This window comes from Ruegeria sp. E8 (genome assembly GCF_056533985.1).
Genome location: NZ_JBQFOY010000009.1, coordinates 55,151 through 154,695 on the forward strand (window position 1 = coordinate 55,151; position 99,545 = coordinate 154,695).

General features: G+C 59.6%; 97 protein-coding genes and 1 tRNA gene (1 of these 98 cut by a window edge). 52 read left to right on the forward strand and 46 right to left on the reverse strand.

Features of this window, described 5'->3' with window-relative positions:
• A protein-coding gene (locus tag ACR0LF_RS13365; protein ID WP_480578772.1) for an Lrp/AsnC family transcriptional regulator crosses the window boundary here: on the forward strand, positions 1 to 375 show its 3' portion. The gene continues 126 nt to the left of window position 1, outside the view; the window shows 375 of its 501 coding nt (coding positions 127-501); its start codon lies off the left edge, out of view; it ends in the stop codon at positions 373 to 375.
• A 119-nt stretch (positions 376 to 494) separates the two neighbouring features.
• Here the strand turns inward: ACR0LF_RS13365 and ACR0LF_RS13370 are convergent, their stop codons facing one another.
• The 4 genes from ACR0LF_RS13370 to lgt all read right to left on the reverse strand — a co-directional run bounded on the left by ACR0LF_RS13370 (position 495) and on the right by lgt (position 4,714).
• Positions 495 to 1,277 (reverse strand): Hint domain-containing protein, encoded by a 783-nt coding sequence (locus tag ACR0LF_RS13370; RefSeq protein ID WP_480578774.1) that lies wholly within the window; start codon positions 1,275 to 1,277, stop codon positions 495 to 497.
• A 730-nt stretch (positions 1,278 to 2,007) separates the two neighbouring features.
• Positions 2,008 to 2,766, reverse strand: a complete 759-nt coding sequence (gene pgeF / locus ACR0LF_RS13375; protein WP_480578776.1) for a peptidoglycan editing factor PgeF — start codon at positions 2,764 to 2,766, stop codon at positions 2,008 to 2,010.
• Complete coding sequence (locus tag ACR0LF_RS13380; protein WP_480578778.1) at positions 2,763 to 3,830, reverse strand: class I SAM-dependent methyltransferase; 1,068 nt, start codon at positions 3,828 to 3,830, stop codon at positions 2,763 to 2,765. Before ACR0LF_RS13380 ends, pgeF begins: the two co-directional genes overlap by 4 nt.
• Positions 3,827 to 4,714, reverse strand: coding sequence for a prolipoprotein diacylglyceryl transferase (lgt, locus tag ACR0LF_RS13385; RefSeq protein ID WP_480578780.1), 888 nt, complete (start codon positions 4,712 to 4,714; stop codon positions 3,827 to 3,829). Before lgt ends, ACR0LF_RS13380 begins: the two co-directional genes overlap by 4 nt.
• Positions 4,715 to 4,811: 97 nt before the next feature.
• Between lgt and ACR0LF_RS13390 the strand changes: the two genes are divergently transcribed.
• The 5 genes from ACR0LF_RS13390 to ACR0LF_RS13410 all read left to right on the forward strand — a co-directional run bounded on the left by ACR0LF_RS13390 (position 4,812) and on the right by ACR0LF_RS13410 (position 8,018).
• Positions 4,812 to 5,060, forward strand: a complete 249-nt coding sequence (locus ACR0LF_RS13390) for an accessory factor UbiK family protein (protein WP_480578782.1) — start codon at positions 4,812 to 4,814, stop codon at positions 5,058 to 5,060.
• 321 nt (positions 5,061 to 5,381) lie between these two features.
• Positions 5,382 to 5,882, forward strand: coding sequence for a type III secretion system chaperone family protein (locus ACR0LF_RS13395; protein ID WP_171091662.1), 501 nt, complete (start codon positions 5,382 to 5,384; stop codon positions 5,880 to 5,882).
• Positions 5,883 to 5,921: 39 nt separating this feature from the next.
• On the forward strand, positions 5,922 to 6,737 hold the full coding sequence (gene proC / locus ACR0LF_RS13400; RefSeq protein WP_480578784.1) for a pyrroline-5-carboxylate reductase: 816 nt from the start codon (positions 5,922 to 5,924) through the stop codon (positions 6,735 to 6,737).
• Positions 6,730 to 7,068: a tRNA-binding protein gene (locus ACR0LF_RS13405; protein ID WP_480578786.1), complete on the forward strand. Its 339-nt coding sequence runs from the start codon at positions 6,730 to 6,732 to the stop codon at positions 7,066 to 7,068. The genes proC and ACR0LF_RS13405 overlap by 8 nt, the downstream gene beginning before the upstream one ends.
• On the forward strand, positions 7,068 to 8,018 hold the full coding sequence (locus ACR0LF_RS13410; RefSeq protein WP_480578788.1) for a 2-hydroxyacid dehydrogenase: 951 nt from the start codon (positions 7,068 to 7,070) through the stop codon (positions 8,016 to 8,018). Before ACR0LF_RS13405 ends, ACR0LF_RS13410 begins: the two co-directional genes overlap by 1 nt.
• On the opposite strand, the gene ACR0LF_RS13415 is transcribed toward ACR0LF_RS13410, so the two are convergent.
• On the reverse strand, positions 8,015 to 8,593 hold the full coding sequence (locus ACR0LF_RS13415; RefSeq protein ID WP_480578790.1) for a thymidine kinase: 579 nt from the start codon (positions 8,591 to 8,593) through the stop codon (positions 8,015 to 8,017). The genes ACR0LF_RS13410 and ACR0LF_RS13415 overlap by 4 nt on opposite strands.
• A 356-nt stretch (positions 8,594 to 8,949) precedes the next feature.
• Here ACR0LF_RS13415 and ACR0LF_RS13420 point away from each other — a divergent pair, with 356 nt between their 5' ends.
• Positions 8,950 to 9,411 carry a hypothetical protein gene (locus tag ACR0LF_RS13420; RefSeq protein WP_480578792.1) on the forward strand — a complete coding sequence of 154 codons (462 nt, stop codon included), beginning with the start codon at positions 8,950 to 8,952 and terminating at the stop codon, positions 9,409 to 9,411.
• 166 nt (positions 9,412 to 9,577) lie between these two features.
• On the forward strand, positions 9,578 to 11,383 hold the full coding sequence (locus tag ACR0LF_RS13425; RefSeq protein ID WP_480578794.1) for a hypothetical protein: 1,806 nt from the start codon (positions 9,578 to 9,580) through the stop codon (positions 11,381 to 11,383).
• A 9-nt stretch (positions 11,384 to 11,392) separates the two neighbouring features.
• Here ACR0LF_RS13425 and ACR0LF_RS13430 read toward each other — a convergent pair whose 3' ends face one another.
• A complete protein-coding gene (locus tag ACR0LF_RS13430; protein WP_480578796.1) occupies positions 11,393 to 12,517 on the reverse strand; it encodes a beta-ketoacyl-ACP synthase III in 1,125 nt (374 codons plus the stop codon).
• A gap of 160 nt (positions 12,518 to 12,677) precedes the next feature.
• On the opposite strand from ACR0LF_RS13430, the gene ACR0LF_RS13435 reads away from it, so the two are divergent.
• Genes ACR0LF_RS13435 through ACR0LF_RS13445 form a run of 3 tightly spaced genes read left to right on the forward strand, consistent with a single transcriptional unit; the run spans position 12,678 to position 17,232 of the window.
• Complete coding sequence (locus tag ACR0LF_RS13435; RefSeq protein WP_480578798.1) at positions 12,678 to 13,145, forward strand: MarR family winged helix-turn-helix transcriptional regulator; 468 nt, start codon at positions 12,678 to 12,680, stop codon at positions 13,143 to 13,145.
• Positions 13,142 to 14,179 carry an efflux RND transporter periplasmic adaptor subunit gene (locus ACR0LF_RS13440; RefSeq protein WP_480578800.1) on the forward strand — a complete coding sequence of 346 codons (1,038 nt, stop codon included), beginning with the start codon at positions 13,142 to 13,144 and terminating at the stop codon, positions 14,177 to 14,179. Before ACR0LF_RS13435 ends, ACR0LF_RS13440 begins: the two co-directional genes overlap by 4 nt.
• Before the next feature lie 11 nt (positions 14,180 to 14,190).
• Entirely contained in the window at positions 14,191 to 17,232 is a 3,042-nt protein-coding gene (locus tag ACR0LF_RS13445) for an efflux RND transporter permease subunit (protein ID WP_480578802.1), read from the forward strand.
• Positions 17,233 to 17,458: 226 nt separating this feature from the next.
• Here ACR0LF_RS13445 and carB read toward each other — a convergent pair whose 3' ends face one another.
• Entirely contained in the window at positions 17,459 to 20,803 is a 3,345-nt protein-coding gene (gene carB / locus ACR0LF_RS13450) for a carbamoyl-phosphate synthase large subunit (protein WP_480578804.1), read from the reverse strand.
• 176 nt (positions 20,804 to 20,979) lie between these two features.
• On the opposite strand from carB, the gene ACR0LF_RS13455 reads away from it, so the two are divergent.
• From ACR0LF_RS13455 to aspS, 4 genes are all read left to right on the forward strand, one after another.
• Positions 20,980 to 22,107 carry an aminodeoxychorismate synthase component I gene (locus tag ACR0LF_RS13455; protein ID WP_480578806.1) on the forward strand — a complete coding sequence of 376 codons (1,128 nt, stop codon included), beginning with the start codon at positions 20,980 to 20,982 and terminating at the stop codon, positions 22,105 to 22,107.
• Positions 22,062 to 22,709, forward strand: coding sequence for an aminotransferase class IV family protein (locus ACR0LF_RS13460; RefSeq protein WP_480578808.1), 648 nt, complete (start codon positions 22,062 to 22,064; stop codon positions 22,707 to 22,709). The genes ACR0LF_RS13455 and ACR0LF_RS13460 overlap by 46 nt, the downstream gene beginning before the upstream one ends.
• Complete coding sequence (locus tag ACR0LF_RS13465) at positions 22,706 to 23,377, forward strand: CPBP family intramembrane glutamic endopeptidase (protein ID WP_480578810.1); 672 nt, start codon at positions 22,706 to 22,708, stop codon at positions 23,375 to 23,377. Before ACR0LF_RS13460 ends, ACR0LF_RS13465 begins: the two co-directional genes overlap by 4 nt.
• 79 nt (positions 23,378 to 23,456) lie before the next feature.
• Entirely contained in the window at positions 23,457 to 25,232 is a 1,776-nt protein-coding gene (gene aspS / locus ACR0LF_RS13470; RefSeq protein ID WP_480578812.1) for an aspartate--tRNA ligase, read from the forward strand.
• Between the two features lie 180 nt (positions 25,233 to 25,412).
• Here aspS and ACR0LF_RS13475 read toward each other — a convergent pair whose 3' ends face one another.
• On the reverse strand, positions 25,413 to 26,132 hold the full coding sequence (locus ACR0LF_RS13475) for a response regulator transcription factor (protein WP_480578814.1): 720 nt from the start codon (positions 26,130 to 26,132) through the stop codon (positions 25,413 to 25,415).
• A gap of 135 nt (positions 26,133 to 26,267) precedes the next feature.
• Here ACR0LF_RS13475 and mce point away from each other — a divergent pair, with 135 nt between their 5' ends.
• Both mce and ACR0LF_RS13485 read left to right on the forward strand, forming a co-directional pair.
• On the forward strand, positions 26,268 to 26,672 hold the full coding sequence (gene mce, locus ACR0LF_RS13480; RefSeq protein WP_109313240.1) for a methylmalonyl-CoA epimerase: 405 nt from the start codon (positions 26,268 to 26,270) through the stop codon (positions 26,670 to 26,672).
• Positions 26,673 to 26,696: 24 nt separating this feature from the next.
• Entirely contained in the window at positions 26,697 to 26,969 is a 273-nt protein-coding gene (locus ACR0LF_RS13485; protein WP_480578816.1) for a DUF1467 family protein, read from the forward strand.
• A gap of 6 nt (positions 26,970 to 26,975) precedes the next feature.
• Here the strand turns inward: ACR0LF_RS13485 and ACR0LF_RS13490 are convergent, their stop codons facing one another.
• Both ACR0LF_RS13490 and ACR0LF_RS13495 read right to left on the reverse strand, forming a co-directional pair.
• Positions 26,976 to 27,674: an EI24 domain-containing protein gene (locus tag ACR0LF_RS13490; protein ID WP_480578818.1), complete on the reverse strand. Its 699-nt coding sequence runs from the start codon at positions 27,672 to 27,674 to the stop codon at positions 26,976 to 26,978.
• Positions 27,671 to 28,249 (reverse strand): nitroreductase family protein, encoded by a 579-nt coding sequence (locus tag ACR0LF_RS13495; RefSeq protein ID WP_480578820.1) that lies wholly within the window; start codon positions 28,247 to 28,249, stop codon positions 27,671 to 27,673. The genes ACR0LF_RS13490 and ACR0LF_RS13495 overlap by 4 nt, the downstream gene beginning before the upstream one ends.
• Before the next feature lie 135 nt (positions 28,250 to 28,384).
• On the opposite strand from ACR0LF_RS13495, the gene ACR0LF_RS13500 reads away from it, so the two are divergent.
• Positions 28,385 to 28,660, forward strand: coding sequence for a DUF167 domain-containing protein (locus ACR0LF_RS13500; protein WP_480578822.1), 276 nt, complete (start codon positions 28,385 to 28,387; stop codon positions 28,658 to 28,660).
• Here ACR0LF_RS13500 and ACR0LF_RS13505 read toward each other — a convergent pair.
• Positions 28,648 to 28,896 carry a hypothetical protein gene (locus tag ACR0LF_RS13505; protein ID WP_480578823.1) on the reverse strand — a complete coding sequence of 83 codons (249 nt, stop codon included), beginning with the start codon at positions 28,894 to 28,896 and terminating at the stop codon, positions 28,648 to 28,650. The two genes, ACR0LF_RS13500 and ACR0LF_RS13505, sit on opposite strands and share 13 nt — an antisense overlap.
• 121 nt (positions 28,897 to 29,017) lie before the next feature.
• On the opposite strand from ACR0LF_RS13505, the gene ACR0LF_RS13510 reads away from it, so the two are divergent.
• From ACR0LF_RS13510 to ACR0LF_RS13530, 5 genes are all read left to right on the forward strand, one after another.
• Entirely contained in the window at positions 29,018 to 29,725 is a 708-nt protein-coding gene (locus tag ACR0LF_RS13510; protein WP_480578825.1) for a M48 family metallopeptidase, read from the forward strand.
• On the forward strand, positions 29,722 to 30,090 hold the full coding sequence (locus tag ACR0LF_RS13515; RefSeq protein ID WP_480578827.1) for a YigZ family protein: 369 nt from the start codon (positions 29,722 to 29,724) through the stop codon (positions 30,088 to 30,090). Before ACR0LF_RS13510 ends, ACR0LF_RS13515 begins: the two co-directional genes overlap by 4 nt.
• A 69-nt stretch (positions 30,091 to 30,159) precedes the next feature.
• Positions 30,160 to 30,411 carry a DUF6455 family protein gene (locus ACR0LF_RS13520; RefSeq protein ID WP_480578829.1) on the forward strand — a complete coding sequence of 84 codons (252 nt, stop codon included), beginning with the start codon at positions 30,160 to 30,162 and terminating at the stop codon, positions 30,409 to 30,411.
• A 14-nt stretch (positions 30,412 to 30,425) separates the two neighbouring features.
• On the forward strand, positions 30,426 to 30,695 hold the full coding sequence (locus ACR0LF_RS13525; protein WP_480578831.1) for a DUF6455 family protein: 270 nt from the start codon (positions 30,426 to 30,428) through the stop codon (positions 30,693 to 30,695).
• Positions 30,695 to 30,955, forward strand: coding sequence for a DUF6455 family protein (locus ACR0LF_RS13530; protein WP_480578833.1), 261 nt, complete (start codon positions 30,695 to 30,697; stop codon positions 30,953 to 30,955). Before ACR0LF_RS13525 ends, ACR0LF_RS13530 begins: the two co-directional genes overlap by 1 nt.
• Here the strand turns inward: ACR0LF_RS13530 and ACR0LF_RS13535 are convergent, their stop codons facing one another.
• The gene (locus ACR0LF_RS13535; protein ID WP_480578835.1) at positions 30,956 to 31,198 is read right to left on the reverse strand and encodes a CDGSH iron-sulfur domain-containing protein; all 243 of its coding nucleotides are present in this window, start codon (positions 31,196 to 31,198) and stop codon (positions 30,956 to 30,958) included.
• A gap of 229 nt (positions 31,199 to 31,427) precedes the next feature.
• On the opposite strand from ACR0LF_RS13535, the gene ACR0LF_RS13540 reads away from it, so the two are divergent.
• On the forward strand, positions 31,428 to 31,616 hold the full coding sequence (locus ACR0LF_RS13540; RefSeq protein ID WP_170346096.1) for a hypothetical protein: 189 nt from the start codon (positions 31,428 to 31,430) through the stop codon (positions 31,614 to 31,616).
• Positions 31,617 to 31,739: 123 nt separating this feature from the next.
• On the opposite strand, the gene ACR0LF_RS13545 is transcribed toward ACR0LF_RS13540, so the two are convergent.
• Both ACR0LF_RS13545 and rimO read right to left on the reverse strand, forming a co-directional pair.
• Complete coding sequence (locus ACR0LF_RS13545; protein WP_480578837.1) at positions 31,740 to 32,099, reverse strand: hypothetical protein; 360 nt, start codon at positions 32,097 to 32,099, stop codon at positions 31,740 to 31,742.
• A gap of 112 nt (positions 32,100 to 32,211) precedes the next feature.
• The gene (gene rimO / locus ACR0LF_RS13550; RefSeq protein ID WP_480578839.1) at positions 32,212 to 33,600 is read right to left on the reverse strand and encodes a 30S ribosomal protein S12 methylthiotransferase RimO; all 1,389 of its coding nucleotides are present in this window, start codon (positions 33,598 to 33,600) and stop codon (positions 32,212 to 32,214) included.
• Positions 33,601 to 33,695: 95 nt separating this feature from the next.
• Here rimO and ACR0LF_RS13555 point away from each other — a divergent pair, with 95 nt between their 5' ends.
• Positions 33,696 to 35,657 (forward strand): AsmA family protein, encoded by a 1,962-nt coding sequence (locus tag ACR0LF_RS13555; RefSeq protein WP_480578841.1) that lies wholly within the window; start codon positions 33,696 to 33,698, stop codon positions 35,655 to 35,657.
• A gap of 47 nt (positions 35,658 to 35,704) precedes the next feature.
• On the opposite strand, the gene ACR0LF_RS13560 is transcribed toward ACR0LF_RS13555, so the two are convergent.
• Genes ACR0LF_RS13560 through ACR0LF_RS13575 form a run of 4 tightly spaced genes read right to left on the reverse strand, consistent with a single transcriptional unit; the run spans position 35,705 to position 40,270 of the window.
• Positions 35,705 to 37,201, reverse strand: a complete 1,497-nt coding sequence (locus ACR0LF_RS13560; protein ID WP_480578843.1) for a phosphomannomutase/phosphoglucomutase — start codon at positions 37,199 to 37,201, stop codon at positions 35,705 to 35,707.
• A 15-nt stretch (positions 37,202 to 37,216) separates the two neighbouring features.
• Positions 37,217 to 38,050 (reverse strand): 3-deoxy-8-phosphooctulonate synthase, encoded by an 834-nt coding sequence (gene kdsA / locus ACR0LF_RS13565; protein WP_480578845.1) that lies wholly within the window; start codon positions 38,048 to 38,050, stop codon positions 37,217 to 37,219.
• A 5-nt stretch (positions 38,051 to 38,055) separates the two neighbouring features.
• Positions 38,056 to 39,633, reverse strand: a complete 1,578-nt coding sequence (locus ACR0LF_RS13570; RefSeq protein WP_480578847.1) for a KpsE/RkpR family capsule polysaccharide export protein — start codon at positions 39,631 to 39,633, stop codon at positions 38,056 to 38,058.
• On the reverse strand, positions 39,611 to 40,270 hold the full coding sequence (locus tag ACR0LF_RS13575; protein WP_480578849.1) for an ABC transporter ATP-binding protein: 660 nt from the start codon (positions 40,268 to 40,270) through the stop codon (positions 39,611 to 39,613). The genes ACR0LF_RS13570 and ACR0LF_RS13575 overlap by 23 nt, the downstream gene beginning before the upstream one ends.
• A 248-nt stretch (positions 40,271 to 40,518) precedes the next feature.
• On the opposite strand from ACR0LF_RS13575, the gene ACR0LF_RS13580 reads away from it, so the two are divergent.
• Together ACR0LF_RS13580 and ACR0LF_RS13585 are read left to right on the forward strand one after the other, a co-directional pair.
• On the forward strand, positions 40,519 to 41,106 hold the full coding sequence (locus ACR0LF_RS13580; RefSeq protein ID WP_480578851.1) for a uracil-DNA glycosylase family protein: 588 nt from the start codon (positions 40,519 to 40,521) through the stop codon (positions 41,104 to 41,106).
• The gene (locus tag ACR0LF_RS13585; RefSeq protein ID WP_480578854.1) at positions 41,099 to 41,887 is read left to right on the forward strand and encodes an SseB family protein; all 789 of its coding nucleotides are present in this window, start codon (positions 41,099 to 41,101) and stop codon (positions 41,885 to 41,887) included. Before ACR0LF_RS13580 ends, ACR0LF_RS13585 begins: the two co-directional genes overlap by 8 nt.
• 60 nt (positions 41,888 to 41,947) lie before the next feature.
• On the opposite strand, the gene yghU is transcribed toward ACR0LF_RS13585, so the two are convergent.
• A complete protein-coding gene (gene yghU / locus ACR0LF_RS13590; protein ID WP_480578856.1) occupies positions 41,948 to 42,826 on the reverse strand; it encodes a glutathione-dependent disulfide-bond oxidoreductase in 879 nt (292 codons plus the stop codon).
• 252 nt (positions 42,827 to 43,078) lie between these two features.
• On the opposite strand from yghU, the gene ACR0LF_RS13595 reads away from it, so the two are divergent.
• Positions 43,079 to 43,597: a YHS domain-containing (seleno)protein gene (locus tag ACR0LF_RS13595; protein ID WP_480578859.1), complete on the forward strand. Its 519-nt coding sequence runs from the start codon at positions 43,079 to 43,081 to the stop codon at positions 43,595 to 43,597.
• 48 nt (positions 43,598 to 43,645) lie between these two features.
• Here the strand turns inward: ACR0LF_RS13595 and ACR0LF_RS13600 are convergent, their stop codons facing one another.
• Together ACR0LF_RS13600 and metF are read right to left on the reverse strand one after the other, a co-directional pair.
• On the reverse strand, positions 43,646 to 44,311 hold the full coding sequence (locus tag ACR0LF_RS13600) for a J domain-containing protein (RefSeq protein WP_480578862.1): 666 nt from the start codon (positions 44,309 to 44,311) through the stop codon (positions 43,646 to 43,648).
• Positions 44,312 to 44,542: 231 nt separating this feature from the next.
• Positions 44,543 to 45,409, reverse strand: coding sequence for a methylenetetrahydrofolate reductase [NAD(P)H] (gene metF, locus ACR0LF_RS13605; protein WP_480578864.1), 867 nt, complete (start codon positions 45,407 to 45,409; stop codon positions 44,543 to 44,545).
• A 94-nt stretch (positions 45,410 to 45,503) separates the two neighbouring features.
• Here metF and ACR0LF_RS13610 point away from each other — a divergent pair, with 94 nt between their 5' ends.
• Together ACR0LF_RS13610 and ACR0LF_RS13615 are read left to right on the forward strand one after the other, a co-directional pair.
• Positions 45,504 to 46,409 (forward strand): LysR family transcriptional regulator, encoded by a 906-nt coding sequence (locus ACR0LF_RS13610; protein ID WP_480579184.1) that lies wholly within the window; start codon positions 45,504 to 45,506, stop codon positions 46,407 to 46,409.
• A 98-nt stretch (positions 46,410 to 46,507) separates the two neighbouring features.
• Positions 46,508 to 47,293: an inositol monophosphatase family protein gene (locus tag ACR0LF_RS13615; protein ID WP_480578867.1), complete on the forward strand. Its 786-nt coding sequence runs from the start codon at positions 46,508 to 46,510 to the stop codon at positions 47,291 to 47,293.
• A gap of 12 nt (positions 47,294 to 47,305) precedes the next feature.
• On the opposite strand, the gene ACR0LF_RS13620 is transcribed toward ACR0LF_RS13615, so the two are convergent.
• Positions 47,306 to 48,049 (reverse strand): rhomboid family intramembrane serine protease, encoded by a 744-nt coding sequence (locus ACR0LF_RS13620; protein WP_480578870.1) that lies wholly within the window; start codon positions 48,047 to 48,049, stop codon positions 47,306 to 47,308.
• 42 nt (positions 48,050 to 48,091) lie between these two features.
• Positions 48,092 to 51,490 carry a bifunctional proline dehydrogenase/L-glutamate gamma-semialdehyde dehydrogenase PutA gene (gene putA, locus ACR0LF_RS13625; RefSeq protein ID WP_480578873.1) on the reverse strand — a complete coding sequence of 1,133 codons (3,399 nt, stop codon included), beginning with the start codon at positions 51,488 to 51,490 and terminating at the stop codon, positions 48,092 to 48,094.
• Positions 51,491 to 51,598: 108 nt separating this feature from the next.
• On the opposite strand from putA, the gene ACR0LF_RS13630 reads away from it, so the two are divergent.
• A complete protein-coding gene (locus ACR0LF_RS13630) occupies positions 51,599 to 52,081 on the forward strand; it encodes an Lrp/AsnC family transcriptional regulator (protein ID WP_480578876.1) in 483 nt (160 codons plus the stop codon).
• A 30-nt stretch (positions 52,082 to 52,111) separates the two neighbouring features.
• The gene (locus tag ACR0LF_RS13635; protein ID WP_480627498.1) at positions 52,112 to 52,678 is read left to right on the forward strand and encodes a tetratricopeptide repeat protein; all 567 of its coding nucleotides are present in this window, start codon (positions 52,112 to 52,114) and stop codon (positions 52,676 to 52,678) included.
• 96 nt (positions 52,679 to 52,774) lie between these two features.
• On the opposite strand, the gene ACR0LF_RS13640 is transcribed toward ACR0LF_RS13635, so the two are convergent.
• Positions 52,775 to 53,548 carry a FadR/GntR family transcriptional regulator gene (locus ACR0LF_RS13640; protein WP_480578882.1) on the reverse strand — a complete coding sequence of 258 codons (774 nt, stop codon included), beginning with the start codon at positions 53,546 to 53,548 and terminating at the stop codon, positions 52,775 to 52,777.
• Positions 53,526 to 53,885, reverse strand: coding sequence for a hypothetical protein (locus ACR0LF_RS13645; protein WP_480578884.1), 360 nt, complete (start codon positions 53,883 to 53,885; stop codon positions 53,526 to 53,528). The genes ACR0LF_RS13640 and ACR0LF_RS13645 overlap by 23 nt, the downstream gene beginning before the upstream one ends.
• On the opposite strand from ACR0LF_RS13645, the gene ACR0LF_RS13650 reads away from it, so the two are divergent.
• From ACR0LF_RS13650 to dld, 4 genes are all read left to right on the forward strand, one after another.
• The gene (locus ACR0LF_RS13650; protein ID WP_480578887.1) at positions 53,884 to 54,933 is read left to right on the forward strand and encodes a TRAP transporter substrate-binding protein; all 1,050 of its coding nucleotides are present in this window, start codon (positions 53,884 to 53,886) and stop codon (positions 54,931 to 54,933) included. The two genes, ACR0LF_RS13645 and ACR0LF_RS13650, sit on opposite strands and share 2 nt — an antisense overlap.
• 120 nt (positions 54,934 to 55,053) lie before the next feature.
• Positions 55,054 to 57,117, forward strand: coding sequence for a TRAP transporter large permease subunit (locus tag ACR0LF_RS13655; protein WP_480578890.1), 2,064 nt, complete (start codon positions 55,054 to 55,056; stop codon positions 57,115 to 57,117).
• 12 nt (positions 57,118 to 57,129) lie between these two features.
• Positions 57,130 to 58,281 (forward strand): alpha-hydroxy acid oxidase, encoded by a 1,152-nt coding sequence (locus ACR0LF_RS13660; RefSeq protein ID WP_480578893.1) that lies wholly within the window; start codon positions 57,130 to 57,132, stop codon positions 58,279 to 58,281.
• Between the two features lie 18 nt (positions 58,282 to 58,299).
• Positions 58,300 to 59,979, forward strand: a complete 1,680-nt coding sequence (dld, locus tag ACR0LF_RS13665; RefSeq protein ID WP_480578896.1) for a D-lactate dehydrogenase — start codon at positions 58,300 to 58,302, stop codon at positions 59,977 to 59,979.
• Positions 59,980 to 59,983: 4 nt separating this feature from the next.
• On the opposite strand, the gene ACR0LF_RS13670 is transcribed toward dld, so the two are convergent.
• On the reverse strand, positions 59,984 to 61,690 hold the full coding sequence (locus ACR0LF_RS13670; RefSeq protein ID WP_480578898.1) for a SulP family inorganic anion transporter: 1,707 nt from the start codon (positions 61,688 to 61,690) through the stop codon (positions 59,984 to 59,986).
• A 348-nt stretch (positions 61,691 to 62,038) separates the two neighbouring features.
• The gene (gph, locus tag ACR0LF_RS13675; protein WP_480578901.1) at positions 62,039 to 62,698 is read right to left on the reverse strand and encodes a phosphoglycolate phosphatase; all 660 of its coding nucleotides are present in this window, start codon (positions 62,696 to 62,698) and stop codon (positions 62,039 to 62,041) included.
• Between the two features lie 206 nt (positions 62,699 to 62,904).
• On the opposite strand from gph, the gene hemP reads away from it, so the two are divergent.
• Both hemP and ACR0LF_RS13685 read left to right on the forward strand, forming a co-directional pair.
• Positions 62,905 to 63,072 carry a hemin uptake protein HemP gene (gene hemP, locus ACR0LF_RS13680; RefSeq protein WP_480579187.1) on the forward strand — a complete coding sequence of 56 codons (168 nt, stop codon included), beginning with the start codon at positions 62,905 to 62,907 and terminating at the stop codon, positions 63,070 to 63,072.
• Entirely contained in the window at positions 63,069 to 63,545 is a 477-nt protein-coding gene (locus ACR0LF_RS13685; protein WP_480578904.1) for a hypothetical protein, read from the forward strand. The genes hemP and ACR0LF_RS13685 overlap by 4 nt, the downstream gene beginning before the upstream one ends.
• A gap of 50 nt (positions 63,546 to 63,595) precedes the next feature.
• Here the strand turns inward: ACR0LF_RS13685 and ACR0LF_RS13690 are convergent, their stop codons facing one another.
• From ACR0LF_RS13690 to ACR0LF_RS13725, 8 genes are all read right to left on the reverse strand, one after another.
• Positions 63,596 to 66,661, reverse strand: a complete 3,066-nt coding sequence (locus ACR0LF_RS13690; protein ID WP_480578906.1) for an aminotransferase class III-fold pyridoxal phosphate-dependent enzyme — start codon at positions 66,659 to 66,661, stop codon at positions 63,596 to 63,598.
• Between the two features lie 108 nt (positions 66,662 to 66,769).
• The gene (locus ACR0LF_RS13695; RefSeq protein ID WP_480578909.1) at positions 66,770 to 67,642 is read right to left on the reverse strand and encodes an NAD(P)-dependent oxidoreductase; all 873 of its coding nucleotides are present in this window, start codon (positions 67,640 to 67,642) and stop codon (positions 66,770 to 66,772) included.
• 101 nt (positions 67,643 to 67,743) lie between these two features.
• The gene (cueR, locus tag ACR0LF_RS13700; RefSeq protein ID WP_480578912.1) at positions 67,744 to 68,133 is read right to left on the reverse strand and encodes a Cu(I)-responsive transcriptional regulator; all 390 of its coding nucleotides are present in this window, start codon (positions 68,131 to 68,133) and stop codon (positions 67,744 to 67,746) included.
• Positions 68,130 to 70,598 carry a heavy metal translocating P-type ATPase gene (locus ACR0LF_RS13705; protein WP_480578915.1) on the reverse strand — a complete coding sequence of 823 codons (2,469 nt, stop codon included), beginning with the start codon at positions 70,596 to 70,598 and terminating at the stop codon, positions 68,130 to 68,132. Before ACR0LF_RS13705 ends, cueR begins: the two co-directional genes overlap by 4 nt.
• Before the next feature lie 79 nt (positions 70,599 to 70,677).
• On the reverse strand, positions 70,678 to 71,442 hold the full coding sequence (locus ACR0LF_RS13710; RefSeq protein WP_480578917.1) for an SDR family NAD(P)-dependent oxidoreductase: 765 nt from the start codon (positions 71,440 to 71,442) through the stop codon (positions 70,678 to 70,680).
• The gene (locus ACR0LF_RS13715; RefSeq protein ID WP_480578920.1) at positions 71,439 to 72,371 is read right to left on the reverse strand and encodes an SDR family oxidoreductase; all 933 of its coding nucleotides are present in this window, start codon (positions 72,369 to 72,371) and stop codon (positions 71,439 to 71,441) included. The genes ACR0LF_RS13710 and ACR0LF_RS13715 overlap by 4 nt, the downstream gene beginning before the upstream one ends.
• Positions 72,368 to 73,270, reverse strand: coding sequence for a bile acid:sodium symporter family protein (locus ACR0LF_RS13720; RefSeq protein ID WP_480578922.1), 903 nt, complete (start codon positions 73,268 to 73,270; stop codon positions 72,368 to 72,370). Before ACR0LF_RS13720 ends, ACR0LF_RS13715 begins: the two co-directional genes overlap by 4 nt.
• On the reverse strand, positions 73,267 to 74,583 hold the full coding sequence (locus ACR0LF_RS13725) for a flavin-containing monooxygenase (RefSeq protein ID WP_480578923.1): 1,317 nt from the start codon (positions 74,581 to 74,583) through the stop codon (positions 73,267 to 73,269). The genes ACR0LF_RS13720 and ACR0LF_RS13725 overlap by 4 nt, the downstream gene beginning before the upstream one ends.
• Positions 74,584 to 74,648: 65 nt before the next feature.
• Here ACR0LF_RS13725 and ACR0LF_RS13730 point away from each other — a divergent pair, with 65 nt between their 5' ends.
• Entirely contained in the window at positions 74,649 to 75,311 is a 663-nt protein-coding gene (locus ACR0LF_RS13730; RefSeq protein ID WP_480578925.1) for a TetR/AcrR family transcriptional regulator, read from the forward strand.
• A 49-nt stretch (positions 75,312 to 75,360) separates the two neighbouring features.
• Here ACR0LF_RS13730 and ACR0LF_RS13735 read toward each other — a convergent pair whose 3' ends face one another.
• From ACR0LF_RS13735 to ACR0LF_RS13745, 3 genes are read right to left on the reverse strand one after another with little or no spacing between them, the layout of a single operon-like run.
• Complete coding sequence (locus ACR0LF_RS13735) at positions 75,361 to 75,525, reverse strand: hypothetical protein (protein WP_480578927.1); 165 nt, start codon at positions 75,523 to 75,525, stop codon at positions 75,361 to 75,363.
• 48 nt (positions 75,526 to 75,573) lie between these two features.
• Positions 75,574 to 76,194, reverse strand: a complete 621-nt coding sequence (locus ACR0LF_RS13740) for a pyridoxamine 5'-phosphate oxidase family protein (RefSeq protein WP_480578929.1) — start codon at positions 76,192 to 76,194, stop codon at positions 75,574 to 75,576.
• Positions 76,195 to 76,205: 11 nt separating this feature from the next.
• Entirely contained in the window at positions 76,206 to 76,670 is a 465-nt protein-coding gene (locus ACR0LF_RS13745) for a nuclear transport factor 2 family protein (protein WP_480578931.1), read from the reverse strand.
• Positions 76,671 to 76,976: 306 nt separating this feature from the next.
• Here ACR0LF_RS13745 and ACR0LF_RS13750 point away from each other — a divergent pair, with 306 nt between their 5' ends.
• The 3 genes from ACR0LF_RS13750 to ACR0LF_RS13760 all read left to right on the forward strand — a co-directional run bounded on the left by ACR0LF_RS13750 (position 76,977) and on the right by ACR0LF_RS13760 (position 80,300).
• The gene (locus ACR0LF_RS13750; protein WP_480578934.1) at positions 76,977 to 77,540 is read left to right on the forward strand and encodes a TetR/AcrR family transcriptional regulator; all 564 of its coding nucleotides are present in this window, start codon (positions 76,977 to 76,979) and stop codon (positions 77,538 to 77,540) included.
• Positions 77,541 to 77,682: 142 nt separating this feature from the next.
• The gene (locus tag ACR0LF_RS13755) at positions 77,683 to 78,840 is read left to right on the forward strand and encodes an acyl-CoA dehydrogenase family protein (RefSeq protein WP_480578936.1); all 1,158 of its coding nucleotides are present in this window, start codon (positions 77,683 to 77,685) and stop codon (positions 78,838 to 78,840) included.
• Between the two features lie 188 nt (positions 78,841 to 79,028).
• Positions 79,029 to 80,300 carry an NAD(P)/FAD-dependent oxidoreductase gene (locus tag ACR0LF_RS13760; protein WP_480578938.1) on the forward strand — a complete coding sequence of 424 codons (1,272 nt, stop codon included), beginning with the start codon at positions 79,029 to 79,031 and terminating at the stop codon, positions 80,298 to 80,300.
• Between the two features lie 2 nt (positions 80,301 to 80,302).
• On the opposite strand, the gene ACR0LF_RS13765 is transcribed toward ACR0LF_RS13760, so the two are convergent.
• Complete coding sequence (locus tag ACR0LF_RS13765) at positions 80,303 to 81,004, reverse strand: SDR family oxidoreductase (protein ID WP_480578941.1); 702 nt, start codon at positions 81,002 to 81,004, stop codon at positions 80,303 to 80,305.
• A 103-nt stretch (positions 81,005 to 81,107) separates the two neighbouring features.
• Here ACR0LF_RS13765 and ACR0LF_RS13770 point away from each other — a divergent pair, with 103 nt between their 5' ends.
• Positions 81,108 to 81,959: a LysR substrate-binding domain-containing protein gene (locus ACR0LF_RS13770; RefSeq protein ID WP_480578943.1), complete on the forward strand. Its 852-nt coding sequence runs from the start codon at positions 81,108 to 81,110 to the stop codon at positions 81,957 to 81,959.
• Here the strand turns inward: ACR0LF_RS13770 and ACR0LF_RS13775 are convergent.
• Positions 81,950 to 82,852, reverse strand: a complete 903-nt coding sequence (locus tag ACR0LF_RS13775) for a LysR family transcriptional regulator (RefSeq protein ID WP_480578946.1) — start codon at positions 82,850 to 82,852, stop codon at positions 81,950 to 81,952. The genes ACR0LF_RS13770 and ACR0LF_RS13775 overlap by 10 nt on opposite strands.
• Before the next feature lie 75 nt (positions 82,853 to 82,927).
• On the opposite strand from ACR0LF_RS13775, the gene ACR0LF_RS13780 reads away from it, so the two are divergent.
• The 5 genes from ACR0LF_RS13780 (at position 82,928) to ACR0LF_RS13800 (ending at position 90,101) form a co-directional block, all read left to right on the forward strand.
• Positions 82,928 to 86,140 (forward strand): reductive dehalogenase, encoded by a 3,213-nt coding sequence (locus ACR0LF_RS13780; RefSeq protein WP_480578948.1) that lies wholly within the window; start codon positions 82,928 to 82,930, stop codon positions 86,138 to 86,140.
• Between the two features lie 125 nt (positions 86,141 to 86,265).
• Positions 86,266 to 87,132 (forward strand): FAD binding domain-containing protein, encoded by an 867-nt coding sequence (locus ACR0LF_RS13785; protein ID WP_480578950.1) that lies wholly within the window; start codon positions 86,266 to 86,268, stop codon positions 87,130 to 87,132.
• Positions 87,129 to 87,608, forward strand: coding sequence for a (2Fe-2S)-binding protein (locus tag ACR0LF_RS13790; RefSeq protein ID WP_170408211.1), 480 nt, complete (start codon positions 87,129 to 87,131; stop codon positions 87,606 to 87,608). Before ACR0LF_RS13785 ends, ACR0LF_RS13790 begins: the two co-directional genes overlap by 4 nt.
• Positions 87,608 to 89,863, forward strand: coding sequence for a xanthine dehydrogenase family protein molybdopterin-binding subunit (locus ACR0LF_RS13795; protein WP_480578953.1), 2,256 nt, complete (start codon positions 87,608 to 87,610; stop codon positions 89,861 to 89,863). The genes ACR0LF_RS13790 and ACR0LF_RS13795 overlap by 1 nt, the downstream gene beginning before the upstream one ends.
• Positions 89,856 to 90,101 (forward strand): MoaD/ThiS family protein, encoded by a 246-nt coding sequence (locus tag ACR0LF_RS13800; protein WP_480578956.1) that lies wholly within the window; start codon positions 89,856 to 89,858, stop codon positions 90,099 to 90,101. Before ACR0LF_RS13795 ends, ACR0LF_RS13800 begins: the two co-directional genes overlap by 8 nt.
• On the opposite strand, the gene ACR0LF_RS13805 is transcribed toward ACR0LF_RS13800, so the two are convergent.
• Entirely contained in the window at positions 90,098 to 90,802 is a 705-nt protein-coding gene (locus ACR0LF_RS13805) for a lysophospholipid acyltransferase family protein (RefSeq protein WP_480578958.1), read from the reverse strand. The two genes, ACR0LF_RS13800 and ACR0LF_RS13805, sit on opposite strands and share 4 nt — an antisense overlap.
• Before the next feature lie 142 nt (positions 90,803 to 90,944).
• Between ACR0LF_RS13805 and ACR0LF_RS13810 the strand changes: the two genes are divergently transcribed.
• A tRNA-Trp gene (locus ACR0LF_RS13810) sits at positions 90,945 to 91,020 on the forward strand.
• A 119-nt stretch (positions 91,021 to 91,139) separates the two neighbouring features.
• Here the strand turns inward: ACR0LF_RS13810 and ACR0LF_RS13815 are convergent.
• Positions 91,140 to 91,856, reverse strand: coding sequence for a hypothetical protein (locus ACR0LF_RS13815; protein WP_480856395.1), 717 nt, complete (start codon positions 91,854 to 91,856; stop codon positions 91,140 to 91,142).
• Between the two features lie 563 nt (positions 91,857 to 92,419).
• Here ACR0LF_RS13815 and ACR0LF_RS13820 point away from each other — a divergent pair.
• Positions 92,420 to 93,541 (forward strand): class I SAM-dependent methyltransferase, encoded by a 1,122-nt coding sequence (locus tag ACR0LF_RS13820; protein ID WP_480627499.1) that lies wholly within the window; start codon positions 92,420 to 92,422, stop codon positions 93,539 to 93,541.
• Positions 93,542 to 93,643: 102 nt separating this feature from the next.
• Here the strand turns inward: ACR0LF_RS13820 and ACR0LF_RS13825 are convergent, their stop codons facing one another.
• On the reverse strand, positions 93,644 to 94,570 hold the full coding sequence (locus ACR0LF_RS13825; protein ID WP_480578964.1) for an alpha/beta hydrolase: 927 nt from the start codon (positions 94,568 to 94,570) through the stop codon (positions 93,644 to 93,646).
• Positions 94,571 to 94,778: 208 nt separating this feature from the next.
• Between ACR0LF_RS13825 and lptF the strand changes: the two genes are divergently transcribed.
• Positions 94,779 to 95,918 carry an LPS export ABC transporter permease LptF gene (gene lptF, locus ACR0LF_RS13830; protein WP_480578966.1) on the forward strand — a complete coding sequence of 380 codons (1,140 nt, stop codon included), beginning with the start codon at positions 94,779 to 94,781 and terminating at the stop codon, positions 95,916 to 95,918.
• Between the two features lie 2 nt (positions 95,919 to 95,920).
• Here the strand turns inward: lptF and ACR0LF_RS13835 are convergent, their stop codons facing one another.
• Positions 95,921 to 96,754 (reverse strand): LysR family transcriptional regulator, encoded by an 834-nt coding sequence (locus ACR0LF_RS13835; RefSeq protein WP_480578969.1) that lies wholly within the window; start codon positions 96,752 to 96,754, stop codon positions 95,921 to 95,923.
• 103 nt (positions 96,755 to 96,857) lie between these two features.
• On the opposite strand from ACR0LF_RS13835, the gene ACR0LF_RS13840 reads away from it, so the two are divergent.
• Positions 96,858 to 97,448, forward strand: a complete 591-nt coding sequence (locus ACR0LF_RS13840; protein ID WP_480578971.1) for an HD domain-containing protein — start codon at positions 96,858 to 96,860, stop codon at positions 97,446 to 97,448.
• Here the strand turns inward: ACR0LF_RS13840 and speB are convergent.
• Together speB and nspC are read right to left on the reverse strand one after the other, a co-directional pair.
• On the reverse strand, positions 97,445 to 98,287 hold the full coding sequence (gene speB / locus ACR0LF_RS13845) for an agmatinase (protein WP_480578973.1): 843 nt from the start codon (positions 98,285 to 98,287) through the stop codon (positions 97,445 to 97,447). The genes ACR0LF_RS13840 and speB overlap by 4 nt on opposite strands.
• Positions 98,284 to 99,453, reverse strand: coding sequence for a carboxynorspermidine decarboxylase (nspC, locus tag ACR0LF_RS13850; RefSeq protein WP_480578976.1), 1,170 nt, complete (start codon positions 99,451 to 99,453; stop codon positions 98,284 to 98,286). Before nspC ends, speB begins: the two co-directional genes overlap by 4 nt.
• Positions 99,454 to 99,545: the final 92 nt, after the last annotated feature.

Sequence of the window (99,545 nt, forward strand, 5' to 3'; positions counted from 1 at the left end):
GTGCGCACGCTCGAGGAATCCGGCTACATCACCGGCTACCATGCCGAGGTCAATTCTCGCGAATTGGGGTTCGAAGTGCAGGTGTTTGCCATGGTCGGGCTCGACAGTCAGGCCGAAATCGAACTGCGCGCATTCGAGGAACGCTGCCGCGAATGGCCGCTGGTCCGCGAATGCCACATGCTGAATGGCGAGGTGGACTTCATCCTGAAATGCGTCGCACCCGATCTGAGCAGTTTTCAGCAGTTCCTGACAGGCGAGTTGCTGACCACGCCAAATGTGGCCAGCGTCAAGACATCGCTTGTTATCCGCGGCGCAAAAGACGAGCCAGGCGTGCCGTTCGACGTTCTGGAAGAACGTATGAACCGGACGGCGTAACGCCTACACGTTTTGGTTGTGCGGTGTTCGGTGGCAGCATCGCAGCCACCGCCAAGGATAGAATCCAACTTAATACCAGCTGCATGATGCCCCCCATAATGCAGTAATCGCTATCGTACTCAGGCTGTCATCGCGTCAATCTCTCCGTCTCCGGCGCGCGGCATCAGCAGCGGGCCAAAATCGTTAAGCGACTCGATATGCGCAAACAGGTTCAGATAAACCGACCGTAACGAGTGGCTGATCATCCGAACCGCGTTCACACCTGGGTGATACGTTTCGAACTGTAAACCATCTACACGAATAACGGAATGCCGTTTTAGGCAAATGTGAAACAGTTCGATTGGCGTTGGCGGCATTGTTTCAATAACGCCCATCCCGTCCTGGAATTCGGACACCGGAGTCAGAATCGGTTGCCCGCCATGCAGGTGCCGCAAATGCGCCGGAGTGCCGACAATCCGCGCTGCAGGTCCGGCAATCACACCCGACATCGGCTTTTGCATTCCGAAGGTATCCGCCATCACGCGCGTCAGCGGCCGCGTGCGGCCCCGCGAATCCGGGCGACCCGGGATCAGCGTGACAGATCCTTTCCACAGCACCGTTTCCGATGCACCATCCTGGGTCAGGACCGTATCCCCTGGCATCAGATCTTCGATCGCCATGGGTCCATGTTCCGTTTCAACCAACGACCCGCGCGTAAAGGCGCAAAAAGCATCTTCGAACATCGGCAGAGCGGGCGCGATGTGTCGGGTCTGAACAACGGTTCCGTTTTTCAGCAGGCTGCTGACTTCATACCGGCGCAGCTGAGCCTTTGGTTTTGTGACGGGCCGCGGTGCTTCCCGCAGCATCGCCGTCGTTTCGATGGCATTTCTGGCCGCGCGGGCCAGTGAACTTGGAATAGTCATTAATATTCCGTCCCCTCAAAAAGTCCGATCAGGCGCGGCGTACCCCCGTACAGGCCAACCCGGCGAACTGGTTCTTTGTCTTGAAACAAATGGGTGACCCTCGGGCGGCGGCCGGTAAGACCCCGCATCGCGACAAAACTTCGCTTTCCAATGGTCAACACATTGACCCCCCAGACAAACTCGTACTTCACGGGCGAAAATTGCCCGCACACACACAACTCCTGAACAGGTCACGAACCCATCGTCCGAGACCCACCACACACCAGGTCGGAGCAAGCCTGATGCGTTATTGCCCTGACAAGACCGGCAGCTTGGTCTCGGGGCTTTTCTGCCTCAGCGTCGCGCCGCGATGCGGCAGGCGACCCTGGCAGAATGGCTTGATATCCGCTTCCACGGCATTTCCAGCTTTTGGTCCCGCGTAGCCGCGACCATTGCTTTGAGAAAGCGAGATTTTGTTTTCATTTTCTGGTCCTGCTCTGTACGGGAACCTGGTCCCCGCATCCTTTATGAACCTTTTGTGACGCCCATTTGCGGCGTGGGTAAGGCTTATCCGGGATGTTTTGCAGACAAGAAATTTAGTCGGTCTATCCTTCCACTCACCACGCCAGCGTTCGAAACCTGAACGTCAGATGACCATCTGATTGCTGGCAAAAACTCGTTACGATTCTGAGTCCGGTAAACACAACAAATGTGGCGGAAACGTGGCGGCGCGCCTAAATCTAGGCCTCGATCACAAACGTATGACCGAAATCAGCCGTCCGTAATCAGCCTCTTTCGCGTGTGTCGAGCGGCGGTAGGAATAGAACCGATCCGGGTCGGAGTATGTGCAGTGCCGGGTCCATTCCGATTGCGCTATTCCGGCCTGCCGCAACCGGTGCAGACCAAAGGCGGGCAGGTCGAATTGCAGTCGGTCATCCTGACCATTGGCAAAGAACCGGGTGTTGTCTGGTGAATCCGCCATAAAGGCGTCCAGAAACTCGGGCCCCACTTCATAGGCGCGCTGTGAAATGCTGGGGCCGATCACGGCGCTGATGTTGCCGCGTTCTGCGCCAAGCGCTTCCATGGCGTCCAGCGTGGCCTCCAGCACACCATCCAGCGCCCCACGCCAGCCTGCATGCGCCGCACCGATCACATTGGCCTTGGAATCGGCAAACAGGACCGGTTGGCAATCTGCCGTCAGAATCGTCAGGGCCAGACCGGGCGTGGCCGTCACAACGGCATCTGCACGCGGCTTTTCGCCTTCAATGGGCTGTTCAACCGTCAGGACCGTTGGTGAATGCACCTGGAGCACACCGATCATCGCCTCGGGGGCGACCTCCATCGCATCGGCCACCCGTCTGCGGTTCAGCGCGACAATCTCGGTCTGATCCGATGATCCATAGCCGCAATTCAAACCGCTGAAGATCCCCGATGAGGCCCCGCCGCGACGGGTGAAGAACCCATGACGATACGGAGAAAGCAGGTCTGAGGTCAGAATTTCCAGTGTCATGGCTCAAGTCCTGGCGGTGGGGCGGCATAGGCCGGGAAAAGGCCCATCACTTTGAACAGATTTCCCATTTCATCCGGGTGCGTCAACCGGCGATGCGCGGCAATCAACGCGTCCAGCTCGGAACCGCTCAGCGCCTTGGACAAAGCCTGCGCCCGCGCCGTAATGCCCAGCCGCTCCAGAAACACGCCCTGAGGTGTCACGCGGGTATGGCGACAGCCACAGGCGCGGGTTGCAACGGCCAAAGGTTCAAAATCCACATGCGCGGTCAGATCGGCCTGACCAGGGGCCGCCAAAGGATCGGCGTGCTCGTGGTTTTGCAAAGCCTGCAACGTGTCGCCCAACGAATGCCAGTCGCCATAGTCCACCATCAGCGCGGCGCCGCCATGGCTGGCGATCCGCCCCGCGATCACGGTCAAGATTGCTATCGCCGCCGCGCACAGCTCGACCAGATCTCCGTCCTCGGTATCGGCAAGCCGATCATTCAGCGCCACTTGCGGCCCGTTGGGACCCCGTCCGAACAGCAATGAGCCGTCCCGTTCGCCCACCAGACGCTCACACCAGCCGTCACCTTCACGCAGGAACTGACGAATGGGCAGGGCGTCAAAGAACTCGTTTGCCACCAACAACAACGGCTGGTCCGGCAGGTCGGCCACACTGTCGATCCACTCAGGCGCGTAATCCTTCAGGGTTTCAGCCTGCACCTGCTTCAACACCGGCGAGGCCTCGACCAGCACCACCTGCGCGGCATCATGAAATCCGGGAACGGAGCGCGTGGCGCGCAGGATATCGGCCATCAACGTACCGCGCCCCGGCCCCAGTTCGCACAGCGTGACCGGCGCAGGCTTTCCCTGATCCATCCAGCTTTGCGCCAGAGACAGCCCGATCAACTCCCCGAACATCTGGCTGATTTCCGGTGCAGTGGTGAAATCCCCCGCGACCCCAAGCGGATCACGCGTTGTGTAATAGCCCAGCGTGGGATGCATCAGACATTCGGCCATGTAATCGGCCACACTCATCGGCCCATCCTGCCGGATGCGGGCGATCAGATGATCGGTCAGGCTCATGTCACCCGCCGCGCGCGCAGCACAAACCACAGGCCAAGCGCGATCATCGGCAGCGACAGAATCTGGCCCATGGTCAAACCATAGCCGCCCACATGCCAGGCCAACCCCAGAGGATTACCGGGCGAGACGAATTGCGCATCCGGCTGGCGGAAGAACTCAACAATAAAGCGCGACGCGCCGTAACCGGCCAGAAACGTGCCCATGATCAGGCCGGGTTTCTGAAAGCCCCCCCGGCGATAGACCAGCCACAGCAACAACGCGCCCAGCAACACGCCTTCCAGCGCCGCTTCATACAGCTGCGAAGGGTGCCGGGCACACATACCCGCAACCACACCGGGGCAATCCTGCGCGGCAAAACCGGGAAAGATCACGGCCCAGGGCAACTCGCTCGGGCGGCCCCACAGCTCGGCATTCACGAAATTGGCCAGCCGCCCCAACAGCAGACCTGGCGGAACAGTGTAGGCGACCAGATCACCCAGCGACAGGGCAGGGATCTGATGGCGGCGAGCAAACAGATAGGACGCGAGGATGACGCCCAGCAGGCCGCCATGAAATGCCATGCCCCCTTGCCAGACCTTCAGAATCTCCAACGGGTGCGTCAGGTAATAGGCGGGCTGGTAAAACAGCACAAAGCCCAATCGCCCGCCCAGAATCACGCCCAGAATGATCCAGGTGACCAGATCCTCCAGCTGTTCGGGCTTCATCGGCGGACCGTCCGCAGGCCAGAGCGCTGGGCGACGCAGCGCCACAACCGCCAGTCGCCATGCGATCAGAATGCCCGCAATATAGGCCAGAGCATACCACCTTAAGGCGAACTCCATCCCGAACAGCGAGATCGAGAACAGTTCGGGCGACAGATCGGGGAAATTCAGAACAGCCTGCATGTGCGTCTCATTGCCCGGGGTTTGCAGGGCAAGTCAACCTTGAGCTTGCGCCATTCCTTGCCCATATAAAGACCAACCGCGATACCGGAGTATAGATATGCAAACCCGCAACAAGATCCTGGACGACGTTTCCCAACTGATGACCAACGCCATGGGCGTGGCGCAGGGCGCGCGGGAAGAGGCCGAGAATGCAATGAAGTCGATGCTCGACCGCTGGCTGGCCGACCGTGATTTCGTCACCCGTGAAGAATTCGACGCCGTCCGCGCCATGGCCCAGAAAGCCCGCGAAGAAAACGCAGCCCTCGAAGCCCGCATCGCCGCGCTCGAAGCAAAACTGGACAAATAACGCCCAGGCGTTTCCCGTTTTCAAAGATTTTGGACAAAACTCAGCGCCGCGCAGTCCAGCCCGGATTGTGCGGTGACGTGTATTCTGACGCTTCGCGGAATTTAATCAAGACAAAGCTGGTGAAAGTGCCAATATTTTGATCTCCGTTGCCGACTGTCCACAACTTATTGCTGTTATCCCCAAGAAATAGGGTTGCCAGAACCTACGCCACATCGCACCATATTTAGTACAGGCCTACGGGGGAAGCCCGGCTTGTAGAGCAGGCAACTAGCGCTGGGGCGCTGCCAGCCCCGAAATGCTAGAGATTAGTGAGGTGGCATTATGGCCCTTTCCGAGCAGTATCTCGAAGAAGACATTCATCCGATCGACATTGTTGAACATCTGGCCGAACATCACGACTGGGATTTTGATCGCATTGGGGACGATCAGATTGCCATGGCCGTCGAAGGCCAGTGGCGGACGTATTCGATCACTCTGGCCTGGTCCAACTATGACGAAACGCTGCGCATGGTGTGCTCGTTCGAAATGGAACCACCGGCCGAGCGTGAAATGCAGCTCTATGAGTTGCTCAACAAGATGAATGACCAGTGCTGGGCAGGTGCCTTCACCTATTGGGCGAACCAGAAGCTGATGGTCTACCGCTATGGGCTGGTCCTTGCAGGGGGACAGACAGCCAGCGCGGATCAGATCAACACGATGATCACCGCCGCCGTCATGAGCGCCGAGCGGTATTACCCCGCGATCCAACTGGTGACCTGGGGCAATCGAGAACCAGAAGAAGCCATGCAAGTGGCCATTGCAGAGGCCTACGGCCGGGCGTAAAGCTTCGCCCCGAACCGACATGTAACGCGGGAGGGGCAAATGGACATGACGCGTGTGGCCGAACAGGGGCTTGTGCTTCTGGGGTGCGGAAAGATGGGGTCCGCAATGCTGGCGGGATGGCTGGAACACGGCCTCCCGCCAGCGTCTGTTTGGGTGATCGACCCATACCCGTCAGACTGGCTGAAAGCGCAGGGCGTCAACATCAACACCCCCTTGCCCGAAGCCCCCGCCGTGGTGCTTGTTGCAGTCAAACCGCAGATGATGGGCGAGGCTTTGCCAGCCATTCAGGCGCTGGGCGGTGGCAGCAGCCTGTTTGTCTCGGTCGCGGCGGGCACGTCGATTGCCACGTTCGAATCCGTTCTGGGCAGCAACACCCCGATCATCCGCGCCATGCCCAACACCCCTGCCGCTATCCGTCAGGGGATCACCGCTCTGATCGGCAACAGCCACGCCTCGGATAAGGATCTGGCCCTTGCCGAAAATCTGCTGTCGGCAGTGGGTGAGACGGTTCGCCTTGAGGATGAGGCCCAGATGGATGCCGTCACCGGTCTCAGTGGCTCGGGCCCGGCCTATGTCTTCCACCTGATCGAAACCCTCGCCGCAGCGGGTGAGGCGCATGGCCTGCCTGCGGACATGGCGATGAAACTGGCCAAGTCCACGGTCGCGGGTGCCGGCGCTTTGGCCATGGCCGCCGAGGAAAACCCGACGCAGCTGCGCGTCAACGTGACCTCTCCGAACGGGACCACACAGGCGGCCCTTGAGGTGCTGATGCATGACGAACAGGGGTTCCCCGACCTGCTGCACCGCGCCGTCAAGGCCGCAACCGACCGATCCAAGGAGCTGTCGCGTGAGTGAGATTTCTTTCGACGACTTTCTCAAAGTCGATATCCGCGTGGGCGAGGTGATCCGCGCCGAACCCTATCCCGAGGCCCGCAAACCCGCGATCAAGATGTGGATCGACTTCGGCGACGAAATCGGCGAACGCAAGACCTCGGCTCAGATCACGGCGCATTACGATCCGTCGACCCTGGTGGGCAAGCAGGTCATGGCCGTGGTCAATTTCCCGCCGCGTCAGATCGGGCGTTTCATGTCCGAGGTTCTGGTGCTGGGTCTGCCCGATGAGAATGGCGAAATTGTTCTGATCGGTCCTGATGGTGAGGTTCCGGTCGGAGGAAGGATGCATTGATGAAGCTGTTTATTGCCCGCCCGATGACACCGGCGGTCGAAGCCCGTGCCCGCGCCGAATTCGACGTCGAATTCCGCGGTGAAACCCTGCCGATGACACGGGACGAAATGCTGCGGGCTCTGACCGAGTTCGATGTGGTGGTCCCGACCCTCGGCGATCTGTTCTCAGCGGACGTGTTTGCCGAAGTCCCCGCGCCCCGCTGCAAACTGCTGGCCAATTTCGGCGTCGGCTACAACCATATCGACGTAACCGCCGCCCGCGCAGCGGGTGTCGAAGTCACTAACACGCCGGGTGCCGTCACCGATGCCACGGCAGATATCGCCATGACCCTGCTGCTGACCACAGCCCGCCGCGCAGGCGAGGGCGAGCGTCTGGTCCGTGCGGGCCGATGGCAGGGCTGGCACCCGACGCAGATGCTGGGGCACCACGTGACGGGCAAACGCGTCGGCATCGTGGGGATGGGGCGCATCGGGCAGGCCATCGCCCGGCGGTGCCATTACGGCTTTGGAATGCAGGTGGCCTACCAATCCCGCAGCGCCAAGGAACTGGATTTCACGGCAGAGTTCATACCTGACCTTAAAGCACTCGCCGCCTCGGTCGATTTCCTCGTGCTCGCCGTTCCCGGCGGTGCCGACACCCGCCACTTGATCAATGCGCAGGTTCTTGAGGCGATGAACCCCGCAGCCATTCTGGTGAATATCGCACGGGGCGAGGTCGTGGACGAAGCGGCCCTGATCGCGGCGCTGCAATCCGGTCAGATCGCCGGGGCCGGGCTGGATGTTTACGAGTTCGAACCCAAAGTGCCTCAGGCCCTCTGTGATATGGAGAACGTCACCCTGTTGCCCCATCTGGGTACGGCCACCGAAGAGGTGCGCAGCAGCATGGGCCATATGGCGCTTGATAACGTGGCGGCCTATGTGGCGGGCAGGGCGCTTCCCAACCCGGTCTAACCGCCCACCGCCTCGCGCCAGTGCTTACGGCAGAGCGAGACATAAGTCTCGTTCCCGCCGATCTGTACCTGGGCTCCTTCGGTGATGGCCTGACCGTTTTCGTCCTGACGAATCACCATCGTCGCCTTGCGGCCGCATTTGCAGATGGTGCGCACCTCGCGCATCTCGTCGGCAAGGGCCAGCAGGGCGGCGGATCCGGGGAACAGCTTGCCCTGAAAATCCACCCGCAGCCCATAGGCCAGCACCGGCACGTTCAGATCGTCCACCGCCCGCGCCAGCTGCCAGACCTGTTCTTCCGACAGAAACTGGGCCTCATCGATGAACACACAGGCCACCGGGCCTTCGTTCAGACGGTTCCGGATCATCGCAAAGACATCGTCTTCGGGCGTGAAGGTATCGGCCTGTTCCGAGATGCCGATGCGCGAGGCGATCCGCCCGGCACCCGCCCGCCCGTCAATGGCGGCGGTCATCAGATAGGTCTGCATCCCGCGCTCGCGATAGTTGTGCGAGGCTTGCAGCAACACGGTGGATTTGCCCGCGTTCATGGTCGAATAATTGAAATACAGCTTTGCCATGGCGCGGGTCTAAAGCGCTTGGTGAAACGGAACAAGATACCAATCGGTTTGATGGAGCGACGTCGCCGTTGTTTCCGCAGAGGCCGAGCCATGGCTCTTAGGGGATGGAACCCCCGCTTCCGCAACAGCGACGCCGTCGGCCAACATGTGGCCAAAACGGAGCAAGGCTCAACAATACCACCCTGCAATTACTCGTTACCGGCTTGAACTGCCGCCACTCACTCACAAAATCCCCCGCATATCTGAGGGATAGCCAATGTATGACATTTCAATTATGACTCAGTTATGGGAAATTTCCCCACGCTTTCCCCCGTCTGAACATCGGGCAGGCGTTTGCAGGTAACAAAGGTAAAACAATGGCAGATATCGGGGCCTATCTGAAGAAACACACGGAAGCGCTGGTCAAAGATGTTGGAATCGAAGCCGCATGTGAAATTACAGGGAAATCCAAGGCCACTTTGGGCCGGTACTACTCAGACAATGCCGAACATGCAGACAGGTTCATGCCTGTGGACGCGGTGGCGCGCCTTGAAAACGCGGCAACTTATCCGCATGTGACCTCGGCTCTGGCGGATCTGAAAAACATCACGCTGTCCTACAGCGATCGCAACACCGAAACACCGCGCACCGGTGGCGTGAACTCGGATGTCATCGCGCTCAGCCAAAGATTCGCGATGCTGATGACCGAATATCAGGCCGCGATCGAAGACGGAATCATCACCGTCAACGAAGCCAAACGTCTGTTGAAAGAAACCAGTATGCTGCAGCAGGTCCTGATTGAGATGAAGCTGCATCTGGAAGAAGAAAGCGTCAGCTAGGCTCGATCCTGACCCTATGCACTTTTGAGCGGCTGAAATCCGCCTGTGCGTGCGGCCTGCATCCCCGCACCGACAGGCAGGAAGACTGACTGCGCCGCTTGCCTCAATTCAGTCACGTCTGTCCGGTAAGGTCTGCCGCAGGCAAGATCGTCAAGGGCAGAACTCCATGCAGAAATCGCAGGGATCATACAGTATTCTCGCAGACCGGGCGGGTTTGTGGTTCTTCGCATGCGCGTGCGCGGTTTTCCTTGCTCTGATGACACTCGATGGCCATCAGGAAGGTCCGGACGACGTAATGCGCTGGGTGGTCGTGCAGGATCTTCTGGCGGGGCAAGGCTGGTTCGACGGTTACCAGCACCGGATGGGCCCCGAGGGCGGTACTCTGATGCACTGGTCCCGGCTGATCGACGCCCCGATTGCGGCACTTTACGGTACGCTTGGATTGGTTCTGGCCCCGGATGTTGCCCTGCAGGTCACAGCTTTTGTCTGGCCCGCGCTGCTGGCAGGGCTGACCCTATGGGCATTTGCTGTGACCGGAGGTGTTCTGGGCGCGCGCGCAGGGGCGGTTTCGGCGCTGGTTGTCGGTGTTCTGGTGCTCGAACATTTCCGGAAGTTCGATTATTTCTCGTTTGATCACCACAATGTTCAGATTCTGCTGTTCGCAGCGGCCCTGGCATTCTTTGTTCAACGCAAGAACAAGGCTTATGCCGGTTGGGGGCTGGGGGCGTGTCTGGCTCTTTCGGTCTCGGTCGGCACAGAATCGATTTTGCAGGTCGCAATCATCGCGGTGTTTTTTGCAATTGACTGGATCGCAAACGGTGAACCGGCCCGCCGCGCGACCATGGCCTTTGGCGCCGGGCTGACCGCGACGCTTGTACTGGTCAGCCTTGCAACAACGGGGCGTGAGGCTTTCTTGTTCCCAAGCTGCGATGCCCTGACGATCAGCGTCGCCTTACCGGCAAGCGTCGCCGCGCTTGGCCTCTGCGCTGCGGCCTGGGTCGGGTCCGGCTGGCCGCTGTGGGGCCGAATAGCTGCGTGCCTTGCGGTCGGCGCCATGACATTGATCTGCGCCTACGCTTTTGCCCCCCATTGCCTTGAGAACCCGATCGAAGCCTTGCCGCAGGACATGCGGGATTACTGGCTGAGCCAAGTGGCCGAAGCTCAAAATCTCAGCGGTGTACTGGAGCGGCACAAGGGCGAGGTGCTGGCTCTGCTCTCTATGTCCTTCCTCTCGATGGTTGCCGCTCTGGTCTTTGCGCTCAGGTCGCCGTTCAAAAAAAGTGACTATGCCCTGTTTCTGGCCCTGATCGCGGCCAGTCTGGTCGTGTTCTTTTACCAGTCCCGCATGATGACATTTCTGAGCGTTTCGCTGGTGCCCGTGCAGGCACAGATTTTGCGCGTTCTCTACGACAGCTACAAATCCAGTGGACGAAAACTGCCGGGGCTTGCGATGGTCGCTTTCGCCCTCTGCGTTTCACCCAAGATCGGCATGACCATCGAGAAACAGCTGGAAAGTTCTGAAACCCCGTCTGCGGCCGCACCCTCTGCCTCTGCCGTGCAGGCTGAACAAGATCCCGGCGCATCCTGCAAAGCGCCCAAGGCCTATGCGACCCTGCGTGACCTTCCAACAGGACGAATTCTGGTTGATTTCAACTTTGCCGCAAACGTGCTGCGCTATTCCGACCATTCTGTTCTGGCGGGCAATTACCACCGGAACCAAGCCGGTATTCTGGCCCAGATCGACCTGTATCGCTCCGACGCCTCTCAGGTCGGGCCGCGTTTGACCGAACTGGATGTGAATTATGTCATGCTCTGCACATCCGCGCCGCGGGCCGAGTTCTGGTCCTGGCTTTCACAGGGGCGCGGATTGCAAACGCGATTGGTTGAGGGCGAAATCCCCGCCTACCTCACACGAGTGGAAGGATCGGAAAACGCGGCGTTTCAGGTCTTCAGAGTGACCGCGACGCAGTAGGCCCCGCCGTCAGGCGTGGCGTTTCACGATCACTGACCCGACCGAATACCCGGCCCCGAACGAACAGATCAGGCCCAGATCGCCTTCCTGCAGGTCATCGGAATATTTCGAAAACGCGATGATCGACCCCGCAGATGACGTGTTCGCGTAGTCCTGAAGGATGTTCGGTTGCTCACCCGCCTCCGGCTCGCGGCCCAGAACCTTCTTGCCGATGAAGTCGTTCATCGTTTTGTTGGCCTGATGCAGCCACAGACGCTTCAGGTCGGTGTTGCTGACCCCTTCGGCGTCCATGTGGTCGCTGATGTGCCTGCTGACCATCGGCAACACTTCCTTGAACACTTTCCGCCCGTTCTGCATGAACTGCATGTCGCGCCGGTCGATCACCCCGTCAGGGCGCGAGCGGCGCAGGAAGCCGTTGTTGTTGCGGATATTGTTGGAAAACGCGGTGGCGCAGCGCGTCGACAGGATTTCGAAATGCGGGCCCTGCGCGTCTTCGATCCGTTCGATCAGGGTCGCCGTCGCCACATCGCCAAAGATGAAGTGACAATCCCGGTCGCGCCACTCCAGATGGCCCGAACAGATCTCGGGGTTGACCACCAGTGCCGCGCGCACCGATCCCGACCGCACCATATCCGCCGCCGCTTGGATACCGAAGGTGGCCGAAGAACAGGCAACATTCATGTCAAACCCGAATCCGGCAATGCCCAGTGCCTGCTGAATTTCTATCGCAATCGCCGGATAGGCGCGCTCGTGGTTCGAGGCCGCGCAGATCACCAGATCGACATCTGCCGCCGTGCGCCCCGCCTGCGCCAACGCTTTCTTGCAGGCATCAACCGCCATCTCGGTCATGATCCCGGGCTCCTCATCGCTGCGCTGTCGCAGCGAGGGGTGCATCACATCGGGGTCCAGAACCCCCGACTTGTCCATCACATAGCGGTTCTCGATCCCTGACGCTTTGACGATGAACTCTTCGGACGAATGCTGCATCGGCTCCATCTGACCCGCCGCGATGGCTTCGGCATTCTTTGCGTTCTGTTTGTCGGCATAGGCGTTGAACGCCTCGACAAGCTCGGCATTGGTGATGACGTTTTCTGGCGTAAAGACACCGGTACCGGTGATGGCGGGGGTATACATGGCGGACCCTGAATGTTTCGGATCTGCTCAAAATGCAGTCATGGTGAGGTTTGATCAAGATATGTTGACCCAAGGGAATGCAAGTGAATGCGCAGCTTCATATCTTGAATAGTTCAGAAATCGAAGTATATCGCCCCGGTGACTCGCGCGGAGATCCCCAATGCCAGACGATATCAGCACCAGACTTGGCCGCCTCAGCCCCGAGATTCAGGCGATCATGGGTGTCTATGCCCTCTACTGGAAACTGGAAGAGACATTTGACTGTATCGAAACCGATCTGAGCCACCCCGAATGCCACATGCTGATCAAGCTGGATCAGCCAAAGCGCATGGGGGTGCTGGCCGCGGATATGCTGAGTGTGCCGTCTGCGATCACCGCCGCTGCGGATTCCCTTGAAAAAGCAGGCTATCTGACGCGCGAACGCGACCCCGAAGACCGCCGTGCCTGGTTGCTGGTGTTGACCGAGCAAGGCGAAGAGGCCCGCAACATGCTGGTGGCCGAAGCCGGAGACCTGTTTCACAGGGCCTCTGGTCTGAACCAAGAAGAAACTGCTGAATTCGCGCGACTGGCGCGTAAAATCCGTGACAACGTTTTGAAAACGGGAATTCCCGAGGGATTGAAGAAATGAAACTCCTGACCTCTGTCGGCCTTGCTCTGGCCGTTCTGGCAAGCCCCATTGCCGCTCAAGACACCCCGAAACCGGTAAAACTCATGCAGGTGCGCGAAACGGCACCGGGCTTCACCCGCCAGTTCTTTGGCCGCGTCGCCGCGCGCCAGACCGTTGACCTCGCCTTTCAGGTCGCGGGCCAGATTGTCGAGATGCCCGTCAACGAAGGCTTCGTGATCCCCAAGGACGGCCTGATCGCACGTCTGGATCAGGAACCGTTCGAACTGCGTCTGGACCGGGCGCAACTGCAAAAGGAACAGGCCGACCGCACCGTCGCGCGCCTGTCACGCCTGCGGGGCACAACCGCCAGCCAGGTGGCCGTCGATGACGCCGAGACCGAGGCGCAACTGGCCGCAATCGCCCTGCGCGACGCGGAATACGAACTGGAACACGCAACCCTGACCGCGCCGTTCGATGCGCTGGTCTCCAGCCGCGCGGTCGAGGCGTTTACCACCGTTTCGGCAGGTGCACCCATCGTTCGCATCCACGACATGTCCGAATTGCGGATCGAGGTGGACGTGCCCGAGATCCTGTTTCAACGCTCGGGCCAGAACGATGACATCACGATCACTGCGAAATTCCCCGTCAGTGATGAGGTCTTTCCGCTGGAAATCCGCGAATTCGACGCCGAAACCTCCAGCGTCGGGCAAACCTTTCGCATCCAGTTCGGCCTGACCCCGCCCGAGGGGCTGCAAATCCTCCCCGGTTCTTCGGTCACCGTCAATGTGCAGGTTCAGGACGAACGCACCGGCATTGTCGTACCCGCGACGGCTGTTGTCGCGGATGCCACGGGTGAGCTGAGCGTCATGGTATTCTCCCCCGCTGGGGCCGATGAAGGCACCGTCCGCCGCGTTCCCGTGACCATTGAACCCACGCAGACCGGCGATGTTCGGGTACTGACGGGCCTGTCCGATGGTGACGAAGTGGTCGTGGCCGGCGGCGCGGTACTGACAGATGGTCAGGCCGTGCGCCGCTTCACCGGCTTCGCGAACTGAGGTGCTGACAGATGAACATCGCTCGTGCCTCGATTGATCGGCCGCTTTACACATGGCTGATCATCCTCATTGCCCTGTTTGGAGGCATCTGGGGGTTCACCTCGCTTGGCCGGTTGGAAGACCCGGCCTTCACCATCAAAAACGCGGTTATTGCTACGCAATATCCCGGTGCCACGGCGGAACAGGTGGCGCTGGAGGTCTCAGAACCGCTTGAATCCGCCATTCAGCAAATGGGTGAGGTGGATACGATCACCTCAGTCAACCAGCCCGGTCAATCCCTGATCGAGGTCGAGATCAAATCGACCTATGACGGCACCCAACTGCCCGACATCTGGACCCGCCTGCGGGCCAAGGTGCGCGACGCCGCACGCGGGTTGCCGTCGGGCGTCAGCCAACCTTACGTGAATGACGGGTTCGGCGATGTGTTCGGCCTGTTCTATGCCGTGACCGCCGAAGGGTTTTCGGACGCCGAAAAGCACGAACTGGCGACATTCCTGCGGCGGGAATTGCTGACTGTGGATGGCGTCGCCGATGTCGAGGTTCAGGGCTTGCCGGATGAGGCGATTTTCATCGAACCCGATCTGGCGATTTCCGTGAACCAGAACGTGCCGATCCAAGCGATCAATGACGCCATCGCCAACGCCGATTCGGTGAATTCGTCGGGGTCTCTGCGCTCTGAAAACGACCGCACCACCATTCTGACGGCCGAAGGCTCCGACAGTGTGTCGGCCATTGCTGGTCTGTCCGTCGGCTCGCAAGGGCAGGTGATCAACCTGTTTGACATGTCCGACGTCTATCGCGCCCGTCAGAACGACCCCGACATCATGATCCGTTACAACGGGACCGAAGCCTTCACCCTCGGCATTGCAGGCCTCGCCACGGAGAACATCGTTGAGGTCGGCAAGCGCGCTGACGCCAAATTTGCCGAACTGAACACCGATATCCCCTTCGGTGTCGAAATCTTGCCGATCTACCAGCAACATGTGGTGGTCGAGCAGGCCTCGAACGACTTCCTCGTGAACCTTGCCATGTCAGTGGCCATCGTGGTCGCCGTGCTGGGTATCTTCATGGGTTGGCGCGCGGCCATCGTCGTGGGCTCGACCCTGTTGTTGACCGTGGTCGGCACGCTTCTGTTCATGTCGCTGTTCTCGATCGAGATGGAACGGATTTCGCTGGGGGCCCTGATCATCGCCATGGGGATGCTGGTGGACAACGCCATCGTGGTGGCCGAAGGGATGCAGATCGCGATGCTGCGCGGTAAATCCTCGCGCGATGCCGCCGAAGATGTGGCATCGAAAACCCAGATCCCACTGCTGGGGGCCACCGTCATCGGTATCATGGCCTTTGCAGGGATCGGCCTCAGCCCCGATGCGACGGGTGAGTTTCTGTTCTCGCTGTTTGCCGTGATCGGTATCTCACTGCTGCTCAGCTGGGTACTGGCCATCACGGTCACGCCTCTGCTGGGGCATTACTTCTTCAAGCAAGGCAAAGAAGGTGAGATCGACGCTTACGGCGGTATCCTGTTCCGTGTCTACGGCGCGATCCTGCGTTTTGCGCTGCGCTTCCGCTGGTTGGTTGTTGCCGGGCTCATCGGTGTGACGGTTGTCTGCTACGCCGGGTTCGGGCTGATGAAACAACAGTTCTTCCCCAACTCGAACACGCCCCTATTCTTCGTGCACTACAAGCTGCCGCAGGGCACACCGATTGCACGCACGGCGCAGGATATGGCGGTATTCGAAAACTGGCTGGCCGAACGCGACGACGTGGTGTCCGTCACGACTTTTGTCGGTCAGGGTGCAACCCGGTTCATGCTGACCTATTCGGCGGAAAAACCGAACCCGAGCTATGGGCATATGATCATCCGCACCGAAAGTCTGGATGACATCCCGGCCTTGCAGGCGGATCTGGAAGCGTTTGGCTCCGTTCAGTTCCCCGAAGGTGAGTTCGGCACCAAACGTCTGGTCTTTGGCCCCGGCGGAGGCGACCCGATCCAGGCCCGGTTCTCGGGCAGCGATCCGGTTGTGCTGCGTCAGCTTGCCGACGAAGCCGTGCAGCGCATGGCAGAGGCTTCGCCCAACGCTCTGCTCGTCCACCACGATTGGCGCGAACAGGAACTGGCGGTGCAGCCGATCTATGCCACCGAACGGGCGCAGACCGCCGGTGTCACGCGCGAGGATATTGCCGCCACGCTGCAATTCTCGACCGATGGCATCGCGGGCGGGGTGCTGCGTGAACGTGACCGCCTGATCCCCATCATCCTGCGCCGCCCGGCGGACGGGGATTACTCAATCGTCGATCAGGTGGTGTACTCGGACCAGTCGGAGAAGTTTGTACCAATCGAACAGATGGTCGATGGATTCGAGTACAAATCACTCAATACGCTGGTACATCGCCGCGACCGTGTTCTGACCATCACCGTCGGCGCGGACATCCCGCCCGACCTGACGGCGGCACAGGTTCACGCCGAAGTGCGCGACGCGATCGAGGCCATCGAACTGCCCCCCGGATACAAGATGGAGTGGGGCGGAGAGTTCGAAGACTCGGGCGATGCGCAGGAAAGCCTGGGCAAGCAATTGCCGCTGAGCCTGTTGATCATGGTGCTGATCTCGGTCCTGCTGTTCAACGCGATCCGTCAGCCGATCATCATCTGGCTGCTGGTACCGATGTCGGTCAACGGCGTGGTCATCGGCCTGCTGGGAACCGGGCTGCCCTTCACCTTTACGGCGCTGCTAGGTCTGCTCAGCCTGTCGGGCATGCTGATCAAGAACGGCATTGTTCTGGTGGAAGAAATCGACCTGGTTCGCGCCACAGGCAAACCCCTGCGCGAGTCCATCGTCGAAGCTTCGGTCTCTCGTCTGCGCCCTGTGATGCTGGCTGCGATCACCACCATTCTTGGCATGGCGCCGCTGCTGACCGACGCGTTCTTCGTCTCGATGGCGGTCACGATCATGGGAGGGTTGGCCTTTGCGACCGTCCTGACCATGGTCGCCGCACCGGTGTTCTACCTGCTGTTCTTTAAGCGGGACGAAAAACGCGAGGCGCAGACCGCCTGAATGCAAGCATTGATCGGGTCAGGTTGAAAGGCCGGGCCCGGTCAGGTCAGATCAATGGAACAAACGGCACGTCACAGGCAGCCAGTGCGGTGAAGAGTGCGAGAACCAGAAATGTGCGCATTGTTTCATACTCCTTATGCCCGAAAAGAAATGCGCGCCCGTCGAGGTCAGGTCAACGGGCGCGCATCTTTTTGTTCATCGATAAGCCGATTGTGGCTCAGGCGGGTTATCCCTGCAGCGACTTCACCTCGACATCCCCTTCGGCCTGCGCCTTGATGGCCAGAGCGGCGGCGTGACTTGCGGCAGCGGTGGTGTAGTACGGGATCTTGTCGTAGAGCGCGATCGAGCGGATGGCCTTGCTGTCCTCAACCGCTTGCGCGCCCTCGGTGGTGTTCATCAGCAGTTGAACCTGACCGTCTTTCAACATGTCGACCACGTCAGGGCGACCTTCATAGACCTTGTTGACCACCTCGCAGGCAACACCCTGTTCTTCCAGCCAGCTTTGCGTGCCGCGCGTCGCGACAAGCGAGAAGCCCTGCGCGGTGAGAACCTGTGCCGCTTCAAGCATGGCCGCCCCTTTGTCGGCGTCCTTGATCGAGATGAACGCACGGCCCGAAGACGGCAACACCATGCCCGCACCCATCTGCGCCTTGAGGAAGGCGCGCGGGAAATCGCGGTCCCAGCCCATGACTTCGCCGGTTGAACGCATCTCGGGGCCGAGGATCGTATCAACGCCAGGGAAACGGGCGAAAGGCAGCACGGCCTCTTTGACCGAGAACCACGGCATATCCGGATCGGCCAGTGTCATCTGATCGGCGATCTTGGTGTCCTGACCTTCCTTATACGCAGGGCGCATTGGGAAATTCGCCAGTTTCTCACCGGCCATCACACGCGCGGCGATCGATGCAATCGCACTGTCAGTGGCTTTCGCCACAAAGGGCACGGTGCGTGAGGCGCGCGGGTTCACTTCGATCAGGTAAATCTCATCGTCCTTGATCGCGAACTGAACGTTCATCAGGCCGACCACGTTCAACGCTTTGGCCAGTTTGAACGCCTGATCCTTGATCTGCGCGATGATCTCTATCGACAGCGAATAGGGCGGCAGCGAACAGGCCGAGTCGCCCGAATGCACACCGGCCTCTTCGATATGCTGCATGATACCGGCAACGTGAACGTCGGTGCCGTCGCACAGCGCATCAACGTCCAGTTCCACCGCGCCTGCGAGATAGCTGTCCAGCAGAACGGGACTGTCGCCCGAGACCACAACGGCCTCGTTGATGTAGCGCCGAAGTTGATCCATATCGCGGACGATTTCCATCGCACGACCACCCAGCACGTAAGAGGGGCGGATGACCAGCGGGAAGCCGATCTCTTCGGCAATCGCCAGCGCCTGCTCATCAGTCGAAGCAATGCCGTTTTTGGGCTGTTTCAGACCCAGATCGTTGACCAGCGCCTGGAACCGCTCACGGTCTTCGGCCAGGTCGATGGCGTCGGGTGTGGTGCCAAGGATCGGAATGCCTTCGGCTTCCAAAGCGTTCGCCAGTTTCAGCGGGGTCTGGCCACCGAACTGAACGATGACGCCGTGCAGCGTGCCGTTTTCCTGTTCCTTCGTCAGGATTTCCATGACGTGTTCGAAGGTCAGCGGCTCGAAATACAGACGATCCGAGGTGTCATAGTCGGTCGACACGGTCTCGGGGTTACAGTTGACCATGATGGTTTCGTACCCGGCTTCGGTCAGCGCGAAACAGGCGTGACAGCAGCAATAGTCGAACTCGATGCCCTGACCGATCCTGTTCGGGCCACCGCCCAGAATGACAACCTTCTTGCGGTCGGACGGGCGTGCCTCACATTCGACCTCGCCCATCATGGGCGCTTCGTAGGTCGAGTACATGTAAGGTGTTTGCGCCTCAAACTCGGCGGCGCAGGTATCGATGCGTTTGAACACTGCCGAAACACCCAGATTACGGCGAGCGCGGCGGACGTTGTCTTCGTCACGGCCGGTCAGGTTGCCCAGACGCGCATCGGTGAAGCCCAGCATTTTTAGCTTGCGGAGGCCGTCTTCGGTGACGGGCAGGCCGTCTTTGCGCACCTGACGCTCGGCCTCGATGATCTCGCGGATGCGGGCCAGGAACCATGGGTCGAATTTGGTGACGCCGAAAATCTCATCATCGGTCAGACCGTGGCGCATCGCTTGTGCGATGGTGCGCAGACGGTCAGGCGTCTGTTGGCTGATCGCCTTGATCACAGCGGCCTTGTCGTCGGCTTCTTCCCAGACGCCGACGTTCAAGCCGGGGATTTCGATCTCATCAAAGCCGGTCAGACCCGATTCCATCGAAGCCAGAGCCTTCTGCATCGATTCGTGGATCGTGCGGCCGATGGACATCGCCTCACCCACCGATTTCATCGCGGTGGTCAGGTAGGGCTCGGATCCCGGGAATTTCTCGAACGCGAATTTCGGGATCTTGGTGACGACATAGTCGATGGTCGGCTCGAACGAAGCAGGCGTGACCTTGGTGATGTCGTTATCCAACTCATCCAGCGTGTAGCCCACGGCCAGTTTCGCGGCGATCTTGGCAATCGGGAAACCGGTGGCCTTGGACGCCAGCGCCGAGGACCGCGACACGCGCGGGTTCATCTCGATCACGACCATGCGGCCATCAACCGGGTTGATCGCCCATTGCACGTTCGACCCGCCGGTCTCAACCCCGATCTCGCGCAGCACGGCAATCGAGTGATTGCGCATGATCTGATACTCTTTGTCAGTGAGCGTCAGGGCAGGGGCCACGGTGATCGAGTCACCCGTATGCACGCCCATCGGATCGACGTTTTCGATGGAACACACGATGATGGCGTTGTCGGCCGTGTCGCGCACCACCTCCATCTCATACTCTTTCCAGCCCAGCAGGCTTTCGTCGATCAGGATCTGACCCACGGGTGAGGCATCCATGCCCGAACGGCAAATATGGATGTAATCCTCGCGGTTATACGCCACGCCGCCACCCGTGCCACCCAGTGTAAAGGCGGGGCGGATGATGGCAGGAAGGCCCACGGTTTCAAGGGTTTCAAGGGCCAGCGCCACACCTGCGTCCAGGTCTTTCTTGCCGCTCTCGTCCTTGGGGGCGGTCACGATCTCGGCCTTGGGGTTTTCGATGCCCAGCCGGTCCATCGCTTCGCGGAACAGGGCGCGGTCTTCGGCCATTTCGATGGCGTCGCGCTTGGCTCCGATCATCTCGACATTGAACTTGTCCAGCACACCCATCTCTTCCAGCGCGAGCGACGTGTTCAGACCGGTCTGCCCGCCCATGGTGGGCAGCAGCGCGTCAGGGCGTTCTTTTTCGATGATCTTGGCAACAACCTCGGGGGTGATCGGCTCGATATAGGTCGCATCGGCCAGACCGGGGTCGGTCATGATGGTGGCAGGGTTCGAGTTCACCAGAATGACGCGGTAGCCTTCCTCGCGCAGCGCCTTGCAGGCTTGTGCTCCGGAATAGTCGAACTCGCAGGCCTGACCGATAACAATGGGGCCTGCCCCGATGATCATGATCGACTGGATGTCGGTTCTTCTCGGCATGGCCTGGTTCCTTCGATTGTCCGCGAGTCAGGGCACTGCCCAGCGCCCAAATTGTCCTGCGTTATAGGGACCGCGCAAAAAGGTTCAAGGGGTATCGGAAACAGATGCGAAATTGCCGCTTTCCCCTCTTTCACTTGACGGAGTATTCTCTATACGGCCCCTCACGACAATTGAGGATGCAAGTGCGTATTCGTTTCGATCAGGGACCGGCCGGGCGGGGAACCCGGTTTCAGCGTCCGTCTCAGATCATCCGCGCGGATGTGGCGGAAGAGGTGCCCCAGGCCCTGGCGGCGCTGGATGAGGCGCGCGCGGGCGGTGCCTGGCTGGCAGGCTATGCCAGTTACGAGCTGGGATACGCGCTCGAACCTCGTCTGAACGCTCTGTTGCCCCAAGAACGTCGCCTGCCCTTGCTGTGTTTTGGGGTTTACGACGCACCGGACCGTGTCGCCTTGCCGTCACCTGCGGGTGAAGTCGGTGCGTTCCGTCCCCGCTGGGACGAGGCGCGCTATACCGAAGCCTTTCAAACCGTGCATGATGCCATCGGCGCGGGTGACATTTATCAGGCCAACCTCACGTTTCCGATTGATCTGACCGTCTCGGGCGACAGCGAAACGCTCTATTCTGCACTGGTAGCGGGGCAACCGGTGGGCCATGGTGCGCTGGTGCAGCAGGATGGCTTGCCCGATCTGCTCAGCCGGTCGCCCGAGCTGTTTTTCCGCACGGATGAGGGCGGACAGATCGAAACCCGGCCGATGAAGGGCACGCAACCGCGCAGCGACGACCCGGAAGAAGACGCACGGCGCCGGGCCTTTCTGACCACGGACGAAAAGAACCAGGCCGAGAACCTGATGATCGTTGACCTGCTGCGCAACGACATCAGCCGCGTCGCGCTGCCCGGGTCGGTTCACGTGCCCGAGCTGTTCCGGGTCGAAACCTATGCAACCGTGCATCAGATGGTCTCGCTGGTCCGGGCGCAGCTGCACAAATGCGCCGGGTTGGGTGAGATTCTGGCGGCGCTGTTCCCCTGTGGCTCGATCACCGGCGCGCCCAAAATCCGCGCAATGGAGATTCTGGCCGAGCTGGAGCCCTGGGCGCGGGACATCTATTGCGGCACCATTGGCTGGGCTGCGCCAGACGGTCGGTCCGAGTTCAACGTGGCCATCCGCACCTTGATGCTTGAAGACGATCACGCCACCCTGAACGTAGGCGGCGGCGTCGTTTGGGACAGCACCGCCCCGTCAGAATATGAGGAGGCGCTATGGAAAGCCCGCTTCGCCCGCCAGCTGAGCCTGGTTTCCGCCTGATCGAAACACTGGCCTTCCGGCCTGAACAGGGGTTCGTTCGTCAGGACCGCCATCTGGCGCGAATGGCGCGCACTGCGCGGGTTTTTGATATGCCGTTCAGCCCGGACGACGCGGCCCGTCTGCTGAACAGTGCAGCTGTTGATACACCGAAGCGCTGCCGACTGACGCTGGACGCGTCGGGCGCGCTTGATCTGACGACCGGAGAGCTGGCGGACAATCCGCCGATCTGGCGCGTTGCCCTCTCCGATCAGCGCCTGGCTTCGAATGATCTGTGGTTGCGTCACAAGACCACCCGCCGCGCGCTTTATGATGATGCACGCGCCGCACTGCCGGAGGGTGTCGATGAGCTGTTGTTCCTGAATGAACTGGATGAGCTTTGCGAGGGCACCATCACAAACCTGTTTTTGGAAATGCCTGATGGTCGAATTCTGACACCCGCGCTGTCCAGCGGTCTGTTGCCGGGAATACTGCGCGAAGAACTGCTGGATAAAGAAACGGTTACAGAAGCTGTCCTGACCTTGACCGATCTGAAAAACGCGCAAACTGTATACATGGGCAATTCATTGCGCGGGCTGATCCGGGTGGAGCTGATAGACACGTGACCAAAGACAGCACGATGATCGGTCCTCCGGTTGCGCTGCCGCGGCTGCGGCTGGAGTTCGGCCTGTTTTTTATCGGCCTGCCGTTGCTGATCGCCGTTCTGCTGCCACCGAACTGGATGTTTCCGGCGCTGTTTGCCCTGACCGGGCTGGGGATCGTGTTGCTGCACCTGACGCCCGGATTTCGCTGGGCTGAACTGCGCTATGGCTGGGCCAACTGGTCGCTGCGTGAAGTGGTGCTGTTCACCGCCATCATGACTGTCTTCTGCTTGGGATTGATACAGGTCACGCGCCCGGATGCCGCATTTTTCCTGCTGAAACACCGGCCCGAGATGCTGGCGTTCATCTGGGTCGGCTATCCATTGCTGTCGGCGCTGCCGCAAGAGCTGCTGTTTCGCCCTTTGTTCTTCCGGCGATATCACGCGATCCTGCCCGAGGGGCGCGCGGCCTATCTGCTGAATGCGGCCATATTCTCGTTCGCGCATCTAATGTATTGGAGCTGGATTGTCGCCCTCATGACGTTCGCGGGTGGGTTGCTGTTCACGTGGGCCTACCGGCAGCGGGGCTCTTTCTTTTATGCGGTGCTGCTGCATGCAATAGCAGGCAATATCATCTTTGCGGTGGGGCTGGGCGTCTATTTCTACTCAGGCAATGTGCAAAGGCCGTTTTGACGGGGCGACCCGCCTTGACTTTCCAAGCCTGACAGGGTGTATCGGCGCGACGAATTCTGCGCCCGAAGGGATATGATCCATGCACGCCTATCGCAGCCACACCTGCGCCGCTCTGACCGCCGCCAATGTCGGTGAAACCGTCCGCCTTTCCGGTTGGGTGCATCGTGTCCGAGATCACGGCGGCGTGCTGTTCATCGACCTGCGCGACCATTTTGGTGTGACACAGGTTCTGTGCGACGGCGACAGCGCGGCCTTTGCCGAGCTGGAAAAGGTCCGGTCCGAATGGTGTATCCGCATCGACGGCACCGTCAAAGCGCGCGATCCGGAGCTGGTGAACCCCAAACTGCCAACCGGTAAGATCGAAGTTTACGTGCGCGATCTGGAAGTGCTGGGTGCCGCCGAGGAACTGCCCCTGATGGTGTTCGGCGATCAGGAGTACCCCGAAGAAACCCGCCTGCGTTACCGTTACCTTGACCTGCGCCGCGAGGCGATGCAGCAGAACATGACCCTGCGCTCGGACGTTGTGGCATCCATGCGCAAACGCATGTGGGATCAGGGCTTCCGTGAATATCAAACGCCAATCATCACCGCGTCTTCGCCCGAAGGCGCGCGCGACTTTCTGGTGCCCTCGCGTCTGCATCCGGGCAAGTTCTACGCGCTGCCGCAGGCCCCGCAGCAGTTCAAACAGCTGATCATGGTGTCTGGATTCGACAAATACTTCCAGATTGCGCCCTGCTTCCGCGACGAAGACCCGCGCGCTGACCGCTCGCCCACCGATTTCTATCAACTCGACCTCGAGATGTCGTTTGTTGAACAGCAGGATGTGTTCGACACGATCCAACCCGTTCTGACCGGCGTGTTCGAAGAGTTCGGCGGCGGTCGCAAGGTCGATCAGGAGTGGCCGCAGATTTCCTACAAGGACTCGGCCCTGTGGTACGGCACCGACAAGCCCGACCTGCGGAATCCTATTAAAATGCAAGTGGTCTCCGACCACTTCCGCGGGTCTGGCTTCGCGATTTTCGCGAAGCTGCTGGAGCAGGAAGGCACCGAAATCCGCGCCATCCCGGCGCCGACCGGCGGCAGCCGCAAGTTCTGTGACCGCATGAATGCGTTCGCTCAGAAAGAGGGTCTGCCGGGCATGGGCTATATCTTCTGGCGCGATCAGGGCGAAGGGATGGAGGCCGCAGGTCCTCTGGCCAAGAACATCGGCCCCGAGCGCACCGAGGCGATCCGCCAGCAATTGGGTCTGGGCGTCGGCGATGCGGCGTTCTTCCTGGGTGGCAAGCCGAAAGCCTTTGAAAAGGTCGCAGGTAAAGCCCGTGACGTAATTGGTGAGGAACTGAACCTGACCGAGAAAGACCGCTTCGCCTTTGCCTGGATCGTGGATTTCCCGATCTATGAGCAGGACGAAGAAACAGGCGCGATCGACTTTGAACATAACCCGTTTTCGATGCCGCAGGGTGGTATGGAGGCGCTGAACGGCAACCCTCTGGATGTGCGCGGCTATCAGTATGACCTGGCCTGTAATGGGTATGAGTTGGTTTCAGGTGCCATCCGGAACCACAAACCGGAAATCATGCTGAAAGCCTTTGAACTGGCAGGCTATGGCGAGGATGAGGTGAAATCCCGTTTTGGCGCGCTGTTCAATGCGTTCCACTATGGCGCACCGCCGCACGGTGGTTGTGCCGCCGGGATCGACCGGATCGTGATGCTGCTGGCGGACGAGGCCAACATCCGCGAAGTCATGATGTTCCCGATGAACCAGCGCGCTGAAGACTTGATGATGGATGCGCCTTCGGATCCGACCTCGGATCAGCTGATGGAGCTTGGTCTGCGTATCATCCCCCAAGACTAAAAAGAAATCGCCCGCGTTACGCGGGCGATTTCTTTTTGAACCGATGATCGTTGGGCGTGTCAGTCCAACGGGTTTTTCAGATTGTCCCGATTGATCCGGATGGATCGTGCGACCTGTCGGGTTTGGCGATAGACCCACACGCATAACAGGGTCGCGGTGATGAAATAAGCTGTGACCATTTCAAATCGCCTCTCGCTGTTCCAGACGGTTCTGAACCATCCCGGCAACTTGGGCTGCTTGCGCCGTGATCGGTGTTCCGGTAGCGCGGGACAGTGCCAGCTTTCGCGCGGCGTCTGCCAGCGGCGTGTCATCCGCCTCACGCGCGACGCCTTGCAGGAACTGGGCTGCGTAGTCCAATGTGCGATGATCGTTGGGCCCGGTCATGACATCTGCGATATGTGCCATATCGTCCTGATAGGCCATCGGGTCAGGCCGGATGATCTCGTCACGTACGGCGTGCAGGTCACTCGGGCGCCGATCTTCGGGCAGACATTCCAGAATGGATTTCTGAAAATAAGACATTGATTTTAAAGGCTTGGACAGAAAACCATCCGCCCCGGCAGCAAGAGCCAGCCTTTTCTTGGTATCATCGCCTGACAGGCCCATGATGACGCTGATACGGGGCGCTGCGTCCGCCAGTTCGGCGATCAGGTCGGCGCCGGACCCGTCTGGCAAGCCCATATCCACCAGAATGACCGAGGGGCGATAGTACTGCAGATGGCGACGGGCCGATTTCAGGCAATCCGCACGGCGAATGCGCGCGCCGCTGTGCAGGCACATCAGGCGGATCGCATCGCAGGTGTATCGGCTGTCTTCGACAACCAGAATAGTCTGACCCAGCAAGGGCCGCGTCGCGGTGGGCGTGACGGTGGTTGTGGCAAGTAGGCCCGAATCGTCCATGGCAGCTCTCCTATCCATCAGAGGTTTCACGCTAGGAACTTCTGGCTAACACGACGTTAACGCGCGATTTGGCGCACTTGTCCTTTGGTGGATCAGCCCCCATAACCCATGCAACGCAGGACAGAGGAGTGAAGTATGATTGGACGCCTGAATCACGTCGCCATCGCCGTACCGGATCTTGAGGCGGCATCGGAGCAATACCGCAATGCGCTGGGCGCCAAGGTCGGTGCGCCGCAGGATGAGCCGGATCACGGTGTCACGGTTGTGTTCATCGAGCTGCCCAACACCAAGATCGAGCTTCTGTATCCTCTGGGTGACGACAGCCCGATCAACGGGTTTCTGGAAAAGAACCCTGCCGGCGGCATCCATCACGTGTGTTACGAGGTCGAAGACATCATCGCGGCTCGCGACCATCTGAAAGAAACCGGAGCCCGCGTTCTGGGGTCAGGCGAGCCCAAGATCGGTGCGCATGGCAAGCCGGTTCTGTTCCTGCATCCCAAGGATTTCAACGGCTGCCTGGTTGAGCTTGAGCAGGTATAATCCCCCAACCCCGGAGGGCCTGAAATGACCATTACTGCCGCGCTGGTGCTGTTTGCCGTCATCTGGTTCATGACGCTGCTGGTGGTGCTGCCCATTCGCATCAAAACCCAAGGCGATCTGGGCGACATCGTTCCCGGCACCCACGCAGGTGCGCCGGAAGTGCATCACATGAAAAGAAAGATGTGGATCACTACCGGGATTTCAGTTGTTCTGTGGGCGATCATCGCCGGGATCATCATCTCGGGAGTGATTTCCGTGCGGGATTTCGACTGGCTGAACCAGTTGGAGCCAAGATAAACCCTGTCAGGCCTTTTGGCCTGACACGGCGTGATAGATATGGGTGAACGTGGCTGCCCCGATGATTGGGATCACGAGGTTCACCAGCGGCACCGAAAGTGGAATGGCCATCAAGGTGCCCGCGACCCAGATCATTGTCGAATGTTTGGCTCGCAGCTTGCGCGCCCCGTCGCGTCCTATCCTTCGCATGGCCGCAAGGGTGAAATATTCCCGTCCCAGCAGGAACCCGTTCATTGCCCAGAAGATAAACGGCGCAAACGGTGTGAAAATCGCATAGAGGATCAGTGCCAGCAGGTTTGCGACAATCAGCACGCCCAAGAAGCTGAGACTGTCCAAAAGCGCCTCTGAAACCGGAATACGCCGTGCTGGCGGCAGGGTAGGGAAATGCTTGTCCTCGACCGCCTGTGCCACCTCATCCAGAAAGATCGAGGTGATGGCCGATGCGACCGGTACCATCAAAAAAACTGGCAGGATCAGGACGAGAACAATCCCCGAGTAGTTCAGAACGTCGTTCAGCCACGGCACTGCGCCGACAAACGGCAGCGAAATCTCACTGCCGGACATCCAGTTGATCAACCAGATGGCACCTGCACAGGCGAGAACCAGCAACAGGATGGTCAAACCCACACCGCGCAGCAGGACCGCGCGGAACTTGGGATCTCCGATCTGGCCGAGCGCGCTGAAAAAGGCGTTCAGGATGATCATTCAGCGACCCACTCCGTCAGGGCTGCCATGTCGGGTCGTGGGCGTTCCGGCGGGGCTGTTCCTTCGGTGGCGATATGGATCAACCCGGCGACGCGTTCGTTTTCGGCAAGCCCAAATGCGTCAGCACAGAAACCGCGATCATGCGTCTGCCAGCCTGACAGCCAATTCGCGCCCCAGCCTGCCGCCAGCGCGGCGTTCAGCAGCGCCAGACAGACCGCGCCCGCGGAATAGGATTGTTCGATCGCAGGGATTTTCGCAGATGGTTTTTGAACCTCGATGACCGCAACAGCCAGTTGCCCCAGATCGAACTGGTTGCGCGCCTTGGCGATGTCTTCGGGGCTTTTACCGAGCCTTTGCCCGCAGTCGTCGGTCAGGGATGCCAGGCGCGGCATGGCGCCTTTTTCCAGAACGATAAAGCGCCAGGGCTCAAGCTTGCCGTGATCCGGGCTGCGCCCCGCTGCGGTCAGCAGAGGCAGCAATTCGTCCCGTGTCGGGGCCGGTGCGACCAGTGTCTTGGCGGGCCGGGACCGGCGCGATTGTAAAAACTCCAGAGCGGCGGGGTTTTTCAGGGACATATGTTAATTTCCTTTACATCACGACTCTGTATCTTGGTCGGCGTGCAGCCCGTTTCAAGGGCACGCCAATGGTTTGCGTGGATCAATTTCATTCCGACGTCCTTCATGCAAGACTATTGAGAGAAGGGGATGACAATGGTGAAATCCAAACTGCGCGATCTGCCGGATCTCAGCACACGGGCGCAACCCGGGGCGACGTTCAAACTGAAGGTGACGCCCAAGGCGGCCCGCGACCGGGTGATTGTAGAAGACGATCAGATCAGGGTGTCCGTTACCGCCCCGCCCGAAAACGGCAAGGCCAATCACGCGGTTCAAGCGATCCTTGCAAAATGCCTTGGCGTGGCACCTTCGACCCTGACGTTGCAGCAAGGTCAAACCGCACGTACCAAGGTATTTGCCTATGACCCCTGAGGTCCGGTTTCGCGAATCTGGTAAACGCCTTCGGGCAGGTCCAGCGCGGCCGCCAGATCGCGCACCTGTTCCGGCGACAAGGTGATCCTCTGAACCTGATCGGTGCGTGGGTCCAACTGCTCCAGCGTGACGCATTCGGCGAAATTGTTGATCACGACATCTTCCTGCAAAGGCTTTTCGCCTTCGTCCACAAGCGTAATGACCGTCGAGTCGAATTCATGCTCAATCGAAAACATGGGGCCAGAGTGCAAGTGGTCGCGGCGCAATGCAAGCCGTTCGTTGTGATGTGCGGTGTGGTCTCGCCGGAATGGGCGTACTATGTTGAAATCACGGCCATTCGGTCCCAGAGGAATTAACATGCGCAGATGGTTTATTTTAGTGCTGTCGCTGCTGCTTGCAGCCTGTGCAGAGGGTGCCCTGCATGTGCAGCCCGCCGAGGAATGGCTGAGTGACGAGCCCGAAGCAGAAACCATGGTGCAGACCTTTCGCGAGGTCAGCCAGGCCATCGGGACTGAAGCCCGCAAGCAGTGTTTGAAACAATCGAACAGTCAAAATTGCGATTTCCGAATTCTTGTCGATCTGAACCCGCAAGCTCCGGCCAATGCGTTTCAGACACTGGATGACAAGCGGCAGCCGGTGATCATATTCACCCGGTCCATGATCGAATCGACGCAGAATGCGGATGAACTGGCCTTTGTCATGGGGCACGAGGCCGCCCACCACGTGCTGGGGCATATCGCCCGGCAAAGCGAAATCGCCAACGCCAGTGCGGCAGAATTCGGCAGGGTGGAACAGTTGCGCGGCGGAGACGCTGCCGCCATAGAAGAGGCGCGAAAGCTTGGCGCGAAAACGGGTGTACAAGCCTACGTCAAGGACTTTGAGCTGGAGGCGGACCAGTTGGGCACCATCATCACGTATAACGCGGGCTACAACCCGCTGATCGGGGCAAAGTACTTTGACCGTATCCCCGATCCTGGTGACCGGTTCCTGGGCACCCATCCGCCAAACGCACAGCGTGTTCAGATCGTGAATGAAACCGCTGCGCAACTGGGGCTGACCGAATGACCGCGCTTACACGTCTGGGTGTCATCCTGTCGGATCGGGGGTCGAAATACGCGGTGTCCGGGGCGCATGTTAAGTCGCGGGCGGACATCGACGCCGTTCTCGATGATCTGAAATCGGACAAAAGCTATGCCAAGGCCACTCATAACACTTGGGCCGCTGCGTTACCGACGGGTGCGTTGAAAGCCGACGACGGGGAAAGCGGGGCGGGCATGGTAATCCTGCGGATGATCGAACGTGCCGGGCTGGAAGGCCATGTGATCATCGTGACCCGCTGGTATGGCGGCAAGAAGCTGGGCGGGGATCGCTTTCGCCGGGTTCAGGATGCCACCCGCGCCTATCTGGATCATATCGGCGTCCAATCTTGACCTGTATCAAAGTGCGGCTTTTCAGATCCGCTACCCTTTTGGCAAAGCGCGAAAGGGAAAGGAAACCGCATGCCCACCCAAGAGACCCTGCGGCTGCACGCCGGACTGGTGGACGATATGGCCAGAATGCTGGACATCGATCTTGAGGAGGCCGCCATTGAAGGCGCGATTTCCGTGGATCATATCTCGGATGCTGTATTGCGCTGCACAGAATGCCCGAACCCGGATCATTGCAAAAACCTGCTGAACAGTGCTGTGTCCGCGCAGCGCACGCCCGAATACTGTCGGAACCAGGAATTGCTCCATAAACTCATGCCTTAACACGCAGGTTTGCCATGTCTCGTCTGGGTGAAATCATGACCCATCTGCGTTTGGTGTTGCGCATGGGAGAGGCGACCGGAACCGATTTGGCTGCGGCCTATCGGGATGGGCATTTGAATCACGAGGAATGGGCCGAGATGGTACAGCAGTGCCGCGGTTGTGCCTGGGCCAAGGACTGTCCTGAATGGCTGGAACAGCGCGAGCAGGTGGATCACGCCCCCTGCACCTGCCCGAATCGGCAGCGATTCGCTGACCTTAAATCCCGGCAGACGGAGCTCGCGTAATGCCGCAAATCGCTTTGGGAGAAGTCGAAAAACACTTTTGGCTGACCCGCTCAGTCTCGCGCTGCATGGGTATTTCGATGACCGAGGCGATGGCCGAGGGGCGGCTGTCACCCGAGGGATACGCTGAACTGGTCACACGGTGCCGCGCCGCCGGGTGTGACGTGCAATGCGAACTCTGGCTGGCCCAGCAGCGGGGTACTGCGGCCGAAGCCCCGGAATTTTGCGCAAATGCCGGGACCCTGAATAGCTTGAAATCCTGATCAAAGCCCGCTGTGCGTTCCATCGCACAATGGCGCTTTCGAACTGTGTTTGCACCCGCAAAAGAAGACCGTTTTACTGGCATCTGCCGTATATTTCACCGGCTCAAGCCCGGTTCCCTTATGCGACCCGTCGCAGAACGGCTGGCGGCTGGATTTCCCGCAGGCGCACCAGAAATAGGTTTTCCCTTCGACCACCTCGACTGGAAAGGGTGATTTTTGCGCAATGGTTGGTGCGTCTGACATGTGGCTTCTCCGTCTTTGGCTGATGTCGCTGCAACAGTTTAGGGCGTTGCGGTCAAAAGGATAGCTGTGACGCCGCAAAGATCATCCTGACGGGCCTCAATTGGCATGGTTTCGCTGCGTCTCACAAAGACGTGATCGATTCAGTTGCCAGATTGCCGTTCAGCCCGTATTCTGGATGCGGCCCCGAAAAGTTGGGCAATATCAGAAAAGTAATAGAGGATTGACGGACATGAAACTGAAACTCGCTGCCGTTGGCGCATTTGCACTGATCCTGACTGCCTGCGCGCAGCAGGAAGAACCGACACCTGTATACGTTCAGCCCAGCTATGACAAAGCCGGCACGCCTAGCTGCCCGGGCGGCTATGAGCTTGCCACAACCGAAGCAGGCCAGACTGTCTGTAACCCGGTTACTCAATAAGCTATTCGCAGGCGGTCCGGATACGGACCGCCTGCACTTTTCGAGACATGTCACCGCCCTTCGTGGCGGTTTTTTCTTGCCTGGATTTTGAACCTTGGGGCGGCGCGCGTAGCGCCATCAGGTTCAGTGCCTCTTAAAGCCGTAGGAACGCTTGAAACCGAACGATCTGAACGTGTGCCGCGAGAAGGAGCGGTGGGGTACATGCCTGAACACACGCTTCTTGGGACTGGAATAGCGATGAACCTGAGCCGGTTTTTTGTGATGCACCTTGGGATGTTTGAAATGTGATCTGGCTTTCGGTGCAACATAGTACCGTTTGATTTTGAGATTGCCGTGCTTGTGGAAACTGAGATGCTTGCCGCCGACCGTAATGAACCCGGCGGAACCGATCTGGTTGGGCTGGGCGTAACCGGGGGTGGCCACGAAATGCGCAGCCATCAGAAAAACCACGCCGCTCAGGCCAAGCTTGAAGATACGAGACATGAAAACCTCCGTCTTTGGCTGTCAGTCAAAGATCGGGTCTGATCGCGTATTCCGCCAATAAACTTGCTTCACGCTTTGCCGATAGGCTGTGTGCAGAACCCGTGATCGGGCCTTAAACAGGCGTTCCCCACAGATCGTATTCCCCGGCCTCATCCACTTCGACCGTGACGATGTCACCGGGTTTGAGGTCTTCGAAGCCTTCATCGATGAACAGGTTGCCGTCGATCTCGGGCGCGTCTGCCTTGGTGCGGCAGGTGGCGGCCTCGTCATCGACCTCATCCACGATCACCTGCAGGGTTTGGCCAACCTTGGCCGCCAGTTTGGCCTCGGAAACGGCCTGGGCTTTCTCCATGAAACGATCCCAGCGGTCTTGCTTGACCTCGGCAGGGACGTGATCGGGCAGGTCGTTTGACCGCGCGCCATCCACGTTTTCGTACTGGAAACAGCCGACACGATCCAGCTGGGCCTCATCCATCCAGTCCAACAGGGTCTGGAATTCGGCCTCGGTCTCACCCGGATAACCGACGATAAAGGTCGACCGCAGGGTGATGTCCGGGCAGATCGCGCGCCAGGCCTGAATCTCATCCAGCGTTTTGGCGGCTGCAGCGGGGCGGGCCATGCGTTTCAGAACATCCGGATGGGCGTGCTGGAACGGGATATCCAGATAGGGCAGAACGTTGCATCCGGCATCTGCCATCAAAGGGATCAGCTCGCGAACATGCGGGTAGGGGTAGACATAGTGCAGGCGTACCCATGCCTCCAACTGCCCGAGTTCCCGCGCCAGATCGGTGATATGGCTGCTCACCTCGCGGTCTTTCCACGGGTTCACATCGTATTTCCGATCCAGCCCATAGGCTGAGGTGTCCTGCGAGATTACCAGCAACTCGCGCACGCCATTGTCGACCAGCTTCTCGGCCTCGCGCAGAACGGCATGGGCCGGCCGGCTGGCCAGTTTTCCGCGCATATCGGGAATGATGCAGAACTTGCACTTGTGGTTACAGCCTTCCGAGATTTTCAGATAGCTGTAGTGGCGCGGCGTCAGTTGCACGCTGCTGGCGGGCAACAGGTCCACGAACGGATCAGGATCGGGCGGAACGGCGGCATGGACCGCATCCAGAACCTGTTCATATTGGTGGGGGCCGGTGACGGCCATGATGCGGGGATGGTGTTCGCGGATGTAATCCGGCTCGGCCCCCAGACAGCCGGTGACGATGACCTTGCCGTTTTCAACCAGCGCCTCGCCGATCGCGTCCAGCGATTCCGCTTTGGCGCTGTCAAGGAACCCGCAGGTGTTCACGATGACGGCATCGGCCCCGGCATAATCGGGCGAAATGCCGTATCCTTCTGCGCGCAACCGGGTCAGAATACGCTCACTGTCGACCAACGCCTTTGGGCAGCCCAGCGACACCATACCGATGGTCGGCTGGTTCGATTGGGGCGTCTCGGTGATCCGGGCGGCAGGCGCCAGGTCTGGGCGGAGGTTCGGCGGGTTTGTTGTCATGGCGCGGCATATAGTGGGGAAAGCTTCCCCTTGCAAATGTGACGTGTGATTTGAATGATCATGGCAAAGACAAGCCAAAAGGCGGAGAGCAGAATATGAAATGGCTGATGCGCATCCTGTTTGTTGTTGTAGCGGTGGTCGGGCTGGTCATCGGCGCGCTGCTGCTGATGCCCGGGGACAAGCTGGCCACGATCCTGGCTGAGCAGGTCAAGGCACAAACCGGGCGCGAACTGACACTGACCGGCGACGTGCGCCTGTCGTTCTGGCCGGTTTTGGGGATGGAGACCGGTCCGGTGCGATTTGGTAATGCTAGCTGGGCCGGGCCAGAGCCGATGTTGAGCGCAGACAGCCTTGCTGTTGGTGTCGACGCCGCCGCCCTGATGAACGGTGATCTGCGGATCAAACGTGTTTTTGCCGACAACCCAGTTTTGCGCCTTGAGCGCACTGAGGGTCACGGCAACTGGGAACTGAGCGCCCCGGCGACGGCCCCGGCTGGCACCGCATCCGAAGTATCCGCGCCTGCCGATGCTTCAGCGACCGTCACTCTGGACCAGTTGGAACTGACGAATGCGCGGCTGATTTATGTGGAAAACGGCGTCCCGCAAATGGACTTTTCCAATGTGACCTTGTCGGCAAGCTGGCCTGAGGTCACGGCACCCATGATTATGGAAGCGGCCATGCCGGTACCCGGAGGTGCAGTTCAGGTTGACTTGAAAATCCCGGATCTGCCTGCCTTTGCCTCGGGGGCCGTGACTGCTCTGGACGTGGCGTTGCGGGCTCCGGGTGGAGAGATCGGCTTTGACGGGCGCGTAAACCTGACCGGTGAAATGGATGGAACCACCAAGGTTGTGGCCCGTGAAACTGAAAGAATGCTTGCCGCCTTTGGTCAGGCCGGTACAGCTGTCCCGCCGGGATTGGGCAAAACCGCCGATATCGCCGCGCATATGACCTATACGCAGGACGGGCGGATTTCGTTGCGCAACATGGTGGCGCAGTTGGACGACAACAGGTTTGTGGGTGAGGCGGATATCACCATTTCAGACCCACCGCAGATCGTGGCACGTCTGGATGCCGGAGACCTGGATCTGTCGCGGATTTCCGACACGGGTCCGGCTTTGGCCTCGGGCGGAACATCTCAGGCCAGCGCGCCCGCACCGGATGGTTGGTCGACGGCCCCAATTGACGCATCCGCTCTGGCGTTGGCGAACGGCAAAATCCGTCTGACGGCCAATTCCATCGCTGTTCCCGGAATGGAGTTAGGCAAAAGCGATCTGACCCTTTCGCTGGACCGGTCGCGGGCCGTGCTTGAAATGCATCCGGCCACCCTGTTTTCGGGTCAGTTGAATGGGCAGGTGGTTGCCAACAACCGCAATGGCCTGTCCGTTGGCGGCAATGTAAAGGCCAGCGGAATCGACTTGAAACAGGCGCTGACCACACTGGCCGGGGTTGAACGGCTGTCGGGAACCGCCGCCGGAGCGTTCGAGTTTCTTGGTGTCGGCCAGTCCGAGGATCAGATCATGCGATCCCTCAGCGGCAAGGGAAATCTGGATGTCGGGGCAGGGGTGATATCCGGTTTCGATCTGGACCGCCTGATGGGGCGGGGCTCCGGGTCGGGTGGAACGACGGTGTTCAACAGCCTGACAGCCAGCTTCACCATCGATCAGGGTGTTCTGACAAACAACGATCTGCTTATGTCGTTAAAGAATTTCCGGGCTGACGGCACTGGCACCGTGGGTCTGGGCGCGCGCAACATCGATTACCTGTTCACGCCCGTGGCGCTGCGTGCAAACTCCGGGCAGGGGATCTCGGTTCCGGTGCGCATTGTGGGCCCGTGGAGCAATCCGTCGATCAAGCCGGACCTGACCAAAGTCATCGAGGCGGCGGCCGATGTGAAAGTCAAGGAACTGGAAGACGATGCCAAACAGAAGGTGTTTGAAAAGGTCGGGAATGAGTTGGATACGACGATCACCGACAGCGATCAGATCGAAGATGCGCTGAAGAACAAGCTGGAAGAAGAGGCAAAGAAAGGTCTGCTCAAGCTGTTTGGCGGTGATTGAGCAACTGATAGGCTTGGGACACTGGAACATGCCCCAAGCCATTATCTTCAGATCGTCTGGTCGTAGTCGCCTACACCGGGCTCGGTCCGGATGACGGCATCGATATCGGCGAAGATGGCGCGCATCTCAGCCTCGCTTTCGCTGCTTTCACAAACGACTACCAGATTGGGGGTGTTGGACGAGGCCCGCACCAGACCCCAGCTGCCATTGTCCAGAATAACGCGTGCGCCGTTCACGGTGACCACGTCCTTGATCGCGCGCCCTGCAAGGGTTTCGCCCGCATCGCTTTTGGCAACCAGCTTGTCGACCAGGCGCTTGAGGATATCGTATTTCTCGGTATCCGCGGCATAGGGCGACATCGTGGGGGTCGACCAGGTCTTGGGTAGGGCCTTGCGCAGGTCCGACATGCTTTGACCCGGGTTGCGATCCATCAGTTTGCAGATCTCGACCGCGACGCGCATGCCGCAGTCATATCCACGCCCAACCGGTTCGGCCAGAAAGTAGTGACCCGATTTTTCGAACCCTGCCAGTGCGTCGATTTCCTTGACCCGCCGCTTCATGTGGCTGTGGCCGGTTTTCCAGTAATCCGCCTTGACACCCAAGGCCTGCAATTCGGGATCGCTGGCAAACAGGCCGGTGGATTTCACGTCCGCGACAAAGGTCGATCCGGGGTATAGCTTGGCCAGATCGCGGGCCATGATCACGCCCACCTTGTCGGCGAAAATCTCTTCGCCCTCGTCATCGACAACGCCGCAGCGGTCGCCGTCGCCGTCAAACCCCAGCGCCATATCGGCACCGCTGGATTTCACCGCCGCGGCCATATCGTGCAGCATTTCCAGCGCTTCGGGGTTCGGATTGTAGTTGGGGAAGGTATAGTCCAGCCGGGTGTGGCTGGGCACGACTTCGACACCGATGCGTTCGAAAATCTCGGGCGCAAAGGCTGACGCAGTGCCGTTTCCGGTGGCGCAGACCACTTTAAGCGGGCGGGACATTTTGAAGTCGCCCACGAGGTCGTCGATATAGGCTTCTTTCACACCTTCAACGAATTCGTACGACCCGCCTTCATGGGGCTGACCTTCGCCGTTCAGAACGATATCGCGCAGCTCGGACATTTCGTCGGGACCGTGGGTCAAAGGACGGTCAAAACCCATTTTCACGCCAGTCCAGCCATTGGGGTTGTGGCTGGCGGTGACCATGGCAACGGCAGGGACGTCCAGATGAAACTGCGCGAAATAGGCCATGGGGCTCAACGCAGGGCCGATGTCTTTCACCTGAATACCGGCCTGCATCAGACCAAGGATCAGCGCGTTTTTGATCGCCAGCGAATAGTCGCGGTAGTCGTTGCCGACGGCGATCACAGGCTCGATCCCACGCCTGCGCATTTGGGTGCCAAGGCCCAGACCAAGCGCGGTCATGCCGGGCAGGTTGATCTCTTCGGGGTATTTCCAGCGGGCATCATATTCACGGAACCCGGTGGGTTTGATCATCGCGTCGCGCAGAAAGCTCCAGGTGTTGGGGGTCACCTCGGGGAGGGGTTTGGTCATAATTGGTCTCAATCGTTAGATTTGAATTGGATTTGCTTTAGCAAGCGCATCAAAGCGCATCAATGTGTCAACGAGTTGGGGCATCTGGTCGAGCGGGATCATATTCGGCCCATCCGAAGGCGCCGAGTCCGGATCCTGATGCGTTTCAATGAACACAGCGCCAACACCCAGAGAAACGGCGGCGCGGGCCATCACCGGCGCAAATTCGCGCTGCCCGCCCGAGGACCCGCCCTTGCCGCCGGGTTGTTGCACAGAATGGGTGGCGTCCATCACCACCGGATACCCGGTTTTTGCCATCTGTGGCAGCGCACGCATATCGGCCACCAGCGTGTTGTAGCCAAATGAGGTGCCGCGCTCGGTCAGAAGGATGTTTTCATTTCCTGTGCTTTCGACCTTGTCGACGATATTGGTCATTTCCCAAGGGGCCAGGAACTGTCCCTTTTTGACATTCACCGCTTTGCCTGTGTTGCCCGCTGCCAGCAGCATATCGGTTTGACGGCACAGGAAGGCCGGGATTTGCAACACGTCCACCGCTTCGGCAGCGATGGCGCATTGTGCTTCGGTATGAACATCGGTCAGAACCGGGATGCCCATTGTCTTGCGGATGCCGTCCAGAACCTGCAGCCCCGCATCGATTCCCATGCCGCGCTTGCCCGACAGAGAGGTCCGGTTGGCCTTGTCATAAGACGCCTTGAAGACATACTGCGCCCCGGCTGCATCGCAGGCTTCTTTCATCTTGCCCGCAATCATCTGTGCATGGTCTGCCGTTTCAAGCTGACAGGGGCCGGCGATGATGGTCAGCGGAAGGTCATTGCCGACTGTCAGGTCGGATATTTTTACATGTTTCATGGGTCTTATGAGGATACCTGTTCACGAAGGACCGACGCGGTAAGCGAGATCATGAGGTAGATACCAGCAAACAACAGGAATGCCAAAATCGTATTTTCAAACTTGCGCGGATAGCTGGGTTCCTGACTGGGAACCGGGTTCACCGAGACCGTCAGATAGCGGACCTGCCGGTTGGCCTCGGATCGGGTCGATTCCATTTGCTGCATTGCCGTTTGCAGCATCAGATCCCGTGCCGCCAGATCCGCCTGAGCAATCTGGATACGCACGCTCAACCGCGCCAGCGAGTTTTCGCCGGCGGAGGCATCCTGCATCTCGGCGTTCAGTTCCTCCAGCACCTTTTCCAGGCGCGAGATATCCGCCTTGACGCCGTCGACCTTCGCCTTGTTCGGGCGCAGGTTGTCCTGTAGCGCGGCAAGCTCAAGCTCTTTGTCCTGCACCAGTATTTCGATTTCATTGATGCGCGCGCGCAGGCTGGCAATGACATTTTCGGGGTCCAGAACTGTGCCCTGAAGCTGAAGCTCGATCAGCTCTTCCTGCGCCTGCCGTCTTGCCTCCTGCGCTGATTCAAAGCTTTGCAGCGCGTCGCGCATCTGGTCTTCGCGTTTCTTGCCGGACAAGGCGTTCACCCGGTCTTCGGCATAAGAAATCAAACGTTCGGAAAACTCGGTCGATGTCTGGGCATCCGGGGCGGCAACTTCCATCCGAATGACCCCCTCGGTCGGGTCATAGCCGATTGTGATCATGCGTTTGAACAGCTTATAGGCGTCTTCCAGCGAGGCATCGGGGGCCAGCCTTTGTATCGGGTCGATCCATTCCTGCTTGAACACATCGGAAAAACCGGCGTCCCGATCCAGCAGCAACAACGCCTCTTTCGATTCCAGAAAGGACTGGACCGAGATCGAATCCTGCGTGGTCGCGAACTGCGTACCAGCCAGCAAACCGCCGATATTCCCGGGTCCTCCGTCTGCTTGCAGGATCAGGAATTCGGAATCGCTGGCGTACATCGGTGTGGCGATGCGGTAGAAATAGAACCCGACAATGAAGGTCGGCAGGAATACAAAGGCCGCCAAACGCGCAAACAATCCAAACAGTTTGCGCCTGCGACGACGGGCGATGTCTTTTTGAATCTGACCGATTTCAAGGTTGCGCCGCTCAGCGGGGCTAAGCTCGGGGCCGGGCAGGTTTGGCTTTTCGGCACCTACAGCTTGCGGCAACTGAATGCTGACCTTGTCTGTCGGCGTGTCACCCTTTTCCGATGGTTTTGCGGCGGCAAGATCCAGAAGATTGGTGCGCTGGAAAGGATCCACGCCCTTTTTGCGCAGCAACCGCACCGCGTCATAGTCTGAGGTCGCGGCCAGACCGTGTTTTTGTGCCAGACGCCGCGCGATGCGCAATTGGCGGCCGGTCAGACCTTCGCGCTTGATGTCGTCCAGCTGCGTTCCGGGTTGCGCCTCGCCCGCGGCCGCAGGGCCCTGCGTCGCATTGCGGATACGAGAGATCGCGTCCGACCGCGCCTCGGCCGAACCTTCCGTCTGACGCTTGCGGCGCCAGTTGTATTTTCTAACCTTGGGTTTCGTAGTCATAAAGCTGCTTTGCCTCTTCCAAGGAGTCAAACATATACAATTGCCCGTCCAGAAGAACGGCGGCCTGTTGGGCGAATTTCTCTATTACCGATGGGCTGTGCGAAACGATCACCAATGTCGTTGTGCGCAACCTTTCCTTCAGGATCGATCCTGCCTTTTCGTTGAATTCGACATCTGTTGACGCAGGCATCCCTTCGTCGATCAGATACATGTCGAAATCCAGCGCCAGCATCAAAGAAAAGGTGAACCGCGCTTTCATCCCCGAGGAATAGGTGGCCAAAGGCTGGTCGAAGTATTCGCCCAGACCGCAGAGCCATTTGCAATACGCCTCAACATAGTCGGGGTCCATGCCGTAGATCTTGGCGATGTAGCGCGCGTTTTCAAGCGCCGACAGATTGCTCGCCACGCCGCCCGTAAACCCCATGGGAAAGGACACGCGGCAATCCCGTCGGATCACACCTTCATCGGGCTTTTCCAGACCGGCCATCATGTTGATCAGCGTGGTTTTTCCCGTCCCGTTCGGGGCCAGAACGCCCAGCGATTTGCCCAGTTCGACGCGAAACGAGACCCGGTCCAGGATCACCTTGCGGCGCGTCCCGGTCCAGAAGGACTTGCTGACATTGTCGAACTCTAGCATGTGCGGCCTGCTGCTCGGTTTTGTCGTGTTGTCGCTCTTGCGGGCGGCCTGAAAGGGATGATTTTATCCTCCCATGTTGGCTACATTATGTCGAATTATGAAACAAATGATCAATGTTTCCGGACAAAGCTTGTGAATGTTTGATCGGATACGGTTCAGTATTCTGCGCTCTTGGTGCTTTGTCGCATCACTATTATCTGTTTGACCAGCCAAGAACAGCCACGGCGAACAGGAGCCACCGCAATCAGATGAGCAGTTTACGTCAGGAAATCCGAACGTGCCGCCTGTGTGCCGACAGATTCGCGAGAACGGAAACCGCGCACATGCCGCGCCCTGTTGTCTGGTTTCGCCCCGGAACGCCGATCCTGATCGCGGGGCAGGCGCCGGGCGCGCGGGTGCACGAGTCCGGGCGGCCCTTTACCGACCCGTCGGGTGACCGGTTGCGGCACTGGCTGGGGATTGATCAGACCGTCTTCTACGATCGCGACCGCGTGTCGATCGTGCCCATGGCGTTCTGTTTTCCCGGATATGATGCGCGCAACGCCGATCTTCCTCCGCCCGCGATTTGCCGCGAGACCTGGCATGATCGGGTGATGCAGGATTTGGGGCAAGTGCCACTGACCGTGCTGGTCGGAGGTCATGCCCACAAGTATCACCTGAAGGCACGCGGGTCAGTGACCGATACCGTTCGGAACTGGCAGGACCATGCGCCGCGGGTCTTTGCCTTGCCTCATCCGTCCTGGCGCAATACGGCATGGTTGAAGAAAAACCCGTGGTTCGAGGCAGAGCTGCTGCCGGTTCTGCGCGCACGGGTCCAAGAGGTGCTGAATGACTGAAACCACGGCGTTGGACACGGCACATGCCGCGATGCAGGCGGATTCGCAAAACGATGCCGCCCGGCTGCGCTTCTTTGAAAGGCTTGCCGACAGCGAGTTGTTTCTGATGCTGACCGAAGAGGCGCGGGACGAGAACATTTCGCCCGAGTTGTTCGATGTGGCCGACGGGCGTTTTGTGCTGGCCTTTGATCGCGAGGATCGGCTGGCGCAATTCGCGGGGCGTCCCGTGCCCTATGTGGCGCTGTCTGGGCGGGTGCTGTCGGGGATGCTTGCCGGGCAGGGCATCGGATTGGGCCTGAACCTTGAAACTGCGCCGTCATCCATGCTGGTTCCGGCCGAAGCCCTGGGGTGGTTGGCTGAAACGTTGCAACACCGCCCGCAAGAGGTTGAGGAAAAACTGGCCGAGTTCCTACCGCCTGCCGGACTGCCGGACAGCCTGCTGACCGCATTGGATACCAAGCTGGCAACCGCTGGCGGATTGGCCCATGCCGCCTATCTGGTCGCCACGAAATCCGAGGCCGGGGCGCAGGGGCATCTGTTGGGATTTGTTGATGTGGTTGAAGGGGCAGAGCCAGCCTTGGCCAAAGCCGCGTCTGAGGCGCTGACCTTTTCGGGGATTGAGGCAGGCGCGATGGATGTTGGTTTTTTCAAAGCAAGCGAGGCCGCCGCTGCACTGCTGGCAAAGGTAGGCCTTCGCTTTGATCTGCCCGCGCCGCAAGCCGCCGAGACGGTGCGCGCAGCCCCCGGAAGCAACCCGGAAAAGCCGCCAATTCTGAAATAGCAGGCAAAACGCAAACACGCGGCGCAAACTGCGCCGCGCGTCATATGATTGGCGTTGCTGTTATTCCGCAGCAGGTTCCAGCTTGTCCTGCGTGCGGGTTTCGAAATCGCTGGCGTCGTGGCGCTCGTGCAGCTGAGTGTGCGGCTCGCCAAAGGCGCGGTTGACCATGCGGCCCCGCTGAACCGCTGGGCGCGCGTCAATCGCCTTGGCCCAACGCAAGACGTTCTTGTAGGATTCGACGTCAAGGAACTCTGCGGCGCTGTAGAGACGGCCAAGAACCAGTTGGCCATACCAGGGCCAGATTGCCATATCGGCGATGGTGTACTCATCGCCCGCGATATAGGTCTTGTCCGCCAGTTCCCGGTCCAGAACGTCCAGTTGACGCTTGGCCTCCATCGCGAAACGGTTGATCGGGTATTCCCATTTTTCAGGCGCATAGGCGTAGAAATGGCCGAACCCGCCGCCCAGATAGGGCGCGCTGCCCATTTGCCAGAACACCCAGTTCATCACCTCGGTCCGCTCGGGGCCGGATGCGGGCAGGAACGCGCCGAACTTCTCGGCCAGATGGAACAGGATCGAGGCGCTTTCGAAGACGCGAACAGGTTCCTCACCCGAATGATCCAAAAGAGCGGGGATTTTCGAGTTCGGGTTGGCACCAACAAAGCCTGAACCGAACTGATCGCCTTCACCGATGTTGATCAGCCAGGCGTTATATTCCGCTTCTTCATGTCCCAGCGCCAACAGTTCTTCCAGCATGACGGTGACTTTCACACCGTTGGGTGTGGCCAGTGAATACAGCTGCAGCGGATGACGCCCGGTTGGCAGGTCCTTGTCATGGGTGGCCCCTGCAATTGGGCGGTTGATGTTGGCGAACTGTCCGCCACTTTCACTGTCCCAGGTCCAGACCGCTGGGGGGGTGTATGGGGATTGGTCGCTCATCTCTTGCCTTTCTTGCCTATACATCTGTGGCCGTGCCCACGGCTGTCCTACAGCTAATGTTGCAGATTGCAGAGTCCAACCCAGTTTATCCGGTTTGTTCTGTAATATTCCACGATCAAACTCTCACGTTTTCTCGTCGGGGGTCACAGCGGCGTTAGGAGGACTACGAATTGCTCGGGAATCGCATATTGTCCTCTCAGACCAGCCAACACGGCGTCACCGATACTGTTGATACGAAAAAGGATAGACCACATGAAAAGCTTTGCTTTGACCTTCGCCGCGGCCATGACGCTGGCCGTTCCGGCATTTGCTGGCCCGCAGTACATTGACGGCACCGGCTTTGCCGTCTCGGGTTATGACGTTGTCGCCTATCGCAACCTGGATCAGGTGGCGATCGGTCAGTCACAGCCGGAAGGCGTGCGCGGCAACGCAGACATCACCGCGGAATACAACGGAGCAACCTGGGCTTTTGCCTCGGAAGAAAACCGGGACAAGTTCCTTGAAAACCCGGCCTATTACGCACCTCAATATGATGGCCATTGCGCTTATGGCGTATCGAAAGGCGGCAAGGTTCCGGCCAACCCGAACCTGTGGCGCATCGTGGATGACAAGCTTTATCTGAACATCACCGATGTAGTTGTCGGTTTCTGGGAAGAGGACGTGCCCGGCAACATCAACATCGCCGAAGGCAACTGGCCGGGTATCGAGTCGTCGGACGCGTCTGGCAGTGTCATCCCGAAATTTACCTCGGAAGGGCCGGTTACCAACTGATCCGGCATTGAAGATCAAAGCCCGGCGTGTGTCGCCGGGCTTTTGCGTTCAACCCGCGAGCCAGAATTGATCCCGAATATCCTGATCGGCCTCAAACCTGATCCGCACACTCTTGGCCCCCGGAAATTTGCGTTCGCGGATTGTATCGGGAATGACCACTTCCCCGGCACCTGTGTCCTTGGACTGAAAGCTCAGAATCTCCGCTTCGGTGTGGCGCCCGCCGCTCAGAACCGTGGTTGGCAGGGCCACGCGATTTGACCCGTGATGCACTGGCGTGGTGACGAAATAGGTCAGATGCCGCCCGTAACACCCGACCGCGTCGGGAACGTGGTCAGAGACGACTTTGGCCGGCGCTGGCTGAACATCACTTGCACTGTGCATATGCGACAGCACCTGATCGGGGTTCAACATCGCCTTGCAGGCCGCAATATCTTCCTGCGGAAGCTCGATGATGCGCTTTTTCAAACGGGGGCGACGCGGCTGAGGCGGGCCGGAACTGGCACCCCCTTTTGTCGTCAGCCCTTCCTTGCGCAGAAAATCATAGGCCGCCTTGGCGCGTGAAAACCCAGAACTGTCGCCATCCCTGTGATCAGGATGCGAATGAAAGGCGATCTGCCGCCAGGCATCCCTGATTTCACTGGATCTGGCGCAAGGGTCCAACCCAAGGTCTGCCAACGCGTCCGCGCGTGCCCGCACTCTATCGACAGGTTCCATACTCAACACACTCGTTACAAACTACACGCTTCCAGTGTCGCCAGAGTCATAGTTTTGTCAAATTTCGAGGCTGATTTGAGGGGGTGCGGACAACAATCGCCATGCGGAGATTCGATTGTCCCGTAAAGGCGTCATTTCGCAGGCGTGAATGTGAAACAGTTCACACACAGCGAAACGAAAAGCGCCCGGGCGTAAACGTAACCCGGGCGAATCGTTGGGGATTTTTAAGGTTCAGGCGACGTTTTCCAGTTCGACCTCTGGTGTAATGCCAAGCGCAAAGCACACATCGCGCGTCAGTTCCGGACGGTTCAGCGTGTAGAAATGCAGCTTGTCCACGCCACCTTCGATCAGATCCGAACACAGTTCTGTGCAGATTGCCGTGGCCAGCAGATCTTCACGCTCGTCGCGCACGGCTTTTTCAAAGGCCTTTTCGACCCACACAGGAATGTGCGTGCCACAGCGCTGGGCAAAGCTGCGGGCACCGGCCCAGTTTTCGATCGGCAGGATGCCGGGCACGATAGGCTTGTCGATCCCCGCCTTGGCGCAGGCATCGCGGAACCGGAAAAAGGTCTCGGCTTCGAAGAAGAACTGTGTCAGCGCTTCGTCCGCGCCTGCGTCCAGCTTGGCCTTCAGCCAGTCGACATCTGCCGCCATATCCGCTGCTTCGGGATGGGTGTCCGGATAGGCACCGACACGGATGCTGAACATCTCGGTCTCGGCCAGCGCCTCAATCAGTTCGACCGAACTGGCAAATCCTTCGGGATGCGGAACGAATTTATCCTGCCCCTTTGGCGGGTCGCCGCGCAGCGCCACGATGTCCTGCACACCCGCGCGCGCGAAGGTGTCCGCGATTTCAAGCGTTTCCTGCCGCGAGGCATCGACACAGGTCAGATGTGCGGCCACGTTCAGGCCCGACGACTTATGCAGGGTTGAAACCGCGTCGCGCGTCAGCTCTCGCGTTGTGCCACCAGCACCATATGTGACTGATACAAAGCGGGGGTCCAGCGGGGCCAATGTCTGCACCGTGTCCCAAAGGCGGAAAGAGGCTTCCAGAGTTTTGGGCGGAAAGAACTCGAATGAAATTTCAGGTTTGGACATAACAGCCTCTCTGGATCAACTGATCTTCTTGTGCCATGACGGGCAATGTGAGACAAACTCATATTATTCAACAACAACATGAATGCTGTTCGAAATGCACATTGAATTCCGGCACCTGCGTACCATCAAGGCGATCCATGAATGCGGTGGGCTGGCGCGCGCGGCAGACCAGTTGAACATCACCCAGTCCGCTTTAAGCCATCAGATCAAAGGGTTGGAGGATCAGGCCGGGGTCGAACTGTTTCTGCGCCGTTCCAAACCCATGAAGCTTTCGGCTGCCGGGCTGCGCCTGCTGCGACTGGCCGAGCAGATCCTGCCTCAGGTCGAGGCCGCCCAGCATGAGTTTTCGTCGCTGCGGGACGGGCGCACCGGACGCATGCATATCGCCATCGAATGCCACGCCTGTTTCGAATGGCTGTTTCCGGTGCTCGAATCCTTCAGGAAATCCTGGGGCGACGTGGATGTGGACATTCGCCCCGGCCTCGCCTTCGACGCGCTTCCGGCCTTGCAGAAGGAAGAGGTCGATCTGGTGGTCTCCTCCGATCCCGAAGACCTGCCGGGTGTCGAGTTTGTGGAGCTTTTCGACTATAACGCCGTGTTTGTGGCCGCCTCGGCCCACCCGCTGGCCAAGAAAGACTATATCGAGGCCGAGGATTTTCGTGGTCAGACCCTGATCACCTATCCGGTCGAGCGCACGCGTCTGGATGTGTTCAGTCAGCTGTTGATCCCTGCGCGCGTTGAACCCGCCACAATCAGGCAGGTGGAACTGACCGCCGTCATCCTGCTGCTGGTGGCGTCGAACCGGGGGATATCGGTTCTACCGGATTGGGTTGTGCGCGAGGTCAAATACAACTCTGATTACGTCACCCGGCCCCTGACGAAAGAGGGTATTACACGGCGCCTCTATGCTGCGGTCCGGTCGGATGATCTTGAGAAACCCTATGTGCAGGAACTGGTGAAACTGGCCCGGGAAGAGGCGCGCAAGCTGCAATCCCAGTAACGGCGTTTCCTGCGGGTCTGTTATGCGTATCATTCCTCTTGGCAAGGGCGCATTGCGGCAGTATACGCGCGGTTTGACCGGACAGGAGCCTTTTGACAATGGTTGGCAGTGCAAATCTCAACATCATGATCAAGGCCGCGCGCAAGGCGGGGCGTTCTTTGGTCAAGGATTTCCGTGAAGTCGAGAATTTGCAGGTGTCGATGAAAGGCGCTGGTGACTTTGTCTCCAAGGCTGATATCGCCGCCGAAGCGATCCTGAAAGAAGAGCTTTTGGGCGCGCGTCCTACCTATGGCTGGCTGGCCGAAGAGGGCGGTGCCATAGACGGCGAAGACCCAACACGTCGCTGGATCGTCGATCCGCTGGATGGCACCACCAATTTCCTGCACGGCCTGCCGCACTGGGCGATCTCCATCGCGCTGGAACACAAGGGCAAGATTGTTGCCGGTGTGATCTATGACGCCGCCAAGGATGAGATGTTCTTTGCCGAAAAAGGCGAGGGCGCATGGATGAACGACACCCGTATTCGCGTGTCGGGCCGTCACCGCATGATTGAATCGATTTTCGCGACCGGTCTGCCCTTTGGTGGTCGTTCGGACCTGCCTGCAACCCTGCAGGATCTGGCCCGCCTGATGCCCGCCTGCGCCGGTGTGCGCCGTTGGGGCTCTGCGGCGCTGGACATGGCCTATGTGGCTGCGGGTCGCTACGAAGGTTTCTGGGAACGCCGCCTGAACGCCTGGGATCTGGCCGCCGGTATCATCATTGTGAAAGAGGCAGGCGGCTTTGTGCAGGCACTGAACCCCGAAGGCAATGTGCTGGAGGATGGTGAAGTGATCTGTTCGAACGAGCCGATCTTTGATCAGTTTGCCAAGGTGATCCGGGGCTAAGCATCTCTTAACTTATCGACGCGGAACACGCGGGATGCGGGACTGCGACAGCTTGTACTTGGCTTCCGGGTGGGGCGGGTGCCCATGGGTGCGGTCCCAGAACTGCACCCCTCCACGCTTCAACCAAAGCGGTGCGCACAGGATCAGGCCCACGGCAAAGCCTCCGGTATGGGCCCAATAGGCGATACCGCCTTCGTCCGGGTTGCTGGTGACGCTGCCAAAGAACTGTATCGCCAGCCAGACCCCCAGCATGATGAAGGCGGGGATGGTGAAGACCCTGAAATAGACGATCAGGATCAGCAGGATATCCACCCGCGCTTTCGGGAACAGCAGCAGATAGCCGCCCATCACACCCGCAATCGCGCCCGAGGCACCAACGGTCGGAACCTGCGAGTCTGGCCCGGTGACAATGTGAATCACGCCCGCGCCGATCCCGGCCGCCAGATAGAACAGCAGGAAGGGCAGGTGGCCCATCTCGTCCTCGAGGTTGTCGCCGAAGATCCACAGGAACAGCATATTCCCGGCCAGATGCATCCACCCGCCGTGCAGGAACATGGACGTCACCAGTGTTTCCAGCCCGAACCCGTCGCTGACCCGCGCCGGGATGATGGCATAGTCGAAAAACAGCCTGCTGATCCTTGGCCCGTCATCCATGATCCCCACATAGCTGAGGAAGATCAGGATGTTGGCCGCCAGCAGCGCGTAGACAACATAAGGTGTGCGCCCCGAAGGGTTATGGTCACGGATCGGAAACATGGTGCGACGCTGGGCTTTTGTGCGCCCAGCGTCAAGGCAAGCTTATGCCGCACCTCCCAACAACGCAGCGTTTCCGCCCGCAGCCGTCGTGTCGACACAGACATGGCGCTCGCCCAGAACACGCGCGCGGTCGGGTTTGCCGGGGATCAGCGGCAGAATCGGACCGTCGCGACGGGCCAGATGCTGCTCGATCTGCCGGGCGGTTTCGTTATCCCCCCACCACAACACGCCGGAAATGCCGGTCAGGTTCTCCAACCGGTGCAGATCAAGCATTCCGGTCGCCTGAATGGCGGTGCCACCCAGTGCCTGAACGGCCTCAGCCTGCGCGCGCGCTGCGGCTTCTCCGGGCCCCATGCACAACAATGGCGGGCGCGGGTATTCGCTCAGGCGGTTCGATTCTCCGGTTGGTCCGGGCAGAGACTGGGTTTTGACCGGCGCTGGTTGCCCTTGAGAAGCGGGTAGGTCGGCCGTAGAGCTCCAACTGTCCGCCGTGCTTTGCCGATCCGGTGTGCAGAAGCGGGCCATATAGTTCGGCCCGCCTGCCTTGGGCCCGGTGCCTGACAAACCTTCGCCGCCAAAGGGCTGAGAGCCAACGATGGCGCCAATCTGGTTGCGGTTCACATAGATGTTGCCTGCATGGATCGCCTCGGTCACATGCTGCACCCGATCATCGATGCGCGTGTGCAGGCCGAATGTCAGACCATATCCGGTGGCGTTGATATCATCGATGATCTTGTCGATGTCCTGCGCCTTGAACCGGGCCACGTGCAGCACGGGGCCGAAGATCTCGCGTTCCAGCGCGGCAATGCCCGAAACCTCGATCAGAGTGGGGGCGACAAAAGTGCCTTCGGGTGGCAGCGAAAGCTCTTTCAGAACCCGCTTCTCTCCGCGCGCTTTGGCCACGTGATCGGCAATGCCTTGACGGGCCTGTTCGTCGATGACCGGGCCGCAATCGGTCGAGATCAGCCATGGATCTGCAACATTCAGCGCATCCATCGCCCCTTTGAGCATGGTCAGAACGTCATCGGCGATGTCCTCCTGCAGATACAGGCAGCGCAGCGCGGAACAGCGCTGACCCGCCGACTGAAAGGCGCTTTCGATGATCGATTGCACGGCTTGTTCGGGCAGGGCGGTGCTGTCGACGATCATGGCGTTCAGCCCGCCGGTTTCCGCGATCAGTGGCGTGCCGGGACGCATGGATCCCGCCATTGCCGCCCGGATCTTGAGCGCTGTGGCCGTAGACCCGGTGAAGGCCACGCCCGAGACACGCGGGTCAGATGTCAACGAAGCTCCGACGGCAGGCCCACCCGGCAGCAGTTGCAGCGCATCGCGCGGTACGCCAGCCTCATGCATCAGTTGAACGGCGCGATGCGCAATCAGGGGCGTCTGCGGCGCAGGCTTGGCCAGAACCGCGTTGCCTGTGGCCAGCGCGGCTGAAATCTGTCCCGAGAAAATCGCAAGCGGGAAGTTCCACGGGCTGATACAGGTGAAAATCCCGACAGGTTTGGCCGCAGGAATGTTGGCCGCATAATACCGCAGGAAATCCACTGCCTCGCGCAGTTCCGCCACCGCATCGGGCAAGGACTTGCCCGCCTCGCGCGCCAGAAGGGCGAACAGCTCACCATAATGCGCCTCATAAAGATCAGCGGCGGCGTTCAGAACGCGGGCGCGTTCAGCGGCGGAAACGTCCCATGGGTTTGCGGACGCCAGTGCCATCTCGACATCATCTGTACTGGCCGCAGCCACTGCCCCCGGTTTGTCCTGAGGGTGCGCCGGATTGATCACGGGCTCATCCGCTTCCGGTTTGGCGTCGCTGGCCAGCAAGGGTTGCGCATACCAGTGATGGGCACGGAACCGATCCCGTGCGGCATCGATCTGATCCAGGGTCGGCGTGTGATGCAGGTCAAAGCCTTTGGAGTTGGGTCTTTCAGGCTGAAACAGGTCCGGTCCGGTTGGCAACGCGGGCGGTGGCGTTTGCAGAGCGACAAACGGATCGGTTGCGACCTCTTCCGGTGAAACGTCCTCATCCACAATCTGGTTCACGAAGGATGAGTTCGCGCCGTTTTCCAGCAAACGCCGCACCAGATAGGCCAGCAGGTCGCGATGCGCCCCGACCGGCGCGTAGATGCGGCAACGGGTATTCTGCTTGTCCATCACGATCTGATGCAGGGTCTCGCCCATGCCGTGCAGGCGCTGGAACTCGTAGGGCTGATCTTCGGCCATGTGCAGGATGGCGCTGACCGTATGGGCGTTATGAGTGGCAAATTGCGGGTAAATCCGATCCGTCATGCCCAGCAATTTGCGGGCGTTGGCGATATAGGACACGTCCGTTGCGGCCTTGTGGGTGAAGACCGGAAAGCCGTCCACCCCTTCGACCTGCGCGCGTTTGATTTCGGTGTCCCAATAGGCGCCCTTGACCAATCGCACCATCAGCTTGCGATCATGACGCTCGGCCATGTCATACAGCGTATCCAGAACCAGCCCGGCTCGCGGACCATAGGCCTGAACCACGATACCGAACCCGTGCCATCCCGCGAGGGCCGGATCAGACATCACTGCCTCGATCACCTGCAGGGACAGTGACAGGCGGTCGGCCTCTTCCGCATCGACGTTCAGGCCCATACCTGCGGCCTTGGCCAGCAGAGCCAGCGCCCGCAGCCGCGGAACCAACTCGTCCATGACCCGTTGTTCCTGCGCCAGTTCATAGCGGGGGTGCAGGGCGGACAGTTTTACCGAGATGCCGGGATTGGCGCGGATATCGTCATGGGTGCACGCCTCGGCAATGGCCGAAATGGCGCGCGAATAGGACAGATGATAGCGCGCGGCGTCCGCCTCGGTCCGGGCCGCTTCGCCCAGCATGTCGTAGGAATAGGTATAACCCTTTTCCTCCATCCCGCGCGCGCGATCCATGGCGGAGTGAATGGTTTCGCCCAGAACGAATTGGCGCCCCATCTCTTTCATGGCGCGGGCAACGGCGGTGCGGATTACCGGCTCACCCAACCGTTTGATGGCCCCACGCAGTGCCCCGACCGGAGACGCTTTGCCCTCATCCAGCACCTTGCCGGTCAACATCAGCGCCCAGGTCGATGCGTTCACCAGCGATGACGAGGATTGCCCCAGATGTTTGCCCCAATCGGATGGCGCGATCTTGTCTTCGATCAGCGCATCGATCGTGTCGGCATCCGGCACGCGCAACAGTGCTTCGGCCAGACACATCAGGGCGATGCCTTCGTCGGTGGACAGACCGTATTCGGCCAGAAAAACCTCCATCAATCCCGGGGAAGTGCTGGACCGGATGTCGCGCACAAGTTGCGCCGCCGCGGCACAGATGGCGCTACGATCCGTGTCCGTCAGGTTTGCCTGAGCGATCAGGGTATCAAGGGCAGCCGACTGATCGGCATAGGTCTGGGTGTCGATGAGTGTGCGTAGGCTGTGTGACATGGGTCCTCCGGTCTTTATGGTAATATAGGCTGGAAAATTCAGGACAACGGACCGAGTTTGATGTATTTGAAGGCGAATGGTCTGAAATATTGGCAATAGGCAGTGCAAATGAGTTTTCCCGATCTGGATCGGTTTGACCGGTCGATTCTAAGGATTCTGGCTGAAGACGGGCGCATCTCGGTCGCTGATCTTGCGCGTGAGATCGGGCTGTCGAAATCACCGACACAAGCGCGGCTCAAACGGCTGGAGGCGAGCGGGGTGATCACGGGGTATCGGGCGATGCTGGACCCGATCAGGTTGGGCCTGGATCACGTCGCTTTTGTCGAGGTGCGATTGACCGATACCCGCGAAAAGGCATTGGCCGAGTTCAACGCCGCCGTCCGCAAAACCGCCGAAGTTGAGCAGGCGCACATGATCGCGTCCAACTTCGACTATTTGTTGAAGGTCCGCACCGCCACGATGTCGGAATATCGCCGTGTCCTGGCCGAGAAAATCTCATCCCTGCCGCATGTCGCCAATACTTCGACTTTTGTGGCGATGGAGGCGGTGAAGGAAACAGGGATGCTGGGCGGGTTTGAACATCAGGCTTGACCGGGCGGGATTAAGGCCCACCCTTGTTTGATGATGAGAACACTTGCTGCCACGATTTTCCTGATCGCCTTTGCGCACTCGGCAATTGCCGAGACATGCCCCGCGGCTCCGGATCATACGGAAGGGGTGAACGCGCTGATCAAGCAGGTCCAGAAGGCGCAATCGCAAAACGCTGCGCGTGTCATTTCAGACCAGATGTGGGTGCTTTGGACAGACGCGCCGGATGCCCGGTCGCAAACCCTGCTGGACCGGGGGATGGCACGGCGTGAGGCGTGGGATTTGATGGGGGCTTTGGACGATTTCAACAAGCTTGTCGATTATTGTCCGAACTTTGCCGAAGGTTACAATCAGCGGGCCTTTGTAAATTACCTGAGACAGGATTTTGATGCGGCTTTGCAGGACCTGAACGTCACGATTGAATTGTCGCCAAACCACATCGGCGCGCTCAGCGGACGGGCTTTGTCCCTACTGGGCCTGAAACGCCTTGAGGACGCGCGCGTGGCACTGTCCGAGGCGTTGGAACTCAATCCCTGGCTGTCCGAGCGGGCCTTGTTGGAGCCGGGCGGTCTTCTGGACCCGCCTGGAGAAGATATCTGACATCAGGTCAAGTTTCGTTTCATCAGGCCGCCAGCCCGATGTCTTTTGCTGCGTCATCGCTCCCTTGCGGTAAACAGCCTGAAGGACAACGCGTTTTCAGCGCGACAGTATCCGGCGTTTCTCGGCCATGGCTTCGCGTCGCCGCTGCTCAATTCCAAGTTTGAAAGACTCTTCGACAAAGTCGATGTGGTCGGTTGCGGCTTTTTCGGCCCTCGCCTCGTCGCCGTCGATCACTGCCCGGCCCAGCTCCAGGTGTTGCTGCAACAGCTTTTCGCCGGTCCCGTCAATGGTGCGCAGGAAGTCGCGATTGTAGAACACGCCTTTGCGTGTGAGCTCATAGATCGACGCCATCATGTGGATCAGGGTTGCGTTCTGACTGGCATCGACAATCGCTGAATGCAGCGCAAAGTCCGCCTCTTGCGATGCTTTGGCATCCTGCTCCTGCCATGCACGCTCGTTTTCGTCGAGGATTTCCGAAATCCTCTCTTTGTCCGCCTTGGTTGCGCGGCGTGCGGCGAGGCGGGCGGCAAACCCTTCCTGTTCGCGGCGATATTCCAGATAATCGAAGAATGCAGGCTCGTGGCGTTCATACAACGCAAGAAGCGCAGGCATCATGGCCTGTCCCGTCAGGGCCGCAACAAATGTGCCTTCGCCATGCTGCGTGGTGACCAGACCGCGTTCCTCAAGCACTTGAAGGGCCTCGCGCAGTTTTGGGCGCGATACGCGCAACATCTCGGCCAGGTCGCGTTCCGAAGGCAGTTTCCGGCCCTGTTTCAGGATGCCCGAGGCGATCAGATCCTCGACTTGCGCAACCACCGCCTCGGCCAGCGATTCGTGTCCTACCGGTTCAAATATCGCTGTGGTGTTCATGATGTGCCGCCTTGTTTGTAGCTGGAAATCCGAAGCAACTGGTAAATAAACATAACCATATCTGTGGAAAACTCAAGCTTCTGAGTTTTCCTCCCGTCTCCACAATATCTTGTTGTTTATAAATGGCTTTTAAGCGCAAAACTTGAATTTCACACGCCGTAATGTGGATTTCTAAGGCAATGTTGCGGCCAAAAATCATATTTTCAGTTTTGGTCATTGGTAAACAAAGTTGTTGACTGGTTTGTTGTGGTAAAGTTAGTTTACCACCGGAGAGGCGCTGGAAGAGCCTGCGCCGCTGATCGGAGAAAACCCCGACCAACCCTGGAGGAGATTTCATGAAAAAGACTCTGACGAGCCTGGCCGTGGCGGCCAGCCTGCTGGCCGCACCCGCGGTTGCCGCTGACAAGCTTCTGCTGAAAACACCGATTGCCTTTTCGACCGAACTGCCGGGGCTGGGCTCGCCGATCCCGCGCGTGGCGGATCAGCTGGCTTTGATGTCGGGCGGTACGCTCAAGATGAAAGTGTACGAGCCGGGCAAACTGGTTCCACCCTTCGAGATTCTGGACGCCGTATCCACCGGAAAGATCAACTCGGGCTACACGACTGCCGGTTACTGGGCGGGTAAAATCCCGGCTGCACCGTTGTTCTCGGCCGTGCCCTTTGGCCCCGAAGCAGGCGAATACATGGCCTGGCTCTACTACGGCAACGGCATGACCCTGTATCAGGAAATGTATGATCAGGCCGGTTACAACGTCAAAGTTCTGCCTTGTGCCATCATCGCCCCCGAAACCTCGGGCTGGTTCGCATCCGAAATCAACTCGCCCGAAGACTTGAACGGCCTGAAGATGCGTTTCTTCGGCTTGGGCGGCAAAGTGATGCAGAAACTGGGCGTGGCGACCTCGCTGCTACCGGGTGGTGAAATCTTCCCCGCGCTGGAAAAAGGTGCCATCGACGCGACCGAGTTCTCGATGCCCGCCATCGACGCGCGTCTGGGCTTCCACAAACTGGTCAAGTTCAACTATTTCCCCGGTTGGCACCAGCAGGCAACCGTATTTGAGCTGCTGATCAACAAGGATGTCTGGAACGAGACCAGCGATCAGCACAAGGCGATCATCGAAAACGCCTGCAAAGCCTCGATGGCCGACAGCTTTGCCGAAGGCGAGGCGATCCAGCACGCCGCCCTGATCGACAATGTCGAAAACAACGGTGTCACCATCAAACAGTGGTCGCCCGAGATGCTGGATACCTTCCGCGCGACCTGGGATGAGGTTGCCGCCGAAGAGGCCGCAAATGACGCCTTCTTCGCTCAGGTCCTGGCCGACATGAACGAATTCCGTGACGGCTATAGCCTCTGGAAGACAAACGCCTTCCTCCCGCGTCAGTAATCTCTCCCTTACTGACGTTACCGGGGCGGCCTTATCCGCCGCTCCGGTTCCTACTTTCTGACCTTCGGACTTTCTAACCTTTCCCTGCCCGTGTTCCGGGCTGCTGAGCGAGGAATGACCATGACCACCCAAAACAGCCTCAATGATCCGGTCGAAGCCTATGAGGGCATCCTGGAACACCCCGAAACCGACCGCCAGAAAATTGCGGTGGCCATCGACACTGGCGTAAAGGCGGTCGGTCATGTGGTCATGTGGGCCAATGTCCTGCTGATGGGGGCGATTTTTACACAGGTCTCGTTGCGTTACCTGTTCAGCCAGAACTATCCCAAGCTGGACGAGATCCAGTGGCATTTCTACGGCATCGTCACGATGATCGGTATCTCTTATGCCCTGATCACCGACAGCCATGTACGCGTCGACGTGTTGCATATGCAATTGTCCCGCCGCGCCCAGCGGATCATCGAAGTGATCGGCATCCTGACCCTGTTGACCCCGTTTATCTACCTGATGATCGATCAGGGGTACGACTATTTCTATGAAAGCTTCCGCGTCAACGAACGCTCGGACAGCCCCACCGGCCTGCCTGCGCGCTGGGCTTTCAAGGCGGTCATTCCGATAAGCTTCGTTCTACTGGCCTTGGCGGCGCTTGCGCGTCTGATCCATGACGGTCACGCGCTGCTCTACGGACCGGCCTCGGAACGCGAAGGCGCGCCGCTGCGCCGCATTCTGCTGGTGCTGACCGTATTTGCCGCCGTCTGCGTCGGCCTGACCTTCCTTGTTGAAACGACCGAGGAAAAGCTGGTCATCGCGATGTTCCTGACCTTCATTGCGCTGCTGTTCACCGGCTACCCGGTGGCATGGGTTCTGGCCGGTGTTGGCGTCGCCTATTGCGGTCTGGCTTACCTGTTCGACAATGATCTGATGTTGTGGACAGGGTTGGAGAGCACCTTTACCGGGCTCGACTACCTGACCCTTGGTGCCGTCGTGAACCGTGTCTACGCCACCATGTCCAACGCGGTTCTGGTGGCGCTGCCGATGTTCATCTTCATGGGCCTGATGCTGGACGAATCCGGCGTGGCCGAGCGTCTGATGTCCTCGATGCAACGTCTGTTCGGCACCGTGCGGGGCGGTCTGGCGATCACCGTGACATTGATCGGGATCATCCTTGCGGCCTCGACCGGGATCATCGGTGCCTCGGTGGTGCTGCTGGGTGTACTGTCGCTGCCTTCGATGATGCAGCAGAAGTATCAGCCGACACTGGCGGCGGGCGTTGTTTCTGCCTCCGGCACGCTGGGCATCCTGATCCCGCCGTCGATCATGCTGGTGATCATGGCCGACCAGATGGCCCTGTCGGTGGGTGATCTGTTCATGGCGGCGGTCTTCCCCGGTGTCATCATCGGTGGCCTGTACCTGACCTACATCTTCATCCTTGCGCTGGTGAAGCGCGACGCGGCCCCCTTGCCTGAAGGCGCAACAGCCCCCGACTGGCCTGCCGTCAAGGATGTGTTGATCGCCGTCATCCCGACGCTGCTGCTGATCCTCGCCGTTCTGGGGTCGATCTTTGCCGGTCTGACCACGCCGACCGAAGCCTCGGGCATCGGTGCGCTGGGTGCGACTTTGCTGGCGCTGGGGTATCGCAAGCTGACCTTTGCGAAGCTGTGGAACGTTCTGGTGTCGACCTTCAACACCACCGCCTACATCTTCGCCATCTTCCTGGGCGCGACGGTGTTCTCGTACGTGCTGCGGGAACTCGGCGGAGACGAGTTGATCGAACATGTGGTGCAGTCCACCGGGTTTGGCGCCAACGGGACCATCCTGTTCATCCTGTTCATCGTCTTCTTGCTGGGCTTCGTTCTGGACTGGATCGAGATCACGCTGATCGTGCTGCCCCTGATGCGCCCCATTGTGAACGGGTTGGGCATCGATATCCCCGGCTTTGGTGTTCTGGATGAACCGGCGCTGGTCTGGTTCGTGATTTTGGTCGCGGTGACGCTGCAAACCAGCTTCCTGACGCCGCCCGTGGGTTTCGCCCTGTTCTATCTCAAAGGCGTTTGCCCTCCCGAGATCAAGCTGACGCATATCTACAAGGGCATCATCCCCTTTGTCCTGCTGCAATTGACCGGGCTGGCACTGGTCTTCCTGTGGCCGACCCTTGCGACCTGGCTGCCGTCGGTCGCCTACTAAGGAGTCCCAACGATGCGTCTGAGCCAGTGTCATAACTTCCACGACTTCCGGCGGTTGGCCAAACAACGGCTGCCGGGGCCGATCTTCAACTATATCGACGGGGCCGCCGACGATGAGGTGACGTATCGGCAAAACACCACCGCCTTTGACCGTTGCGACTTGCTGCCCTCGGTGCTGCGCGGGGTGAGCGATGTGGACATGTCCGTCACGGTCATGGGGCAAAAGCTGGACATGCCGGTCTATTGCTCGCCAACTGCCCTGCAGCGCCTGTTCCATCATCAGGGCGAACGTGCGGTCGCGGCGGCGGCTGAGAAATACGGGACCATGTTCGGCGTCTCCTCTCTGGGTACGGTCTCGCTGGAAGAACTGCGGCAAAAGCATAAAAACCCACAGGTCTATCAGTTCTATTTCCACAAGGATCGCGGGCTGAACACCACCATGATGCAGCGCGCCAAAGAGGCGGGCGTCGAAGTGATGATGCTGACCGTCGACAGCATCACCGGCGGCAATCGCGAGCGTGACCTGCGCACGGGTTTCTCGATCCCGTTCCGCCTGACACTGGGCGGGATGATCCAGTTCGCGATCAAGCCGATGTGGGGCATCAACTATGTCACCCACGAGAAATTCCGCCTGCCGCAACTGGAAGAGCACGTGGATATGAGCGGCGGTGCCAGCTCGATCGGTGGCTATTTCACCGACATGCTTGACCCGTCGATGAACTGGGATGACGTGGCCGAAATGGTGCGTGACTGGGACGGTCAGTTTTGCCTCAAAGGCATCATGACCGTCGAGGACGCCAAGCGCGCCGCCGAGATCGGCTGCACCGGTATCATCCTGTCGAACCACGGTGGCCGCCAGTTGGACGGCTCGCGCACGCCATTCGATCAACTGGCCGAGATCGTCGATGCCGTTGGTGACAAGCTTGATGTGATGATGGACAGCGGTATCCAGCGCGGTACTCATGTGCTGAAGGCGCTTTCGATTGGGGCCAAAGCTGTGGGTGTTGGGCGGCACTACCTGTACCCACTGGCAGCCGCAGGGCAGGCGGGGGTCGAGCGCGCCCTTGGCCTGATGCGGGCCGAGATCGAACGCGACATGAAACTGATGGGCGTCACCCGCATTGACCAGCTTAGCCGCGAGAATGTCCGCTTTCGCAACACATAACTTCTTGAGGGCCGCGATATGACCGATGAGGACCTGATCCAAACCTTCCGCTCTGTTGTGGGCTCGCGTCATGTCCTGACCGGCGATCGTGCCACGGAACGGTTTCGCCGCGGGTTCCGCTCGGGCGAGGGAGAGGCGCTCTGCGTGATCCAGCCCGGCAGTCTTTTGGAACAGTGGAAAGTCCTGCAAGCCTGTGTTGCCGCTGACAAGATTGTCATCATGCAGGCGGCCAATACCGGCCTGACCGAAGGGTCCACGCCATCCGGTACCTATGACCGCGACGTGGTTCTGATCAACACCCGCCGGATGGACACCCTTGTGCCATTGAACAGCGGAGAGCAGATCGTCAGCTTCCCGGGTGCCACCCTTTTCGCGCTGGAGAAACTGCTGGCCCCGCTGGGGCGCGAGCCGCATTCGGTGATCGGCTCATCCTGTATCGGCGCGTCGATTGTCGGTGGGGTGTGCAACAATTCCGGCGGGTCGCTGGTCGAGCGCGGGCCGGTTTACACCGAACTCTCGGTCTATGCGCGGATCTCCGAACAGGGCGAACTGGAACTGGTCAACCATCTGGGCATCGATCTGGGCGACACGCCCGAGGAGATCCTTGCCAATCTCGATGCGGGTGATTTCGACCGAAATCCGGCGGCCACGAACAAGCGCGCCTCGGCCAGTGATTATGCGCAGATCGTGCGGGACGTGAACGCGGAAACACCCGCGCGGTTCAACGCAGATAAGGCCAAGCTGTTCGAATCCGCAGGCTCCGCAGGCAAACTGGCCGTGTTCGCAGTGCGCCTCGATACGTTCCGGAAAAACGAGGCTGAAAAGGTGTTTTACATCGGAACGAACAGCCCCGATGATCTGGCTGCTTTGCGCCGTCACATCCTGTCACAGTTCAGATCGCTGCCGGTTTCAGCCGAATACATGCAGCGCGAGGTTTTCGACATCACCGCGAAATACGGCAAGGACACGGTGGTGATGATCGACAAATTGGGCACGGACCGCCTGCCGTTCTTCTTCGCCATGAAGGGAGCAGTAGATGCAAGGCTCCGGCGTATTCCGTTTCTCAACAATTTTACCGACCGTTTCATGCAGATGGTGGCATCGGTGTGGCCCCGAGCTCTGCCCAAACGGATGGTGCAGTTCCGCGACAGGTTTGAGCACCACCTGATCCTGAAGATGAAGGATGACGGTATCGCCGAGGCTGCTGGCTGGCTGCCGGACTTCCTGAAAGACCGTGACGCGGATTTCTTCGAATGCGATGCGCGCGAAGCCAAGATCGCAGGCCTGCACAGGTTCGCCGCTGCCGGGGCCGCCGTTCGTTACATGGCGATCCACGCCAATGAGGTCGAAGACATCATCGCGCTGGACGTCGCGCTGCGTCGCAACGATCAGGACTGGCTGGAACAGCTGCCGCCCGAGATCGATGACCAATTGGTTCACAAACTCTATTACGGTCACTTCATGTGCCACGTGATGCATCAGGACTACATCGTCAAAAAGGGCGCTGATCCAAAGGCGTTGAAGGCGGCGATGCTCAGGCTGTTTGACGAACGGGGCGCGGAATATCCGGCCGAACATAATGTCGGCCACCTCTACAAGGCCAAGCCTGATCTGGCCGCGCATTACACGTGTTGCGACCCGACCAATTCGTTCAACCCGGGGATCGGGAAAATGTCGAAGGCGAAATACTACCAGTGAGCGATCATCGGGCGGAATGCTGGCGTTTGTGAAACGCATCCAGCAGGCTGTTTCCGGTGTCAAAAAACGCGTCCTCTCCGATCAGATCGGTTACGCCGTAGCGATCCAGTTCGGCTTTCACGTCTGGCTCGAGCAGTAAGAACACCAGCCGGACGTCGTTCTCGTGTAAGAATTTGACCATGCTACACAGCGCGTATCCGGCGGTGAAATCGACCTCATCAATGGCCGATGCGTCTATGCAGAACCAATCCGGTTTGATGTCGGAACTTTGAACAATGGACGTTACCTCATCCGTGAACCTCTGCACGTTCGCGTAATACATGCCGTGCGAGAAACGATAGATCACAAGGCCGGACTCGAATTGGTTCGGCGACGCCAGCCCTTTTGAATGCCAGCCCCCGGTTTCGGTTTTGACAATCACCGAGTTCTTCGGGCGGTACCCCCTGCGGGTGTGATCGACCAGAGACAGGACCATTGCGAAAATGATGCCTTGTTCGACGCCGACCAGAACGACCACGGCAGCGGTTGCGGCGGCCACCCAAAACTCGGACCGGGCCTGTTTGTAGATCGTGATCAGGCCGCGCAGGTCGATCAGCTTGAGGCCGATCAGGAACACGATGGCCGACAGGGCCGCGGTGGGCAGATAGGCAAGCGGTTTGGTGAGAAACAGGATCACCAGCAGTACAATCGCAACCGTGGTCAATTGCGCCACCTGACTGCGCCCTCCGGCGCTGGCGACCATCTCGGTCTTGGTGGGACTGCCATTGACCACAAACGTCCCGGTGAAGGCCGCGCCGAAATTGGCAAGACCCAGCCCGATCAGGTCTGTGTTCTCGCTAAATTTCTCGTCATATCGGGCCGCGTAGGCCCGCGAGGTTGCCGCGCTTTGGGCCAGAATGACCACGAAAATCGAAAGGGCGGTTGGCAACAGCTGCTTGAACAGGCCCCAGCTCCATTGCACATCGGGGATCGAGAGCGTGGGCAAACCGCTTGGAACCGTCCCGAGCAAGGCAATATCAAGCGCATCGAAGGAATAGGCCCAGCTGCACAGGATTACCCCGACAATCGCAATCAAAGGTCCGGGGACCTTGCGCGACAGCTTTGCAAAACCGATCACAACGCCAAGCACCGCAACCGAGACCAGCACGGTAGCCCAATGGATGTGGGAGATGTTCAGAAAGACGTCGTTCAGTTTGGCGAGTGTCCCGTGTCCGCCAGATTCGATCCCCAGCATTCCGGGAATTTCACCAGTGGCGACCTGAATGCCGACACCGGTCAGGAAACCGACCAGAACCGTGCGCGACAGGAAATCGGCCAGAAACCCCAGCCCGACGATCCGCGCGCCGATCAGAAGCACGGCTGCCATCAACGCCAGCAGGGATGCCAGGGCCAGATACTCTGACGACCCTGAAACTGCCATGCCAGCCACGGCCGAGGCGGTAATGGCCGCCGTCGCCGAATCGGCCCCGACCACAAGATGCCGCGACGATCCGAACAGCGCGAACAACGCCATCGGAATCAGAATCGTATACAACCCCGTTATGACCGGAGTTCCGGCGATTTTGGTATATCCCATGACTTCGGGTATCGCGAGGCAGGCAAATGTCAGGCCCGCCAGCATTTCCGCCGGAAGATGCGCACGGTCAAAAGGCAGAACGCCCTGCAGCATCGGGAAAGGTGTGCGATTGCGATTTCTGCCCTGTTTTTCCATGGGTTACCTTTCACCCGCGTTCGGCCTGCTGTCCAGCCGTCCATGTCAGCAGACCGCCAGGCCAAAATTTATGCAAGAGTCCACGGGGCAAACAGGTTATCGAAACAGCAATTTTTTATGGGTTTTTCCGAGTTTTTTGCCTGTCTACGGGAATCCCCCAATTTCGCGCGGCGCGGATCGGGGGTAAACATATCTCACCGTACTTACCACACACAAACACACGGTATTTACTTTCCCCGATGAGGGGCTGGTCACACCCCCTCGGCCGGCCCCTCTTAACTTTTGGGGGCATGTGAACGCGCAGATCGTTATCGATGCTGATCCGCGTGCTGGCCTGCCTGAGCGGCGCTATCTTCTGACCAGCTCGGCCACGTGGGTCGGCAGATCCTGCGGCCTGTCAAATGCCATGGTGTGCGGAATCTCCGCCACGGATGTTTTCCGATACCCTTCCGTGAACAACAGAAACGGAATTTTTGCGCGTTGGGCGGTTTCCGCGTCAACTTCGCTGTCACCAACGAACAGGCGTGGGCCGGATGCAGAAAGCGCATCGAAACTGGCGAACAGATGGTTTGGGTCCGGCTTTCGTGTGGACAGGCTGTCGCCGCCAAGCACGGCGTTGAAAAACCGGGACAGGTCCAGTGCCTCAAGCACATGCCGCGCCGGTGCTTCGGGCTTGTTGGTGCAGACACCCAGAACGCATCCCATCTGTTGCAAACTGTCCAACGCCTCGGGGATGCCGGGGTAGGGGATTGTCGTTTCACTGGCTGCTGCATTGTAATGGTTCAGGGTCAACTGCGTCAGCTCCGCATGGCGCTCCAGCGGCAGTTCGCAATGACGGATCATGCGCTCGACCAGTTTTGGAAGGCCATTGCCGACGAATCCCTTGATAACGTCTCGCGACAGTGGATCGTGTCCAACGTCGTCCAGCGTGCGGTTGGCCGCTGCGGTCAGATCGCCCAGACTGTCCACCAGCGTTCCATCCAGATCGAAAACAATTGCTGCGGTCATATTTTCAGGCCTTTCAATGTCTGGCCCCAGACCTAACGTGCTCTGTTTTGAGGCGCAATCTCTTGTGTTAAAACGACACTTGACAATCCTTACTAAAATAATCAGATTAAGCCTCAGGAACAGAAAGCCAGCCCTTTCGGGGTCAGCCAGATCACATGAAACGCGATAGATATGGCACCATGCCGACACGCTCTGGAGATGTCCCGATGAACGTACAGAACCCGACCCCAAACCAAGGTTATGCTGTCTCGATGCTTCCCGCGCACAAGGCCGAGGAGCTGACCAAGGGTGGCAACCTGGCCCATATCGAACTAGGCGACCAACTGTACACACTGCGCATCACTCGCGCAGGTAAGCTGATCCTGACAAAATGAGCGCACAATCGATGCGCGGAGGCGCAGCGGTTGGCCGTCTTTCCGATCTCGATCCTGTCGAAGCAGGTGCCGTGATGTACCTGCGGATGTGGAGCGATGGTGAGGGCGGCCGCGCCGATGCTGCCAGCGATTTTCACATCGCGCTGGGCTCGGATTCCGGGCGCGCCGCGATGCAGACACTGGATCGCCTGTGTTCGCTATGCGCCACACATGGCCGCCGCCCCCTGATCCGGCATGGCCTTGGCTGTGCCTGCCTTGGCGCGGACGAGAATTGTTTTGCCCAAATGATCGCCGCAGCGTCCGAAGGGGCGCGTGAAGATGCGATGATGATGGCGTCTTTGATCGTGCGCCCGGATTTCGCCCCTGCCCTGGCATCCTTGTCCGAAGAGCTGGGTCTGACGCTCCGGCGTATGACCGCAGGCTTCAAGATGCCGAGCACCGGCCACCAGTGCCCCTCGGCCGTCCTTCACTGATCATATGTGCAGAACGGTTAAACCCCGGCCATGCGCCGGGGTTACTTTGTTCAGCAGCACCCGCATCCCGCGTGGTGATGGTCGTGATCGCATACCGGGGCAGGCGTGTAATCGCCTACTTCCGACAACACATCCCGCAGGGCCCACAGGATCATGTCCACATCCTCGGCCTCAATGGTCAGAGGCGGGCGGATTTTCAGGATGTTGTCCTTTGGCCCTTCGCTGCCGATCAGGATGCGATGATCGCGCATCCGGTTTTTGACATAGCTGCAAATTTCGGTGCCTTCGCTGCCGTCGGGGTTGATCAGCTCCACGCCAAGAAACAGCCCCATGCCCCGCACATCGCCAACGCAACCGAAATCGGCTTCGATCTGGCGCAGCCCGGTCATCAGGCGGTCGCCCATCAGGCGGGCATTATCCTGCAGCCCTTCGTCATCGACGATATCCAGCACTTCCTTGCCGATCCGGCAGGACAGGGTCGAGCCACCAAAGGTCGAGAAGAACTCGATCCCGTTGTTGAAACTGTTGGCAATCTCGCGGGTTGTCACCAGCACGCCCAAAGGGTGCCCGTTGCCGATTGGCTTGCCCATCACCACGATATCCGGAAGCGCGCCCTGGTGTTCGAAGCCAAAGTAGTATTCGCCTAGACGCCCCACGCCTGTCTGCACCTCATCGGCGATGCACACACCTCCGGCGGCGCGGATTTTCTCATAAACCGCAGGTAGATAGCCCTTGGGCGGAATGATTTGTCCGCCGACCGAAGGGAAGGTTTCCGCGATGAACCCGGCCACATCTTGCCCTCGGTCCTTCAGGGCTGCGATTGCCGGGTCCACAAGATCGGCAAATCTCTGTGCGCGGTCCGCATCGCCGCGCTTGAACGAACCGCGGTAATCATCCGCAACCTCAACCAGCTCAACCCAGTCGGCCTTACCGATGCCACCGGGTTTGTTGAACTTGTAGGCCGAGATCGCCACCGCCGCGTTCGTGTTCCCGTGATAGCCATGATCCGGCGTCACGATCCCCTTCGCCCCGGTATGGGCGCGGGCCAACCGCAGGGCCAGCTCGTTGGCTTCGGTCCCGGAATTGACGAAAAAACAAACGTCGAAATGATCCGGCAGCTTTGACAGGACCTTGTCGGCAAAAGCCGTCTGGGCCGGATGAAGATAACGGGTGTTCGAGTTCATCCGCTTCAGCTGATCCGCTACCACGGCCTGAATGCGCGGATGCGCATGACCGACATGAGGGACGTTGTTATAGGCATCCAGATAGGGGCGGCCCCATTCGTCGAACAGGTGATGCTTCCAGCCACGCACCAGCATGACAGGGTCGTCATAGGTCAGCGATAGATTGCCGCCAAAGTGATCGCGGCGCCCCTGCAGGATCGCCTGCTTGTCGGTGGGTTCATAGAATACCTTGTCATCCGGCAGGTTCAGCAAGGCCGCCGGGTTCGGGCAGACCGCGTGCCACAGCTCCATCTCATCCGGATCGCCGACACCGGGCCAATCCGCTTCCATGCCATCGGTGGTAAGTGCCAGCTGGAAATGCACATGCGGGTCCCATCCGCCATTCTGGCTGGCATCGCCCAACCGGGCAAACGCCGCCCCCTGTGCCACCGGATCGCCGGGTTTCAGCCGCTCACAGCATTCGGGGTCCAGATGACCGTAGAGCGTATAGAACGGATCACCTTCGGGTGTTTCATGGTGCAGGATGATCACCCCACCATAGTCGAGGTGCTGGTCGCGGTTCTCGACCACTTCAACCCGCCCACTCATTGGCGCATGCAGCACCGTCCCGGCAGGCGCAAACACATCCACCGCCAGATGCACCGTCCGCCGGTCCGAGGCTTTCCACGGCCCTTTCCGGAACCCCGGCTCGGCATAGATCAGGCGGGGCTCGTTGTAATAGCCCAGCCACATTCCCTCGCCATATTCCTCGCCAACACGTGCCGCTTCGGCCAAAGGCATGTGGAACGGGTTCTGGGGCCAGACGCAGTTTTCGACCGAGAGCGAGCCCATGGGCACATCGCTCAGATCCTGACCGAACATGTCGGCAAAATGACCCCGATGATCCCGCAAATACGCGTGAATACGTTCGGCCCCATCGACCACCGGCAAGCCGCAAGCCGCCCGCAACCGCGCCGGCACCAGCCCGCCATTGACCCAAGTGTTCTCGAGGAACCGCCAAGCAGGCGCTTGCGAGATGGTTACATAAGGATCATCCGGGTTCTCGGCTGCCATCAAGGTCGAGTTGACGACGGATACCGCCAATCGCATCCGCAGCAACGGCCAGATCAGATCAACCTCACGCGCGCATAGTCGGTTGGCCGCGTGATAGCCTTTTACCAGCGCAGCCAGTGCCCGTTCCGGTTTGGGGTGGTCCAACACGACATACGCTCCGGCAATCGCCAGATCGCAGACACGCGGAGCGGCACACATGTCGCCCAGATCAATCAGGCCCGAAATCCGCCGCCGCTCGCTCAATTCGCCTTCGACAAGAATGTTGTAGTCGTTGGCGTCATTGTGGATGGCCTGTTTCGGCAGCTCCGAGAGGGTGCTCGAGATTGCAGCAAATCCTTCACAGATTTCCGTCAGCACTGCCCGCTGCGCGGGGTCAGAGATTGCGTTCAATTTGTCCGCAATCCAGCCCGCCTGCATCAGGTCCCATTTGAAACCGGCCCGGTGCAACCCTTCATGCTCAAACCCTTCCAGGGCCCGATCTGTTGCCCCTAGTACACGCCCCAGTTTCAGGATCAGGTCTTCGGATTTTGGCGCGGCCTTCGCGTAACACTGCCCCGGCAGGCACTCCAGCAACCAAACCAGCCTGCGCTGCCCCTCAGGATCAACGATCTCAGGCAGTAGTGCACCATTCAAATCGGGGAACACCTTTGGAAACGGCAGCCCCGGCGCTTCCGAGGCGATATGCGCCAACGTCTGAATTTGCAGATCGACCAGACCCGCATCGCAGCCCGCCCGCATGACTTTCAGAACATAATCCTGACCATTGGTGGCCTGCACCAGAAAGTTCAGGTCATATTCACCATCCAGCCGTGTCAATCGGGCGTCCAGCCCCCAATGCTGACGCAGAACATCTGCCCAGAACTTCACCAATTCGTTCATGTCGTTCTCCGTCCCGGCCCACCCGGGATCCTCTTCATCTGGCCAAAAATATCCTCGGGGGTGAATTGGCCCAACGGGCCAAGAGGGGGCAGACAGCCCCCTGACTGCCTAGTCCAGGGCGCGCAGCCGTTTGAACAACGAGGATGTATCCCACCGACCGCCTCCAAGTTTCTGCACATCCTTGTAAAACTGGTCGACCAGCGCCGTCACGGGCAGCGAGGCACCGTTGACATTGGCTTCGTCCATACAGATACCCAGATCCTTGCGCATCCAATCCACGGCAAACCCGTGGTCGAAATGATCGTCCAGCATCGCGTCATGCCGGTTCACCATCTGCCAGCTTCCGGCCGCGCCCTGGCTGATCACCTCAACCACGGATCGCCCGTCCAACCCCGCTTTCTCGGCAAAGTGCAGCGCCTCGCTGAGGGCCTGAACCAAACCGGCAATCGCGATCTGGTTACACATCTTGGTCAATTGGCCCGCGCCGCTGTCGCCAATGCGACGGCAAATCTTGGAATAGACCTCCATCAGCGGTTCGGCCGCTTCATACGCCGCTTGATCTCCGCCGCACATGATGGACAGAACCCCGTTTTCAGCCCCGGCCTGACCGCCCGAGATCGGGGCGTCGACAAAGGCGATCCCCTGCGCGGCACCGGCCTCATAAAGCTCGCGTGTGACATCCGCCGAAACCGTGGTGTGATCGACAAAGATAGCCCCGTCAGACATGCCCTGAAACGCGCCATCCTCGCCCGAGCAAACCATGCGCAGATCATCGTCATTGCCGACGCAGGCCATGACAAACTCTGCGCCCACAACGGCGTCTTTCGGAGTGGTCGCCATGGCCCCGCCATGCTGCGCCACCCAGGCTTCGGCCTTGGCGGCGGTGCGGTTGTAGACGGTGACGTCATGACCTGCGGCCTTCAGATGTCCGGCCATGGGATAGCCCATGACACCAAGGCCAAGGAACGCGACTTTTGCCATTTTGTGATCCTCTCCGCTGTTCGGTCGGCGCTAGCGATACGGGCCTGACCGAATTCTCTGGCGAAGACAAAGCAAAGCTGCGCCCAAAGGGCAACCCCAAGTCAGCCTTTCCCGCCCAGATCCCGCAGGATAGGGCAATCGGGCCGGTCATCTCCGGCGCAGGCGTCGATCAGATGGCCGAGCGTATCGCGCATGGCATTCAAGTCTGCGATCTTGGCCTCGATCTGCGCCAGATGGTCCCGCGCGACCTGCTTCACATCGGCGCTGGCGCGGGTTTCATCCTCGTAAAGGGCCAGCAAGGTGCGGCAATCTTCGATGGTGAACCCAAGCGCACGGGCGCGGCCCAGAAAATTCAACTTGTGTACATCCTGATCGCGAAACCGGCGATAGCCGTTGTCGTCGCGCAGCGGTTTGATCAGGTTGATATCCTCATAATACCGGATCGTCTTGGCGGGCAGGCCGGTGCGGTTGGATACATCTCCGATATTCATGCGTGCACCTCTTTCGTTTCTGCGCCCGGGTTTTCCGGCAAGCTGGCCCGCACACGGCGCAGGCGCAGTGCGTTCGAGACCACGAAGACGCTCGACAATGCCATCGCACCTGCCGCCAAAGCCGGGGACAGCAGATGGCCGCCAAACGGGTAGAGGGCACCAGCAGCGACCGGGATCAAAAGCACGTTATAGCCGAACGCCCATCCCAGATTCTGGCGGATGTTCCGCATTGTCCGACGGCTGATCTCGTTCGCATTCGCGACCCCGCGCAGATCGCCGGACATCAGCACGACGTCGGCTGTCTCGATGGCCACATCCGTGCCCGTACCGATGGCGATGCCGATATCCGCCGAGGCCAAAGCGGGGGCATCGTTGATCCCGTCGCCGACGAAAGCCAGCGTTCCGAACTGGTCCCGCAAAGCCGTGATCGCATCCACCTTGCCATCGGGCAGCACCTCGGCGGTGACGTGATCGATCCCAAGCCGATCGGCCAAAGCCTGCGCCGTCCGCGCGTTGTCTCCGGAGATCATGGCCAAGGTCAGCCCCATCTGGTGCAGCCGTTCCAGCGCCTCTTCCGTGCCGGGTTTTATCGGATCTGACACGGATAGCGTCGCCGCAGCCTGCCCATCGAAAGCAACGAACAACGGCGTTGCCCCTTCAGCGGCGCGGGCGTCTGCCTCGTCCGCCAAGGTTCCAAGATCAATCCCACGTTGCTGCATCAGCCTGTGCGATCCAATCAGCACCTCCCGGCCTTCAACCATCCCTTGCAGCCCAAGCCCGGTAAGCGACCGAACGTCCGACGCCTCTGGCAGCGTCGCGGGCCCAGCTCGGGTGATGGCCGACGCAATCGGGTGCTCTGACCGCGCCTCAAGCGCAGCGGCGAGCCGCACAACCTCATCCCTGTCAAACCCGTTTGCCGTCGTCACGCTGTCCAGTTCGGGACGGCCGAGTGTCAGAGTCCCAGTCTTGTCCATCGCAATTACGCGCGCCTGTTGAAGCTGCTGCAAGGCATCGCCTTTGCGGAACAAAACCCCCAGTTCTGCCGCCCTCCCGGTGCCCACCATGATCGAGGTGGGCGTGGCCAACCCCATGGCACATGGGCAGGCAATGATCAGCACCGAAACACCGGCCACAAGCGCCAGAGGCAGGGCAGGGCTGGGGCCAAAGATCAGCCAGATTGCGACGGTTATGACAGCAACGGCGATAACGGCAGGGACAAAACGATAGGTGATCCGGTCCACCAGACCCTGAATCGGCAGCTTTGCGCCTTGCGCCTGCTGCACCATGCGAATGACCTGCGCCAGCACCGTATCGCCACCGACGCGTGTGGCACGCACCCGCAAGGCGCCGGTACCATTCACGGTGCCTCCGACAACAGGTGCTCCCGGAGATTTGCCCACCGGCACCGGTTCACCCGTGATCATGCTTTCATCGACGTAGGATGTCCCCTCAAGCACTTCGGCATCCACCGGTACCCGTTCGCCGGGGCGGATGTGCAGGATGGCTCCGACAGTGATCTCGGCAATCGGCCGGTCCTGTATCTGACCGTCAACTTCGACCCGTGCGGTTTTCGGCTGCAGGCCAACCAGCTTCCGGATCGCTGCCCCGGTTTTGCCTTTGGCGCGCGCTTCCATCAACCGGCCTAGAAGGATCAGAACTACGATCACCGCTGCGGCCTCGTAATAGACATTGGCCGTACCTTGCGGCAGCACACCGGGGGCGAATGTGGCCGTCACCGAATACAGATAGGCCGCCCCGGTCCCCAGCGCGACCAGCGCGTTCATGTCGGGTGTTCCCTGCAACATCGACGGGATGCCTTTGCGGTAAAACACGCGCCCCGGCCCAAACAGCAGGGCCGACGTCAGAGCAAACTGAATCAACTGGCTGGTCTGCACACCGATGGTTGCGTGCACCCAGTGGTGGAAGGCGGGGATCATGTGCCCGCCCATCTCAAGAACAAACACGGGCAGGGCGAGAACGGCAGCCAGTATTGTGGAACGGGTCAGTGTTCGACTCTCGGCGTCTTCGCGGTTTTCGGGTTCGGAAACGTCCTGAAGAAGCGCCGGGTAGCCAATGCCGGTAATCACCTGAGCCAGCGTTTCTGGTGTTGTTGCACCTGTCGCGTAAGTCACTGTGGCAGTCCGAGTCGCCAGATTGACCTGAGCGTCGACCACACCGGGGTTGGACGTCAACGCGCGTTCGATCTTGGCCACGCAGGAGGCACAGCTCATGCCGTCGATGCTCAGATCTGCCCGGCTGGTTTCGGCCGGATAACCTGCCGCCTCCAGTGCTGTTGTCAGGGCTGAAACCGGCCCGTCAAACGTCACCTGTGCCGTCTTGGTCGCGAAATTGACCGAGGCCGCGTCAACCCCCGGCACATCACGCAAAGCCGCCTCAACACGACCCACGCAGGATGCGCAACCCATGCCGGTTATTTTCAGTTCTGTACGTGCCTCTTGCGCCATGCGACTCGTCCCGAAGGTTGTCTTGTCCTCCAGATGAGGGTTCCAGTGACGGGAAGGTCAAGGGTCTATGGCAAATTTTCTATTGTCCGGAGCTACGCATATTGCGCTCCATCATGCGTTGATAGAGGCTTGGGGACAGACGGTTGAGCCACCATGACAAGCGCGCCACGCGCCCGACTGGAATCATGGGCTGTGATTTGTCCAGCCCGCGCAGGATCGTTTCAGCAGCGGCCTCGGGGCTCATCTCGTCCATCCCGTCTTTCGCCGATCCAGGCCGCGCGGTGCCATCGGCTTGCTCTTGCGCGTTGCCGGGATTGGTGGCGACAAAAGACGGCGCAGCAATCTGGACCTTTACGCCATGAGGCTTTTCTTCGGAGCGGAGCGATTTGAAGAACCCTTCCAGCGCGTGTTTCGAGGCGGCATAGGCCGTGCGATGATAGAGCGGCGCGAACCCGGCAACGGATGAGATGGCCAGATGCGTCCCCTTCGAGGCCCGGACCGGTTGCAAAAACGCGCGGGCCATTTCGACGGCTGCAAAATAGTTGATGTCGAACACCGTTCGGTGACTGGCGGCGTCAGACTGATCAAACCCCCGAATTTGCGTGACCCCGGCGTTGTAGATCACCAGATCTATACTGTCGCTCGAAGTGATCGCCTTTTGAGTTGCGCCAGCAAGCTGCTTGGGATCTGTCAGATCACAGGCGATTGGCAGTTGGTTCGGCCCCGAGTCCAGCCCCGAAACATCAAGGTCCAGCAACACGACCCGCCAACCGCGGGCTTGCAGAGCGCGGCTCAGGGCCTGCCCCAGCCCACCCGCTCCACCGGATATGACGGCGGTTTTCATAGCCTGGCCTGCTTTTGCCAAAGCGCGAACACCTCGGCGCTGGTTTTTTCGGGTGTATAACCGAATCCGGACTTCAGCGCGGCGTTATCCAGAACCGGCCGATATTGCAGAAACCGTACCTGTTCCGGCCCATAGCGGGACAGGCCCAGCGGGCGCGCCACGGCCAATGCCGCTTTCAGCGCCCAGACGGGCAGGCGCAGAACCGGCTTGTCCATAGCTTGGGCCAGATCGGTCACGCCCATCGCGCCGTCTCCGGCGACGTTGTAGATGCCCTGCGGCCCGTCGGTTGCTGCGCGCCGCAGAATGCGGACCAGATCCTGCGTCCAGATAAAGACAAAAGGGCTTTCGCTGCCGGTCACCGCCAGCAGGCGCGGCTTGTGAAACAGGGCGGTGATCTGGTTTTCTGTTCCAGCCCCCAGAACTGTTCCCACGCGCAGAACGATCTGTTCAAGATCAGGGGCAGCGCTGCGGGCCTCGGCCAGTATCTCTTCAACCTGTCTCTTGTGATCGGAATAGGGGAACTCGGGGTTGCCGCGCAGCGGATCACCTTCGCGCAAGGGCACCGGGTTATCCGCGTGATACCCATAGGCCGCCCCCGAGGATGTGACCACCAGCCGACGCACGCCGTTGGCGATGGCCGCGTTCACCACCTTGTGCGTACCTTCGACATCAACCGCATAAGCCGCGGCGCGCCCCATCCTGGGCGGAGGCGTCACGACAGAGGCCAGATGAATGATCACATCCGGCTTTACCTTGGTGATCACCCGGGCAGGGGCATCGCTTGTCACGTCCATGGGCAGATAGGCGATGTGTTCCGGCAGGGTCTCCGGGCGTTTGAGGTCAGTGGCAAAGACCTCATGCCCCTCAAGTTCGGGCAAAAGCGCTTGCCCGACCATTCCGGCGGCTCCCGTGATCAGGATACGGCTCATCGCGCGGCCTCGGTTCGGGCCATGACCGACGCGAGGGCAAGCCCCGAGATCGCGTGCCAGATGCCCCAGAACGCGGCAACCACGGCCATGCCGCCCAGCCCGTGGAAGAAGGCGAAGATCAAGACCAGTCCAAGCCCTGAATTCTGGATGCCGGTTTCAATGGTGATCGCGCGGCGATCGAAGGGGGACAGCCGGGTCAGAGTGGCCACGACCCAACCGCCCCCCAGCGCCAGGGCGTTGTGAAGGATCACAAGCCCGGCAACGGCCCCGGCAAAGCTGAGGAAGAACCCCCAGTTGGCGGCCAGGGCAAGCAAGATGAAGGCTGCAAAGATACCCATCGACAGATATTGCAGCGGCGCGCGCAGACGGGCGGTCAGGGCGGGCCGCCGCTGGTTCAGCGTGATGCCCAGAACCAGTGGCAGGATCAGCATCAGACCGACGAGAATGGCGATTTGCACCGGATCGATCTGGGTTTGCTGCAGGATCGCGCGGGTCGGCGAATATAACCCGCCCCAAAGCGCAATGTTAAAAGGGGTCATAAAGATCGCACCGATGGTGGCGAATGCGGTCATCGACACCGACAGTGCCGCATTGCCGCCCGCGCGATGCGTGATGAAGTTCGAAATGTTGCCACCCGGACAAGCCGCCACAAGGATCAGTCCAAGCGCAATCGACGGGCGAGGTTCCGCGACCCACACGAGCGCAAATGTCAACGCAGGCAGGACCAAGAATTGAGACATCAGCCCGACAATCACCGGCTTCGGCGCGCGTCTCAGACGATCGAAATCCCGAGGCGTCAGGTCTATCGCGATCGAGAACATCACAATCGCCAGAATGGCGTTCAACAGCGTCATGGACGCGGGGCTGAAATTCAACGTGATCTCGTCGATACCATTCATGCGGCGGCTTTCCGCAGCCGATCTATCCAGCCGGTGACGGCTTTTCTGTAGGTGGCCTTGTCGACGTAATAAGCCATGCGAGGCAGATCGATATAGTTCATGCCTCCGGTGGCGCGCGTGTAGTCTTTTTGTTTTTCGGTTTTCAGATCGGCCGCCACCGGGCAGCCATTCTGAAGTCCCTTGATATAGCGCGCCACCATCTCGGCCTGCTCATGCCTCCCCTGCCAGCCCAGACCCGTGGCCTCGACCATGCCCAGCACAAACAGATCGTCTCGTTCAGGGTGTATGGTGTTCAGGTATAAATGCGGGGCATCGCCCTGCCAGTTCAGCAGGTCCTTGTCGATAAACGGATAGTGCAGCTTGTATCCGGTCGCGGCGAGGACCATGTCATAGTCTTCGCTGGTGCCGTCCTTGAAGTGAACGGTATGGCCCTCCAACCGGTCAATGTCGGGGCGAATGCGCAGATCACCATGGCCCGCGTGATACAGGACCAGCGAATTCACCACCGGATGACTTTCGTACAGCTGATAATCGGGCTTGGGAAAGCCGTATTTTTGGGGATTGCCGACAAACCAGCTGAGGATCAGGCTGTCCACTTTGCGCTTCAGCCACATGGGCAGGCGGATCTTGCCGCCCATCGTGTCGGCAGGTTTGCCAAAGACATATTTCGGGACGAAGTAATAGCCGCGCCGCATCGACAGGTCGCAGCGCTTTGCGTGATGGATCGCGTCCACCGCGATGTCGCAGCCGGAATTGCCCGCGCCCACGACCAACACGCGCTTGCCGTCGAACTGGCTGGGATACCGATATTGCGAGGCATGGATCAACTCGCCGTCAAACGTTCCGGGAAAGCTGGGCTTGTTCGGTTCCGACAGGGTGCCGTTTGCAATCAGAACACCGGCGAAGTCAGCCTGATGGTCGCCCTCTGCATCGCGCCAAGCGACACGCCAGCCATCACCCGGTTCGCCCAGTGGCGTGATCTGAGTGACCTCCGCATTGAACCGGTAATTCTCGCGCAGCCCGAAACGATCCGCAAAGGCACGGAAATAGTCGCGCATTGCCCGGTGCGAGGGGTATTCGGCCACCGCCTCATCCATCGGGAAGTCTTCGAACTCGGTCATGCGCTTGGACGAGATCAGGTGCGCCGTCTCATACATGGTTGATCTGGGGGCATCGATGTCCCACAGACCGCCCACATCCGAATGCAGCTCGAACCCCTGAAAGGCGATGCCCTGTTCCTTCAGCACCTTGGCCGCGGCCAAACCCATCGGCCCCGCCCCGATCAGGGCGAATGCGTCGCGCGTCTCGTCCATGAACCCTCCCAAAGCTCGTGAGGCTTAACTTGAACGAACGACCAAAATAAGGCAAGATGAATTTCATGACCCTGAAAAACGCAGAAAAACCAAGGCAAAGGGCACCGTCCAAGCGGTCTTTGGAAACCAAGGCACGGATCATGGATGCGGCCGAGATCGTCTTTGCCGAACGGGGATTCGAAGGGGCGTCCATCCGGGATATTGCTGCTTTGGCCGGGGTTCAGATCGGCCTCGTGCACCATCACGGCGGTGGCAAGGAAGAGCTGTTTTATCGCACCGTCGCGCGCCGGGCGCAGGAATTGGCGCAGCTTCGGATCGACGCACTGAACCGGGCTGGTTCACCAGGTCCACTGACGCTGCGCAGCATTCTGGACAGCTTTATCCGCCCTTATGTGGAACTGGCCGAAACGGGTGGCCCGGGGTGGATGGCTTATGGGCGGCTGGTGGCGCACGTATCGGTCGACCCCCGGTGGCGCGATATCGCTGCTGAGTGTTTCGACCCGACGGCCCAGCATTTCATCGCCGAGATTGCCGCGCTTTACCCGGATGTCGATCCGGCTGTGTTGGCCAGCGGTCAGGTCTATTCCGTTTCGGCCATGCTGGCCCACCTCAACAGCGGCTGGCGGGTCGAGGCGCTGTCAAAAGGCGGTGATCTGTCCGGCACCGAACGTCTGGTCGATTTCTGTGCCGCCGGAATCGACGCGATGGTTCGATCCGGTCGCGCCTGAGCGTTCTTCGTGGGGGAATCTGTGGAATCCGTGAACGGTGGTAACAAACTCACCGCTCTGACTGCATATATTCGACCAAAAGCTTGCTGAATACGGACGGAGGCGACGTTCGCACGGCGCCCGGCGAGGCAAAAAACCCGTACATGACAATCAGAAGGATCACGGCAATACCGGCAATACAGGCTGCCGAGAGGTGAAGAACGAAACGAGCCATTGTGAAAACCCCTGTTCTGAAAACCGCGATCAAGAGATGTGCGAAGCGTCAGCCGGACTGGGCCAGCTGTTGCTTCAGCCGTTCATTTTCTGCCTGTAACTGCGCCAGTTGCTGCCCCAGATTGTTCAGATGCGGGCGCAGTTCAGCCTCGGTGAAGCGCGGGGTGATGTGTCGCGGGCAGTTCCAGTCCAGCGCCTCGACACGAATGATCACCGCCCGTTCGGCCGGAGCCGCGGCATCTTCGGGATAGAGGCTGGTGGCTGCCGCTTCGCCTTCCGTGAACTCGACGCGCCCAAGGATTTTCAGGCGGCGTTGATTGGCATAGTCCATCAGGATCATCGCGATCCGATCATTACCGTCCAGATTCCCGCGCGAGATATACTGTTTGTTGCCCGAAAAATCTGCATAGCCGATGGTCTGCGGCCCCAGCACCCTCAGAAACCCAACCGGGCCTCCGCGATACTGCACATAGGGCCAGCCGGTTTCGGACACCGTGGATTGATAGAACCCGTCCCGTGCCTGAATGAACTCTTTTTCAGGCTCGCCGATCAGATGACCTTGCTGCGGGCCACCTTCGATGAACTTGGCATAGGTTTTGGCCGATCCCATCCGCTCCTGATGGGCGCGGACGGCGGGGGTGAAGGTCAGTTCGGAAAAGGCGCGGGGCATGGTATGTCCTTTCAAAGACCCAAATCAGACAGCCCGGGATGGTCCTCGGGGCGTTCACCCAGGGGCCAGTGGAACAGGCGGTCGGTTTCGGCAATGGGCAGATCGTTCAGCGAGGCATGGCGATGCGACATGCGGCCGTCCTCTGCAAACTCCCAGTTCTCGTTACCGTATGAGCGGAACCACTGCCCGCTATCGTCATGCCATTCATAGGCATAGCGCACGGCGATGCGGTTTCCGGCAAAGGCCCAAAGCTCCTTGATCAGTCGATAGTCCAGCTCCTTCCGCCATTTGCGGGTCAAGAAAGCGTGGATATCAGCGTGCCCGGACAGAAATTCAGCCCGGTTTCGCCACTGACTGTCGTCGGAATAGGCGGGCGTCACGCGGTCGGGATCGCGGCTGTTCCAGGCATTTTCGGCCATGCGCACTTTTTGAACTGCGGTTTCATGCGTGAACGGAGGCAAAGGAGGGCGAGACATTGTGCAGAAGCTTTCAGGTGATTGAGGCAGCAAGCAGGGCCATGGTCAAAAGGAACGGGATGTACTGAGGCGGGAAAAGGCTGGCGTGACGTTTCATCAGTCAAGTCCTTTGGTGTACTGATCGGTAAACTCTTGTTCTAAAAGTGTACCGATCTGTTAACCTTTGCAAGGGCGAATTTGAACTAAATCAGTCTTTGAATTTGGGGATCTGCGAAAGTTAAATTAAAACAGCACCTTGACTTGTGACCATTGTACTTTGCCTATCGGGTACAATATGTACAGAACGGTACACCATGGAGCCGAATCATGCGCCCCAACAAACGGGATGAACTGGTCAGCAAGGCCCTGAAGGTCTTTTATCGCGATGGGTTTCACGCGACCGGCATGGACAAGCTGGTGGCGGAAACGGGCGTGTCAAAGACGTCGATGTACAAGCATTTCCGCACCAAGGAAGACCTGATCGTCGCCGCGCTTCGGCTGCGGGATGAAAACTTTCGCGCTTGGTTCTTTCAACGCGTTGGCGAGATGGCTCAAACACCGGCCGAGCAGATCATCGCCAGTTTTGACGCCCTGAAAGAATGGTTCGAAGAGGACGGTTTCCGGGGCTGCATGTTTATCAAGGCCGGGGCCGAGTACCAGGATGCAGATCATCCCATCCATGTACTGGCCGCCGAACACAAACAGCTTCTGTTGGAACATTTCACTTCTGTTGCCGAACAGGCCGGTGCGCGGAATCCTCAGAAACTCGCCAGTCAGATCGTGTTGCTGCAGGAAGGGGCGATCGTGTCTGCCGTCCTGCTCAAGAACTGCGACCCGGCCGAAGACGCCAAGGACGCGGCGAAACACCTGTTGGCCTCGGCGCTGGCCTAAGCCCGCCCAAACAAACAGGTTCTTTTGGTAATCTCAGGGAAGGAACGCAGCGTTGTTCACCTGCGGGACGCGGCGTCACATGCATTGGCTTGAATCGACCTGAGCGCTAGCCTTTCAGGAAAGACTGATTGGAGAGCGTGCGATGTCACTTTTCACTTCCACCGCGGCCTGGGTCACCGACGAACACCGCATGTTTGCCGACATGGCGGGCCGGTTCATGGATGACGAACTGTCGCCCAACATCGAAACCTGGGTCGAAAACGGCGTCGTGGATCGCGATTTCTGGAACAAAGCGGGTGAGACGGGCCTTATGGCAGGCGCGATCCCCGAGGAATATGGCGGTGTCGGCGGCGGCATGGGTTTTGACGCCATCACCGCCTACGAACAGGGCGCGCGTGGAGATGCCGGTTGGGGCTATGGCATTCAGTCGATCGTGACCCATTACCTCACCGCTTATGGCAGCGACGACCAAAAGCGGAAATGGCTGCCCAAACTGGCCTCGGGCGAGATGGTGGGCGCGCTGGCGATGACCGAACCCAGCACCGGATCAGACGTGCAGGCGGTGCGGACCACGGCCGAGAAAGACGGAAACTCCTACCGGCTGAATGGCTCGAAAATCTTTATCACCAATGGGCAGAGTGCGGATCTGATCATTGTGGCCGCCAAGACGGACAAGTCCGAGGGCGCGCGTGGCGTGTCCTTGATCGTGGTGGAAACCGACGGGGCCGAAGGCTTTCGCCGGGGGCGCAACCTGAAGAAATTGGGCATGAAGGGCAACGACACCGCCGAGCTGTTTTTCGAAGACGTCAAGGTGCCGATGATGAACCTGTTGGGGGCCGAGGAAGGGCAGGGGTTCTATCAGTTGATGAAGCAGTTACCCTGGGAACGGCTGAGCATCGCTATCATGGCGCTGGGCGCGATTGACTTCGCCATCGGTGAGACGGTGAAATACGTGCAGGAGCGCAAGGCCTTCGGGCAGCGCGTCATGGATTTTCAGAACACCCGGTTCAAGTTGGCGGAATGCAAGACCAAGGCCGAGGTTCTGCGCAGTTTCATCAACGATTGTATCGGCAAGCTGGAAGCGGGTGAGCTGGACCCGGCTACCGCCTCGATGGCGAAGTACTGGGGATCCGAGGTGCAGAACGAGATCATGCATGAATGCCTGCAACTGTTCGGCGGCTATGGGTTCATGATGGAATATCCGATTGCGCGTCTTTATGCGGATGCGCGGGTGCAGATGATCTACGGCGGCACCAATGAAGTCATGAAAGAGCTGATCGCCCGGTCGCTCGACGTCTGAATGCATCCGGGCGGCCTCCCGCCCGTCGTCATCATTCCTGACGGAATGCCTCCTCCGGTTGGGCCCGGCAGGCCCTGGCAAAGCCCGCGCCTGCGGGGTCTTTTTCGTCGCGCCCACGTGTATAAATGGTCGCTTGCAAAGGGGTGTTTTCGGTATGATGATCCGCCGAAAAGACGTAGAGGTCCCACGTGAACGATCCCGAACATGCCCTGTGGCGGACGACCTGCACCGAAGTGGTCACGGCACCACCCCTGACCGCGGACACCAATGTTGATCTGGCTGTCATCGGTGGCGGCTATACCGGATGCTCGGCGGCGTTGACGGCAGCCCGTGCCGGTGCCTCGGTTTGTCTGCTGGAAGCGCAGGAGATCGGGTATGGCGGCTCAGGGCGCAATGCGGGTCTGGTCAACGCCGGGTTGTGGCTGCCACCAGACGACATCCGCGCGCATATCGGTAGGGACGCCGGAGACCGCCTGATCGACCTGCTGGCCAAGGCCCCGTCGGACGTCTTTTCCCTGATCGAAGAATACAGCATCGCATGCGCGCCTGTGCGCAACGGAACCCTTCATTGCGCGCATTCCGCCTCGGGGTTGAGGGACTTGCAGACACGCCATGAACAACTGAGTGGGGCTGGTGCGCCGGTTGAGTTGATATCGGCTCAGGTAACACGTGACAGGACCGGCAGCGATGCCTTTCATGGTGCCTTGTTCGATCCGCGTGCGGGCACCATTCAACCACTGGCCTATGCGACGGGCTTGGCGCGTGCAGCCTCTCAGGCCGGGGCGCAAATACATGCGAAAAGCCCGGTTCAGTCGATGCAGCATCAGGGCGGTCAGTGGATACTGATGACACCGGGTGGGACGGTTCGGGCCAAATCGGTCATTCAGGCGACGAACGCCTATCATCTTGCATTGCCGGAGTCCGCGCCTGCCTATGTGCCGGTCTATTACTTCCAGTATGCAACGGCCCCGCTGTCCCACAATCTGCGCGCCAGCATCCTGCCGCAGGCAGAGGGGTGCTGGGATACCGGATTGATCATGACGTCGTTTCGACTGGATCAGGCGGGGCGGATGATCATTGGCGGCATGGGTGATCTCGGACATGCGGGTCGAAGCGCGCACACCGCCTGGGTTCGGCGCAAGCTGGCCGAGCTTTATCCGCAACTGGCCGACCAGCCGTTTGAACAGGGGTGGCACGGTCGGATCGCGATGACGTCGGACCATATTCCGAAGATTACACAGATTGGCCCCAACGCCTTGGCCGCCCATGGTTATTCCGGTCGCGGCATCGGCCCGGGCACGGTTTTCGGGCGCATGATGGCCGAAAGCCTTCTGGCGGATGATCTCTCTCTTTTGCCGGTTCCCGCCGTGGTTGAGTATCGCGAAAGCTGGACGCGCCTGCGCCGCGCCTATTTCGAATCCGGCGCGGCGCTGACACATCTGGTAAAGGCGCGGTTCTGAGGTCAGACAGACCGGGTGATGCCACCATCCACCCGGATGTTCTGCCCGGTGATGTAGCCGCCACCGTCGGAGGCCAGCAGGGCCACGACCGAGGCGATCTCGTCATAGCTGCGCCCATAGCGCCCCATCGGAATACGGCTGCGGAACTCTTCCTTCTCGGGCAAGCTGTCGATGAAGCCCGGCAGGACGTTGTTCATGCGGATATTCTCGGCGGCATATTTGTCCGAGAATAGCTTGGTGAAGGCAGCCAGACCGGCCCGGAACACGCCAGAGGTCGGAAAAACCGGATCAGGCTCGAACGCCGCAAAGGTCGAGATATTGATGATCGACCCGCCCCCCTGCGCCTGCATGATCGGCGTCACCAGCCGCGTCGGACGGACCGCGTTCATGAAATAGACATCCATGCCGGTGTGCCAATCCTCATCCGTCAGTTCAAGGATCGGGGCACGAGGGCCGTGACCGGCAGAATTGACCAGAACGTCAATACGCCCCCAATGGGCCATCGCGGCATCGACAAGCTTCTGCAAATCTTGCGCGGACTGGTTCGAGCCGGTGACGCCGACGCCGCCCAGATCATGGGCCAAAGCTTCGCCTTTGCCCGAGGCCGACAGAATGCCAACTTTGAACCCGTCTGCCGCCAACCTGCGTGCGGAATCCGCACCCATGCCGCTGCCGCCGGCTGTGATAAGAGCTACTTTTTCCATCTGACATCTCCGTTTCCACTTGTTCCCAAGATGGCGATCAAGGCCCCGTTTGACCAATCAGTTCTGCTGGTCCTATGCTGTAGAAAATCTACAGGATCATGCCATGGCCGCCCTTCCACCCCTGAATGCGTTGCGGGCTTTTGAAGCCGCCGCGCGGCATCTGAACTTTCGGCTGGCTGCCGAGGAACTGGGCGTGACACAAGGCGCTGTTGCCCAGCAAGTGCGCGGGCTTGAGGCGCGATTGGATGAGGTCCTGTTCGACCGCCTGCCGCGTGGCTTGCGGTTGACCGAAGCCGGGCGCCGGTTTCACGCGCCTTTGCGCCGGGCCTTCAGGTTGATCGAAGAGGCCGTGGAAGACCTTTCTCCGGACCGTCGGATCACATTGTCAGTCACGCCAAGCTTTGCCTCAAAGTGGCTGGTGTCGCGATTGTCGGGGTTCACCGACTTGCATCCGGATATCTCGGTTCAGGTGGATGCGCGCGAACGTTTGGCGGACTTCAACTCGGATGGCGTGGATCTGGCAGTCAGACAGGGCAGAGCGCCTTTTGGGTCTGATCTGGATGCAACGCCATTGTTTTCGACCGAATTCATCCCGGTGTGCAGCCCCGCAATCGCCGCGCAGGTGGACGATCCATCTGACCTTCTGGGGCAGGTGCTGCTGAACGACACCCACGGGCTGTGGCCCCTGTTTCTTGAGAGGGTGGGTGTAAGCGGCAAGCCCCGGATGATGAGCTTCAGCCAGACCAGTCTTGCGATTGATGCCGCCCTCTCGGGGCAGGGGATCGCACTGGCCAATGCCCCACTGGTCGCGCCCGAGGTTGCATCGGGCCATCTGGTCCAGCCGCTTGACGATGTCTTGATCGAAGATCTGGGGTTTTACGTTGTCGCGCCCCGCAAGCCGCGACAGCCGCAACTGGTCGAGATCATGCGCAACTGGCTGTTGTCTCAGGTCTGAAGGGTGGCTGCGATGGTCTCGATCCGGGCGCGCAACCAGCGGTGTGCCGGGTCATTTGCCGATCGCTGGTGCCAGACCATGTAGATCGAGACGGGCGCGCATTCGAAAGGCAGCGGAGCACAATCCAACGCGTTCAACGGACCCTGTTTCATCAGCTCGGTGTCGGTCGAAATCAGGTCGCTGCCCAGCACAAAGGCGGGGATCGCGTTGAAATGCGGTAAGGTAACAACCGCTGGCCTGATCTGGCTTTGATCAACGCCGCGCATCACCGCGCGGGCGTTGCGGCCATCGGCAAAGCGCACCTCGACATGCGCGCTGTCGCAATAATCCTGCCAACTTTCTGGTGGTTTACGTTGCGCGGCGTCATAGAACACCATCAGCGGGCTGGTCATCAGGCGTTTCTGAAAGATATCCGGGCCGTCCGGCGGCAACGGGGTCAGCATCAACTGACACCGGTCGCTTCGCAACAGATCAGGATCCGGCACGCCCGAGGGGATGAATTCCAACCGAAGACGCGCGCCTTCAGCGCGGGTTTCGCGAAGGAGTTGCGGAAAGATCAACTCGCGCGGCATGTCATTGGTGGCGATGCGGATGTCGATCTGTTCAGACAACGGGTCGAACGGTCGCCCTTCGGTCAATGCGCGCATTCCATCCAGCACCTTTTGCGCAGGTTCCTTCAGAGACAGGGCGCGCTCGGTCGGGGTCAGGCCCTGACCGGAACGAACAAACAGAGGATCGCCCAGCACCTGCCGCAACTTGGCCAGCGTATGGCTGATCGCCGACTGCGTGACCCCCAGCCGGTCCGCTGCTTTCGAGACCGAGCTTTCCTCGAGTATGGTCAGAAACGTGCGCAGGACCTTGCCGTCGAGGTCGGTGAAATCGATTTTGCTCATACCGTTTATGATTAGGCATGAATGGATTTGCTGTCCATGGCGGGCTAGGTGACGGATAGCAACAGGAGGCACGCGATGGGGATCCGCTTTTTCTCGGATAAGAACCGGCCCGTTCACATGGGTCGCTACCCGCTGGAGCGTTTGGCCCGGCGGGATGACCTGCCCGACCTGTCGCTTGCGCCTGCCATGGCCGACCTGAGCTTCCACCGAACGGACCAGCCAGACAGCATCGTCAACGCGATGGGCGAGTTTCAGGCGATGATGGACGCCATTCGCGACGGGTTGGTGAACCCGGTTGCGTCAGAGATTCCGTCAGACCCGCGGGAACGCGCCAACCATCTGAAAGCATTCGGGTATTTCAACGACGCGTCGATGATGGGCTGCGGACCCTTACCGTCGGATGCGTTGTTGGCAGAACCGCGTCGCAACCCGGACATCGACCGGCTTGCCCTTGCCTTGCGCACCCGACAAACCAAAACGCTGGCTTCGGGCATCGACGTCATCATGGCCGACCTGAAAGACAGTATGGAGGCCGCGCCCAAGCCGATTGACAGTCATCGTCACAGCATTGTCTTCCTCTACGAACACAACCGCGACCCAGACCCGTCTGAGCCCGGTGCAGATTGGATCAACGACGCGCAGGACCATCGCGCTTGCCTGTTGGCGACCGAGAATGCTGTGGTCATCGCCAACTATATTCGTTTGCTGGGTTTTGACGCACGTGCGCATAGCATGATGTCCTCCGAAGTTGATCTGAGCAAGCTGGCGGTAGCTGCAGGGCTGGCTTCGGTCGAAGAGGGCGAGATTGCCGTGCCGTGGCTGGGCACACGGTTTGGTCTGGCCGCCGTGACGACCGAGATGCCGATTGCCCATGACCAACCGCTTCAGCCCATGGCGCAACAACCGTGGTTCCGGACGCAAGGGCCGGCATGGTGGTTGGGAGCGGGCTTTGCAAAGAACGCCCTCAACCGCGATCCCTATGCCAAGCGGCGCTATGTGGACGGGGCTCATCCGTTTGAGAAACTCAAGCGGGTCGAAAGCCCGACCACCTATATCGACGAAGAGAACGTTGCCCGCGTGCCAAAACGCGCCGACATGTTCGCCCGCGCCCAGTTCGGAGATATGGGCAAGTCGCTGCAGGATGCCGCGAAGGGAGGGTACTATGTCCGCAAGGCTGCGCCCAGCTTTGCCCAGAGGCGCGCCTTGGGAGCCTTCGTTCTGCTGCAGGACGGCGAAAGCGCTGACACACCCAAGCCAACTGATGCCCAACGCAATGCAGCGAATATCAAGGCCGCGACCTATTTTCTGGGGGTCGATGCGGTGGGTCTCAGCCGTTGCCCGAATTGGGCCTGGTACTCTCACGATGCGACCGGCGAAGAGATCGTGCCGCCCCATGATCAGGCCATCAGCATGATCATCGATCAGGGCTATGAGACCATGGAAGGTGCCAGTGGTGACGACTGGATCAGCGTCGCCCAATCCATGCGCGCTTATCTGCGGTTTTCCCTGCTGGGCGGAGTGATTGCCCAGCAGATCCGCAACCTCGGCCACAAGGCCAAGGCGCATACGGTGATGGATGGCGAGGTGCTGCAACCTCCGCTTTTGTTGCTGTCCGGTCTGGGTGAGGTCAGCCGGATCGGCGAGGTCATCCTGAACCCTTATCTCGGCCCGCGCCTGAAGTCCGGGGCCGTGACCACCGATATGCCGATGGAGCATGACAAGCCGATTGACTTCGGCCTGCAAAGCTTTTGCGAGGCTTGCAACAAGTGCGCACGCGAGTGCCCCTCGGGGGCGATCACCGCCGGGCCGAAGCTGATGTTCAACGGCTATGAAATCTGGAAATCCGACAGTCAGAAATGCGCAACCTACCGCGTGACAACGCCGGGTGGCGCGATGTGCGGGCGGTGCATGAAAACCTGCCCGTGGAACCTCGAAGGCATCTTCAAGGAACGCCCCTTCCGCTGGGCTGCGATGAACATTCCGTCTGCCGCGTCTGCACTGGCCAAGCTGGACGACGCGGCTGGAAATGGCGGCCTGAACGACATCAAGAAATGGTGGTGGGATATCGAACTACAGCCTGACGGCGCATACCGCCCCACAACCCATCCGCTGAACCGACGCGATCTGCAAAGGGATCTGGACCTGAAGTACGAGGATCAGACACTGGCCGTCTATCCCGCCTATCTGGCCCCGCACCCCTGGCCCTACCCCTTTGCCATGGATCGTGAGGCCGGGATTGCTGCCTACGAGGCCATGGTGACCGCCGATGAGTACAAGGCGCGCAAGGCAAGCGGGGATGTGTCGATCATCCACCGTTATCAAATCGCCGGTGATGCGCCGGTGATGCGGGTCGCCGTGACCAAGGTCGACAAGATGACTGCAGATGTAACGAAGTATGAATTCTCATCGCTGGACGGTGCGCCCCTGCCGGGATGGACAGCGGGCGCACATCTGGACGTATTGGTCGCACCGGAATTTCTGCGGCAATATTCCATGTCCGGTGACCCGTCAGACCGGGAGACTTATCAGATCGGGGTCCTGCGCGAAGATGAAGGGCGCGGCGGGTCGGCCCTGTTGCATCGTATCTTCAACGAAGGGCGCAAGGTCTTCATCTCGAAACCGATCAACCATTTCGAATTGGATGAGACGGCCACCAAGACCATTCTGATGGGCGGCGGCATCGGCATCACCCCGATGATCGCCTTTGCCCACCGCCTGCATGCGCTGGGCCGGGAGTTCGAGCTGCACTATTCGGCCAGCACGCGGGACGGGGCGGGGTATCTGGAGGATTTGGCCGCCATGCCCTGGGCAGACCGCGTTCATTACCATTTCTCGGATGAAGGAACCCGCGCCGATCTGGATGTGATCCTGTCTGGCTATCAGAACGGATGGCATGTCTATACCTGCGGACCGGATCGCTACATGGACGGGGTGATGCAGGCAGCAGAACGGCAGGGCTTTCCCGAAGAGGCGCGGCATCTGGAATATTTCTCGGTTCCCGAAACGCCCGAATACGAAAACCATCCGTTCAGCCTGAAGCTTGCGCGTTCAGGAAAAACACTGCCCGTGCCGGCAGAAAAGGACGCGGCACAGGTTCTGAACGAAGCTGGTATTCACGTGGATGTGAAATGCGCCGATGGCATCTGCGGCGTGTGTAAATGCGGTGTCATATCGGGCGAGGTCGAACACAGGGATTTCGTTTTGTCCCGAAAACAGCGTGAAGGGGCCATGATCCTGTGCCAAAGCCGCGCGGCCAAAGTGGATGGCGTGATCGAAATCGATCTCTGAACCCTGCCTATAAGCGACATCTGGAATTTAAAATTTGGTCGCTCGGCCCATGGACGCCGGGCAAGGGGTGAATTAACGTCGCCCCGAACCCAGATATCCCTGATCAACAGGTACGAGGTAGCTTCATGGATTATCACAGCCCCGCCAGCTTTGCCGAAGCCTCGGCTCTGGCCGCGAACGCGACGGGCATCACGCGGTTTCTGGCCGGCGGCACCGATGTGTTGGTGCAGCTGCGCTCGGATCTGGTGACGCCCGATACGCTGATCGACATCAAGAAAATCAATGGCGTACGCGACATCACCCGTAATGCCGACGGCAGTTGGACACTGGGCGTCGCGGCAACCGGCGCCGAGATGAGCGAACACCCCGAGCTGGGCCGCGACTGGCCCGGTGTGGTCGAGGCGATGGACCTGATCGGATCGACCCAGGTGCAGGGGCGCGCGACGCTGACGGGCAACCTGTGCAACGGCTCTCCGGCGGCTGATTCCGTGCCCGCCATGGTCGCGGCTGGCGTCACCGTCACGGTCACCGGGCCCGATGGCACGCGCGAGGTTGCGGTTGAATGCATTCCGACCGGACCCGGCAAGACGTCACTGGCCAAGGGAGAGCTGATCTCGGCGGTCAATATCCCTGTGCGCGGGGAAAACGGGGGCGACGCTTACCTGCGCTTCATTCCGAGGACTGAGATGGACATTGCCGTTGTCGGCGTGGGCGTGAACCTGCGTCTGGATGGTGACACGATCACCGAAGCCCGCGTGTCGCTGGGCGCTGTGGCCCCGACGGTTCTGCTGGTCGAAGATGCGGCCCGCGCCATTATCGGCACCACGCTGGACGACGCCGCGCTGGATGCGCTGGCCGCCGCAGCCTCTGCCGCGTGCAACCCGATCGACGACAAACGCGGCACCATCGAATTCCGCACCGAGGTCGCCGGCGTTCTGGCCAAGCGCGCCGCGAAAATCGCCTATGCCCGTGCGAAGGGAGAGCAAGCATGAGCAAGTTCCACGTATCCACCACCGTTAACGGAGACGCGGTCGAGTATCTCTGCGATCCGCGCGAAACCCTGCTGGATTGTCTGCGCGACAAGCTGAACCTGACCGGCGCGAAAGAAGGCTGCGGCACCGGCGATTGCGGCGCGTGTTCGGTTTCGGTCGACGGCCGTCTGGTCTGTTCCTGCCTGATGCTTGGGGTCGAAGCCGAAGGCAAACAGATCGAAACCGTCGAAGGCATTGCCGACGGCGACGTTCTGCATCCGCTGCAGAAGAAGATGATTGAATACGCCGCCTTGCAATGCGGTATCTGCACCCCGGGAATTCTGGTGGCGGCAAAATCTCTGCTGGAAAAGAACCCGAACCCGACCGAAGAAGAGACGCGGTATTGGCTGGCGGGCAACCTGTGCCGCTGTACCGGATATGACAAGATCATTCGCGCCGTGATGGATACGGCGGCCGAAATGCGGGAGGCGTCGTAATGGCTCTGGACGATCGTAAATCAGATTTCACTTTTGTTGGCACGCGCCCCAACCGTCCTGATGGACTGGACAAGGTGACAGGTCGCGCCAAATTCGGCGCGGATATTTCGGCACCAGGCATGTTGCACGGCGCGATCCTGCGCTCACCCCACGCCCATGCACGGATCGTGAAGATCGACGCGTCGAAAGCCGAGGCACATAAGGACGTCAAAGCCGTCGTGACCCGTGCGGATTTCGCCGAGTTGCCGTTCAAGCCGGGACTTGAGGGCGAGTTCTGGAACGTGCTGGAAAACGTCATGGCAGGCGAGAAAGCGCTCTATGACGGTCACGCAGTGGCGGCAGTCGCAGCGACCTCTGCCCTGGCGGCCCGTGACGCGCTGAAATTGATCGAAGTCGAATATGAAGTTCTGCCCCACGTCACCGATGTGGACAAGGCGATGGCTCCCGACGCGCCGGTCATTCGCGAAGGGGCGGCGGATTATTCCGTCCCCGAAGGGATGCACCCCAACGTCGTGCGTTATCACGAGAGCGGCCATGGCGATGTCGAGGCAGGCTTTGCCGAGGCCGATCTGGTCATCGAAGACAGCTTTGTGACCGAAGCAACGCACCAGGGCTATATCGAACCCCACGCCTGTCTCGGATCTTTGGGCAGTGACGGCAAGGGTGAGCTTTGGTGCTGCACGCAAGGCCATTGGTATGCACAGAAATACTGTGCTGCGCTGGTCGGAATTGAGACAGCGCAGCTTCGTGTGACCGCTTCGGAAATCGGTGGCGGATTCGGTGGCAAGACGACCGTTTTCATCGAACCCGTTGCGCTGGCGCTGAGCCGTAAGGCCAACCGTCCCGTCAAGATCGTGATGAGCCGTTCCGAGGTATTCCGCTCGACCGGTCCGACCTCTTCCGCTTCGATGGATGTCAAAATCGGCATGAAGAAGGATGGCACGATCACTGCGGCCGAAGGCATCTTCCGTTTGCAGGGTGGTGCCTTTCCGGGTGCGCCCGGAGACATGACCGCCATGTGTGCCTTTGCGCCTTACAACCTGACCAATGTGCGTCAGGTGGGGTATGACGTGTTGGCCAACCGTCCGAAACAGGCCGCTTATCGCGCACCTGGCGCACCCATGGGGGCGTTTGCAGTGGAATCCGTGCTGGATGAGCTGTGCAAGAAGCTGGGCCTTGATCCGGTAGAGGTTCGCCTCAAGAACGCGGCATACGAAGGCACGAAAGCCAACTATGGCCCGCGTTACGAGCGTATTGGTCTGGTTGAAACGCTCGAGGCCGCCAAGGCGCATCCACATTACTCGGCCCCGCTGAAACCGGGGCAAGGGCGTGGGATTTCCTGCGGCTTCTGGTTCAATCACGGCGGTGAGACCAGCGTGTCGCTGGCCCTGTCCGAGGACGGTTCGGCGCAAGTGATGGTTGGCACACCCGACATCGGCGGCTCGCGGGCGTCGATGGCGCTGATGGCGGCCGAGGTGCTGGGCATTCCCTACGAGAACATCCGCGTCACTGTCGCCGATACAGCGACGCTGGGCTACAACGATGTTAGCCATGGCTCGCGCGTGACCTATGCCAGCGGTCTGGCGACCATCAAGGCGGCCAATCATGCGGTTGAAAAGCTGTGCGGACGCGCAGCGGCCAAATGGGGAATCCCCGTCGATGCCGTGAAGTGGGAAAACGGTTGCGCTGTGCCTTCGGGCCCCAACGCGGGCGATTTCGACCCGATGCCACTGGCCGATATCACCGCCGATATGGGCTCGACCGGCGGTCCGATCTCGGGCCATTTCGAAGCCACCCCCGAAGGTGCTGGCGTGTCCTTTGGCACCCACATCGTCGATGCCGAGGTCGACCCGGAAACCGGGAAAACCAGCGTCACGCGTTATACGGTCATTCAGGACGCAGGCAAGGCGATCCACCCGACTTACGTCGAAGGCCAGTACCAAGGCGGTGCCGCTCAAGGCATCGGCTGGGCGCTGAACGAGGAATATATCTATGGCGAAGACGGTCGCCTGCAGAACTCGATCTTCCTCGACTATCGCATCCCGGTCGCCAGCGACCTGCCGATGATCGACACGGTGATCGTCGAAGTGCCCAATCCAGGCCACCCGTTCGGTGTGCGGGGCGTGGGGGAAACCGGCATCGTGCCGCCTCTGGCCGCCATCGCCAACGCTGTGTCTCGTGCGGCGGGTGTGCGGATGAAGCAACTGCCGATGTCCCCGCCGCGCATTCTTGCGGCGTTGAAGGACAATGGTTGAGGTGCACCTCTGGTCCAGCCTCCGGTCTCTGACCGGGGGCCGGCAGGTGGTCGAGGTTCAGGCCAAGACCACCGGTGAATTGCTGAAAGAACTGGTGCGGGCGCATCCGCAGCTTCAGGCGCCTATCGATGCGGGGGTCTCCATCGCCATCGACGGGCGCGTCATCGCCACCGGGCTGACCGAGCCGATCCCCGAAGGCAGCGAAGTCTATCTGATGCAGCGGCTGCGGGGCGGTTAAGCGTCAGGCGACCACGGCGTGCGCCCGACCATGCGGTCGGCTTCGGCGGTGATATCGTTCATGTGGTTCTCAAGGCTTTGGCGCAGCGCTTCGAATTCCTCTTCGCTTGCTTTGCGCGGGACCGCTTCGGTCCATTCTCGGCACAGAAACACACCCTCGTTGCGCCAGGGGCGGGGCATCAGCAGACGGTCCCATGTGCCCGCCTCACGCCCGTGTTTGGCGGAAAAAGTGATACCGAACACCCGTTTGCCCGAGGTGCGCGCCCACACCAGCGGCACGGTCGACAAAACCCGCTCGGGCCCGCGCGGTCCATCGGCGGCGATGCCGATGGAAATGCCCTGCTTCATCTTGCCCAGCACTTCGCGCGACAGGGCCACATGCCGCTTGTGGCTGGACATGGCGATCGTATCCATGCCGAACAGTTTTTGCACCCGGCCCACCATGCTGCCTGCCCGCGCGGACGAGGTGATTGAACAGATGCGGGCCTTGTCCAGCGGAAAGAAATAGGGTGACTGCGCCAGCCGCTGGTGCCACAGCACCACGATCACCGGTTCACCCTGTTCGGCCAGCTGATCCAGCTCTTCATACCCGATACGTTGCCAGCGCGTGTTGCGGTTGACCAATCGAATATAACTGGCGATCCGACGTGCCACCCAGTTCAGCACGGCTTCGCTGTCTGCGATCTTCTTTCGGAGGTTCACACGGGGTTCCTTTTTCTGCCCGGACCTTGTCTTAGCGCACTGCACATTTTGCGCAACTTGTTTGTCGGATCAGATAGTGGAGTAGATTCTGAAAAAGCCTCTTGAGTCCGCCGCGCGGCTGGCATATCTGGGGGCTCACTAAAGGGGTATAGCTCAGTTGGTAGAGCGACGGTCTCCAAAACCGTAGGTCGCGGGTTCGAACCCTGCTGCCCCTGCCAAAACATCCGACAATTTTACGCATCATCAGCCGTTAATGGTTCGAAGATTCGCGGTCGCGCAGGAAAAGCCTGTGAATCTGGCCTCAATCTTCATCCAGCGCAGTAGTTGAAATCCAATACTATCCGGCAATTGGTGCAATTCCGCCGGAAAATGCAGCCAGAAGCGGTGCAGACAACGCAAAACCTGCTCGCAGGATGTCTCCTGTACCTTCAGAAAGACCGTGCGATGATCTCCACTCACTCACGTCAAAGGTTTCGCTGGTTTTGTTGCGGTTTGCCCTTTCGGCAAGGTTTTTGACCCTGCTTTCCAGAATAAAGGCAACCGGCAGAAAGTAGCTCAGCATCAACAGGCAAAAATATGTCCCGGTAAAAAGTGCAGATGCCGAGACGAGCGAATTGTACGAAGACTTACCTGCTTCTGACACCAAAGGCATCGGCCAATACATCCAACTGGCTGCGAAAAACATACCAGAAGTCAGGATAAGACTGGACAGATACAACTGATGCCGCGTGCGGCGCAAGTTGCGGGCCAACTCTTCGGACGCCTCTTCAATGTCGTCGGTGTCACGCGATGCCAAACACAGAACCATTCCCACAATCAGAGACCCGACAGCGAGACCTGCCAGGGCGTTTACAATGTCCAGAATGCGCCGGAACAGTGAAAAGACCGGAATCTCACCGCATCTGCCCAACAGCCAATAGTCGTCAGAAGACTGGCAGTAGGGAAGCGAGCCTCGGGAAAGAGCGGTTTCAAAAACGTTCTTACCGACTTGATGATAGATTTGCGGCGTGCTGCCGGTTGCGTACTGCTGAATTGTCGGTATGACCGCCAGCATTGTGATCGCGAGAACAATCAGGACCGATATTATTTTCGTATTTCTTTCCAATGGGTTCGCTAAGTTCCGGATTAAAGCTGCAACGGGCAACAGGGCGAGCGCTGCAAAGAACCAAGCCGCGGAAAGAAACCTGTATCTGCCCACCGCCTCCATCCATTCTGATCCGTCGCCGAGAATGGTCACTGGAACGTCGGCACCCATTCCAATCATGTGCTTTTGAACAACTTCATGGATCACGAAAACGCAAACCGGTGACAGCACGATGAAGAAGTAGCGTAATTCTAATTGACGTTTGTGCAGGGTGGACCTCACCAGTTATTGGAAATTCTGGTCCCAGACTATCACAGATGACGGGTGCTCGTATAATTCAATAACTTAGTCGTGGCACGGTGGGTTAGCTCTGATCTCCGTCACACGGCAATCCGCTGAGGCGGACAAAAAGCAGGCTATGTTCCTGACCTTGGGCGCGGTATCGATGATTTCTGACAGTCCAAGTTTTTATGGTCGACAAAGACGTTTCTTCGAGGTGTTGGCAAAGTTGAGCTTGAGGCTCAGCAACGCGTATGCTCAAAAGCTCTGAGATTATGTTTAAGTCAAAAGCTATTGGGAGCAAAAAAGGGGAGGGCATTTTGCGCGATACTTGGGATGCAATCAATCTTGATGAATTTGTAGCTGAATGCGACGCGTTGGGAGGGATTTCCACGCCTCAAGCACGGGAAGCTGTGCGCAATTTTCAGTTCAAGCCTCAAGCAAAAGTTGATGTAACGCTCGATCCATTTAGCGAAGCCTATTTCCAGCAACAGCTTGAGGTCTATGCCGAGATTTCCGGCCGCGCTTTGGACCAGGCTTCCGGTGAGGTGTACCCTTTCGATGTCGACGCACGATTGAACACGGCCAACCCCTATGGCGTGAACGATATTGCCTTTATTTCAAAACACAGCCGCACGGTTCTGACCGCGCTGATGCTTGCAAATCCGGCACCTGGTGCGCGGGTGCTGGATATGGGGGCGGGCTGGGGGCTGAGTTCGGAAGTAATGGCCTTTGCCGGTGCAGAAGTGACCGCTGTCGATATCAATCCGGATTCGGTGGAACTGATCAATCGCCGGAGCGCCCGTTCCGGATTGCCAATTACTGCCATTCAGGGAAACTTCGATACCGTCGAACCGGGAAGCGATTTTGACATCGCGATTTTCTACGAATGTCTCCATCACGCGGTTCGCCCGGTTGACACCCTCAAGCGGGTGGCGGGGTTTTTGGGTCCAAAGGGCCGCATCGTATTTGCCGGTGAGCCAATCAATACCCTCTGGTGGCCCAATTGGGGTATGCGGCTGGACGCTGAATCCGTTTATGCCATGCGCAAATTCGGCTGGTTCGAAAGTGGCTGGTCAGCAGATTTCATTTGCGAGTGTATTCGCCAGGCTGGCTTTGAACCAACCATGATACCGGGTGTCGGGATAGATGGTGGCGATGTTTGCGTGGCGTCTCGCAAGGGAGTGAAAGAAACACAGGCAGATACCGCGGCCTCGTTGTCACTGGCGCAACCGTCGCAGTTCAACAATGTGGCTGAGGCGGAAAGAGAAGTGCTTCAGCTACAGGCCAAACTGGCCAAAGCCACATCCGATCTGCAACACGCCAGGCGCTATCCATGGAAGTACCTTCGTCAAGCTTTTCGAATGCGCAGATGAGGGCTGAGCGCCTAAAGCACTGGTCAACGCCCCGACGCTTTTGATTGATCAGGTCTGCCCCTGCAACAGGTCACCGCCCGCAAGCGTTGGGCGAGTGTTCGATTAGGTCAACAGCGCCAGATCACCGATGTTTGTCTTGTGCCGGGTCGGCATTGTTTTGGCCGGATGGCCGTCGATCGTCAGGGCAAGGTCCTGGTAAAATCCGGCGCTGTCGAACCACCAGCGATGCGATCTCATCAAGGTGCGCTGCCCCTTCGGTACGTCCTTGTTGTATTGATGGTCACAAAAAATGTCCCAGTGCCCTTTCGAGGTCAGCTTGGGCATCCCGACGCGGCCTGCGCGCTGCCGTCCGCCATGCACGACCCCTCCGGCCAGGGCCAGAACCTTGTCCTTGCGGCTGTAGTAATTGGTAAACCGCTTGCTGCGCTTTTTCAGGACAAGATCGCCCCAGGCGCCTTTCTCCAGCCACTCTGCATCGATATCACCCGACGCGAACATGACCTGATCCGCCGACCAGATCTTGTTGCCCGGTCCCGCCGAATCTCCGAAATCCGAGAACGCGCGCAGCACCAGCAACGACCCCATCGAATGCGCGATAAGGTGAACCTTGGGTTTCGGAGACATCCCCAACAGCGGTAAAATCCCATCCCCAACCAGATGCGGGGCCACCGCCTTGGCATCGGACCGGTCCGAGTCATAGGTGTGAACCGATCCGTCGCTGGGCCAGTCAAACGCAACGACGGCCCCCTGATACCCGTTGGCCCTGAGATTGCTTTCGATTTTCCCCAGCCGGTCCAGCATGCCCTTCTGGCTGGTGTTGAACCCGTGAACGTAGATTAAAACGGCCGTGTCTCCGCCCTCCTGACGCACCAGATCCAGCCATTTCGCCTGCTTGACGATGCTGCCTTTGCGAATTTTACCACCCGGGCTTTGGTGGGTGATGTGCACATATCTGGTCTTTGCGGCTGGCTTCAGAGTGAATTTCTTCTTCTTCGCGTTATAGGTGCGGCGGGAAAAAAACAGGGCCATTTCACAAACTCCATTCTTATCAATCCGTAAAATGTGCCATGAACCGGCGTTTTCACAAAGCGCTATCTCCCGACGTCTCCGGCACCCTTCGAAGACAGCGGGTTTGCGCGACAGTTGCACAGAGGGGCGTGCAGACGGCCAATGCCTGTTTCCTCTGCCGACCGAATGCCCTAGTGTCCGTTGCAAACGAACACACGCACGAGGGCCCATGTCGCGTTTCGATGGATATTTCCTGCGGCAATTGCTGATACTGTTTGGCTTTTTCACCCTGGTGCTGGTCGGCGTGTTCTGGATCACCCGATCCGTCAGCCTGTTTGACAGGGTCATCAGCGGCGGTCAGTCGGCGATTGTGTTTCTGGAATTCACGGCGCTGACCCTGCCGACCCTGATCCGAACGGTCATGCCCATGGCTGTGTTCGCCGCCGCCGTTTACGCCACCAACCGCCTGAGCCGCGAAAGTGAGCTGACGGTGATGTTGGCGACCGGCTCCAGCCCCCGGCGGCTGTCCCGGGCCGTTGCCCTGTTCGGTATCATCACCGGGCTGATGATGGCGGTTATCAGCGTGTTTCTGCGCCCGGCATCGGTGGAACAGCTCGAGTTCCGGCAGGCAGAGGTCGCGGGGGATGTCACCGCGCAACTGCTGAACGAAGGCGAGTTCCTTCACCCCGCCGAAGGTGTCACGGTCTACATCGGTGGTATCGATCTGGACGGCACCCTCCACGAAGTGTTTGTCTCGGACCGGCGCGATTCCGAAAACGCGGTCAGCTATTCCAGCGTCACGGCTTATCTGGTCAATAACGAGTTGGGTATCCACCTTGTGATGGTGGACGGGGTCGCCCTGCGTCTGAACCAGGACGGCAAGGTGTTGTCGTCGACTTTGTTCCAGGATGCCTCCTACGACATCTCGGAGTTGACCAACACAAGCCCGATCGCCCGCCGCAGCCTTGAAGCTATTCCAACCGCAGAGCTGATCCGCAACCGCGAAACGATTTCCGCAGCGGAAGGGTATAGCCAGGGGCAGCTGATTGAAGAACTGCACCAGCGGTTTTCGTGGATCGCCATCTGCATTGCCGTGGCGCTGGCCGGGTATTCGACCCTGATGCTGGGCAGTTTTTCGCGCTTTGGGCTGTGGCCGCAGATACTGGGCGCATTCACCATCCTCGTGCTGCTCGAAGGTGTGCGGGGGTTTGTGTCCCCCGTGGTGATTGATGACCCGAAGCTTTGGTTCCTGCTGTACCTGCCCGCAATCATGGGCGTGCTGATCTCGGGCGTCTTTCTGCTTATCGCCGGTCGTCCGCTGCTGCGCAAACGTCCGCGGGAACCGCAGACCATGCCGACACCGGTCTGATCTCAGGCGCGAAGTTCCGCCAGACAGCTGCGAATGTCGTCGAACTCCTCGTGATCCCCGCGCGCGACCAGATACATTGGCAGCGGCAGGCTGACACTGTCCTCGACCCGCACCAGCGCGCCCGAAGCCAGCTGTTCAGAGATGACGTAATCGGGGAAATAGCCACATCCGCCCCGTTGCAGGACATAGCGCAGCGCCATCATGCAATTGCCCAGAAACAAGGTCTGACCTGATGCCCGACGCGCAGCCGATCTGACGTGATCCTGATAGATCTCGCCCAGTTCAAGATTGACGAAGACCAGATCATCTTCTGCCAATGCCGCCTGCGGCGTCCGGACGAAAGACAACAGCTCTGGTTCCAGCTCGTGCCAGATAACGCGCCGGTCTGATGGTCTTTCATGCGTGATCGCCGCGTCCAGCACGTGGGTTGCCACAGCTTCGACCATGTTCAGATCGTGATCGTAATTCAGTGTCAGCAGAAGCTTGCCAAAGCGCTGCTCAAACCGAACGGCCAGATCCACCAGCAACGGGTCCCAAATGCTCAGCTGACCGCCCAGACGCAGCGCCGGGCGGTTCTGGGCCTGCAACGGCAAGTCGCGCGAGGCAAAGGACCAAAGGGACAACATTTGTTCCGCATAGGGTCTGAACTGCCTGCCAAACTCGGTCAGCGTCGTCCCCCCTGCGCCGCGCGTGAACAGCGCCCTGCCGGTTTCCTCTTCGATCAGACGAATGCGCGCGCTGACGGCCGTTTGGGTGACGTTCAGTTTGCGGGCAGCGGCATGAAAGCCGCCCGTTTCGGCCACGCAGAGAAAAGTTTCAAGTGCCTTGGTTTGCATATCGAAAGTATTTTTTGATCGATCCGATAAAATCAATTCATTTTTTTTGCAGGGTAGATTCAGAGTATCCTGAACTCAAGGAAACCCGCCAAAGGACCACGCAATGCTGGACAAAAGCCACAAACCCACCTGGACCAGTTTTGAACAGGCCACCAAGGCCGACTGGGATGCCGTCATGGAGTATGAAGAGGCTTACAATGCCGCCCTGCCGGATCGTATTCTGGATGCGATCCGGTCGCTCGATGAAGAATGGACGCCTTATCCGGTGAACCGCTATCAGCACAGCCTGCAAGCCGCCACGCGCGCCTATGAAGACGGCGCGGATGAAGAACTGGTGGTCGCAGCCCTGATCCATGACACCGGCGATATCCTGTCGCCCTATAACCATGGTGAGCTTTCAGCGGCGATGATGAAGCCCTATGTCAGCGAGAAAACCTATTGGATTCTGAAACACCACTGTGTGTTCCAAGGGTATTACTACAACCATCACCTCGGCGGTGATCGCAACGCCCGCGACAAGTATCGCGACAGCCCCTATTGGGAGGACTGCCGCTATTTCTGCCATGAATACGATCAGAAAGCGTTCGACCCGGACTACCCGACCAAACCGCTGGAGTTCTTCGAGCCGATGCTGCGCCGAGTCTTGAACAAGGGCGAAGGCCACATGGAACTCAATGAGACGTCCGAGGGTTAACAGGCCGCCATCAGGCGGTAGACAATCTGCGCGGCAGTGAAGTCCCAGGCGGCATTGCCGTCCGGCGCAAGTTCAACCACGTCGAAGCCCACGCATTTGCGGCCTTTCAAGGCGTGCTCGACCAGCCGCAGTGCCTGATAATAACCCAGGCCACCGGGCACAGGTGTTCCGGTGGCAGGCATCTGCGACGGGTCCAGGCCGTCGACGTCAAAACTGACATAGACCAGCTCGGGGAAATCCTCGGGCAGGTCGACGGCGTGGATATTGCCGGTGACAAGGTCTTCGGCGTCGACGTGGAAGACGTGGTTTTTCAGACGACTCTTGGCTTCTTCGGTGGAAAAGGCCCGAACGCCGAACTGGGCCAGCCGGATGCCTTCCTCGGCCAGCAGGTGCATGACCGACGCGTGCGAGTGTTTCTCGCCTTGATAGGCATTGCGCAGGTCGGCATGCGCGTCGATCTGGACGATACCAATGGGTTGGTTCAAGGCGCGAGCAACACCCATCACAGCGCCGTAGCTGAGCGAGTGTTCGCCCCCCAATGTCACGGGCAACTTGCCCGCGCGCACGGCGGCTTCGGTGCGCTGGGCGAGGCGTTCCATGATGTCAGGCAGGGCGGCGTCGCAATCGATAGGGTCCTCGGTGAAGATGCCCTCGACACAAGGCTCGGCGTGACCGGTGATGCGTTCCAACTCATTGCTGGCCTCGATGATTGCCTCGGGGCCTTTCGCTGTACCTGACCCATAGGACACGGTGCGTTCCAGCGGCACGGGGATCACGCGAAAACGGGCGTCCTCGCTGCGCTCGGCTGCCGTCAGTTCACTGTCGAGGAAAATGCTCATGAGAGTCTCTCTTTGAAGTCGTCATAGCCGAACTGTCTGATGATCTTCAGCTCGTCCGTTTCGCTGTTCCACAGCGCGATGGTCGGCAGGGGCACGCCGTTGAACGTGTTGGTCTTGACCATCGAATAATGCGCCTGATCGAGGAAGGCAAAGCGCTGACCGATCTCCAGCGGTTGCTCCCATGTGTAATCGCCGATCACATCGCCGGCCAGACAGGACGGCCCGCCCAGTCGGTAGGTGTGGCCCGCCTCGGCCTCATCCATCAGGGCGGGGCGGTAGGGGGCCTCGATCACGTCGGGCATGTGGCAGGTGGCCGAGATATCGGTGATCGCAAGGTTCATGCCGTTGACCGGCAGGTCGAGGATTTCCCCGACCAGAATACCAGCGTCCAGTGCCACCGCTTCACCGGGTTCGAGATAGACGTCGATGCCGTATGTTTCTCGGATGGACTGGATGAACTGGACCAGCCCGTCGCGGTCATAGTCGTCGCGAGTGATGTGGTGGCCACCGCCGAAATTCAGCCATTTGAGCTGACCCGTGAACGGGGCGAGCTTGGGCTCCACGGCTTGCCATGTGCGTTGCAAAGGTTCGAAACCCTGTTCGCAAAGCGTATGCATATGCAGGCCATCGACACCGTTCAGTGCGTCTGCGGTCAACTGACTGACCGGAGTTCCCAGCCGCGAACACGGCGCGCAGGGGTCGTATTTGGCAACCTCGCCCTCGGAATGTTCCGGGTTGATGCGCAGACCGACCTGAACGCCCGCAGCCTGTGCCTTGGTCAGAAACCGGTCCTTTTGCGCTGGCGAGTTGAAAATGATGTGGTCGGACAGAGACAGGATTTCATCGATATCGGCGTCCTTGTACCCGGCGCAGAAGGTGGCGACCTCGCCGCCATATTCCTCGCGGCCCAGACGCGCCTCATAGATGCCGCTGGCGCAGGTGCCGCCGAGGTGCTGGCGGACCAGCGGGGCCAGCGAGAACATCGAAAACGCTTTGAGCGCGCTGAGCACATGCGCACCGGACCGGGTTCCGACATCGGCGAGTACGCGCAGGTTGCGCTCGACGGCCTTTTCATCGACGACGAAGCAGGGGGAGGGGACACGGCTCAGGTCGAAGCTGCGGAAGGCTCCGGCGTCGCCGGCTTGGGTTGTCATCATGTCGGACATGTCCGGCGTCTCCGATTGGTGAAGAGGCCGGGGGCGCTGCCCCCGGACCTCCGAGGTAGTTCTGAACAGAAGCAGGTCTGGAGGTCAGAATT

Excerpts from the sequence above, each read along its gene's own strand:
- ACR0LF_RS13635 (WP_480627498.1), top strand. The coding sequence starts at position 52,112 with ATGATGAGAACACTTGCTGCCACGATTTTCCTGATCGCCTTTGCGCAC.
- ACR0LF_RS13640 (WP_480578882.1), bottom strand. The coding sequence starts at position 53,548 with ATGAACACCACAGCGATATTTGAACCGGTAGGACACGAATCGCTGGCC.
- ACR0LF_RS13840 (WP_480578971.1), top strand. The coding sequence starts at position 96,858 with ATGCTGGACAAAAGCCACAAACCCACCTGGACCAGTTTTGAACAGGCC.
- ACR0LF_RS13835 (WP_480578969.1), bottom strand. The coding sequence starts at position 96,754 with ATGCAAACCAAGGCACTTGAAACTTTTCTCTGCGTGGCCGAAACGGGC.
- ACR0LF_RS13655 (WP_480578890.1), top strand. The coding sequence starts at position 55,054 with ATGACCACCCAAAACAGCCTCAATGATCCGGTCGAAGCCTATGAGGGC.
- ACR0LF_RS13570 (WP_480578847.1), bottom strand. The coding sequence starts at position 39,633 with ATGACTACGAAACCCAAGGTTAGAAAATACAACTGGCGCCGCAAGCGT.
- mce (WP_109313240.1), top strand. The coding sequence starts at position 26,268 with ATGATTGGACGCCTGAATCACGTCGCCATCGCCGTACCGGATCTTGAG.
- ACR0LF_RS13380 (WP_480578778.1), bottom strand. The coding sequence starts at position 3,830 with ATGAGCCTGACCGATCATCTGATCGCCCGCATCCGGCAGGATGGGCCG.
- ACR0LF_RS13600 (WP_480578862.1), bottom strand. The coding sequence starts at position 44,311 with ATGGAACCTGTCGATAGAGTGCGGGCACGCGCGGACGCGTTGGCAGAC.
- aspS (WP_480578812.1), top strand. The coding sequence starts at position 23,457 with ATGCACGCCTATCGCAGCCACACCTGCGCCGCTCTGACCGCCGCCAAT.
- ACR0LF_RS13755 (WP_480578936.1), top strand. The coding sequence starts at position 77,683 with ATGTCACTTTTCACTTCCACCGCGGCCTGGGTCACCGACGAACACCGC.
- metF (WP_480578864.1), bottom strand. The coding sequence starts at position 45,409 with ATGTCCAAACCTGAAATTTCATTCGAGTTCTTTCCGCCCAAAACTCTG.
- ACR0LF_RS13800 (WP_480578956.1), top strand. The coding sequence starts at position 89,856 with ATGGTTGAGGTGCACCTCTGGTCCAGCCTCCGGTCTCTGACCGGGGGC.
- ACR0LF_RS13510 (WP_480578825.1), top strand. The coding sequence starts at position 29,018 with ATGCGCAGATGGTTTATTTTAGTGCTGTCGCTGCTGCTTGCAGCCTGT.
- ACR0LF_RS13785 (WP_480578950.1), top strand. The coding sequence starts at position 86,266 with ATGGATTATCACAGCCCCGCCAGCTTTGCCGAAGCCTCGGCTCTGGCC.
- ACR0LF_RS13545 (WP_480578837.1), bottom strand. The coding sequence starts at position 32,099 with ATGTCTCGTATCTTCAAGCTTGGCCTGAGCGGCGTGGTTTTTCTGATG.
- ACR0LF_RS13725 (WP_480578923.1), bottom strand. The coding sequence starts at position 74,583 with ATGGACGAGACGCGCGACGCATTCGCCCTGATCGGGGCGGGGCCGATG.
- ACR0LF_RS13415 (WP_480578790.1), bottom strand. The coding sequence starts at position 8,593 with ATGGCAAAGCTGTATTTCAATTATTCGACCATGAACGCGGGCAAATCC.
- ACR0LF_RS13825 (WP_480578964.1), bottom strand. The coding sequence starts at position 94,570 with ATGGCCCTGTTTTTTTCCCGCCGCACCTATAACGCGAAGAAGAAGAAA.
- ACR0LF_RS13425 (WP_480578794.1), top strand. The coding sequence starts at position 9,578 with ATGCAGAAATCGCAGGGATCATACAGTATTCTCGCAGACCGGGCGGGT.
- ACR0LF_RS13530 (WP_480578833.1), top strand. The coding sequence starts at position 30,695 with ATGCCGCAAATCGCTTTGGGAGAAGTCGAAAAACACTTTTGGCTGACC.
- ACR0LF_RS13720 (WP_480578922.1), bottom strand. The coding sequence starts at position 73,270 with ATGAATGGTATCGACGAGATCACGTTGAATTTCAGCCCCGCGTCCATG.
- ACR0LF_RS13485 (WP_480578816.1), top strand. The coding sequence starts at position 26,697 with ATGACCATTACTGCCGCGCTGGTGCTGTTTGCCGTCATCTGGTTCATG.
- yghU (WP_480578856.1), bottom strand. The coding sequence starts at position 42,826 with ATGAGCGACCAATCCCCATACACCCCCCCAGCGGTCTGGACCTGGGAC.
- ACR0LF_RS13645 (WP_480578884.1), bottom strand. The coding sequence starts at position 53,885 with ATGAAATCTCCTCCAGGGTTGGTCGGGGTTTTCTCCGATCAGCGGCGC.
- speB (WP_480578973.1), bottom strand. The coding sequence starts at position 98,287 with ATGAGCATTTTCCTCGACAGTGAACTGACGGCAGCCGAGCGCAGCGAG.
- ACR0LF_RS13820 (WP_480627499.1), top strand. The coding sequence starts at position 92,420 with ATGCTCAAAAGCTCTGAGATTATGTTTAAGTCAAAAGCTATTGGGAGC.
- ACR0LF_RS13730 (WP_480578925.1), top strand. The coding sequence starts at position 74,649 with ATGACCCTGAAAAACGCAGAAAAACCAAGGCAAAGGGCACCGTCCAAG.
- ACR0LF_RS13630 (WP_480578876.1), top strand. The coding sequence starts at position 51,599 with ATGAGTTTTCCCGATCTGGATCGGTTTGACCGGTCGATTCTAAGGATT.
- ACR0LF_RS13795 (WP_480578953.1), top strand. The coding sequence starts at position 87,608 with ATGGCTCTGGACGATCGTAAATCAGATTTCACTTTTGTTGGCACGCGC.
- carB (WP_480578804.1), bottom strand. The coding sequence starts at position 20,803 with ATGCCGAGAAGAACCGACATCCAGTCGATCATGATCATCGGGGCAGGC.
- ACR0LF_RS13540 (WP_170346096.1), top strand. The coding sequence starts at position 31,428 with ATGAAACTGAAACTCGCTGCCGTTGGCGCATTTGCACTGATCCTGACT.
- ACR0LF_RS13445 (WP_480578802.1), top strand. The coding sequence starts at position 14,191 with ATGAACATCGCTCGTGCCTCGATTGATCGGCCGCTTTACACATGGCTG.
- ACR0LF_RS13670 (WP_480578898.1), bottom strand. The coding sequence starts at position 61,690 with ATGGAAAAACAGGGCAGAAATCGCAATCGCACACCTTTCCCGATGCTG.
- ACR0LF_RS13620 (WP_480578870.1), bottom strand. The coding sequence starts at position 48,049 with ATGTTTCCGATCCGTGACCATAACCCTTCGGGGCGCACACCTTATGTT.
- ACR0LF_RS13515 (WP_480578827.1), top strand. The coding sequence starts at position 29,722 with ATGACCGCGCTTACACGTCTGGGTGTCATCCTGTCGGATCGGGGGTCG.
- ACR0LF_RS13715 (WP_480578920.1), bottom strand. The coding sequence starts at position 72,371 with ATGAGCCGTATCCTGATCACGGGAGCCGCCGGAATGGTCGGGCAAGCG.
- putA (WP_480578873.1), bottom strand. The coding sequence starts at position 51,490 with ATGTCACACAGCCTACGCACACTCATCGACACCCAGACCTATGCCGAT.
- ACR0LF_RS13690 (WP_480578906.1), bottom strand. The coding sequence starts at position 66,661 with ATGAACGAATTGGTGAAGTTCTGGGCAGATGTTCTGCGTCAGCATTGG.
- ACR0LF_RS13610 (WP_480579184.1), top strand. The coding sequence starts at position 45,504 with ATGCACATTGAATTCCGGCACCTGCGTACCATCAAGGCGATCCATGAA.
- ACR0LF_RS13595 (WP_480578859.1), top strand. The coding sequence starts at position 43,079 with ATGAAAAGCTTTGCTTTGACCTTCGCCGCGGCCATGACGCTGGCCGTT.
- ACR0LF_RS13395 (WP_171091662.1), top strand. The coding sequence starts at position 5,382 with ATGGCCCTTTCCGAGCAGTATCTCGAAGAAGACATTCATCCGATCGAC.
- ACR0LF_RS13460 (WP_480578808.1), top strand. The coding sequence starts at position 22,062 with ATGGAAAGCCCGCTTCGCCCGCCAGCTGAGCCTGGTTTCCGCCTGATC.
- ACR0LF_RS13685 (WP_480578904.1), top strand. The coding sequence starts at position 63,069 with ATGAGCGCACAATCGATGCGCGGAGGCGCAGCGGTTGGCCGTCTTTCC.
- ACR0LF_RS13525 (WP_480578831.1), top strand. The coding sequence starts at position 30,426 with ATGTCTCGTCTGGGTGAAATCATGACCCATCTGCGTTTGGTGTTGCGC.
- lgt (WP_480578780.1), bottom strand. The coding sequence starts at position 4,714 with ATGCAGGCTGTTCTGAATTTCCCCGATCTGTCGCCCGAACTGTTCTCG.
- ACR0LF_RS13495 (WP_480578820.1), bottom strand. The coding sequence starts at position 28,249 with ATGTCCCTGAAAAACCCCGCCGCTCTGGAGTTTTTACAATCGCGCCGG.
- pgeF (WP_480578776.1), bottom strand. The coding sequence starts at position 2,766 with ATGACACTGGAAATTCTGACCTCAGACCTGCTTTCTCCGTATCGTCAT.
- ACR0LF_RS13560 (WP_480578843.1), bottom strand. The coding sequence starts at position 37,201 with ATGACCAAACCCCTCCCCGAGGTGACCCCCAACACCTGGAGCTTTCTG.
- ACR0LF_RS13740 (WP_480578929.1), bottom strand. The coding sequence starts at position 76,194 with ATGCCCCGCGCCTTTTCCGAACTGACCTTCACCCCCGCCGTCCGCGCC.
- hemP (WP_480579187.1), top strand. The coding sequence starts at position 62,905 with ATGAACGTACAGAACCCGACCCCAAACCAAGGTTATGCTGTCTCGATG.
- lptF (WP_480578966.1), top strand. The coding sequence starts at position 94,779 with ATGTCGCGTTTCGATGGATATTTCCTGCGGCAATTGCTGATACTGTTT.
- ACR0LF_RS13575 (WP_480578849.1), bottom strand. The coding sequence starts at position 40,270 with ATGCTAGAGTTCGACAATGTCAGCAAGTCCTTCTGGACCGGGACGCGC.
- ACR0LF_RS13505 (WP_480578823.1), bottom strand. The coding sequence starts at position 28,896 with ATGTTTTCGATTGAGCATGAATTCGACTCGACGGTCATTACGCTTGTG.
- ACR0LF_RS13780 (WP_480578948.1), top strand. The coding sequence starts at position 82,928 with ATGGGGATCCGCTTTTTCTCGGATAAGAACCGGCCCGTTCACATGGGT.
- ACR0LF_RS13775 (WP_480578946.1), bottom strand. The coding sequence starts at position 82,852 with ATGAGCAAAATCGATTTCACCGACCTCGACGGCAAGGTCCTGCGCACG.
- ACR0LF_RS13705 (WP_480578915.1), bottom strand. The coding sequence starts at position 70,598 with ATGGCGCAAGAGGCACGTACAGAACTGAAAATAACCGGCATGGGTTGC.
- ACR0LF_RS13580 (WP_480578851.1), top strand. The coding sequence starts at position 40,519 with ATGAGCAGTTTACGTCAGGAAATCCGAACGTGCCGCCTGTGTGCCGAC.
- ACR0LF_RS13475 (WP_480578814.1), bottom strand. The coding sequence starts at position 26,132 with ATGGACGATTCGGGCCTACTTGCCACAACCACCGTCACGCCCACCGCG.
- ACR0LF_RS13660 (WP_480578893.1), top strand. The coding sequence starts at position 57,130 with ATGCGTCTGAGCCAGTGTCATAACTTCCACGACTTCCGGCGGTTGGCC.
- nspC (WP_480578976.1), bottom strand. The coding sequence starts at position 99,453 with ATGTCCGACATGATGACAACCCAAGCCGGCGACGCCGGAGCCTTCCGC.
- ACR0LF_RS13420 (WP_480578792.1), top strand. The coding sequence starts at position 8,950 with ATGGCAGATATCGGGGCCTATCTGAAGAAACACACGGAAGCGCTGGTC.
- ACR0LF_RS13710 (WP_480578917.1), bottom strand. The coding sequence starts at position 71,442 with ATGAAAACCGCCGTCATATCCGGTGGAGCGGGTGGGCTGGGGCAGGCC.
- rimO (WP_480578839.1), bottom strand. The coding sequence starts at position 33,600 with ATGACAACAAACCCGCCGAACCTCCGCCCAGACCTGGCGCCTGCCGCC.
- cueR (WP_480578912.1), bottom strand. The coding sequence starts at position 68,133 with ATGAATATCGGAGATGTATCCAACCGCACCGGCCTGCCCGCCAAGACG.
- ACR0LF_RS13765 (WP_480578941.1), bottom strand. The coding sequence starts at position 81,004 with ATGGAAAAAGTAGCTCTTATCACAGCCGGCGGCAGCGGCATGGGTGCG.
- ACR0LF_RS13435 (WP_480578798.1), top strand. The coding sequence starts at position 12,678 with ATGCCAGACGATATCAGCACCAGACTTGGCCGCCTCAGCCCCGAGATT.
- ACR0LF_RS13615 (WP_480578867.1), top strand. The coding sequence starts at position 46,508 with ATGGTTGGCAGTGCAAATCTCAACATCATGATCAAGGCCGCGCGCAAG.
- dld (WP_480578896.1), top strand. The coding sequence starts at position 58,300 with ATGACCGATGAGGACCTGATCCAAACCTTCCGCTCTGTTGTGGGCTCG.
- ACR0LF_RS13815 (WP_480856395.1), bottom strand. The coding sequence starts at position 91,856 with ATGCTGGCGGTCATACCGACAATTCAGCAGTACGCAACCGGCAGCACG.
- ACR0LF_RS13410 (WP_480578788.1), top strand. The coding sequence starts at position 7,068 with ATGAAGCTGTTTATTGCCCGCCCGATGACACCGGCGGTCGAAGCCCGT.
- ACR0LF_RS13430 (WP_480578796.1), bottom strand. The coding sequence starts at position 12,517 with ATGTATACCCCCGCCATCACCGGTACCGGTGTCTTTACGCCAGAAAAC.
- ACR0LF_RS13695 (WP_480578909.1), bottom strand. The coding sequence starts at position 67,642 with ATGGCAAAAGTCGCGTTCCTTGGCCTTGGTGTCATGGGCTATCCCATG.
- ACR0LF_RS13770 (WP_480578943.1), top strand. The coding sequence starts at position 81,108 with ATGGCCGCCCTTCCACCCCTGAATGCGTTGCGGGCTTTTGAAGCCGCC.
- ACR0LF_RS13790 (WP_170408211.1), top strand. The coding sequence starts at position 87,129 with ATGAGCAAGTTCCACGTATCCACCACCGTTAACGGAGACGCGGTCGAG.
- ACR0LF_RS13440 (WP_480578800.1), top strand. The coding sequence starts at position 13,142 with ATGAAACTCCTGACCTCTGTCGGCCTTGCTCTGGCCGTTCTGGCAAGC.
- ACR0LF_RS13500 (WP_480578822.1), top strand. The coding sequence starts at position 28,385 with ATGGTGAAATCCAAACTGCGCGATCTGCCGGATCTCAGCACACGGGCG.
- ACR0LF_RS13535 (WP_480578835.1), bottom strand. The coding sequence starts at position 31,198 with ATGTCAGACGCACCAACCATTGCGCAAAAATCACCCTTTCCAGTCGAG.
- ACR0LF_RS13390 (WP_480578782.1), top strand. The coding sequence starts at position 4,812 with ATGCAAACCCGCAACAAGATCCTGGACGACGTTTCCCAACTGATGACC.
- ACR0LF_RS13735 (WP_480578927.1), bottom strand. The coding sequence starts at position 75,525 with ATGGCTCGTTTCGTTCTTCACCTCTCGGCAGCCTGTATTGCCGGTATT.
- ACR0LF_RS13455 (WP_480578806.1), top strand. The coding sequence starts at position 20,980 with ATGCAAGTGCGTATTCGTTTCGATCAGGGACCGGCCGGGCGGGGAACC.
- kdsA (WP_480578845.1), bottom strand. The coding sequence starts at position 38,050 with ATGAAACATGTAAAAATATCCGACCTGACAGTCGGCAATGACCTTCCG.
- ACR0LF_RS13555 (WP_480578841.1), top strand. The coding sequence starts at position 33,696 with ATGAAATGGCTGATGCGCATCCTGTTTGTTGTTGTAGCGGTGGTCGGG.
- ACR0LF_RS13750 (WP_480578934.1), top strand. The coding sequence starts at position 76,977 with ATGCGCCCCAACAAACGGGATGAACTGGTCAGCAAGGCCCTGAAGGTC.
- ACR0LF_RS13490 (WP_480578818.1), bottom strand. The coding sequence starts at position 27,674 with ATGATCATCCTGAACGCCTTTTTCAGCGCGCTCGGCCAGATCGGAGAT.
- ACR0LF_RS13370 (WP_480578774.1), bottom strand. The coding sequence starts at position 1,277 with ATGACTATTCCAAGTTCACTGGCCCGCGCGGCCAGAAATGCCATCGAA.
- proC (WP_480578784.1), top strand. The coding sequence starts at position 5,922 with ATGGACATGACGCGTGTGGCCGAACAGGGGCTTGTGCTTCTGGGGTGC.
- ACR0LF_RS13650 (WP_480578887.1), top strand. The coding sequence starts at position 53,884 with ATGAAAAAGACTCTGACGAGCCTGGCCGTGGCGGCCAGCCTGCTGGCC.
- ACR0LF_RS13520 (WP_480578829.1), top strand. The coding sequence starts at position 30,160 with ATGCCCACCCAAGAGACCCTGCGGCTGCACGCCGGACTGGTGGACGAT.
- gph (WP_480578901.1), bottom strand. The coding sequence starts at position 62,698 with ATGACCGCAGCAATTGTTTTCGATCTGGATGGAACGCTGGTGGACAGT.
- ACR0LF_RS13745 (WP_480578931.1), bottom strand. The coding sequence starts at position 76,670 with ATGTCTCGCCCTCCTTTGCCTCCGTTCACGCATGAAACCGCAGTTCAA.
- ACR0LF_RS13585 (WP_480578854.1), top strand. The coding sequence starts at position 41,099 with ATGACTGAAACCACGGCGTTGGACACGGCACATGCCGCGATGCAGGCG.